Below are 108,641 nucleotides of genomic sequence, written 5' to 3' on the forward strand. Positions count from 1 at the left end.
GATGCGGACGTCGTCGCACCAGCCGTTGCGGCAGTCGAAGCCGGTGACGATCTGGCCGGTGGGACAGGTGGAGGGCGGGGTCTCCTCGGAGATCCAGTTCTGCCATGAATAGGCCTGCACGTCGGGGACCGCGACGAGGTCGAGGTCCGGATCGAGGTCGGGCACGGGCTCGTCGTCCGCGAGGGGCTCCAAGGCCGATGCGGGATCGACCAGCGCGGCCTCCTCGTCGACGTCGAGCTCGGCGTCTTCGAGCTCGGCCATTCGCTCGGGGTCGTCGAAGTCGTCGGTGCCCGGATCACAGGCACCGAGCGCGAGCACGGAGACCCCGATGACGGCCAGCAGGCCCCGGGATCGGAGGGTGGAAGGAAGAGGATCGTGGGAGTCGTGGATGAGCGACATGACTGGTTTCCTGTTCGAAGCTCGCCGGCCACCTCGCTCATGCGAGCGGGCCGATCGAGGCTTGGATTCATCGATGCATCCTGGGTATGGGCGACCCAGCGAGGTCGGCAAGCGACGAAGGGCTGGTTGCGCGACGATCTGGTTGGCCGTCATGCGCAGGTCATCACCCGACGAGCGACGACGCCACACTCGGGCGCCTTCCGGCCTCGCCGGCCGCGAGAAGCGTTCCCCGGAGGTTCTCAGGGTGTTTCGTACGGGCTGGGAGGTCGTGGCACGACGACGGTAGGGTCGTAGTGACACCGGATCACCGAGCCGGCCCAGCCGAATGCGCAGTGGCCAAACCATCCGGCCCGCAACCTTGTCTTTGTCGCGCGCACACCGAAACGTGGGCCTCTACATACAAAAGGAGTGCAAATGAAGGCCACCTCCAGCTCGCTCTGTCATGATGGGAAGCCCCCCTCCTTCCAAACGAGTCGCCGCTCTTTGCCGCCCTTTACGCCTGAGCACATCGTTCGACAAGACGATCCCACGGTAGATCGGTTCGGGAAACGGCTCCGCGTCCCCATGCAGTCGTACGACGTCGATGAGGTAGCGTGCCAGCAGCCATCCGTTCTTCAGCTGAGCAGGTGCACCGTGTGTCGAGCCCGACTTGAGCTCGAACAAGAGCACGAAGACTTCGCGGCTCCCCCTGGGCATGTAGAACACGATGTAGTCGCAACTTCGGCAAATCGGTGGTTTGCCACGCCTGGTGTCGAGCAGGGGAAACAGCCACTCATTGACGTCGAGTTCGAGACCATTGTGATAACTTCGTGGCTCGAATCCAAGAACGACAATCTCGTGTCTTGCGGTTTGCTTGAATTTCGTATCGGGAAACGTACCGCCCGGTTGTCTCTCGCGCAGCACAAGAGGGCCGTCCTCCTCTTGGAGGACCCGCGGATCCAGCAACTCCCTGAGCGCTTGCAGTACGGTGACCATTAGCCGCAGAAAAGGCGAAGGTAGATCGTCTGCGCGTCTTGGTTGAGTTTATCGATCTCGACCTCGATGGTCTCGGACTCGAAGCCGGTCTTGGTCATCTCGAGACGCTTGCATACGCCGTCATTGACCATGTATGCTTCGATCGTATCGCGGCTCAGCACTTCATCTTGATGGTAACCGAGCTCGTTCATGACTTCGCGAGCCTCGTCGGACTCCTGACTCAGCATGACCAGGTTGTTGAGCTCGCGGATCACGTAATCGCTGTGTGTGCTCATCATGATCTTGAGCCCGCGGTTGACGGCCTTGGCGAGGATTCTAGTGATGCCGCGCTGGTTGTCGGGGTGGAGGTTGAGCTCGGGCTCGTCGATCACGAGGCGCTGTCGCGGAGCGGCGTCATGGCGGAGGTAGAGCACGAGACTCACGAGCGATTTCACCACTGAGGCAGACTCATAGAGACCAAGCCGCCTCTCCCTGGGGTCTCGGTTCGAGACGAACCTTGGCTCGTCGAGGTCCAGCGAGACCCTTCCATCGAGCACCCTTGTCTCGAGTTCTGCTGCAAGATCGACGTATCGACTCGTTTCTGCCACTGTGGGGCCACGAATTGCCCGCTGGATGGCGTCATGAATCGCTCGTGGGTATCGTGTGGCACTCTTGCTCAGCTTCGCCAGTCGCGCTGACGGCGAGGCGTCGCTGGTTTCGTCGTTCAGGAGATCATCGACCAATTCTCTGCTCGACGCGGCTAGCTCCCGGGCAAACAGATTGATGGCCATTCGCTCGACTGGAAACGCTACGTATCTTCGCTCGGAGAATTTGCCAAGCAAGACCATCGTCGCCAATTGGGCGACGTCATCGACCGTTGCACCCGGCTCCCAGGGCTTTGCGTCCTCGCCTTGGATCTCGCGCGCTCGCTCGAGCAGGTGCAGCCGTCCCTCACGGATGTCGAAGGAAATCTCCTTGTTCCCGGTGTACTGGGTCACGATCCTTCCGTCGAGCGCCAGGAACGCAGCCTCTTCCTCGGCGGTGGATTCGAGTTGGAAGCTCGTCTCTTCGAAGCGGTCCGGCGGCGCAGCAAAGTCCCGGGCGAGTTGATTCGCTACGGTTTCGGCCATGGCCTGCAGGGCAACGCCACGGCATTCGAACAGGGTCTCCAGCGCGAGCGAGCGTTGTGGCGAAGCGAGCAGGCGCTCCGCCCAGCCTCGCAAGCCCTGTGGAGCCAGAACTCGACTGCGGTCCAATCGCGCGAAGGAGTACGCCGCCCACGCCAGGTACGTCTTCCCCGAGTTGTTCGGCCCCGTCAGCACGATCAAGGGCTTGCCGAGGTCGAGCTCGGCCTCCCTCACCGGCCCGAGGTTCTTGACGCGCAGCAGCATGGCGGTTCGACCAGAGTAGGACTTACTGCGCGAATCCCGTCAAGTTCCCCACGAGCCAACCTCGTCCCTGCTCGAGCCCCAACGCCGTGCGACCTCCACTCGGCCCACCACCGCACGACCATGACGCCGGCCCGCTCCCCGGCCGCCCGATCCCCCGATCCGCCCGTTTCTCGCGTCCCCGCCCCCATGTGTGTTGACCTCCTCCCAACGTGAGCGAAGCGCCCCTCGCCCCGCCCGTGGCGGACCGGGATGACGAGTCCCCGGACGACGCCTCCCCGATCTTCGAGCGTCGCGGCTCGGCCGCGCGTCCGCAGCCGATGGACCCGTGGCTGTTCTTCGCCGCGATCGCTCTGTCGTGCCTGGGCCTGGTGATGGTCTACAGCGCAGGCGCGTGGTTCGGCCACGAGGTCTTCCATAGCTGGGAGTACTTCCTCGAGCGCCAGGCCGCGTTCCTGGTGGTGGGCGTGGTGCTGATGCTGGGGATCTCCCGCATCGACTACCGCTTGCTGCGACGCTTCGCCCCCCAGCTGATGCTGGCGGCCCTCGCCATGCTCCTGGTGGTCCTCGTCGTGGGACAGGAGATCAACGGCGCCCGTCGCTGGATCCGCGTGGGACCCGTGGGCCTGCAACCCAGCGAGCTGGCCAAGATCACGCTGGCGATCTTCCTGGCCGCCACCCTGGCGCGCCAGGGCGAGCGCGTGCGCATGTTCAAGCGCGGCTTCATGCCGGTCGTGGCCGTCGCGGGCTTCACCATGCTCATGGTCCTGCTGGAGAAGGATCTGGGCACGACCATCCTGCTGGGCTCGCTCACCCTCATCATGCTGTTCACGGCCGGCACCCGGCTGAGCTACGTGGTGGCAGCGGTGATGCTGGCCGCCCCGATCGTGTGGCAGCAGATCATCGGGGTCGACTACCGTCGCGGCCGCCTCGAGGAGTTCATGGCCGGCGACGGCTACCAGGTGCACCAGGCGCTGATCTCCATCGGCTCGGGCGGTCCGTTCGGCCTGGGCCTGGGCCACGGTCGACAAAAGCTCGGCTTCCTCCCCGAGAACCACACCGACTTCATCCTCGCCACCATCGGCGAAGAGCTGGGCCTGCTGGGGATCGCGATCGTGCTGATGCTGGTGGCCCTGCTCGTGTGGCGAGGCCTGCTCATCGCCCGACAGGCCAGCGATCGCTTCGGCACCTACCTGGCCACCGGCCTCAGCGCCCTGTTCGGGCTCCAGGCGCTGGTCAACATGGCCGTCGTGCTCGAGGTCGTGCCCGCCAAGGGCATCACCCTGCCGTTCCTGAGCTACGGCGGCTCCTCGCTGCTGGCCAGCATGGCGGCGGTGGGCATCCTGCTGTCGATCTCCCGTCGCCCCGCCCCCTGGCGCTGGAGCGACCAACGCGGGCGACGACGCGAGTCGACCCATGCCCCCGGCCCACGACACAGCGCAGGCCCGCCCCGACCCCGCAACATTCGACGGCCCGTCGAGGCGAGCCCCAGCCCCGCCTGACCCCCGGCCCCGCCTGACTCCCGAGCCCGCCTGACTCCCGAGTCCGAGGGCCTCGCGCGGGGAGGAGACCATGCGCGGATCCCGGGTGCCACGAGACTTCGTGCCACGCCGAGGCAAGACGCCGCACCGCTGCGGCATCGACTCGTCCCGCCGAAACTTCGTTGTACGGGCGCCCGTGGCCGATCCGGCGTATGGGCGAAGAATCGGCGTTTCGGCGGCACCGTTCGTGCACATCGGTGGATCGTTGCTAACCGCTCGGGGAAAGAGCCGAACAATGAAGACCGACCATGCGGACGCGCTCGCCGGAGTCCTGGGGACGACGCTCCACTGCATCAAAGCCATCGTGAGCTGTGAGCTCGCATCCATCTACGATCTCAAGCAGGGCCGGCTCGAGGCCCGCTCGACCGTGGGGTCGCTGGCCTCGCTGCTCGAGATGCCCCAGCCCATCGACCTCGCTCACCATCCCGAGATCCAGCAGGCGCTCGACGATGGGACGCCGCTCCGGTGCTCGGCCCAGGCGTTGCTCGGCGGCGAGGCCATGCCCTCCCACGCGAACGCCGGCCTGGTGATCCCCTTGCGATGCGGAAACGAGGCCCTGGGCGCGCTGGTGCTGGTGGGCAAGGCCTACTCCGATGCCGACGCCGCGGCCGCCACCGCGGCCGGCCATGGCCTGGCCGCAGCGCTGACGGTGGCTCGCCGGCTCGAGGAGGCGTCACCGCTGGGCACGACGCTGCTGCCCTTGCGCAAGGCCGAGCGCCTGCACCTGCTGGCCGCCCTCGAGCACACGAGCGGCAAGATCTACGGACGCGACGGAGCCGCCCGGCTGCTCGACCTCAAGCCCACGACCTTGCAGAGCAAGCTCAAGAAGCATGGGATCAATCGGCTCGACGTCGTCGAGGGCGTCTCCAGCCCGACCTCGAGCCCCACCTCCAACGAGGATCCCACGGGTGGGGGCAGGCGCGAGCCACCGATCGACGTCGGGTCCATGCCTCCGACGATGGGGTCGGGCGGTTCCGACCCGGTCGCCTCGCGAGCCGCCGAGTAGGCGCGTGTTCACGCGAGCGCGACTGCGACTCGCGTGGCTCGAATCCAGTGGGTTGGCGCGTTCTCGCCCGCCACCTCGTCTCACGTAGATGAGACACGCGAGTGCTCTACTGCCGGCGCTGCCATGAGCACGCCGAAATCCACCATCGCCGACCAGGGCCTCGATCTGCTCGACGGCGTGTATGCCCTCATCGACGTGGCCTTCGCCCACGACCTGGCCGTGGCGTTCACCGATGCGGGCACCCACGACTCCGCGGTCTCGCTCACCACTTCGCTCCTCACCCTGCTCGAGTCGATCGATGCCGAGCTGGTCCACACGAACACCGTGGGCTCCATGGGAGCGCTGCTCGGCACGAGCGAGCCGTTCGTCGATGCGCTCTACGAGCTGCTGCTCGAGTCCGGTCATCACCTGAGCGTGCGGGCCGTGCTCGCGGTGCTCCGGGCCCGGCGCCCGATCCAGCTCGCCTACGCTCACCTGGGCACGGGCGCACGCATGGGCTCGAGGCAGCCCGTCACCCCGGCGCTACGCTCGGCGCTGCGCATGGCCACCCAGGCGCTCCTGGCCAACCTGCGCTCGTTCGCCGAGCTGCTGTCGGCGCTCGATCCCCTGCCGGCCGACCTCGAGCTGACGCCCCCGCTCTCGCTCGATCGAGGGTGAGGCGCGGGCCGACGCGAGCGAGCGCGCGGGCCGACGCCGCTCCTTCCGCTCGCGCCCACCGCCACCGAACCGTGCCGAGTCGCGCCGAACCGTGGTAGGACGCAATCGCGGCCGCACCATGCCCAATCGCCTCGCCCACTCGACCAGCCCCTACCTCCGGCAGCACGCCGACAACCCGGTCGACTGGTACGAGTGGGGTCCCCAGGCGCTACAGCGGGCCAAGGACGAGGACAAGCCGATCCTGCTGTCGGTCGGCTATAGCTCGTGCCACTGGTGCCACGTGATGGCCCACGAGTCGTTCGAGGACGAGGCGGTGGCCGCGTCGATGAACGAGCGCTTCATCAACATCAAGGTCGATCGCGAGGAGCGACCCGACATCGATGCGATCTACCAGCGCGTGGTGCAGCTGATGGGCGAGGGCGGAGGCTGGCCGCTGACCGTGTTCCTCACCCCCGACCAGGAGCCGTTCTACGGCGGCACCTACTTCCCGCCGACGCCCCGCTACGGGCGCCCGAGCTTCACCCAGCTGCTCGAGGCGATCCACGACCTCTATCACCACGACAAGGAGCGGGTGACCAAGCACACCACGAGCTTCATGGAGGGCTTTGGCGCGCTCGCGCAGCAGATCGACCAGGAGGCCGAGCTCGCGGCCGGCGATCCGCCGCTCGAGGATCCCGCCGCGCTGCGGCTGGGGGTCGATCGCCTGCTGTCGCGCGTGGACGACGAGCACGGCGGGCTGGGCCGCCAGCCCAAGTTCCCCAACCCCACCGCGCTCGAGCTGTTTGCGGCGCTGGACCGCGGCGAGGCCGACGCGAGCACCGACGCGGTGGTCACCGGAGCGCGCCGAGCCCTGGCCCTGGTGCTCGAGCGAATGTACCGCGGTGGGATCTACGATCACCTCCGCGGCGGCTTTGCCCGCTACAGCGTCGATCGAGTGTGGCTCACGCCGCACTTCGAGAAGATGCTCTACGACAACGCGCAGCTCTTGCCGCTCTACGCCGAGGCGAGCGCGCTGCACCCCGAGCGCGAGCACCTGCACCGCGTGGTGGTGGAGACCATCGACTACCTCGAGGCGGACATGCGCACGGCCGACAGCACGTTCTACGCGGCCACCGATGCCGACAGCGAGGGTCACGAGGGCAAGTACTTCTGCTGGACACCCGCCGAGGTTGGGCAGGTGCTGGGCGACGAAGCGCTCGCGTCCACGTTCTGCACCGTCTACGGGGTGACCGAGCGCGGCAACTTCGAGCACGGCTGGTCGATCCTCAACCTGCTCGAGCAATCCCTCGACGAGCGCGCGGCGGAGCTGGAGCTGTCGCGCCGCGAGCTCGACGAGCGGCTCGGCCGGGCCCGCACGGCGCTGCTCGAGCACCGCTACCGCCGGGTGCCTCCGCATCGCGACGACAAGATCCTCACCAGCTGGAACGCGCTGCTCGTCAGCGGCCTGGGCCGCACCGCCGCGGCGCTCGCGGCCCGGGGCGACCGCGCGCTGGCCGAGCGCTGCGAGCAGCTGGCCACGACCTGCCTCGCACACCTGCTCGCGCACCACGTCGACGCCGACGGTCGAGTCCTGCGGGCAGCGTTCGAGGGCAAGATCCACACGCGGGGCGTGCTCGAGGACGTGGCCTACCTCGGTCGCGCGTGCCTCGACCTGCACGAGCTGACGCTCGAGCCGAGCGCCCTCGAGCGTGCCCGCACGCTGGCGGAGCACGCCGTGCGGCACCACCTTCGCCCCGAGCGCGACGGCTTCTACATCACCGCCGACGACGCCGAGACGCTCGTCGATCGCATGGAGAGCCAGCACGACGGGCCGATCCCCTCGGGGCTGGGGGTGATGATGGAGCTGCTGCTGCGGCTGCGGGCCTGCGGCGCCGCGCCCGAGGGCATCGACGACGTGGTCGAGGCGGTGCCAAGGCGCTTCGTGGGCGCCACCGCGCAGCCGTTCGGCTATGCGAGCCTGCTGAGCGCGGCGCGCCATGCCGGCCCCGAGGCCACGCACGTGACGGTGCGTGGACCATCGCCCCAGGATCCGCAAGTGCGCGCACTGGCGGCCCAGGTACGAGGGCAGCGGCTGCGCCTGCGGCAAGCGGTGAGCCTGAGCTTCGCGGTCGACTCCAGCGCCAGCGCCGTCGTGTGCCGGCAGCAGACCTGCAAGGCCCCGGTGCACGACCCCGAGGCACTGCGGGCCGAGCTGAGCGCGTAGGGTCCCCACGAGCCACTCGAGCCCGTGGCCAATTGGGACGCCGGGCGCTACCATCGACGTCCACCGCCGATGCCCTACGTCGAGTATGCCTGCGAGGGACGCCTGCTGTTCCGCACCGAGACCACCGAGGGGGCGCAGTTCGTGCCCCGCATGCACGAGATCGTGGTCATCGACGACACTCCCTACCAGGTGGTCGACGTGGAGTACTGGGCGCGGCGCATGGGCGCCACCGACCGCCGCTTCGTGTGGCCCACCGTCTATGTGATCCCGGTCTCCTCCGAGGACTGGGCCCTGCGCCTCGAGCGACGCAACACGCGAGTCGATCACGGCAAACCTCCCCTACGCTACTGATGATCTTCGTCTGATCTTCGTTCCCGACCGCCCGCCGACCCTTCGCCCCGACGAGACCTCTCATGCCTCCGCTGCTGCGGTCCAAGCGTTTGTCCATGGAGCTGCTGCGACCGCTCCTGCCCGACAGCGAGTGGGACCGCGTGCAGGCCTACCCCGTGGCCGACGTGGGCTTTGGCACCGACGTGTTCGGCACCCGCCGCGAGCTGCTCGGCTTCGGCTATGCGCTGGGCTACTGGCTCCACCGCCACTACTTCCGCGTGGTCTCGGGCGGCCACGAGCACATCCCCAAGCAGGGGGGCGGCGTGGTGGTGGGCAACCACAGCGGCGTGCTGCCGTTCGACGGCATGATGGTGGCGGCCGACGTGTTCCGCTACACCGAGCCTCCCCGACTGGTGCGCTACATGGTCGACTACTTCGTCTACCAGGTGCCGTTCGTGGGCGCGTTCTTTCGCGGGGTGGGGCAGATGCCCGGGACCCGCCGCAACTTCGACGGCCTCATCGAGGAGGGTCACCTCGTGGGCATCTTCCCCGAGGGCGCGGCCGCGCTGGGCAAGACGGCCGAGCAGCGCTATCAGCTCCATCCGTTCACCCACGGCCACGTGGAGCTGGCGGCGCGCCACCGGGTGCCCGTGCTGCCGTTCGGGCTGGTGGGCGCCGAGGAGCAGCAGACGATGGTGGCCGACCTGCAGCCGCTGGCCCGCGCGCTGCGGCTGCCGTACTTCCCCATCACCACCACGTTCCCGTGGCTGGGCCCGCTGGGCCTGCTGCCCCGGCCTTCGCGCTACTTCATCCACTACGGCGAGCCGCTGCACATCGACCCCGACGCGCTGCGCAGCATCGACGTGCGGCGACACGAAGTCGAGCGGGTGCAGGACGCGGTGGCGGAGCTGCTGCGCCACGGCCAAGAGGTGCGTCGCGAGCACCAAGGAGCGCCCAGATGAGCCGATCCGGCAGGCCCCCCGTGGAGCTGGCCAACGACGAGGTCCACGAGCCCGGCACGCTGCGAGCGGGCCGTCGCCGCATCTTCATCGCGGGCGCCCGGCGGCGCGTGGCGGTGCACCTCATCGAGCGGCTGATCGCCGATCCCGACGTCGAGGTGGTGATGGGGGTGGACCGGGGCGCGTGCCCCCCCACCCTGCTGGGCTGCGATCCCGAGCGCTTCGTGTTCGCCTCGGCCGACCTCAGCCGTCGGCGCCAGGTGGACAACCTGTTCCTGCTCGATCGCTTTCGCGGGCACCCGTTCGACACCGTGCTGCACCTGGCGTTCCAGGGCAACCCGCACGGCTACGACTTCCAGAGCCACGAGTTCAACGTCAACGCGGCGCAGCACCTGCTCGAGGCCAGCCTGCGCCACGGGGTGGGCAAGTACATCTTCTTGTCGAGCGATGCGGTCTACAAGCTCGGGCCCCGCAACGACTTCAAGGTGCGCGAGGACGCCGAGCTCAACCTCGACCCCGACGGGCACCCGATCTTGCGCGACACCCTCGACGCCGAGTTCATCTGTCGCGCCAAGATGGACAGCCCCAAGTGCGAGGTGATGGTGATCCGCCCCAGCGGGGTGTTCGGGGGCGGGGTGATCTCGGGCATCAACCTGCTGTTCGAGAGCAACCCTCCGGTGCTGCCGGTGGGCTTCGATCCCATGGTCAACCCCACCACCAAGGAGCGGCTGGCGCGGGATCTGATGCTGGCGATCTTCCTGCACGGCAAGGGCCTGTTCAACGTGGCGGGCAGCACCATCGGTCCGCTCAGCCGCTTCCTCGAGGAGCGAGGCATCAAGCCCGTGCGCGTGCCCGGGCCCGCGCTCAAGCTGGCCAACCGGGTGCAGCGCGTGCTGGGCATGACCCGCTACCACGCCGGCTTCCACCCCAAGCGCCTCTACTACAGCCTGGTGCTCGACGACGGCAAGTTCGAGCGCATGTTCCGAGCGCATGCACACAAGGTGCTGGCGCTGGGGCGGCAGGGCGACGAGCTGGAGTAGGGCGTCACCCGGCGAACGTCACCCGGTGCACGTAGACGGTGTTGCCGGTCCCGGTGTTGGGCGGCACGTAGAGATCCGATGCCCCGGGATAGCCGTTGTCCCAGTGGCTCACGTTGAAGATGCCGATGCCCGCATCGACCCCGGCGTAGGCACCGGTGCCGTCCCAGTAGTAGGTGGCCGAGCAGTTCCACGCCACGCCGAGGATGTAGTAGTTGCCGGCGATCACGGGCACCGGAGACAGACCCGCGGCGTAGTACTGGGTGCCGGGGCCGGCGGCGACGGTGGTGCGCTGCACCTGGGTGTAGGGGCCGCCGAAGCCGGGCGCCTCGTGGACGTAGAAGTCGAGGTTGCAGGCCGCGGCAAGGCCCAGGTAGACCTCGAAGTCGATCAGCGTGCCGGGGCCGTCGGCGGTGTAGCCGTGACCGCGGAAGTAGGTGTTCTGGGTCGAGCTGGTGTTGGGCGCGCTGACGTCGTAGATGGTGAAGGGGAAGTCGCAGGCGACGGTGTCGAAGGTGCAATCGGCGGCGCAGCCGAGCACGCCCCCGTCGGCGCCCAGCGACACGCAGCTCGCTCCGCCGAGGTCGCCCCCGTCGCACTCCTCGGCGCCACCCACCGCGCCGTCGCCACACAGGCCGCAGCCGCTGGTGTCGTACGAGAGACAGTCGGGCGCGCAGCCGAGATCCCCGTGCTCGTAGCCCTGGGTGATGCAGGTCTGGCCGAACAGCACGATGTCGTCGCAGACCTCGTCGCCGTCGACGATCACGTTGCCGCAGGTGCCACACTCGCTGGTGTCGAGGGCGGAGCAGTCGTTCTCGCACGAGATGGTGCCGCTGTCGAAGCCCTGCGACCGACACGTGGCCCCGAGCAGATCGACGCCATCGCAGATCTCGTCGCCCTCGGCCGCTGCGTTGCCGCACACGGGCACGGTGCACGCACGGGTGTCGTAGCCGGAGCAATCGGGCAGGCAGGCCAGCTCACCGCTCGCGAAGCCCTGGGACTCGCAGGTCTCGGCTCCGAGGTCGGTGCCGTCGCAGATCTCGTCACCCTCGGCCACGTCGTCACCACACTGGATGGTGGGGCCAGTGGAGGAGTCGGCGGGCGTGCCGGTGGTGTCGGCCTGGGTGGTGCCGGTGGGACCACCAGTGGGGTTGGTATCGCTCGACCCCGAGTCGGCCGAGGGATCGATGGTGACCGAGCTGGCGGTGACGGGATCGCCGGTCGAGGCGCTGACGCCGGTGGTGAACACGGGGCCCGTCGTCTCTCCCACCAGAGCGTCGTCACCACAGCCAAGGCCGAGGAGGCCAAGGCTCACCAAGGAACTCGAGGTCCAGCGCATGCCGAAACCATAGCCGGGCCGGCCCGACGCGAGAACCCGAAATGCGTTGAAGTAGAAGCGCCCGGGCTCGAGCGGGGTCAGTCGCCGAAGAACACCTGCTGCACGTAGATGTTGTTGGTCCCGGTGTTGGGCGGCACGTACATGTCGGAAGGCCCGGGATAGGCGTTGTCCCAGCGGTTGTTGTTGGCGATGCCGACCCCGACATCGGTACCCACCGAGATCTCCCAGTAGAAGAGAGCGTTGCAGCTGGTCCCCGCCCCCAGCACGTAGTACATGCCAGTGGTGATCGGCACGAGCGGGATGCCGGCCATGACGTAGTCGGTGCCCGGCCCTGCGTTGACGGTGGAGCGAGCGACCTGAGTGAGGGGCGCGCCCGTGGGCATGGTGGACTCGAACACGTAGAAGTCCACGTTGCAGGCGGCCGGCAGGTTGAGATACATGCTGAAGTCCACGAGCACGCCGTTGCCGTCGGCGACGTAGCCGTTGCCGCGGAAGCGGTTGATCGAGCCGGCGCTGGAGATGGGCGTGCTCACGTCGTACTGCATCACGCCGCAGGTATAGACGTCGACGGCATCGCACGCGGTCAGGCAGGTCGGGTTGCCCATGGCGGCGAAGCCCAGCGAGTTGCAGGTGACCCCGCCCACGTCGGCCCCGTCGCACACCTCCTCGCCGTCGGTGATGCCGTTGCCACACAGGCCGCAGCCGCTGGTGTCGTACGCGAGGCAGTCGACCCCGCAGGCGATGGTGCCGCTGTCGAAGCCCTGAGTGAAGCAATCCTGCCCCTGCAGCCACACGCCGTCGCAGGCCTCGGCGCCGTCGACCTGGTTGTTGCCGCAGATGCCACAGCCGCTGGTGTCGAACGAGGCGCAGTCCTCCATGCACAGCAGCGCTCCGTTGTCGAAGCCCTCCGTCTCGCAGGTGGACTCGGCGGTGTCCCGACCGTCGCACAGCTCGCTGCCCACCGCGATGCCGTCGCCGCACACGGCGAGCAAGCACCCGCGGGTGTCGTAGCCCGAGCAGTCGGCCAGGCAGGCCAGATCTCCGCCGTCGAAGCCCTGGGTCAGGCAGGTCTCCTCGCCGAGCTCGGTGCCGTCGCAGACCTCGTCGCCCTCGACCACGTCGTCGCCGCATTCGAAGCCCGGGCCGGTGCTGCCCGAGCTGTCGACGGCCGCGGTCTCGCCCGAGGTCGAGTCGGCCGTGTCGCCGGTGGAGTCGGGATCACCAACGGTCGTTTCGCCCGCCGTGGTGCTCGAGTCCGTGGCCATGGGGGACATGGGGATGATGGGGCTCGTATCGTCGCCACAGCCCGGCACCAGCAGGCCGAGGCTCGTCAAGGAGATCAAGGTCCAGCGCATGCCACCAATTCTAGGCGGTATGGGACGCGGTGCCCAGGGTCAACCGGGGGCGACCGACCGCGGCAACGGGAACCGGTGGCGGAAGCTCCGGAATCCAGCGTGGGAGGGCTCGCGCCTCAGGACCCCTCCACCCATGCATCCTTGGCAGCGTCGTAGAGCCACACCGTGGTCTGCACCTTGCCAAAGCAGCCCTCGGCATCATCGGGGTCTGCCTCCATGATGAGCCAGCCGTCGTCCTCGTATCGACACTCGGCGGCATCGTAGCGCACCGTGTCGAACGACAGGTCGGCCCGGCCGTCACCGTTGGCATCGAGGAGGCGGACGCGCGTGGACTCGCCGTTGGTCATGGCCTCGATGAGCTCGGTGTGCCAGGAGGTGAGGTCGGCTTCGTACTGGGGTGAGAGATCGGCTCGATACCAGCCCACCGTGCGAGTGAAGAGCTCGTAGGTCTCGGCCTTGCCGCGCTCCTCGTCGAAGTCCTCGTCCTGGATGAAATAGGACTCGGGGGTCTTGGAGACCACGTCGACCTCGATCTCGGGCTGGCCATCGCCGTCGACGTCGGAGAGCTCGAGGCGGCGAACCTTGCTGATCGTGCAGCCGCCCGTGAGCGGATGGGTGGCCTGCAGCTCGAGCGGGCCGCCGTACTCGGGGTTGGACTTGGGCGGCGCGCCGAAGCGGGCGCGCACGAGGCCGCGCAGGGTGCACTTGCGCAGGCCGGGCAGCGTGCGATCGTTGTCGTCGGTGCGGGCATTGGCGCAGACGCGGCGAGCCTCGGGACTGCCATCGCTCTTGCTCACGCAGGCTTCCACCTCGCTGTACTCGTAGATCGCCAGCACGGTGGCGCCGCCGGCGGGCTCGGGGAGGACTGCCGTGGCCGCGAGCAGGACGAGCGCGTCGTGCTGCTCGCGAAGCTTGCTGCGAAGGCGCCGCTGCATCTTGTCGGAGATCACGGCATCGCCGGGCGTGCCGCTGGGGAGCTCGGTGAGCACGGGCAGACCCGGCGAGGGGATCGGATCGAGCGACGTCGGCGGCTCGGTGGGCTCGTCGGGCTCGGCGGGCTCGGCGGGCTCCGCGGTCGGCGTGGGCTCGGCGGGCGCATCACCCACTGGAGCCGGTGGCTTCGGCGGGTCTCCCCGATCGGCCGGGGCCGGGGTCGGCTCCGCCTTCACGGGGTCCGCTGCCGTCTTCACGTCGGGTGCCGGCTCGCTCGACGGCCAGAGGTCGCACCCCGAGCCGAGACCACACAGCAGCAGCACTCCCGCGGAGGTCATCCAACGAGCGATCGTCCTCATCGCGCGATGATACTCGCCGCGGCGCTCCCGACCGAGCCCGGCTGCGTGCTCGCAACACCGCCCGCCCCACCCGGCACCCGGTCCCCCCGTACCGGGTTTTTGGCGGGACTCCAGCGCGAACGCGACGCCCGGTGGTGCTCGCAATCGTCCTGCGGTAGTCCGTGCATCGTGAAGCGGGGTCATCCAAGCATCGTGCAGCCCTGGGCGATGGTCGCCGTGCTCCTCACGGGGAGCTGCCGTGGCGATCACCCAACCACCAACCCGCCGTCGGTCGAGCCCTCGGTCGGGTCCACGCCCTCGGCCGCCGACCAACCGTGCCCTCCCTCGCTGCCCTCGAGCGCGCGATGCGGCACGGTCACGGTGTTCGAGAATCGCGACACCCGAGCGGGACGCACGATCGACCTCGCCTACGTGGTGCTGCCGGCCACCGGCGCCGCGCAGCCCGACCCCGTGTTCGTGCTGGCGGGCGGGCCAGGCCAGGCGGCAACGCAGCTGTTGGTGCTCGCCAAGAGCTCGCTGGCGGGGGTGAACCAGACGCGCGATCTCGTGTTCGTGGACCAGCGAGGCACGGGCGCATCCAACGGCCTGCGCTGCGACTCGGACACGCTCGAGGGGATCCTGCAAGGGCCCTGGGACGACGCCAATCACGAGGCGCTGGTGAAGTGCGGCCAGTCGCTGCCGGCCGACCTGGCCTGGTATGCCACGCCCGCTGCGATGGACGACCTCGACGACGTCCGCGTGGCCCTGGGCTACGAGCAGGTCAACGTGTGGGGCGGTTCGTATGGAACGCGCGCCGGCCTGGCGTACCTGCGGCAGCACGGCGAGCACGTACGCAGCGCGGTGCTGTGGGGCGTTGCGCCGCCCGGGCAGCCATACCTGCGCACCTTCGGTCCCCAGGGGCAAGCGGCGCTCGAGGCCCTCATGGCCGACTGCGCCACCTCCGAGCCCTGCCGCGCGCTGCTTCCCGATGGCCGAGCCACCATCGATCGCATCATGGCTCGCCTCGAGCAGGCTCCCGCCCGCGTGGCCGTGACCGATCCTCGCGATGGCAGCCAGACCACGATCGAGCTGACGGCGGGGATGTTCGCCGGAGGCCTGAGGCTGGCGCTCTACGATGCGAGCTGGTCCTCGCCGCTGCCGGCCATGCTCGCTGCCGCCGATCAGGGCCAGTTCGAGCCGCTCATGGGCCTGGTCACCCAGGTCGCGGTGGCGATCTCCCACCAGATCCACTTCGGCATGTTCATGGCGGTGACCTGCGCCGAGGACGTGCCCTTGTTGACCGAGGCAGACGTCGTGGCCGCCGATCGGACGTTCGTGGGCGGCGAGTTCCTGCGCAGCTTGCAGTCGAGCTGTGCGCAGTGGCCCACGGCCTCGCTGCCCGCTGACTACCTCGAGCCCGTGCAGAGCGACGTGCCGGTGCTGCTGATGGCCGGCGAGCTCGACCCGGTGACTCCACCCTCGACGTCCGAGCTCGCCGCGCGCACGCTGTCGCGCTCGCGGGTGGTGCCGTTTCCCGCCACCGGGCACGGCACGTCGAATGCGAGCGCGTGCGAAGAGCAGCTGGTGCGGAGCTTCATCGCCGATCCCGATCCGGCCCGCCTGGACGTTGGATGCACCAAGACCCTGCAGCGGCCCGGCTTCCTGATCCCCGACGGGGGGTGAGACCGAGCGTCGGAGCCTCGGTGCGGAGCGTGAGCCGTCGTATGCTCCCCGCGCGCTCGCCCGATGCCCGCCGCCGCTCCAATGGTCCACTACTACGTGCACGGTCGCGGCCGCGGCCACGCCACGCGCTCCCGCGCCGTGATCACGCGCTTGCAGCAGGCGGGCCTGCGGGTGGTCGCGTTCGCGGGCGAGAGCGCCGAGCCGCTGCTGTGCGAGCACGTGATCACGCACCCGGTGCGCTCGCTGCTGCCGGGCGACGGCCGGCATGCGCCGCGGGTGATCGCGAGCCGCGTGCGCGAGGCGGTCTCGCTCCTGCGCCGCGATCGCGCCGACCTGGTGATCTCCGACGGTGATCTCCCCGGCACGCTCGCCGCCCGCATCGCCGGGCGTCCCGGCATCGCGGTGGGCCACGGGCTGGTGTTCCACTGCTGCGAGCGGCCTTCCGAGGCACCGGCGGGCCCCTGGCGTCGCGAGGCCATCAAGGCGGCTGCGTCCACGCTCGGCGCGCAGCGCAAGATCGCGGTGAGCTTCGTGCCCCTGCCCGTGCGTCGCGGTCGGCTGGCGCGGCCCTGTCTCGAGCCCGCGCTGCACGCTGCGACCTCGCGCACGCCCGAAGGCCCGCTGGTGTGCTACTTCCGCGATGGCGCCCCTCGCCCCCTGCTCCGGCGCCTGGCCGCCCTCGAGCTCCCCGTGATCCTCTTCGCCGCCACCGACCCTGGCGTACCCGGCCTTCGGCACGAGCCCCCCGCGCGGGACCGCTTCGTGCGGGCGCTGTCGTCCGCCCGCGCGGTGGTGGCCACCGCGGGCAGCCAGCTCATCGGCGAGTGCGTGGCGCTGGGCGTGCCCATGCTGGCGCTGCACGATCCCCACGACGACGAGCAGGCGCTCAACGTGGTCATGCTGCGCGCGGCTGGCCTGGGCGACGGTGGTCCCTGGTCCGAGCTCGACGACACCCGCCTGCGCGCGTTCCTGGCCCGCTCGTCCGTGCCCGCCCCCGCCCCGGTCTGGGATGCCCCCGACGTGGCCACCGCGGTGCTCGAGGAGGCGCACGCCCTGCTCGGGCTCGATCGCCCGGGGGCACCGCGGCAGGCCCGAGGAGGTGAGCGGTGAGCGAGGCCACCACTCGCGGCACCCGCTTCACGCGGAAGCTCGCGGCCTTCATCGAGCGACGCGCGGGGCTCATCATGCTGCTCACGCTCGCGTTCGCGGTGGTGGCGGGCCTTTGCGCCAGCCAGCTGGGGATCGACCAGCGGCTGCGCAAGCTCCTGCCCGATCACTTTCCCTCGGTCGCGGGCACCGATCGCGTGACCAAGCGCCTGGGCAACCAAAGCGACATCTACGTGGGGATCCAAGGCCCCTCGCGCGAGGCCAACGTGGCGTTCGGCGAGGCGCTGGCCGCCGATCTACGCGGCCATCCCGATCTTCGCTGGGCGCTGTTCACCCGCGACTACGAGTTCTTCGAGCGCCATGCCCTGCTCTATGCCGGCGTCGACGATCTGCTCGATCTTCGGCAGCGGGTGATCGAGCGGGTCTTCGACGAGACCCGACGAAAGGCCTATGGCGACCTCTCGCTCGTCGACGACGAGCCCCCGGCCGAGGGCGCGGGCTCGTCCCCCGAAGGCGAGACCGACGAGCCCAACGCACTCGGGCTCGACGAGACCGAGCTGCGCGAGCGCTACGGCCTCGGCGAAGGCCGCTCGGCCCACTTCGAGACCGACGAGGGGCGGTTCCTGGTGCTCAAGGCGCGACCGATCGAGGAGAGCACCAACCTCGAGTTCGCTCGCCGGCTGCAGGACGACCTCCAGGCGCGCATCGACGCGCTGCAGCCCACGAGCTTCCACCCCGCGATGACCATCACCCTGCACGGCTCGTTCGTGCAGCACGGCGTGCGCGTCAAGCAGCTGCAGGGCGAGGTGGCCGCGGGCACGGCGGCCGCGGTGGCCGCCTTGCTGCTGAGCATCGCGGTGTACTTTCGCAGCGCACGGGCGGTGGTGCTGGTGCTGGGGCCGCTGTTCGTGGCCGGGGTGGGGGCCCTGGGCTTTGCGTGGCTCGTCTACGACGTGCTCAACCTGGTCTCCGCCTTCATCTTCGCCGTGCTGCTCGGGCTCGGGATCGACTTTGCGATCCACGTGCTGGCGCGCTACCGCGACGAGCGAGCGCGCGGACATCGTCGACCCACCGCGCTGGCGATCACGCTCGCGACCACCGGGCGCTCGACCCTGGGCGGAGGCCTGGGCACCGGCCTGGCCTTCGCGGCGCTGACCGTGGCCGACTTCCAGGGCTTTGCCCAGTTCGGCGTGGTGGCCTCGGCTGGCCTGGTGCTGGCGCTGTCGACCTCGATGGTGGTGATGCCCGCCGCGCTCGTGCTCAGCGAGCGCTGGCGGCCCTGGCCGCCCCCGGCCACGCGGACCCGAGCCGCCACGACCACGCCACGGCCTGGAAGCGGCGCCAGGACTATCGTCGTGGCCGCGGTAGGGATGCTGGCGGTGCTCGGCGTGGCCGCGGCGATCTACGCGGGGCTCCATGCGACCGAGCTCGAGTTCGAATACGACTTTCGGGCCATGGGCCCCAAGGACGCCGAAGCGGCCGAGAAGGCCGCCTATCACCAGGTGACCTATCGCGACGCGATCGGCACGGCGCTCACGGTCGCACCCGCGGTCGCGCTGACCGACAGCCGCGAGCAGGCACAGGCGGTGCACCAGCAGCTCACGGCCATCGGGGTCATGTACCCCGACGAGGCGGCGCTGCTCCAGCCGATCGACGCCCGCCGCGAGCCCAGCCTGGCCGACGCCGTCTCGCCCAAGTCGCTCGACCGACCGCCGCTGCCCCCGCCCGAGCCCGAGCCCGTTGCCGCACCCGAGCCCACGGCGCCTCCCGTGGCCGCCGGTGACGACTGGGATGCCGACCCCGAGGACTGGGTCGAGGGCGCGCCCAGGGTCGGGCCCAAGTCCGGAGGAGACGACTGGGACGCCGACCCCGAGGACTGGAACGAAGGCACGACGGCCGCGGCGGGAGGCATGCGCCAGCGTCCGCCCGATCTCGACGACCCGCGCTTCCTGGAGATCGCCCGCGCCGAAGCGGCCCGCACCATCCCCGACCCGAAGACCCTCGAGCAGCTGCGCGCCTACGATCCCGAGCGGCGCATGGCGATGTCGGATCGGCTGGGCGCCGTGACCTCCATCGATGCATTCGTGCCCGGACAGCAGGAGGTCAAGCTCGAGATCATCGCCGACATCCGCACGCGCATCGACGAGCAGCGCGGCGCCATGTCCAAGGCCACCCAGGGCGAGATCGACCAGTGGTACGCCAAGCTCGAGATCACCGAGCCGATCGATGCCGAGGATCTTCCGCGCTGGGTCCAGCAGCAGTTCGAGGATGCCGACGGCAACGTGGGCCGGTTCGTGATCGCCTGGACGCGCGGCAGCAAGGCCGACTACCTCGTGGCGCGCAAGATCTACGACGCCTTCCACACGCTGGAGACCCCACAGGGTCAGGTGCAGGTGGCGGCCGAGTTCTTCGTGCTGCCCGAGGTCTTCGAGGCGATCGAGCACGACGGGCCGCGGGTGCTGGTGCTGGCCTCGATCGCCATGCTGCTGACGGCCGCGCTGGTGTTCTCGGGCGGCCATCCCGGATCGTCGCCTTCGGCGCCGAGGGCCTTGCAAAGCCTGGGGAGCATGCTCGCGGTGGCGATGGTGGTGCTCGCCTCGATCCTGTGGCTGGTGGCCCTGATGCTCGCGCTCGGCTGGAGGCTCGATTTCTTCAACGTGATCGTGCTGCCGCTGCTCATCGGCATGGCGCAGGACGATGCGCTGCACATCTTCGAGCGCTGGCGCGAGGCCGGCCCGGGGCGGCTTGGCCTGGTGCTGCGCGAGACCGGCGGAGCCGTGTTCCTGACCACGCTGACCACCGTGTGTGGGTTCTCGGGGATCCTGTTCGCCAACCACCGCGGGCTACAGTCGATGGCCTGGTGTGCGGTCGCCGGGATGGGACTGGCCCTGGTGGCGGCGGTGGTCTTGTTGCCAGCGGTACTCTGGGTGGTGGATCGGGTGCGGTTGGCAAAGGATCGTCGCAATCGGTCCGTCGAGGGTCTACCCTAGCAGGATGCGGCCTGGCCTACTGTTGTTTGCGATGCTCGTCATGGCATGCACGCGCCCCAATACGGCCTACGATGACGCTCCAATGGGGGCGAGCAGCTCGGCCGGCTCGGCCGACACCGGTCGCACCAATGGTCCCGATGACGACGGTCCAATCACGACCATGGGAGGTCCGAGCACTGGCACGCCCGCCGACTCCACCAGCGCGAGTGCCTCCGCCACCGGCTCCGAAGACACGACCGGCCCCGACGTCGACTCCATGGGCGAGTGCATGAACCCCGGCGTCATCGTCGAGGTCGCGCCGATGGCCGATGCGTTCATCGAGACCGGAACCGGGGCGTGTGCGGGAATGACCAACTGCCAGGGGCTGAACTTCGGCAAGTCGCCCCAGGGGCGGATCCACGACGCCAAGGACGCGGATTTCCGCAGCTACCTGCTCATGAAGTTCGACCTCGGCGGGATGACCCTGCCGGGGGATCCGCTGGACGCCACGCTCACCATCTTCGTGGGCCACCCCGATGAGGTGGTGCTCCAGGTCCGCGAGGTCTTTCCCCTGGATTGGACCGACGGTGATGGAGCCGGCGCTCCCGTCATGCTGGGCGAGGCAACGTGGCTGGCATCTGCTCATCCCGTCGAATGGGCCGCGATGGAGGGTAAACCGGGCCCGTTCGACGTGATCCTCGATGGCACCGTTCCACTGGGCACGGAGACCGTACCCATGATGGGGCCCGGAGGATCCCATCCGGTGACGATCGAGCTGAGCTCCGACCTCATCGCCGACTGGAACGACGAGCCGGGAGTCATCCACCTCGCCCTCACGAAGATCGACGGCCAAGAGGCAATCGTATCCAGCGTCGATGGAATGGAGGCATTCGCGCCCAGCCTGATGATCAGCGGCTGCTCCTCGTAGCTCTCCGCGAGGGCGGGGACGGCCGCCGCCGGAGCCCCCGCCGCGGTGGCCGAGGATGGCGTCGGCCTGCTACGGTACACGATGCATGAGCACCGCGACCAAGCACGTCTGGAACAAGGCCGCGGGGCTCGCGACGCTCGACGACCTGCTCGCCATCCCCGAGACGCAGCGCTTCCACGAGCTCATCGAGGGCGTGTTGGTGGAGAAGGAGGCAGCCTCGGGCAAGCACGGCGAGGCGCAGCTCAGCCTGGGCATCCTGCTGCGGCCGTTTCGTCGCGGCGGGGCGGGTGGTCCGGGGGGCTGGCTCTTCGCATCGGAGGTCGAGGTCTGGTTCTCCGAGCGCACCACGTTGCGCCCCGACGTGGCCGGGTGGCGCCGCGAGCGACTGCCGGAGCTTCCGGCCGAGGTCCCGGTGCGGACGATCCCCGACTGGGTCTGCGAGATCCTCTCGACCAATCGCGCCAACGACCTCGTCAGGAAGAAGCGCATCTACCATCAGCACCGCATACCGCACTACTGGGTGATCGACCCCGAGGCGGAGATGCTCACCGTGTATCGCCATACCCCGGAAGGCTACCTGGAGGTGCTCGTCGCCGTGAGGGGCGAGACGGTGCATGCCGAGCCATTCGCGGCGCGCGAGCTCTCGGTTGGCGTCTTGTTCGGCGACGACGAGCCGGCATGATGGGCACGGGCCGGCGCTCGCTTCACTGCCAGCGCCGCCCGACCACCCGGTGTGCGAGCTTCCGCAGCCGCAGCCCCGCGCCCGCACGTCTCGCCCCGGGCGCTGGCACTCTCGCCCGCGCCTCGCGGTGCTCGACCATCAACCGCATCAACATCTCCACCCGGCTCAGGTACGTGTGCCTGCGCGCCACCTCGGCCATCAGCTCTTCGAGCGCCTGCTGCTGCGGATCGGCCTCCAGCACCGCGAGCGCCGCATCGAGCATCTGCCCTGGCGTCCGCCCCAGCGCCACGCCCTCGCCGAGCAGCGTCTTCACGGTCGCGTTGTTGGTGACCGGCGGCGCCCCGTAGCTGATGTTCTTGTAGATCCGGCACGGCACGTAATTGCCCCGCTCGTCGGGATTGGGAAGCTGCGCCTTGCCCTGGAAGGCAGGCGCCACCAGGGCCTCGCGAACGAGTCGCACGTTGTCGTCGTGAGACACCGAGCCATCGGTCGACACCACCATGGGGTGATCGGGCCAGCGCACGTCCGTCATCACGCGCCCGTGGTGCACGAAGCGAAGCCCCCGCTCCACCGCCGCCTGCGCCAGCGCGGCCAGGTCGTCGGCGTTGTTGCGCCACGCCGAGCCCACGAACACCACCTCGCCCGGTGGTCGCCGCGGCCCTGCGGCGACCACCAGCTCCCGGTTGTGCGCGATCTCGTCGGGCAGCAGATCGGTCCCCCAGGTGATCCGCGCCACCCCCCGCGCGGGCGACCAGGTGTGCACGGGCACCTCGCCGTCCACCGGCCGCGCATCGGGATCGTCGTGCCCGCGAAACACCTCGTAGAACAATGCCCGACCGCTGGCCACGTGCTCGGCGTAGTCGGCGGTCGAGGTGCGACCGGGATGGTGGTCGTGCATCACGTAGCAGGCCCCGGGCACGATCGGCAGCGTGTAGTCCACGCGATCGACGTTGACGTTGCCCCACACCACCGCCTGCTCGAGCGCCTCGAACGGCAGGGGATTGCGGTTGTCGGCCCAGCACAGCGACACGTCGGGGCGATCCCGAAGGATGTGGATCCACGCGCGCTCGATCGCCCACATCACCCAGTGGTGGGTGTGGGATCGCCCGCGATAGCCATGGAGCACCACGCGACGACACCCGAGCGCATCGAGGTGCTCGAGCGTCCGCTCCACCAGGGGCGTGGGATCGACCCAGCGCTGCTCACCGCTCGCGCTCGTCACGGGGTCGTGCCTCTGGTCACCGGGCTCGTCATGCCTCTGGGGGCGTCGTACGCCGGAAGAAGCGCAGGCGCAACCAGCCTCCGGCCTCGCGCAGATCATCCGCGGTCACCGTACCCGTGACCCTCCCCACCACCACGAAGCCCACCACCACCAGCACCGCCTCGAGCCCCAGTGCCAGCGCGGGATGCAGATCGAGCCCGAGCTTGAGCGCCCACGCCGGCAGCGAGCCCACCAGCGCCACCAACGCGATGCGCAGCCAGCCGAGCCACGGAAACGTGCGCCACGGCGAGGTCCCCGTGGCCCGACCGATGAAGTAGCCGTAGACGAGGATGGTGGGCACGAACGCGAGCATGGTGCCGAGGGCCGGACCCTCGAACCCGATGAGCAGCGCCAGCGGCACGCTGATGACGAGGTTGCTGAGCAGGGTGAACATCGCCGCCAGCAGCACCAGGCGAGGCCGACCCGCCGCGAGGATCAGCGCCCCGAACGGGGTGATGCGCAGCGCGGTGTAGACCACGTAGCAGCGGAACACCTGCGCGGCCACCACGTAGTCCTCGCGAAAGCCGACGCTCATGAACTCCTCGGCGCCCACGAAGAACGCGGCACAGATCGGCACCGAGACCAGCGCGCCCTTGAGCGACGATGCGCGCCAGATCTCCACCACCTCGGCGCCCCGCCCCGCGTTGAGCAGCCGGACGAAGCGCGGCATGTAGACCTGGCCCATGGTGTAGGCGATCGACACGACCGGCAGCTGCCACGCGCCCGCGGTGTACTCGGCGAACGCCTCGCCCGACATCAGCAGCAGCACGAGGTAGCGGTCGATCTGGGCGTTGAGCACGGTCACCAGCTCGGTGATCCCCAGCGGGAAGCTGAAGCGGATCATCGCGCCCACGCTCGGGTCGGGGGATCGAGGCTGGGTGCCCCGATACAGCCGGTGGATGATCCACGCCATCCCGAGCAGCTGAACCGCGCCGTAGATCGTCAGGCCCGTGATGATCTCCTGCACGCCGCCGCCGAGGCTGGCCGGCAGGACCTGGGCGATCGTCATGCCCAGCGATCGCAGCACCCCGAACAGCGCCGCCCCGCGAGCGTGCTTCTCGGCGATGAGCAGGTTCGGGAACACCCGCGAGGCCACGTCGAGCACGGCAAACCAGGCAAAGTAGCGCAGCGCCGACAGCTCGAGCGGATCGGCGGCAGCCCCGCTGGCCCACGCTCCGAGCTCGCCCAGCAGGTCCTGTCCGCCGGCCCCGATCGCATACATCACCGCGCCCACCAACAGGCCCAGCACGAACACCGTGCCCATCAGCCGCCGCGCCACCACGGCTCGAGCATCGCGCTCTCGATCGGCGAGGTAGTAGAGCACCGCAGCCGGAAAGCCGGCCGTGAGCGCCGACCCGAGCGTGCCGTAGATCAGCCAAAGGCCCCCCACCGCGCCGAACTCGGCCTTCCCCAGGAGCTTGGCGATCACGAACGGCACCAGCGCGACCGCGGCGGTGGCGGTCATCTTGGCGAACACCAGCACCTGGGTGTCGCGGGCCTCGCTCGACGCCGTGCTCACCGCTCCGCCACCACGTCCGTCAGCAATCGGGCCAGCGCCCGCGTGGTGCTCGGCGCCGCGTAGGTCGAGACCGCCGCCTCGTCGCGCGGGCCGTGCTCGCGCGCCAGCAGGCGCCGCAGGGCCCGCGCCGTGGCCGAGGGGTCATCGCCCATGACCGACAGGCCCGTGCCCGTGCGCTCCACGATGCGGCCGACCTCCTGCGCCCGTCCCACCGCGAGGATCGGCGCGCCGCTGAGCAGATAGTCGAACAGCTTGGCCGGGATGAACATCTCCTCGTCGCCATAGCCGACCAGCAGCTGCACGTCGGCCCCGGCCAGCAGCGCGAGGCCATCGGCCAGCGGCAGGAACGGCTGCACGTCCAGGCGAACCCCGAGCCGCTCGGCCAGCGCCACGTCCTCGGCGTCGGGCTTGCCGAGGTTGAGCACGCGGATCGAGTCGAGCGACTCGCCATGCTCGTCGCGCAGCGTCGCCAGTCCCCGCAGCACGCCATCGAGGCGGCGCTTGCCGTAGCAATTGCCGAAGTGGACCAGCACCCGCTCGGAGCCCTCTGGCGCGTCGCCTCGCGAGGTCGCAACAGGAGCCTGATCGGGATCGAACGCATTGGTGATGGTGCACAGCCGCGAGGCCAGCTCGGGGTAGAGCGCCTGGTAGGCCGCGGTGGTGGCGGGCGCGGTGAAGGTGACGCGCGCGGCGGCGGCCAGGCAGCGGCGCTCCACGCTGCACTCCACCCGGCGTACCCAGCCCGCCTTGTGCTCCTGCAGGAAATTGGGCGTCCACGGATCGCGCAGGTCGAGCACCAGCGGCAGCCCGTGGCGCGCGGCCGCCAGCCGGCCCAGCACCAGCGTCCAGTAGGGGCTCGACGTGGCCATGAGCACATCGGGACGGTAGCGCTCCACCAGGGTCGTGAGCCGACGCAGCAGCAGGGGCATGAGCACGAGCTCCTCCGCCACCGGCATCGTGAGCCCTCGCCGCAGCCGACCCAGCGACCCCGGGGGCTTCATGCCGTGCCCCGGGGTGATGTCCGCGCCGACCACCAGACGACGGCGCGGCTCGGGCCACCAGCGCGGGATCAAGGTGCGATCGACCACGACCGACTCGGGCAGCGCAATCGGGGTGCGATCGTGCGGCACCTCATCGGGATGCGCGCCGGTCCACACGATCGGCCGCCAGCCGTGGTCGGGCAGATACCGTGCAAAGCGAAACGCCCGCTTGCCGCCGATCTGGAACGCGGGCGGGAACCACCGAGAGACCAAGAGCACCGTCCTCGTGGGCGATCCGGAGGCTCCGGACGACGCGCCGCTGCGCCCATGGGTCATGGTCCCGCCATAGTGCGTGCGGAGGCCGCAGCTTGCAAAGGCCGCGACCCGCGGCGGCCGGCGCCGTGGCTTGACCCGCGCCCGGCCGTCACCAACAATCCCGCCCCCAGGCGCACCGTGCTCCAAGGGCACGTCACGCCCAGCCTGGAAGGCGCTCCCCTTGAACGACGACGGACGCTACCGGACCTACCGCGGCAACATCCTCCAGCGCCTGGGAGTGCAGCGGCCCACCCCCGAGCTGGCGGGCCCGCCCGACATGCCGGTGTGGATGCACCCGATCGAGTTCTCGCAGGTCCGCGCGGTGCTCCATGCCGTCTCGCCCAAGGCCATGGTCGAGTGGGGCAGCGGCGGCAGCAGCCGCGCCTGGCTCGAGGCGCTCCCCGACCTCGAGCTGCTGTTCTCGGTCGAGCACGACGAGACGTGGGCGCAGAAGGTGCGGGAGTCGATCACCGATCCTCGCTTTCGCCTCGAGCTACGTCCACCGCCGGCCGACCTGCCCGAGCCGGTGCACATCCCCCGCAACCACGAGACCGGCCAGCGCCACGAAGCCTGGTGCCTGAAGCTCGAGCACGAGCCCGAGCACATGCGTCACTACGTCGATGCGCCCGAGGAGGCCGGGGTGCCGTTCGACGTGGCGCTGGTCGACGGGCGCGCGCGGATCCACTGCCTGCGCAAGGCGTTCCAGCTGCTGCGCCCGGGCGGGGTGGTGGTGCTGCACGACGCCCAGCGGCCGGTCTACCAGCCGACCCTCCAGGATCTCGGTCGACCGCTGATGCTCGAGCCATGGGTGCAGGGCCAGGTCTGCGTGCTGCGCACGCCCGACGCGTGAGGCACCGATGTCCGACGAGCCGCTGCTGACCGTGATCATCCCCCTGCGCAACCGGGGAGGCCATCGCGTGGACAACTGCCTGCGCTCGCTTCGCTGGCAGGACCTGCCCGCCGAGCGGGTGGAGGTGCTCGTCAGCGACTTCGGCTCCGATGCCGCGCATCGCAAGCAGCTCGAGCCGATGGTGCGGGAGCACGACGTGCGGGTGGTGTTCCACGAGACCCGCGAGATCTGGAACCGGGCGCGCGCGCTCAACATCGGGATCCGAGCCGCGCGCGGGCGCTACGTGATGTGCACCGATGCCGACATGATCTTCGCGCCGAGCTTCCTGTCGACCGTGGTGGAGGCGCAGCAAGAGGCCGACGACGCCGCACTGGTGGTGTGCCAGTGCCGCGATCTGCCCTCCACCGTCGAGGAGCGGGCGTATGCGCGGGAGGACTTCCCGACGCTGCTGCAGGCCTCGGACTACCGCGAGCGCCTGGGCACCGGCGCCTGCCAGATGGCGCTGCGCGGGATGTTCCACACCCTGCGGGGCTTCGACGAGGGCTACAAGTTCTGGGGCCTCGAGGACACCGACATGACCTTCCGCGCGCAGCGACACGGCCTGCGGCTCGCGTGGGTGCACCCGCGCACGGCCATGCTGCACCAGTGGCACCCGACCGATCGCGGCAAGCGGCCGCTGCGAAAGTTCGTCAACGACGCGCGCTTCCACCTGACCAAGTACGTGCGGCGCAAGAACCCCGGCGGGTGGGGCGGGCAGACCGCGTGAGACGCGCTCCTGGCGGCCGTCCCCGCGGGTTTGTCGCTTGCGCCGATCGGTGGTTGTAGGCTGTGCCGGACGTCGGCCTGGACGTTTTCCGGGCCCCTCGCACGTCCCTGGAGCGCACGTGAGACGCCTCGACTGCACCTCTGCCCCCCTTCGCGTGGCCTCGATTGGCCTGTTCTCGAGCTGTCTGGCCCTGTCGGCCGCCTGCTCGCCCCGGCCCGACACGGCAACGCAGAACGAGCCTCCCACCGGGGCCTCGGAGGCCGTGGCCGATCCCGAGCCGGCCAAGGCCGCCGCCCAGCCGGCTGCCCTGGCCAAGGCCGATGCGGTCGAGGACGACGACGTCGTCGCGATCGAGGACGAGCCCGAGCCCGTGGTCGATCCGCTGGGCCCGGTGTCCGACGAGATCCGCGAGCGCTTCAGCAACCTGCCGCGTGATCCCAAGCCCGACGAGCTGATTCGCAACTCGCACTACTGGATCTCCAACGAGCTGAACCAGGACCTGTGGCACGAGCACATCGCCGAGCTGGGCGGGGCGTACCTGGGGGTGGGCACCGACCAGAACTACCTGCTGGCGGCATGGGCCAAGTCGGACTTCATGGTGGTGGTCGACTTCGACGCCGCGATCGCCGACCTCCACCAGGTGTACCTGCTGTTCTTCGACGAGGCCGAGACCTACGAGGACTTCTTCCAGCGCTGGTCGCCCGAGCGCGAGGAGGAGGGGCTCGCGCTGATCGACGAGAAGCTGGGCGAGCGGCCCGATCACAAGAACATCCGCAAGTCCTACAAGATCGCGCGTCAGCTGGTGTGGGCACGGCTCCGCAAGGTCCGCAAGATCTACCCCGAGCGGGGCATCGCCACGTTCGTGAGCGACCAGGCGCAGTACGACCACATCCGCAAGCTCACGCGAAGCGGCCGGGTGTATGCGCTGCGCGGGGACTTCACCGCCAACGAGACGATGGTTGCGGTGGGCAAGGCGATGAACGAGTCGGGGCTCTCGTTCAACGTGATCTACCTGAGCAACGTGGAGCAGTACGTGGACTACACGCCACAGTGGCGCCGCAACTTCATCGGGCTGCCGGTGGGCGAGAAGAGCGTGGTGGTGCGAACGCTCGGCTGGGGAGCATTCGGGTTCGCGCCCGACGAGGAGTACCACTACAACGTGCAGCCGGCTCCCAAATTCCAGGAGTGGCTGGCGACCAGTCGCGTGACCAACCTGCCGCGGATGCTGCACTTCCGCACCAAGACCGACGTGCAAGGACTGTCGCTGCTCGATGGCGAGGTCAAGCCGTCGAAGAACCCGCCAGTCGTTGCCGAGTGAGCCGTTGGTGATGGCGTGGCGTCGCACGTTGCTGGGGAGCGTGGTGGTGCTGGGGTGCTCGGGCTCCCCGGCGGGCACGGCCAGCAGCCCCGAGTCGGCCGAAGGGGCACCGCCGGGTGCTGCGTCGGCTGACGCGGCCAACCATGAGGCCAACCAGGAGGACGGCCACGAGGACGGCAGCCAGGAAGTCGGTGGCGAGGGCGAGCGAGCGGACGGCGGCCGGGTCGGGGCGACGGACGAGGTGGAGGCGCTCGCCGACGCGGCGGACGAGCTGCCGATCACCGGTCCGTGGGCGCCCCCGGGAGACGGCGACTCCACGTGGCTCGAGGACGCACTCCGCTCGCACCGCGACATCGCCCGGCTGATGAAGGACCCGACCCGCTACCGCTTCCAGGTGCTGGTCACGGTGCTCTCGCCCAAGGGCGCCCCCAGCCCGAAGGCGATCGAGCATCGCTACCGGGTCGACGTGGAGTACGTCTATCCCGCATCGGCGATCAAGACGTTCGCCTCCGTGGCCGCGCTGCGCAGGCTCGACGCGCTGCGCCAAGAGGGGCACGCGGTTGGGCTGGACACGCCGCTGGCCTACTGCGAGGGCAACGGCCGGCGCAAGCGCTGCAAGACCACCGACGGGTCGAACCTCGAGGGCGGCACGATCACGCTGGGGCACGAGATCCGCAAGATGCAGCTCGTGTCGAACAACGTGTCGTTCAACCGGCTCTACGAGTTCGTGGGGCACCGCGAGATCAACGAGGACATGTGGTCACTGGGCTTTGGCAGCCTGCGGATCCACCACCGCATGTACGGCGTGCAGGATCCCCTGGTGCAGCGCACCACGCCCGAGGTGCAGCTGCGGCCCCTCGAGGGCGAGCGAGTGGTGGTTCCCGCCCGGGTGAGCGAGCTGAAGCTGCCGCCCACCGAGGCCACCGACATGAAGATCGGGGTGGGCTACATCGACGACGAGCTACGGGCCCGGGTGGACGAACCGCTGGACTTCTCGGGCAAGAACTACGTGTCGATCCGCGATCTGCACCGGCTGACGCTGGCCCTCAATCGCCCCGAGCTGCCGGGGGTGCCCGACCTCGGCCTGCTCGCATCCGATCGCGAATTCCTGCTGCGCGCGATGGTCGAGGACCCGCTGGCGAGCACCAATCCCGTGTACACCGATCCCCACGACTCGGGGCTGCGCTACCACGCCATGATCAACGGGATGACCCGCGTGATGCCGCTTGCCCGCATCTACTACGCCGGCAAGGCCGGTCGCGCGTATGGGTTCCTGCTCGACAATGCCTACGTGGAGGACACCGAGTCGGGACGAGCGATGGCGGTGACGCTCGTGGCCTACGCCAACGACAACGGCGTGCTCAACGACAACAAGTACGAGTACGACGAAGTGACCCGACCGCTGGTGAAGGCGATGGGCGAGGTGCTCGCTCGCGCGGTGCTGCTGGGTGAAGGAACGTAGGGCCGACGCGGGCTGGGCATGGCCGGCGGCGCTGCGACCGGCGGGCCGCGTGCGATCTTCGAGTCGCAGGCAAGAGGCGCTCACGCAGGAGTGGTGGCGCGCTGCAGTCGATCGCGAACGGCGTGCCAGGCGGGCTCGTCGGGCGGCATGACCACGAGGATCCGGGTCGCGTGCTGGGCGTCGCAGGCACGCAGGGTGGCGTAGAGCGAGCGTGCGGCGAGCTGCGGGGTTGGCAGCGCGACGAGCCGCGCGGGCACTCGTGGAGCGGGGCGGTGCTCGCCGATCACGATCACCACGTCGTCCGGGCCGACCGCCAGCGGGACGAGCTCGCTCGGTGCGTGCACGCGCACGGTGGGCGCCCGGGGGGCGTAGTGACGCGGCCGCAGTCCGGGGCTGCGGGCGGGGCCGTGTGAGGGTGCGGCCTCGATCGTTCGACCGAGACGTGCTCCCAGCTGCTCGACCGATACGGGCCCGGGTCGCAGCAAGCGGGGCACCTGCTCGCACACATCGATCACGGTCGACTCGATGCCCACGTCGGTCGGTCCGCTGTCGAGCACGAGGTCGATGCGGCCGTCGAGATCGGCGAGCACGTGCTCGGCCGTCGTGGGCGAGACGTGCTCGGAGCGGTTGGCGCTGGGCGCTGCGAGCGGGCGATCGGCGGCGGCGATGAGGCCCCGCGCAACGGCGGGAGCGGGCACGCGCAGGCCCACGGTGGACAGGCCGGCGGTGACGAGCGCGGAGATCGAGGCAGCCTTGGGCAGCACGAGGGTGAGCGGTCCGGGCCACAGCTCGGCCAGGCGCGCGGCATGGTCGGGCCAGGCGGCGGCATGGCGCCGGGCCATGGCCTCGTCGGCCACGTGCACGATGAGCGGGTTGTCGGAGGGCCGGCCCTTGGCGGTGAAGATCGCCCGCACCGCATCGGGGTTGGTGGCGTCGGCACCCAGGCCATAGACGGTCTCGGTGGCAAACGCCACGAGGCCACCGCGGCGCACGACCGCGGCGGCCTCGGCCAGCACGGCGGGATCGGGCGCGTCGCGGTCGACGGCGAGGGTGCGGGTGCGGGGCCGAGACATGGGTGGGGCGGCGGGGAGGGTAGCCAAAGAGCGTGGTCGTGCCCACGGCGTGCAGTGCGGCGTTCGCCGCACGATCGGTCGCGCCGGCCGGGTGTAAGATCGCGGCGCGTGGTGCGATTTGCTCCCGTGGCCCGTCCCTTGCGCCCGGCGTCGAGGCTCGTGCTCTGCCGGCTCGGGCTCGGGCTCGGGCTCGGGCTCGGGCTCGGACTCGGGCTCGGCTGCGGGCGAACGCCGCTCGACGTGTTCGAGCGCGACGCCATCGAGGCCGAGCTCGACGACGACGACGAGGTCCCCGACATGGTGGTCGGCGGCTGCCCCAAGGTCGACTACCTGTTCGTCATCGACGACTCGGCGAGCATGCTGATCCACCAGCAGCGCCTGGTGGAGAGCTTCGAGGTGTTCATCGACGGCGTCGAGCGCTCGCAGATCATGCTGGAGAGCGTGCACGTGGGGGTGGTCTCCACCGACGTCTACGCGGGCAACATCGGCTCCGAGCACGACGACTCGTGCCATGCCCTGGGCGGGCTCATCACCACCACCGCGGGCTACAATTCGAGCGAGACCGCGTGCGGCCCCTATGCCGAGGGACACCGCTACATGACCGAGCTCGACGAACTCGAGGCCGTGTTTCCCTGCGCGGCGCAGGTCGGCACGGCCGGCAGCACCGAGGAGCGCCCGCTCGAGGCGCTGACCTCGGCGGTGGTCGATCTGAGCGGGCCCGGCCAGTGCAACGAGGGCTTCATCCGCGACGATGCGCTCCTGGTCGTAGTGATCGTGACCGACGAGGACGATCCGGGGCCGGTGGACTTTCGCTACGACCGCCTGGTGGAAGCCAAGGGCGGCCACGAGGACAACGTGGTGATGGTGGGGCTGATCAACGAGCTGGGCACGAGCTGCCCGCTGACGGGACACACCCGCGAGGCGCCGCTGCTCACCGACTTCATCGGGATGTTCTCGCACAGCTTCATCGCGCCCATATGCGACGACTACTCGGTGGCGTTCCAGCAGGCGGTGTCGGTGGTCGAGGCGGCCTGCCAGGACGCATGATGGCCGGTGCGATGGACCGGCCTGCCCGAGGAGGCGGCCCGGCCCGCGCGTGAGGCCGAGAGTCGACGTCAGGCGGCCTGCGTCGCGTCCGCCTGCACGCTCGCCCCGCCTGGCCTACCCTTGCCCTGCCCGCCGATGATCGCCGCCCGCCTCGCTCCCCTTCGCCCGTCCCCGCGCCTGCGCTTGCACGCGCTGGCCGTGCTCGCCGCAACCCTGCTCGCCTGTCGTCACTCGGCCGACGCCGACACGGTTCCTCCGGATGAACCGAGCGGCTCGACTCCCGCCATCGCCGAGCCGCCCGCTGCCGATCCCACCATCGACGCGGCCCGCATGTTCGACGATCTCGAGTACCTCTCGAGCGATGCCCTTCGCGGTCGCTACACCTTCAGCGAAGAACTCGGCGTCGCGGCCGACTACCTGATCGAGCAGTACCGTGCCCTGGGACTTCGGCCGGTGGGCGAGGACCATCGCGTCGCCTTCCAGGCCGAGGACCGCTTCAACCCCACCATCAGCGACGACGTCGTCGTGTGGGTCGAGCACACCAAGGACGGCAGCCGCCAGGTCGCGGGCGATCGCCTCGTCACCCTCGCCAATGGCGGCGGCAAGCCGGCCTACGCCGACGCCGTGGGCATCGGCCCCCTCGCCACCGCCAAGGCCAACGCAGTGCGCGGCAAGGTCGTCGTCGCTCCCGCTCCGCCACCCGATCGCCTCGTCGACGCCGTGACTGCGTTCGCCAAGCACGGCCCCGCGGGGCTCGTGCTCATCGGCGAGGGCGACCCCGCGCTGCTCAACGCGGCCCGCGAGCCCCTCGCCGCGCTCGAGCTCCCGATCGCCTGGCTCTCCCCCGCCGACGCCAAGACGTGGATGGGCATCGAGACCCCCAAGCTCAGGGTCCCCGCGGGCACCCGCATGTCGATGTCGGCCAAGCACGAGAACCCCAAGCGCGACTCGTTCAACGTGCTGGCCGTGCTGCCGGGGTCCGAGCACCCCGAGGAGATCGTGATGCTCGGCGCCCACTACGATCACATCGGCAGCTCCGACACCAGCATGATGTGCCGTGCCAAGGACGGCGACACCATCTGCAATGGCGCCGACGACAACGGCAGCGGCACCGCCATGGTCCTCGGGGTCGCTCGCGCGATGGTCAAGGCCAACTACCGCCCCGCTCGCACGATCGTGTTCGCCCACTTCGCAGGCGAGGAGCTGGGCCTGCTCGGCTCCGAGGCCCTCGCCGACGCGCCCCCCAAGGCCGCTCCCTTCGCGGGCGGCAAGATCGTCGCGATGATCAACCTCGACATGGTGGGACGCCTGGGCAAGGACGGTCTGGCCATCGGCGGGGTGGGCTCGAGCGACGCCTGGATGCCCTTGTTGGAAGAGGTCGGCACCCGCGAGCTGCCCATCGTCTACGAGCGAGCCATCAACTCTCGCAGCGATCACGCCAGCTTCTATCGCAAGAAGGTCCCGGTGCTGTTCTTCTTCACCGGCCTGCACGACGACTACCACAAGCCCGCCGATCACTTCGATCGCATCAACCGCGAAGGCATGGCCTCCATCGCCCAGCTCGTGGCCGACCTCACCCGCAAGGTGGCCGATGGCGCCGCCGTGCCCTACGCCCCGCCGCGCAACGACGACGAGGGCGTGGTCTCGCGGATGCCCGGCACCGACGAGTCTTCGGTCGAGAAGCGCAGCATCACCCCGCCTGCGCCCGCTGCGACCGAGCGCAGCAAACCGAAGATCGAGTAAGCTCGCCGCTCATGAGCGACGATCAGGAGCAACCCAAGCCTCCGTCCCGTGGGCTGCGCTCGGTGGGCGACGCCCTCGGTGGCTGGGCGCGGCGCGTGGGCGAGCTGGTGGCCGAGGTCTCCGGGGCACCCACGGTGCCCGACGAGCTCCGCGAGCCGCTGCAGCAGGCCCGCTCGCTGCGACTGTCCGGGGAGCTCTCGCAGGCGCAGGCGATCCTTCGCGCCCAGGTGGAAGCCCACCCCAACCAGCCCCACCTGCGCTATGCGCTGGGCCTGACGTTCGTCCACGACCTCGTCACCGGCGGTCGCCCCCTGCGACCGCTGGCCGACGTGATCGCGGCGCTGCAAGACGACGCGCTCGGCTCGGCCCCGCGTCAGCTGCTGCAGGGCGCCCACGACCTCTACGAGGGCCGCCCCGAGCCCGCACTCGATGCGCTGCGGCGTGCGACCCAGCACCTCTCCGACGTGCCCAAGCGCGACGCCCAGGAGACCCGTCTGCTCGTCCACCTGCTGACCGGGCTCGCCCAGCTGCGACGCGGCCACCAGGATCGAGCCCTGCGCGAGCTGCAAAAGGCCCGCACGCAGCTGCCGGCCGAGCTCGGCGCCCCGCTCCGACACGTGCTGCTGCGCCACGGCGTCGGCTTGCTGCTCGCCGCCGACCAGGCCGCCGAGGCCGAGGGCTGGGTGGACGATGCCCAGGAGCACGACTCGCACGACTCACTGGCTCGCGAGCTGCGGGTCCGGGTGCTCGCCACCAAGGGTGACGTCGACGGCGCTCAGGCCATGGTCGAAGCGCTCGACGACGACCCCGGCCACGACGAGACCCGCTTGTGGGTGGGTCTGACGGTGGGCCTGCACGATGATGGTGGCGACGATCTGGCCACGATCGCGCTGCGACACCTCCAGGCCGCACCCGCCGATCCCGAGCACCGCCGCCGCTGGGCCCTGGCCGAGCTGACTCGCCGACGGGCCGAGGGACGCGAGCTGACCGCCGACGAGGGCTCGCTGCGACGCGACGTGGTGCAGGCCCTGTCCGACGCAGCTCAGGCCGCTCCGGTCGCCATTCGCGATCGCTACCTCCAAGAACTCGCCCACGTGGCACTGCGCCTGGACTGGTTTCCCCCTCCGGTGCGCGACCCGATCCTCGATCGCCTGCGTCGCGAGGAGGGCACCGGCCCAGAGGAGCTGCGCCTCGTTCGAGCCCGGCACCGCATTGCGTCCGGCGATCGCTCCCACGAAGACTTCCAGCCCGGCATGCCGCCCCGGTTCCGTGCCGATCCCGATCTCGGTGGCCCCGCCGGTCCGGACCCGTGCAGTCCCTTGCGCGATCCCGATCTACGCAACGCGGTGCTCGCCAGCCAGCGAGCCCTCGCCGCGGCCGAGCGCTGTCGGCTCGAGGGGCAGGCCGAGCTCGCGCAGGACCTCCTGGTCGAGGCCCTCATCGAGGCGCCCGGCCTCCCCAGGGCGCGCCGCATGCTCGCCGAGCTCGTCCAGGGCGACACGGGAACCCGCCTCGAAGACCAGCTCACGGCCGCCACGACCCTGCTGGCCGGCGTGCCCAATCGGATCCTCGGGATCTCCCTGGCCGGAGTGCAGACCGCGATGGCCCAGGTCGTGGCGGCCCGCGAGCGACTGGCCCGACCGCTCACCATCGCGATCATGGGCGAGTTCTCGGCCGGCAAGAGCACCTTCGTCAACGCGCTGCTCGGCCAGACGGTCGCCCCCATGGGCGTGCTGCCCACCACCAGCACGATCAACGTGTTTCGCCGCGGCACCGGCACGGGTGCTCGCGTGCACTACCGCGATGGTCGCATCGCCACCCTCGCACCCACCGACGTCGAGCCGTTCCTCCATGGCCTCGACGACTCCGAGGCCGCCCGCATCCGCCACGTGGAGATCGAGCGCACGGGCGGCCGCATGGGCGAGGCCTCGGTCGTCGACACTCCTGGCCTCAACGCCCTCGATGCCTTCCACGAGCAGGTGGCCCGCGAATTCCTCGACGAGGCCGATGCGGTGGTGTGGCTGTTCTCCGCCACGCGCAGCGGGGCCGCCACCGAGGCCGGCATGCTCCAGAGCCTCCGCGCCGGAGGGCGCCAGGTGCTGGGCGTGCTCAACAAGGTCGACACCCTCGACGACTCCGAGAAGACCGAGCTCGCCGACTACCTGCGCAAGCAGCTGGGCGAGGTGCTGGTCGAGGTCGTGCCGCTGTGCGCCCGCGATGCGCTCGAGTACCGAGCGACCACCCTGCCCGCCAAGGCGGGGTCGGCAGAGCGCAAGGGCAACGATCCCTTCGCGGCGGTCGAGGCCGCGCTCGAGCGCCACTTCTTGCAGCGCGCGCGCGAGCTCAAGCGAAGCCTCACCGCGCGCCGCCTCGGCGAGGCCCTGGTCGGCGCCCGCGAGGCCGTGGTCGCAGCCATCGATGCACTCGAGCACCGAGCCGACGCCACCTTGCAGGGCATGCAGGGCGAGCGGGTGGCCGCCCATCCGCTGCTGCTCCGCTTCGGCGACGCGCTCGAGGAGCAGCTGTTGGGCATCGACGATCTGCTCACCCGCGAGGGCCTGAGCCTCGGGGTGCTGGTGGCCGGCAAGGGCCGCGCCAAGGGTCCGCTCGATCCGCAGGACGTCGAGTATCTCGCCTCGTCGTTTCGCGAGGCCGGCATGGCCGCGCTGCGCCGCGCCCTGGCTCCGCTGGGCCGCGAAGATCCGGCGGCGGCCCACGTGCTCGACGAGCAGCTCGTGCCGTGGGTGCAAGGCCACGTGGAGGGGCTGGTCCACGCGGGCTTCATCGAGGCGTTGCTGCGCGAGCAGGGCGACAAGATCTCCGAGGGCGAGGCTGCGATGCGGGCGGGCTTTCGCGAGGGCCTGCGCCCCGTGGCTCGGGCCTGGGCCGGCCGTGCGCGACAGCTGGCCCGCGAGGTCGAGCGCGCGCGCGCGCGCCTGGATCGCGAGGCCAGCAGCGCCCCGCGGGCCGAGGCGCTGCGCCTGCGCAGTGCGGTGCTCACCGCGATCGATGCGCTCGCCCAGGGCGTGCACCAGGGCGAAGGCGAGGGCGCAGCGTGAGCTCACCCCCTCGTGAGCGCCGCTCGTCCCGCTCGTCCTCCATGCCCGGGCTCGTCTTCGGGGCCGACGAAGCGGGTCGCGGACCGATCCTCGGCCCCATGGTGATCGCGGTGATCGGGATCGATCCCGACACCGCCGATCGCCTGCAAGCACTCGGCGTCGACGACAGCAAGCGCTTCGGCAGCGACGCCGAGGGCCGCCAGCGCCGCGAAGAGCTCGCCCAGCAGATCCTCGGGCTCGTGCCCGCCTGCCGCGTGCGTCGGGTCGAGGTGGAGCAGATCGATCACTACACCTTTCGCGGACAGCTCAACGCCCTCGAGCGCAAGGTCGTGCTCGAGCTGCTCGATGCGCTCGGGGCCACTCGCAACGCCCAGGTGATCTGCGACGGCGCCCGCCTGTTCGCTCCCCTGCGGGCTCACTTCCCTCGTCTCGAGGCCATCGACAAGGGCGAGTCGGCTCACGTGGCGGTTGCCGCCGCATCGATCGTCGCCAAGGACGCCCGCGATCGTGCCTTCGGGGTGATCGCCGAGCGCTACGCCGCGGAGTTCGGCCCGCTGCGCGGAGGCGGCTATCCCAACGCGGCCACGCAGCGGTTCCTCGACGCCTACGAGCAGCGCTACGGCACCCTGCCGCCCGAGGCACGACGCAGCTGGGGCGCCGACAAGAGCGCCAACCTCTCGCTGTTCTGATCGCTCGCGACCGCGGTCTGGGGCGCTCGTCCGTGCCTCGGCCTCAGGGCGAGAACGGATCGTTCATGTCGTCGAGCATGACGCTCTTCTTGGACTTGCTCGCCTTGGGCTTGCGCTTCTTGGACGGACGCGCGCGCTGCTGCTGCGAGTCGATGAAGCCGCCGACCTCGCCATCGAGCTCGCGGGCGCGCTCGAAGTTGGCCTCGGCTCCGGGGTCGTTGCCTTCCTGCGTGTCGCAGAGGCCCAGTCCCGCGAACGCTCGCGCTCGCACGCGGGGATCGTCGTCCTCGAGCGCCAGCGAGTACTCTTGGCGCGCCGCCACGCAGTCGCCAGACTGCCGTGCCCGATCGGCTCGCGCCACGATGTCCCAGCGCCCCGAGGCCGGCCCGGCGCTGCTGCCGGCCTGCTTGTGGGGCTCGGCCGTCTTGGAGCCACCCATGACGCCACCGGGCACGTCGCCCAGCGAGCCCATGCCCGTTGCCTTGGGCTTGGCGTCCTTGTCTGCATCCTCTGCGAGCTTGGCCTCGGACGCGCCATCGATCGCGCCTTCGTCGGTGGGCGCATCGGGGGCCGGTGCCGCGGCGGGAGTGGCTTGGGCCGAGCTTTGCTCGGGCGGATCGAGCGGCTCGAGCTCACGCGCTCGCTCCCCTTCCTCTGGCGCCTGATCGTCGACAGCCTCGTCGGCGGCGACCGTCGGGGCCGATGCCGTGGGCGTGAGGGGTGGCTCGGCGAGCTTGGCTCGATCCTCGGGATCGAACACCCACAGCACCAGCGCGGCGGTCCCGGCCAGCGCGAGCGCGGGCATCATGAAGCTCCGCCGCACTCGGCTCCACCACGAGTCCTGCGATGCCGCAGCGACGGGAGCCACCGCCGCGACTCGGTTCGCCTCGGCAATGACGTCGTCGAGCACGCCCGCACGAACGTCCTCGAGGGGCAGCGCCTCGCGGCTGGCCACGAGCAACGAGCGGTAGTCCTCCAGGCGCTCTCGCACCGCGGGGCTCGTGCCGTCCTCGAGCCACCGATCGATCGCGCCCGGAAGCTCCAGATCCTCGAGGGCATCCTCGAGCAGATCGAGCTCGGCGGGGCCGAGATCCAGGTCAGCCATGGGCGGCCTCCTCCATGGCGTCGCCGATGGCCACGGGACGCAGGTCGGCCAGCTCCTCGCGAAGCTTGTCGAGCGCATACCGCATGCGGCTCTTGACCGTGTTCTCGGGGGCGCCCACCGTCTCGCCGATCTCACGGAAGGACATACCCGCCATCAGCCGCATGAGGAAGACCTCGCGCTGATCGGCGGGCAAGCGCAGCACGGCGCCGTTGATCCGGGCACGCAGGCGGGGCGACTGCGCCATGAGCTCGAGCGGCAGGTCGTCGGAGGGGATCGTGGCCAGCAGCGACGGCGCGTTGCCATGCCCGGCCCGACGGCGCAGCGGTGCATCGAGCGACTCGTGATCGCGGAAGCGGGCGCGCCGGCTCTCGTCCACGCACAGGTTGCGCGCGATCGTATAGACCCACGTGGTGAAGCGGGCCGAGCGGCGGTAGCGGTCCTTGGAACGAATCACGCGCAGCAACACCTCCTGTAGCAGCTCCTCGGCCCGGGCGGGAGCGTGGACGCTGCGCAGCAGGAAGTTGTAGAGGCCCCGGCTGTGGCGGGTCACCAGGACCTCGAAGGCGTCGGAGTCGCCGAGCCGGAACTCGTCCATGAGCTCCTCGTCGGTTCGCTCGGATGGATCTGCCGTACGCATGGGATGGGCCAGACAGCGGGGGGCCTGCGCTCCGCGGGCGTCATCGCCGATGCTCCAAGCCATGCTCGAAGCCGGAAGCTGCGCGATGTGCGGAGTCGCCATGGCCGGTTCGGTTCCGGGGCCTGGCAACGCAGCGAGCGCCCGGTCGATCTTTCGAGTCTGTCGGCTGACGGTCTCGGCCCTTCTGGCGTCAACATGTCGACGATCGGGTGGTCGATTCGTCAAGATCATGACGATCGGCGTCACCAACATCGCATCGCCAGGAAGATGACATCCCCAAGTCATGAGCGTATCCCTGAGGTCGAAAACGCTCGATCGTGGAATCATTGGGGTAATCGTCAGGCATTCCCTCGCTGGGTGAGTGGCACGTAGCTGGCAACTAATGGGAGCGTCCCTGGCGAGGGACTTGGTAGCGAACGACGCAAGACAAGAATCCACAGCTCGGCGGGCGCGATGTCTCCCCCGGCATTCGGCCCAGATACTCTCCCCGAGCTGTAGGAACCCCGACCCCTCCCTTGGCATCTCCCCCGGTGCCAAGGGTTTTTTCTTTTAACCGCCCCGAAGGCGCCGCGACCCCTCGCACGGAGGGCCCAAGACGGTTCGAGGATCTAAGGCTCCCGCGGCCGATGGACCCGGGGCACGCGGGTGTTGATGGCGACCAGCACCTCGTGCGGGATGGTGCCGCCCCACTCGGCGAGGTCCTCGATGCCGATGCTCTGCTCGCCGGCAGAGCCCAGCAGCACCACCTCGTCGCCGTTGTACGCGGTACCGTCGGGGCCTAGGTCGACCATCAGCTGATCCATGCAGATTCGGCCGACCACGGGCCGGCGGATGCCACGAACGAGCACATGGGCTCGGCCCGAGAGTGCGCGAGCATAGCCATCGCCGTAACCGACCGGGAGCGTGACCACGCGGGTCATGGCACTGGGAGCCCAGGTCGACCCGTAGCTCACGGGCTGCCCTTCCTTGACCACCTTGAAGTAGACGACGCGGGTGATCCAGCGCAGGGCGCCCTTGACGGGAACGATGGCCGGAACCTCGAGCGAGGGGCGAGCCCCGTAGAACAGGATTCCCGGGCGCACCATGTCGAAGTGGCTGTCCGGGAGCTGCACGATGGCGCCGCTGTTGGCCGCATGGCGCATGGGGGTGGGCAAGCCGCGACGCTCGTAGAACGACAGCACCTCTGCGAAGCGCTCGAGCTGCACGCGTGCATGTGCGAGGTCGGCCCCGTCGGCGTTGGCGAAGTGGGTGAAGATGCCCTCCACGGCGACGTGGCGGCAGCGTAGCGAGGCTTGCAAGAGGGTCTGCGCGCTGTACCAGTGCACGCCGATCCGCTCCATGCCGGTGTCGATCTTGAGGTGCACGCGAGCCCGCACGCCCAGCGCTGCCGCGTGCTCCTCGATGGCCTGCAGCTTGTCGACCGACGAGGCGGTGAGCACGAGATCGTGCTCGAGGAAGCGGGGGATTTGCTCGCCCACGATCCCTCCGAGCACGAGGATGGAGGTGCGCACGCCCTCCTGGCGCAGCCGCATGGCCTCCTCGAGGTAGGCCACTCCGAGCATGGGCGCACCGAGGCGATCGAGCATGCGGCCCACGGCCACCAGGCCATGCCCGTAGGCGTTGGCCTTGAGGATCGGCATCACCTTCACCTGCGGGCCCACGTGGGACTGGATGGCGCGGTAGTTGGCTTCGAGCTGGGCGAGGTCCACTTCGAGGTACGTGGGCCGCAGCTCGTCCGTGGTGATGGTGGGCTCGTGCAGCGGTGGCACGCCGGGAGTGCGTTCGTGGCTCGCCGCTTCCGGGCGGGCGTCCTCGGGTGCCGAAGCTCGGCGGGCGCCATCGAGCGTGGCCTCGAGCTGGTCTCGTCGTTGGCGCTCGCGGGCCTTCTCGCCCTTGGTGCGGCCGTGCGCAAGCGCGTTCGCGTCGGCCTGGCGCTTCTCGGCCTCCTTGCGCTTGCGCTTGCGGGCCCGGCCCAGGTTGATCACGTCGCTCATCGGGGCGTCGTAGGAGGAGAACGCAGCGGGAGAGTAGCGTAGGATCTCGCGTGGGGAGCGTGCGGGTGATCTCGACCCGAACCTGGCGGGTGCATGATCGTTCCGACGGCTTGGGGCACCAACGACGAGGGCGAAGTGAGATGACGATCCGAGCTCGACTCCTGCGCGCAACGCTCAGCCCGAGATCCGACTCGGGGATGGGCTCGGTGATGGGCCTGGCGGCCGGAGGTCTGGTGGCCGGAGTGCTCGCGGGCTGCCTGTATCACGAGGAAGACTTCGTGGCCGAGTACGCGGTGGAGGTGTGCCGGATGGTCCGCGAGTGCGGCCGCGAGCTGCACCTGCCCGGCGAGAGCGAGCTGCTGCCGGCCACGAGTGCATGCGAGGGCATGATCGAGGCGCACTATTCCACGTGCATCTCGGGCTGCAACTATCGCCCTGCCAAGGCGCGCCGCTGTCTGCGGCGGCTTCGCGACAACGAGTGCGAGGGCGAGGTCGTGACGGCCGATCCCGACGACGACCACGACGGCGACGAGACGATCCCCCTGGTCTGTGACTTCGTGTTCAACGAGTGCGAGGGGGGTGACGACCAGGAGATCCAGTGCATGTCGCCCAACGGCTGTGCCGTGGGCGAGCGGCCGGGGGAGGGCTGGCTCCTGGGGCTGGGGCTGTTGGGTCTTTGGTGGGTGGGGAGGCGTCGCGCTCGCGGGGCATGAGCTCGGGCGTCACCGGGGTTCATCGCCTCGGGGTCTTTGCGGCGTCGGCCAGCGAGGTCACGCTCACCAGGGCACAGGGCGGGTCGGTGATGCGAGCCAGATCCGGGTCACCACAGTCGGCGAAGGGGAGCTCGTGGAGCTCGACGTTCCACGGCAGTGAGCGAGACATCTGCACCGAGTGGGGATGCGTAGCGATGGCCAGCACGCGCCGATAGCTGCGCCGAACCGCGAAGTCGGAGGCGGCGACGCTGGTCATGCGCCCGATCCACCCCTGCCCGCGGCGCTCGGGGGCAGTGCCGCCGATGTTGAAGTACACGACCTCGCCCCGAGCGAGCGGGCGCTCGCGATGGTAGGTGTCGATGTACCAGCTCAGGCCGAGCGACAGCATGCTGCTCCAGCGTGCGAGACGGGGGTTGTCGCCCGCAGCCTTGGCCTGCTCCTCGGCGAGTTCGTCGACCAGATCGATGGCGGTGTAGAAGCCGACGATGCGGTCGGTGTCGGGCTCTCGCAGCATGAGGCCGAGGTCGTCGGCCAGGGCCTTGGCACAGATCCGGGCGGCCGTCGGGCGGTAGTCATCGGCGGTCACCCCGAGCGCCCGAGCAATGACGTTGTGCGAGGTCCAGACCGCGGTCACGCACTCCACGATGGCTTCGAGGTGGGCGTCGTCGAAAGGCTCGATCAACGGTGGGGGGGCGTCTGGGGGGCGGGGAGCGGGGGAGCGTGGTGACGAGCCCATGACAGGGCATGCATCATAGGCGCGGTCTTGCGTCGCGACGTGCAGGGTCGGGAACGCGAGCCGAACCCGCCGCCAGGACTGCTCCTGACGGCGCGGACTGGTAGGCGGGACAGGAATTGAACCTGCGACCAGCGCGGTGTAAGCACGCTGCTCTACCACTGAGCTACCCGCCTGTACGGGCCCGTTGCTGCCGTGGCGGCGCACCGTATCACGGCCGCCGGAGGCCCACCAGCCCCGCTAGCGCAGCAGCTCGCCGACCTCCAGTACCCGCCGTAGGATCGTTCGCTCCGTCTCCGCAATCGCGTCGAGCCACGCGCCGGCCGTACATCCGTCGAGCACGGCCTCGCCACCGGTCAGATCCGACAGCGGCACCAGCACGAAGTCCCGGTCGCCGATCCGCGGATGCGGCAGCGTGAGGCCCTCGACATCCACCCGCAGCTCCTGCCAAGCGCCGTGGTCGTCGGCCCGCTGCACCACCAGCAGATCGAGGTCGAGCGTCCGTGCATCCCACCGCTTGCGTCGCTCTCGACCATGCCGCGCCTCGAGCTCGAGCAACCCCTCGAGCAGCTGCCGAGGCTCGAGTTCGGTCCGCAGCTCGATCACCGCATTGAGGAACGCCCCCTTCGAGGGCCCCACCGGTCGCGTCTCGTAGACGGCCGAGCTGCTCACCACCCGCGTGCGCGGCACGATGCCCTCGGCGAGCATGCGCACGGCCGAGCGGAGGGTGGCCAGCCGATCGCCGAGGTTGCCTCCCACTCCCACGAATGCACGTAGCTCGCCGCCTGCGTGCGATCCAGCCGGTGACGGCATCGGTGTCACTTCTCCGCGCTCGAAGGGGCCTTGGCCTTGCCAGCCTCGTCGCGCTTGGAGGCCGCAGTGGTGCCCTCGGCATCGAGCGACAGCGGCTTGCCCCCGCTCGCTCCGCCCCGATCGCCTCCGGCCGACGCAGCCCCTTCGGCCTCGAGCGACAGCGGCTTGCCTTCGCCGCCCTCGTCCCGCTCGCGCTCGCCCTCGTCCCGCTCGCCCTCGCCCTCGTCCGCCTCCGTAACCCGCGCCTTGCCCGGAGCCGGGCCGACCGGCCCGGGCTCGATCGCCACCTTGCCCCGGTGCTCCCTGGCCGCCTCGCCGCCGTAGGGCACCATGAAGCTCACGGCCATGGCCCGCGTGCCGTCGATCCGCAGCACGCCCTTGACCACGAACGGCTCGGGCCGCGGGGGCAGCTCGTCGCCGGCCTTGGCGGTGCCCACCTCGGACAGCGGTGGCACGCCCTCGGGCGGCGGGGCTCCCTTGCCCTTCTTGCCCTTCTTGCCCGCCGCAGCCGCAGCGGCCGCGGCTTCGGCAGCCTCGCGTGCGGCCTCCTCGGCGGCGACCCTGGCCGCGTCGGCGTCGGCCTTGGCCTGGTCCCACGCGGCGGTCGCCTCGATCACGTCGCGCGCCTCCTGGGGCAGATCCTCCACCGCAGGCAGCAGGAACCGCACGGCGCCGTCGTCTGCGGTGGGCTCGGTGGTGCTCCACTTGCCCACGAGCAGCTCGACGGTGCGCCCGCGCAAGGGAGCCCGCGGCTCCTTGCAGGGCGCCGCGCCACCATCGTCGCGGCGATAGGCATCGGTGTAGCGCACCTCGTCGCGCGTGCGCACGGTGTCGACGACGGCGGCGGTCAGCAGCACCACGCCGATGGCGGTGAAGATCCCGCCAATTCGATAGCCGGAGCCCTTGTCCTCCAAGACCTCGCCCTCGGGGGTCACGGTCTGGGCCTGGGAGTAGGCCTCGGGCCGGATGAGGCCGACCAAGCCCCCGGCCGTGGCGGCGGCCCCGAATCCGTACTCGAACCACATGGCCCCGCGAGCAGTGCGCTTGTCGACCCGCTCGATCCGCGTGACCGGCAGGTGGCGCACGGCGGTGCAGGTGCGGCTCTCGGCCAGGCGCAGGGCCAGGCGGTCACCATCTTGCGTCCACTCGGCCTCCAGCCCGCGCCCGGTGATCTCCGAGCCATCACCCCCGAGCACCAGCACGCTGGCCTCGGACCGCTCCACCACCTCGACGGTCGAGCGCGAGATGACCTGGGCGCAGCCGCACAGGGCCACCGATGCCGCCAGTGCAACCGATCGTCGAGCCCATGCGCGGAGCCTCGTCATCGCCATGCCGTGCCCCTCTGCCCTAGAGCGAGATCGCCTGACCGAGCCGCTCGCCCACGGTGCGGGCCACGGTGGCCATCAGCTCGTCGCCGTTCTTGGGGGCAACCCACCGATCACCAGCCTCGTCGTAGTCGAAGTGCCAGGCGTCCTTGTTGGCGGCCATCCAGATCTGACCGGCCGCGCTGTGGGCGTTGATGATGAACTTGCCGCCGTCGGAGAAGGCCAGCGTGAGCACGTCACCGGCGAGATCGACGTCGAGATCCTCGTGCTCGAGCCCCCCGAGCACGTCGTCGATGTGCTCGAGCGCCTCGGCCGAGAGCTTCAGGAAGCGTCCGCGCTCCATGCGGGCGCAAGCCTGGGCGATCCCCCGGCGCGCGTCAATCGGCGGGGGAAGCCGTCGCAGGTGCCGCGGCATCCGCGGTGGTCGGCTCGACGGCCGCAGATGCCTCGGCCTCGGCGTTGGGCGCCTTGGCTTCGGTGGCCTCGGCCTCGGCCTTGGCCGGATCGGGGATCGGACGCCCGAGGATCTGCTCGGCCTCCTCGCGCGACAGCTCGACGATCTCCTGCTGGCTCCCGTCGGGCATGGTGATGACCCTGCGGTGCTGCTTCATGGGGTCGGGCGCGGGCGCAGGCGCCTGGGCTGCGTCGTCACCCTGGCAGCCGCCCGCGGCGCGCCACGCCAGGAAGGAGATCACCGGGAGGTAGATCGCGAGACGGATGAGGATCCCGCGCCGAGGCCAGCGCATGGCGATACGGTGCCGCACGCGACTCGGTACCGCAAGGGCTGGGGCCGTCGTTGGCGGGTCGAGGGGTCAGGGCAGCACCGTCACGTCGACGTAGCGCTCGGTGCGGGCCTCCACGCGACCGCTGCGCTGGAGCACCTCGGGGTAGGGCGCGAGGGCGACCCGCGAGAGGGTGTAGGTGAGCGTGCAATCGGTGGTGCTCTGAGAGGTGAGCACGCCGGCCGGGATCGTCCACTGCCCGGTGTCGGGCACGAGCACGCCGGCCTCGGTCTCGTAGGTGTGCCCCTCCTGCATCGCCACGAGGCACTCGCCGCCGCCGATCGGCTCGCCCAGGCGCAGCCGCATCATGCCGCCGTCGAGGGCCGGCTCCCACTGCACGAGGTGCTCGGCCGAGGTCTCGAAGATCTCGCCGTCCATGGGGGCGACGACCTCGAACACTGCCGGCAGCTCGATCGACATCTCGATGACCTCCGCCTCGGTCTCGCGCTCGAGCCGGAAGTCGAAGCTGCGCGCTCCGTCGGCCGGCAGCGACAGCGCGTACTCGATGCGGTCGGCCTTCTCGGTCATCACCGGATCCTGGCCGTTGATGGTGAGCCGGTCGGTGCTGCAGAGGCGCAGCGGCGAGTTGGCCCCGCGGCGATCGCCGGCCTCGAAGTCGATGGTCGCCCGCACGTCCCACCCGCTGTCGACCACCAGCGCGACCGCCGAGATGTCCTGGGTGGCGATCTCACAGGTCTCCCCGTCGTCCACGGCGCACCCGAGGGCCGCGGCGAGGGCACACACGAGCAGCGCAGCGAGCGGCCGAGCCCCGGATGCACCGAGACGACGCGCACCGAGACGACGCACGGCGAGCGCCCTGCTCCTGCTCCACCTGCGTGCGCGTCGTCGCTCCATCATCGTGCTCCACTTGCGACTCGAGAACGGCTCAGAACGGCTTGATCACGGCCATGATCACGACCGTGATGAGGATGACGGTGGGCACCTCGTTGATGAGCCGACACTGCCTGGACGTGAGCGTGCAGCGACCGGCGGCCAGGTCCTTGCGCACCTTGCCGCTGTAGAAGTGATAGCCGAACAGGAACACCAGCATGGTCAGCTTGACGTGGAACCACCCGCTCGCGAGATAGCCCGAGAACCCGCGGGACCACAGGCACACACCGAAGAGGGTGGTGAGCACCATGGCCGGCGTGCAGATCCCCCGGTAGAGCCGCCGCTCCATCACCTCGAGCAGGTCGGTCACCTCGCGCTTGCCCGCGTTCTCCACGTGGTAGACGTAGAGCCGAAAGATGTAGAAGAGCCCCGCAAACCACGTGACCACGCCGATGATGTGAAGGGCCCGGAGCCAGTGGTAGCTCACGCCGGCGAGCGTAGCAGGCCCACGCGTGAGTCGAACCCGCCTGCTCCCAGACCCGGCGCTCCCGAGCCCCGGCACCTTCGAACCCCAGCCCCTTCGAGGACGGGCGCGGCGCTCCAGGCGGGATGAACGCGCGTTGTGCGCATGTGCGCATGGCCGCGCGAGAGGTGCTCGGGGCAGTGCGTCACGATGCAGGATCCGCGCAGCCGCGGCCCCATGGTGACCCCTCGGGGTTTGGGCCCAGCCGGGCGGGTGTTGTACGGTAGACCTTGATAGGAGCGGGACGGCGACGCGTGCATGATGACGAGCACTCGATGAGGCCACCGACGCCGAGTGCGTCGTCGGCCGTGGAGCCCGATGCGCCGAGCCAGGTTGGACTGGCGAGGATTACTCCCCGCAAGATCCGAGTGAGCCGAGGCCAAGTGCAAGACCGACCGAGCAGCACCGACGCCAATCCGATGAATCGGCTGGTCCCGTACCTCGACCTGTTCGGGCGCCTGACGGACGACGAGCTGGCGCGCCTGGCCGGAGTGCCGGCCTCGATCGCGAACAACCTGCGGCGACAGGTCGTGCAAGTCGACCGCGCGCTCGCTCGCTTTGCCGACCTGCTGCCCCGGCTGACCGACGCCGAGCTGGTGCGGCTGACGGGAGCGGCTCCCAAGACGGTCCGGTTCTGGAGGCTGTGCCAGCCGCGAGCCGCGATGACCGGCGGCGATGGGCAGGGATGGTCGGTGTCACAGTCGACCGAAGGGACGGGGCGAGCCCATGGCTTGGACGAGCCGCTGCGCCGCCCACCGACGGCCCCGCACCCGGTGGCGGTCCCGCACCCGGCAATGAGCGACGAGACGCCGCTGGACAGCGGAGCGCCGCTCGAGCGCCGCCACTATCGCATGCCCACGGGAGAGCGCGACGCGGGCCCTGCCTTGCGCCCGCGCGAGGCATCGGGGTCCCACGGGCTGGCGTCGTCGTTTCCGGTGGACCTGTCTCGGCCCCGCACCGGTCGCACGCAGGAGCTGCCCTCGCAGACGCCTGCGGACGAGCCCTCGCCCGGCCCCCCGCCGGAGCTGGTACAGCGACAGCAGGCGGTCTCCCAGCAGATGACGTTCGCGGGGGCCCCGTTCCCGGGCAACGACTACTCGGAGCCGGTCGAGGCGGAACACGAGAGCGACGACGGCATCTTCATTGGTCTCGAGCTGCCCGATCCTCGCACGCTGCGGTAGCCGCGAGCCGCTCGAGCCGCTCGAGCGCATCGGGGATCCGCTCGGAGAGGGCGGGGCGAGCCACCAGGTAGATGTACTCCTCGTTGCGAAGGTGGCTGACCGTGCCGACCTTGTCCCCGCTGGGATTGTAGATGCCGATCTGAGCGCCGACGTAGCGCTTGAAGTCCTTGGTCACCACGAAGACGGTGCCGTGGCGTGCGAGTCGCTGCTCCATCTCCTGTCGGCTCTGGTAGCCCTCGTTGTTGAACGAGACGACCAGTAGCGGCGAGGACGCGGCGTCGATCAGGTCGTCGAACGTGAGCTGGTGCTCGCGCTTGGAGTTGTACTTGCTCTTGCGCTCGCGGCAATCCAGGCGCTTGCACGCGACACCGTAGACGTCGGGCTTGTCCCACAGCACCAGCGACTCCCAGATGTGATAGTTCGAGAGGTAGCTGTGTTGGTTGTAGGGCGGGTCGATGTAGGCGACGTCGACGTCGAGCGTTCGTACCGCCTCGTTGGCGTCCATGCGCAGGGCCTCGCAGCGCCCGTGCCTCACCGCGGGCAGCACGTCGGGCATGCGTAGGGTCAGCGGGTTGAAGGCCCGGGGGGCCCATTCCTTGACGTAGGCCATCTGGAGGCCACACGTCGAGTCCACGCGATCGGCGGCTTCCATCAGGGAGGTGAGCACGACCGACCGGAGCGGGGACGGGAGGCACTTGCGCTCGAGCTCCTCGCGGATGGCGTCGATGCGCTCGCCGTTCTTGGGCTGAAAGAACCGGGAGTCGATGCAGAACGTCTGGGTGAAGTAGCCCGCGCGGCCCGGCAGGCGCCCGAGCTCGTCGAGGAGCTTGCTGACGTCGCGCTGGACGTGCTCGAGATCGGCCGCCACGTAGCACTCGGCCAGGCAGTGGGCATAGGCATTGTGGTCGTTGGCGATCACGCGAAGGCCCGCGCGCTTGAAGGCATGGCCGACCCGGCTGGTGCCCGAGAACACGTCGGCGACGCTGGTCAGCTCCGGGAATTGCTCGAGGATCCGTACCAGGCTGGGAAGCAACGTTCGCTTCGAGCCGATGTACTTGATCATCGTCGCGGATCGGGAACGCGAGCTCCCGCGCTGGCGATGATGGTTCGAGGGGTACGGGCACGCAAGCCTCCCGGCCACGTGCTGGCCTCGCGGTCACCGCCGGCCGAGAAGCCCATCGACACATCGTGAGCCTCCTCCATCACCCCTCGAATTCATCCCCTTCGGGCCACGGCGGCCCACCCGTTGGCCACGAGCCGGCCAACGGGCGGACCACGTTCGATCCATGGCCTCGCCAACCCACCGAGATCATTCGACCCACCTCCCGGAACCGAATTCGCAAGGCCACCAGGTCATGCAAACACGTCGGTATCCCCGAGACATCCACGATGCCTTCGCTCGGCGTGTGTTCGCTCGCGCCGACACGGTGTCGATCCTGCTGCGGCACGTGCTTCCGCCACGTTGCCTCGCGTATCTCGATCTCGGTTCCCTCGAGCTCGCCTCCGCCGACTACATCGGCCGCAAGCTCGGCCGGCGCAGCTCCGATCTCCTCTTCACGGCGCGCCTGCGTGGCACCACCCGTCGCATCGGCCTCTACGTTGCGCTCGAACATCAGTCCACGCGCGACCGCCTGCTGCCGCTACGAGAGCTCGAGTATCTCCTCCTCCTGTGGAACCGACATCGAAGGCACCGTCGTCGTCGCGCCCAGACCCTCCCGTTCATCCTCCCCATCGTCCTGCTCCAGCGCCGCGCCTGGACCTCGCCAACTCGCCTCTCCGAGATCATCGATCTCCCGCCCGAGATCCTCGCCGCCTTCGACACCCCCGTGGAGCTGAAGATGATCGCCGACGATCTCGGCAGCTCGGTGCTCGACGATCCCCATCCCGATCGCTCCACCGTCGCGTTCGTCGAGCTCGCCCGGGCTCTGCTGCACGCACACCGCAACCCGCCGGCGCAAACCAGAGAACGAGCCGCGAGCCTCGTCCCCCTGATCGAGACGCTCATGCTGGACCCAAAGTGCTCAGATGACGTCATCACGATTTGGGCCTATACCAACGGAGCATTCAAGAAGGGTTCGCCGATCCATACAGCCCTTCACCGTGCCATCAACCCCGGGAACCTGCCGATGACCGACGAAGACATCCTGATGAAGCCGTGGATCGACAAGGGCTTGCGCAAGGGCCTGCGCAAGGGTCGTGCCGAAGGCCTGCAGAAGGGTCGTGCCGAAGGCCTACAGAAGGGCCGTGCCGAAGGCCTGCAGAAGGGTCGTGCCGAAGGCATGCAAAAGGGCCTCAGCGAAGGCCTCGTCAAGGGGCGGGCCCGCTCGTTGCTCGACGTGCTCGAGTTGCGGTCCCTTCGGTTGCCCTCCACTGCGCGCCAACGGATCCTCTCCACCAAGGACGAGCAGGTCCTCGAGCGGTGGTTCCGCAGGGCGCTTGCCGCTGCCTCGGTCGAGGAGATCTTCGACGAGCCGCTCTCCGCGAGCGCGGGCGCAGCAAGGTGAACCAACCGTTGCATCCCGGCTCCTCAGGTGCCGGGCACGTGCCCGAAGATCGCGATGTGCAGGCGCGGTCCGAGCATGAACCCGTGCTCGATGCACACGGGCACCAGCGCGGCGTAGTCCGAGGACAAGCGCGTGGGATCGGTGCACTCGGGCATCAGGAGCACTTGGGGACGCTCGCGATCGGCCACGCGTAGCTCGGCGAGCATGGCCTCGACCTCGCGCACGTCCTCGTGCAGCGTCTTGGGAGCTCGCGCCCGCACCACCAGCTTGAGCTGCCACGGATGCTCCATCAGCGCCCGCAGCACCTGCGGTTGCCACCGCCGCGCGTCGTGCCGGGGCCCCCACACGGGGTGATCGGGCGTGCCGTGCGAGAGCTTGGGCGATAGTGACATCAGGTCGCACTCGACGTCGTCGGGCGCCACCGTGCCGGCGGTCTCGAAGGTCACGTGGTGCCCGGCGCGACGCAGGCGGCGCGCCAGCTCGACCATGCCGGCAAACAGCAGCGGCTCACCACCGGTGAGCACCACGTGCCGCGGCCCCTCGGCGCACGCCTGCACGATCGTCTCGAGCGCCACGTGCTCCCCCGTGGGCGCCCACGAGGTGGTGGGCGAGTCGCACCAGGCGCAGCGCAGGTTGCAGCCGGCCACCCGTACGAAGGTGCTGGGCACGCCCGCCAGCCGGCCCTCGCCCTGCAACGAGACGAATGCCTCGTTGATGCGGAGCGTGTCCCCGGACACAGGGGCCGGGGCGGGAGTCAGGGGCAGGCGCACGCTCGGTTGGTCCCATGGATCGCGTCCGCTGCCAAGCGGGGGCTCCCGCGGGTGATGCGAGCGCCGGGCGGTTGACCGGCCGCAACCGTGGGGTACGCTCCGCCTCCATGCAGAGTCTTGGGCAAGGCTCCCGCCGCCGCATCGTCGACGTGCTGACCCTGTCGCCCCCGCAGGAGGGGATCGTCGTCAAGGGCTGGGTGCGAACCGTTCGCACCAGCAAGCAGGTCGCGTTCCTCAACGTCAACGACGGCAGCAACCTCTCGGGGCTGCAGGTGGTGGCCGGCGAGGATCTGGAGAACCGCGAGGAGGTCGGCCACCTCACCACCGGCTCGGCGGTGGCGATCACGGGCACCCTGGTGGAATCGCCGGCCAAGGGCCAGGCGGTCGAGCTCCGGGCGACGGCGGTGGAGATCGTGGGCAAGGCCGACCCCGACTACCCGCTGCAGAAGAAGCGCCACGGCTTCGAGTTCCTCCGCACGATCGCGCACCTGCGCAACCGCACCAACACCTACGGCGCGGTGTTCCGCGTGCGCAACGCCCTGGCCCACGCGACGCACTGCTTCTTCCAGGACCGCGGGTTCGTGTACGTACACACCCCGATCATCACGGCTAGCGATTGCGAGGGCGCGGGCGAGCTGTTCCGCGTGAGCACGCTGGACCCCGAGAGCCCGCCCCGTAACGACCAGGGCCAGATCGACTGGTCGCAGGACTTCTTCGGAGGCAGCACCTACCTCACGGTGTCGGGCCAGCTCGACGTGGAGACGTTCGCGCTGGGCATGAGCGACGTGTACACGTTCGGCCCGACCTTCCGCGCCGAGAACAGCCACACCTCGCGGCACGCCTCGGAGTTCTGGATGATCGAGCCCGAGATGTCGTTTTGCGACCTGGCGGGCGACTGCGACCTGGCGGAGGCCTATACCAAGCACCTCGTCACCACGGTGCTGGAGCGCTGCGCCGAGGACATGGCGTTCTTCGACGAGCGCGTGGAGAAGGGCCTGGTGGAGCGCCTGCGGGCGGTGGCCGAGGCGAGCTTCGAGCGCATGACCTACGCCGAGGCGGTGCGGCGCCTCGAGGGGAGCGGCCAGGAGTTCGAATACCCGGTGTACTTCGGCGCCAACCTGCAGGCCGAGCACGAGCGACACCTGACCGAGACCCTCGTGGGCCGGCCGGTGTTCGTGACCGACTACCCGCGCGAGATCAAGGCGTTCTACATGCGCCGCAACGACGACGACCGCACGGTGGCGGCGATGGATCTGCTGGTGCCCAAGGTGGGCGAGCTCATCGGCGGCTCGCAGCGCGAGGAGCGGCACGACGTGCTGAAGGCGGCGATCGAGGCGGCCAAGCTGCCGGTCGAGGCCTACCAGTGGTACCTCGACACGCGCCGCTTCGGCACCACGCCCCACGCGGGCTTCGGCCTCGGGTTCGAGCGCATGGTGATGTACGCGACGGGGATGCAGAACATCCGCGACGTGATCCCGTTCCCGCGCACGCCGGGGAATTGCCTGTTCTGATCCTGGAGCGCTCGCCATGAGCGCGGGCTCCATGCACTCGAGCCCCGCTCGGGGCCCACGGTCCCGGCGGGGCTCCATGCACGCTCGGCTCACGGCTCGAGCCGGAACACGCCCACCCCGAGGCCACCGCCGTCGAGCTCGCAGGTGGCGGTGGCCAAGAGGCCTCCGTCGGCGGTGGGGCGCAGGTGGTCGGCCGAGCGGCAGTCCTCGCGGTAGAGGCTCCAGCGCGTCGAGCGATCGGCCTCGAGCCGGCTGATCCGCATGGCCACCGGGCACGGTCCCGGACCCTCCCAGCAGCCGTTGGGATCCTCGGGGTCGAGGTAGAGCCCGTCGCCCACGGCAAAGCCTCCGTCGGGGAACACGGCCAGACGGTAGGTGCCGGGCGCGGCGTCGTTGATCCACGTCCACTGCTCGCTGCCGTTGGTCGCGAGCGCCTTGACCCACGGAGCATCACCCCAGCCGGCGAGCAGCAGGGTGCCGTCGGCGGCGAGGCCCTGGTCGTGGATGCGATCGGTGGCGATGGCGTCGGTCACGAGGGTCTCCCACCGGGTGGCGCCGTCGAGGCGCTCGAGGGTGGCCGCCCAGGCTTGGGAACGGCTGCTGCCGGGGTCGATGCCCAGGCGTCCGCCCACCGCCACGCCGCCGTCGGCGGTGACCGAGACCGCGGTGACCTCGCTGTAGCGCATGTTGGGGTCGCCGAAGGTGCGGCTCCAGCCGAGGTTGCCGTCGGGGTCGACGGGCTGCACCCATGCCAGCGAGTCCTGGCTGCCGCCCACGATCACGCCGCCCTCGGGCAGCCCGGCGAGCGCACTGGCGCGTCCCGGCATGGAGATGCTCCACAGCTCGTTGCCGTTGGCGTCGAGCTTGCGCACCCGGTTGTCGCCGTCGACGGACTCGTCGTAGCCCACGGTCGAGAAGTAGACGTTGCCCAGGGGATCGGTGGTGACGGCAACGGGGAACACGGACGCGTCGACGCCCGAGGGCTCGGTGAGCTCCCACAGCAGCCCGCCGTCGGCGTCGTGCTTGCCGAGCCAGAGCTGGTCGTAGTAGTGGCCGTCGCCCGCGGGGTGCAGGCCCAGGAAGCCCAGCAGGTAGAACGAGCCGTCGGGCGCGACCGCGAGATCGAAGGCGGTTGCATCGGGCCGCAGGGTGCTCCAGCGAACCTCGCCCTCGGTCGCGGGATCGCCATCGGTGTCGGTCTCGGTGTCGCCGTCGGTGGGATCGTCGTGACCCAGCGACAGCGAGCCGGGTTCACAGGCCGACAGGGCCAGGGCGCAGAGGACGAGGGAGGGGACGTGAGTAGGTGCAAGCTTGGTGATCATGATGGGTGAGTCCTCCGAGAGCCCGTGATCCGTCACCGCTGCGATCGATTTCCTTCTGCGGGCTCGGCTGGGCCTGGCCGCGGACGCTACGGGACGGCGTCGGGGCAGCGGGCTCGGACCTTGGCGGCGGCGGGGGTGTGGCCGTGCGCGCGCAGGAAGGCGGTGGCGGCCTCGACGGCGCCCGGTCGGCCGAGCTGGCAGCGAGCGGAGACCTCGATGGCGGTGCGCTCGACCCCGAGCTGGCCCCGAGGGTGTGCCTTGGCGTGTGCGCGCGCGAGCTCGAGCGCCTGCTCGGCGTCTCCGCGCGCGAGCGCCCCGTCGGCGGCTGCGATGCGCTGGATCTCGTCGGCGAGGGCATCGGGGGCGGGCGTGGGCTCGGGGCGCGATCGGGGCTTGGGCCGATCGGTGGACCGAGCCCGGCGGTCCGCCTCGGCCAATGGGTCGGTGGTGACGGGCGTGAGTACGGGCTCGTGGTTGCTCGCGTGTGGCAGCGGGCCCTCGGGTGGGCTCGGCGGAGCGTCGACCTTGGCCGGCATGGACGCGGGCGTGGACGCGGGTATGGACGCGGGCGACTTGGCATCACCGATCCATCCTCCGCCGATCCATCCTCCGCCGATGAGCGCTCCCCCGAGCACCGCCACCAGCACCATGGCCTTGCTGCCTCCGGCGGCAGCGGCAGCGGCCGGGGCTCCGGGCTCCATCAGCGGACGGCCGCCCTCGGCGGGTCCGCCGTTGCCTCCCGGTGGGGGACCGGCCGGCAAGCGGGCGAGGAGTCCTCGCAGCACCCGCTCTTCGCGCTCGGGACCGGGGATGGCCTGCGACATGCCCTCGCGAACGAGCTTCGCGAGCTGGGGATCAAGCGGCTCCATGATCGTCTCCTGGGGCATTGGCCGCCGAGGCGGCGTTGGGCAGGGCGTGCAGCCCCTCGCGAAGATGGCGGCGAGCGAGGCGTAGCCGCGAGTACACGGTGTTGAGCTTGACGCCGAGTAGCTCGGCGATCTCGGGGGACGACAGCTCGGCGATCTCGGCCAACACGAACACCTCGCGCTGCTCGTCGTGGAGCTGGCCCAGCAGGCGATCGAGTCGCTGCAGCGCGAGGCGCTGGCCGACCTCGGCCTCGGGCGTGGGCGGCTCGGTCTCGGGCGGCAGCGCCTCTGCCTTGCGACGCCGACGGTCGAGCTTCTCGCGATGCCGACGTGCGGTATGCAGCGCGATCCCATGCAGCCAGGTGCGCACCGACGAGTCCTGGCGAAACTCGCCGCGCCGGCGGTGCAGCACCAGGAACACCTCCTGGGTCACGTCCTCGAGGCTGGCCTCGGGCACGCCCAGCCGACCGAGCAGCGCCCATACGGAGCGGAAGTACTGGCGGTACGCGTCCACGACCCACTGCACGTCGCCCGACGAAGCCTCGTGGCCGATGTGGTCGGTTCGCTGCGGTCGAGCCCGGGGCATCGCGTGCCCCTTCTAGTCCCACGGGCGCGGCGATTCCGTCACCACGCGCGCAGCTCCAGCCCCAAGAGGCCTCGCAGACCCACCTGTGGCACCCTGAACAACGTTCCTCGAGATCCGACGTGGAAGGCGGGACGGCGAAGCGAGGCGATCACCTCGGCGGTGGCGGTGAGGGCGACCCGGGCGTGGACCCGCACCACCACGGCACCGCTGGCGAGACCACCCACCCAGGCGTCCACGGGGTTGCGGGCCTGATCGATCCCCACGCCGCGGCCGATCAACGGGCCGCCCTCGAGTCCGGCGCACAGCGGGGCGACCACGCGAGCCGAGCCGGGTACGAAACAAGCGCGCACGCCCAGGCTCACCGACTGGAAGCGACCGCCCACGGTGGGCTCGTCGGGATAGGCGATGGTACGCGGAGGGGCGTAGGTGAGATCGGTCTGCAAGCGGAAGCCGCCGCGGGTGATCGCATGGCCCAGGCGTGCGGCGCCGGTCGGCGCGGGCAGGAGGGCCAGGCCCGCGCCGCCGCTCAGGGCGATGGCGTGGGTGGTGGGCTCGGGGGCGGGCTCTGGTGGCCGGTCGGCGCTCGCGAGGACCGGCCGACGCCCGCGGGTCGGGGTGCTCGCGGTGCGATCGGGCTCGGGGATGCGGAGGTCGAGGTCGGGCTCGGGGATGCGGAGGTCGAGGTCGGGCTCGGGGATGCGGGACTCGGGCTCGGGAACGCCGCGGCCGGGGTCGGGGCCGGGCGTGGGCTCTGACTCTGACTCGGTCGTCATCGACGCGGCCGCCACGGGATCGAGCGACACCGCCACCACCAGTGCCACCGCACGGGCGAGTGTCTCGCAGTCGCTCGCGTGCAGAGTCCGGGCAGCGCCGTCGATCTCCACCAATCCCGCGTAGCCCCTCGCCTCGGCGCTCAGCACCACGCGCACGGGCACCGGCGGTGGGCGCCCGAGGAATCGCTGCAGCAGCTCGGTGCCTCGCGCGCGATCGGGGCACCCGGCCGGGGCCGTCCACGATGGCTCGGGCGCGGCCGAGGAGCCCATCGTGAGCATCAGGGTGAACGCGGCGAGCATCGGAGTGGCAGCGAGGCTAGTCCGTCGGGCCGGGGATTTCGATGGGCGCCGCCCTGGCGAGGGCGTGCTAGCGTCCGCCCCGCGACATGGCACGGGCTCCCCGGTTCCGACGCTACGCGTGGGCGTTCTTCGCCTACCTCCTGCTGGTGATCCTCTTTGGCGCCTGGGTCAGGATCACGCACGCGGGTGCGGGGTGCGGCTCGCACTGGCCGACCTGCCACGGCCAGATCATCCCGCTCGATCCCTCGATCGAGACGATGATCGAGTACACCCACCGCCTCACCTCCGGCCTGCTCGGAATCCTGGGCCTGGTGCTGGTGGGCTGGGCTGCGCGCAGCTTCGGTCGCCATCGCGTGACGTGGTCGGCGGTGGTCACCCTGGTGTTCATCGTGCTCGAGGCGATGATCGGTGCGGGCCTGGTCTTGAAGGAGCTGGTGGCCAGCGACGACTCCGTTGCGCGCGCGATCGTCATCTCGCTGCACCTGGTCAACACGCTGATGCTGACCGGCGCCGCCTCGCTCACCGCGTGGTGGAGCACCGACGAGCGCCCCGTGTCGCCGCGAGCGCTGGGCACGGGCACGTGGATCCTCGCCGCGGGGCTCCTGGCGCTGGTGGCCACCTGCATGACGGGGGCCGTCACCGCGCTCGGCGACACCCTGTTTCCCGTGCAGGCCACCAGTGACGCGGGCCTGCTCGAGCGGCTCTCGGGCGACCTGTCACCCGCCAAGCACTTCCTGGTGCGCCTGCGGATCATCCACCCCGTGGTCGCGGTGGTGGCCGCGGGGATCGTCTATGGCGTGGGGGCATGGATCCGCGAGCATGCCAAGGACGATCGCTCGCCGCGTCTCGGTCGCGCCCTGCAGCACGCGGTGCTCACCCAGGTGGTGCTGGGGCTGCTCGACATCGGCCTGGCCGCGCCGGGGTGGATGCAGCTGCTGCACCTCTTGCTGGCCCAGGGGGTGTGGGTGGCCGCGGTGCTGACCACGGTCTCGGCCTGGGCCGGCGCTGCCTCGGCCGCCACGGGCCGACCCGCGTGAGCGAGCACCCGGCGGTGCATCATCGAACGGGTGCGATGCGGCTCGAGCCGCCCATCGTGGGATTGCGACGGTCGTGACTGGCCGAAACCAGGTTTGGCGCTAACGAATGGGCGGTGACCATGCAAACGCCCATGACCACGAGCACGCCGCGCACGCCGTCACTTCGCCCCTCACGCTGGGCCCTGGCCCTGGCCCTGGCCCTGCCGGTCGGATCGGGCTGCCAGCTCGGCGTCGAGCCGGGCGAGCTCGAGGAGCTGCCGTTGCAGCCCTCCTCGCGGTTCGTGGCGGGCTCGACCTACTACCTGCCGCTGCCCGCCGAGGGCCGCTGGGTGGTCGAGCAGGCGCCCGAGGGCAACGCCAACGAGCTGGTCCCGGGCGCCGACGGCCACGCGCGCTTCACCCCGGTGGTCGCAGGCGACTACGTGTTCCGCATCGACGGGACCGACGTGCGCCGCTCGCTCACCGTGGTCGAGCAGGGCCCCTACGAGCACTTCAACTACTACGCCACGTCGTCGCTGGCCCGCGTGGGCGACGAGGTCTGGGTCGCCCACCTGTTCGACCCGCACGTCAGCCGCATCGACCCCGCGTCGGGGCGGGTGCTGGGCACGATCCGCGTGGGGCCGTGGCCGGCCGCGGTGGCCTGGAGGCCGGAGCTGCCGGTCGCCCTGGTGGCGCACGAGGCCGGCGACACGGTGGGCTTCGTCGACCTGGCCGAGGGACGCCTGGTGGACGCGCTGTGGGTGGGCGACGAGCCGGCCGAGATCGTGCTGTCGTCCGATGGGAGCACGGCCTACGTGTCGCTGGCGACCGAGGACGCCGTGGTGGTGGTCGACGTGGCGCGACGCGAGGTGGTGGGTCGCGTGGCGACCAACGTCAACCCCACCGCGATGGCGATCTCGGACGACGACGCCACGCTCTACGTGGCCAGCTACCGCTCGGCCGTGAGCAACCGGCTGCAATTCCCCGCCGACCCGCGCAACGACCTCTACGACATCGCCGTGGTCGACACCGCCTCGCTGGAGGTCCGCGACTTCATCCCCGAGGTGGGAGCCACCCTTGGCGGCCTGCTGCTCGACGGCGATCGGCTCTACGTGGCCGTGACCCGGGTGGCGGTGGAGGAGCTGTCGGGGCAGGAGGGCATGACCGCGTTTCGCCACTCCGTGGTGGCCTATGACACCAGCACCCTCGCCGAGCAGGTGGCCGTGGATCTCGGCCGACAAGAGAGCTCCACCGGATGGGCCGTGCGGCCATTCGGCATGGCGATGGCCGGCGGCACCCTGTGGGTGACCACCGAGGGCAGCGACGCGGTGGTGGGGCTCGACCCGCAGACCCTCGCCGAGACGGTGCGCTTCGAGGCGCCCGGACGCCCGCGCACCATCCTCGCCGACGGCGAGGGCCTGCTGGTGCACGGAGCCCAGGCGTATGCGGTCACCACCGCGAGCGCGAGCGGCACCGTGACCGGCTCGATCGCGCTGTCGGGCGACCCGCGCAGCGAGAGCGTGGCCCTGGGCCAGCGGCTCTACACGGGCACGGGGGCGGGCGCGGGCGAGAACCACAGCTGCGCCGACTGCCACGTGGACGGCCTGACCGACGGCAACGTGTGGTCGGCCGGCGGCTTCTCGGAGTCGAGCAGTCGCCCCATGTTCTGGATGGAGGGCACCGATCCCATCGGCTGGGAAGGCGATGCCTGGGATCTCTACTCGTACCTGTGGGGCAGCCCCGGACCCACGATCGGCCTGACCGCCACCACCGAGGCGCACCAGGCGTTCTACGACTACCTCGCGGCGTTCGTGCCTCCGCCGCCCGCCAATGGCTGGACCCGGCGCGACGGCAGTCTCAGCGAAGCAGCGGAGCGCGGCCGAGAGCTGTTCGTGGGCGAGGCCAATTGCGCGAGCTGTCACGCAGGGCCGCTGACCACCCAGGGGCTGCGGCTGCCCGGCGGCGGCACCCAGACCGAGCACCCGATCGTGGTACCGAGCCTCGTCGCGTCGTATCGGCACTCGTACTGGCTGGTCAACGGAGCCGCGCGCACGCTCGAGGAGGCGGTGGAGGCGATGCTCCCGCTGTCGAGCGGCAGCCTCGACGAGCCGGGGATCGAGGCGGTGGCGCGCTACCTGCGAGAGCTCACGGCGCGCGAGCTGTTCGTGCTCTCGACCACCCCCAAGGCGGGCGACCGATACGTGCGCAGCGAGGGACCGCTGCGCGTGACCATGTCGCACCCGGTGTTCGACGACGCGGAGAACCTGGCGCGCGTGAGCCTGCGTGCGACCGGCGGCGAGCCGGTGGAGGCCGCGGTGGAGGCCGAGGGTCGACACCTCGTGGTCAGTCCGGCGCAGGCGCTCGTGCCCGGACAGGGCTACGAGCTGGTGGTGGGCGCCGGGTTCGAGTCGTTCAGCGAGCTGTCCCTGGCGGAGGATCACGTGGCCGCGTTCACGGTGGCCGGAGCGCCGAGCCTGCGGCTGGAGGGCGACTACGTGATCACGGTGGATCACCCCAACCTCGATCGCGAGACCCTCGACTACGACCCGAGCGTGATCATCCCGATCCCGCTGCGCATGCAGGCCACGCCCAGCGCCTACGGGGCCACCATGGACACGCAGGTCACCGAGACGCTGTCGGCCCGCTACGACGTGGTGATCGACGGCGACGTGGCCCACTGGCCGCCGTTTGCGTTCCCGGTGGGCCCCGGCTTCCTCAACCGCAGCTTCCCCTCCGAGATCACCCTGGTCGACGACGACGGCGACGGCATCGCCGACCGTGGCGAGAGCACGCTCTACTTCCGCAGCCCGGGGCTCGAGGCCACCGACGTGCGCTGGACGATCGCGCGCGACGACGGCGGCCCGGTGGAGTGCAGCGGTCAGGAGGGCACGCACGAGGTCGACCTGACCATGGATGGCGCAGGCAACCCGGCGGTCGCCTGGACCACCGACGTCGAGGCACTGGGGTACTACGTGACCGATCCCGACGCGGTGCCCCCGACCGGGCCAGGACCGGTCACGGGCGGGGAGACCTACTGGGCGATCTCCACCGCGAGCTTCCCCGCCGGGTTCGTCGGGCCGGTGACCTACGGCGAGCTGCCCGAGGGAGCCCAGGACGTGAGCGAGGCCAGCGGCGCGCCGCTGGGCGGCGCCGCGCTGCCCGACGGCAGCTGCATCAAGCTGACGCTGGTGTTCACGGACTTCTCGAGCACCACGCTGCGCTACCAGGCGGGCGGATGAGATGCGGCCCTCACCCGACCACTACTACTACCCGACCGGGCTCCCGCACGTGGCGTTGAGCAGACCCGAGCCGGTCATGTCGGAGTAGGTATAGGGGTTGTTGAGCCCACCGACGCTCGCGAACGTGGCGGTGACCGGATCGTAGCGGAACACCGAGTTGGCCCCTGGCGACACGGTCCACACGTTGCCATCGGGGTCGATGCTGATGCCGTTGAGCCAGCTCACCGCGCCGGGCACGGGGATGCCGGGTCCGACCATCAAGGTGTCGCGGTCGATCCACCGCAGGCCGATCGCGCCCCCGTAGCCGTAGTTGAGCCACATGCGGCCGTCGGTGCCCTCCTGGATCCCCGAGTAGCCATGCACCCCGCCGCCGGCCAGCATGGCCACGTCCCAGGTGCCAGTGGCCGGATCGTAGCGCTGCGCCGCCTGGTCGCCGGTCTGGGCCTGGTTGGCGGTGAGCCACACGCGATCGAGCGAGTCGACCGCGATGCCATAGGCCCAGTGCGGCGCATTGATGACCTCGGTCGAGCCGTCGCTGAGTCGGATGCGGGCGATCTGCGAGGAGCTCGAGTTGGAAGAGATCCAAAAGTCGTTGTTGCTGTCGACCGCGCCGCCGTAGGCCCCGAAGCCCGAGCACACGAAGCCGGGCACGTTGACGTCCATCAGCGAGATGCCGGTGTCGCCGTCGAGCAGGTGCACCCACACGTTGGCATCGGCACCGGGTGAGCAGCCCGAGGTCCACACCGCGGCGTCCTCGTACATGCAGGTGGCCTGGTTCTGCACCCCGCTGGTCCAGGCCACGGGGCGCTGGGTGGTGTACGGGTAGTCGGCGTGCCACGCGATGCAGTCATCCGCGGCGAACTGCATGGGGGTGGAATTCATCGACGTTTGCACGCCGGGCATCCCGTTGCGCAGCGGATCGCAGAACTCCGAGCGCGCCCAGACCTTGGTCACGCCGCCGTTGCGGTTGGCCACCGCCACCGCGTCGGCGGAGAGGCTGACCGAGGTCCGCGAGGGATTGCCGTTGGCGGGGTTGGGCTCGGTGTAGTAGCGGCCCTCCTCCACCAGGGTCTGGGTGTTGATCTTGCTGACCGTGCTCTCGTTGGAATTGGACACCCAGATGTACGACCAGCCCACGTCGCCGCCGCAGTCGCACTGGCCCCCGTTGCCGCCATCGGGCTGGGTCGCGGTGTCGAACTTGGGGGGGTCGCCCGACTCGTCGGGGTCGACGGTGGACTCGGTGGTCGGCGCCGTGCCCGAACCCTGCGAGTTGCTGCCCACGCTGGTGTCGCTGGTGGTGGCCATGCCCGAGTCGGAGGCGGAATCGGTGCTCGGCCAGGTCAGGGGCGGCAGATCGCCCGCGCTGTCCTCGCCGTCCTCGCGGCCATCGGTTCCGCATGCACCGAGGGCCAGGCACAGAATTGCTGCCAATCGTCGTTGCCCGCTCATCGCTCTCGACCACCCTTCCTTGGACAGGGCGATCAGCCTATCACGCCGATCGACCTCCGCGAGCGGCCGTCGTTCGGCGCGTTCGCGTTCAGGCCGTGGGTGGCGCGCCCACCAGGATGGTGAACAGCTCGGCCTGCAGGTTGGGGTCTTCGAGCACCAATCCGAGCTGCTGCGCCATCGAGGCGAAGGCCTGGGTGGCCGAAACCTCGTCCACCCAGATCACCGCCGCGCGCTCGATCGCGGGGGTGACCAGCACGCGCTCGACGCGGATCCGCAGCTCGTTGGCGTCGACCTCGTCGAGCATGCCCGCCAGTACGTGGGTGGCGTGGGTCGTGAAACCCTCGCTGGTCAGCACCCCATGCACGAAGCGAGTGCTGGCAGCGAAGAACGCCGCGTCGTCGAGCAATCCGGCCAGGGCGCGGCGCAGCCCGGGGTCGTCGCCCAGGCGCGCCGACAGCAAGCTCGACAGCGCTGCGATGCGCGCGGGCTCGTCGAGGTGCTGCTCGAGCCGGGCCGCGAAGCGCTCGTCGTCCATCGGGACGCCCAGCGTGGCCTCGAGCTCCGGGGCCCACTCGAGCATGAGGTAGCCGATGCGATCGCCGAGCAAGGAGCGCTCCACGATCACGTCGGCCATCCGCCCGAAGGCGTCGTCGACCGCGGGGCGATCGAGCAGGACGTCGAGCGACTCGTCGAGCGCAGCATCGAACGCGGGTCCGTCGATGCCCGCCGAGAGCAGGGCCTCGACCCGCTCGCCGAGCGCATCGACCGACCCGCTGGGATCGCGGGACGAGAGCCTCACGAACGCCTCCAGCAGCGCCGGATGCTGCATCATGGCGCTCAGGGTCTGGTCGAAGATGGGAACGAGGCTCGGGTCCTGCCCCAGGCGAGCGAGCAAGCGCTCGCCTGCCGCGGTGACCTCGGGCGCGTCGAACAAGCGGTCGAGGGCCTCGCTGCTGGCCAGGCCCGCGCCCGTGGCCGTGCCGAGCATGGCGTGCGACAGCGGGGCCACGGCCTGGGGCGACGGTGGAGTGGGGTCGCCTCCGCGCGCGCGGTGAGCACAGCCGAGCATCCCTCCCAGCGGTCCCAGCATCAGACCGAGCACCAGCAGGCTCGGCGTCACGCCACGCAACGCGCCTCGTAGCAGTGGAGCCGAGCCGAGCCGCGGGCGCGATCGCATGGCTTCAGTGGTAGCCGAACCGTTTGCTTGGTCACAAGCGAGATCGGCCGGGGCATGGCTTTTTTGGTGAATGGTCGCGCCGCACGTGGCACTACTGCGGACATGGAGCCATTCATCGGTCAAATCATCATGTTCGCGGGCAACTTCGCGCCGCGGGGCTGGGCGCTGTGCGACGGGCAGCTGCTGCCGATCTCGCAGAACCAGGCATTGTTCTCGATCCTCGGCACCACCTACGGGGGCGACGGCCGGACAACCTTTGCGCTGCCCGATCTGCGTGGTCGCGCGTCGCTGCATGCGGGCAGCGGCCCCGGGCTCACCCCGCGTTCGCTGGGGCAGAAGTCGGGTGAGGAGACCGTGACCCTCACCGTCAACCAGATGCCCTCGCACGGCCACGTGGTCAATGCGGCCGACACGATGGCCAACGTCAGGAGTCCGAGCAACGCCGTGCTCGCGCAGGAGGCCACCGGCGCCTACCAGAACGGCCGCACCGACGTCACGATGAACCCGGCGATGATCGGCAACTCCGGCGGCAGCCAGCCGCACGACAACATGCAGCCGTACCTGGTGGTCAACTACATCATCGCGCTCGAGGGGATCTTTCCTTCACGCAATTAGGCCCGTCCCCGGACTGGGTTCCATGTCTTCTTGGAGGGGCTTCGCAGCGCTTCGCAGCCCCTCCCCCTCCCCCTCCCCCTCCCCGGCGGCCGGGCGCCGGGGAGCTGGGTCGGCCGGAGCTGCGCGAATGGGCTCGGCGGGGTTAGCCCATTCGACAGATGTCGCAGTACACGCAGCCGCAGGGCACCGCCGACGGCGTCGTGCCGACCTTGGAGCGGGCCTTCATGATTGCGCGGATCAGCTGCTGGTCGTCGTGACGGGGGTCGATGGCGGGGGTGGACACGTTGGTCTTGGCGTCGTTCATGATTGGGTTCTCTCGAGTGGGTTGGGGTTGGAAGACGAATGCTTGGAGATCAGTGGGCACCAGCTCGGTAGTCGCGGTCCACGTCGGCGAGAGCGGCCAGGAGCTCCGGTCGGTCGCGCACGGCCGTGGGCCGCTGGGCGCGGGCGAAGAACTCCGGGCCGTAGCGCTGGGGCAGCTCGACGAACCAGCGATGCACGGCGCCGGCTCCCAGGTGCTCGGCGACGAACACGAGGACCTCCTCCAGCCGACGCTCGCTACGGGCGAAGGCTCCCTCGGGGTCCGCTTCGTACTCGCGCAGGATTCGATCCTTCTCGCTGCGCGTGGTGGGAGCGTGGTGGACGAAGTGTCCGACTCGGTCGCGGCAGAATTCGTGATAGTCGCGGGTGAAGAGGATGAAGGTGTGCCACATCTCGTCGAGGATCAGGATGTCCTCGGTGACCGTCATGGCCTGCGGTCGCCCGGGGCGGCCCGAGAGCCACATCCACTTCTTGACGTCGTCGAAGAGGGCGCGTGCCTCCTCGAAGGGCATGTCGAAGCGCTCGAGGAACTTGTGGACGATCGCGTCGTTCTCGTAGGCGAGGACGACGTCGAGCGATCCATCGCGCGAGTGCGGGCACGGGGTGGGACTCGGGAGCGCACCGAAGGGAATCGAGGAGGCGTCGTGCATGGCGGTGACCCGTTCGTCGCGGCGGGCTGGTCGGCGCCGCCGTCGTTCTCGTTCGGGTAGACCGCGGCCGCGGCGATTCGATCACCGCGACCCGCACGTTTGTTGCGCAACCTACGATGGCGGCCCGCTCAGCCGGCCTTGGCCTCTTCGGCCGGAGCGTCGGCCGGAGCGTCGACCGGGGCCTCGACCGGGGCGCTGCCGGGATCGCGCAGCTCGTAGCCGTGATCGGACATGACCATCTGCCCGCCGCCGCTCATCAGCTGACCATTCTTCTGGCACCGCACCCGCCCCGGCTTGCCGTTGTAGGGCTCGACCTTGGTGCGCTCGATCGCCGCGGTGATGCAGGTCTGGACCGGCTTGGGCGCCTGACCGGTGAAGCTCACCGCGGACACGCTGCCGTCGGGCTCGATGTCGGCCGTCACGTCGGCCGAGAACGTCCCCGTGAATTTGAAGGTCTGAAAGCAGGGGATGATGGTGCTGCACAGCGCCCCGCCGTAGCTCTCGCCCTCGGGCTGGGCGTCGGCCTCGGGCGCGCTGGCCTCGACCTTGGTCTCTGCCTTGGACTCGGGGGCAGCGGCAGCGGGCGCGGCGACCTTGGCATCGTCCTTGGCCTTGGCCTTGGGCTCGGTCTTGGGGGCATCCTGACCACATCCGACGGTGAGCAGGACGGTCGACAGCGAGAGCACGACGAAGCAACGCATGGAAGATCCTCGCCGCAGGTTATATTCGTGGTGCTCGCACAGCGGCAAGCGCCCCCGATGCCCTCCACCACGCCCAGCACGTTCACCTCCGCGCACCACGCCTATGCCGTCGTGCGCGAGCTGGGCCGGGGTGGGCAGGGGCGAACGCTGCTGGTGGAGCGGCAGGGCGAGGCGGGCTCGCGCTACGTGCTCAAGCTGCTTCGCCTCGAGCACGTGGACGACTGGAAGCAGGTCGAGCTGTTCGAGCGCGAGGTCGCCACTCTGGCCGCGCTCGAGCACCCGGGCATCCCACGGCTCGTCGACCGCATCGTCGAGGACGAGCGCACCGCGGGCATCGTCCAGACGTTCGTGGAGGGGCGAACCCTGGCCGAGCAGATCGCCGAGCCCGAGCCCATGTCGGCCGAGCGCTTCGAGTCGATCCTGCGCCAGGGCCTCGAGATCCTGGCGTATCTGCACGAACGGGTGCCTCCCGTGCTCCACCGCGACATCAACCCGCGCAACGTGATGCTGGGGCCCGATCGGGCCTACCTCATCGACTTCGGGGCGGTGAAGGTGGGCGGCAAGACCGACATGACCTCGGTGGGAACGTTCGGCTTCATGGCGCCCGAGCAGATCATCGGCCGGGCCGAGCCCGCGTCCGATGTGTACGGCCTGGGCATGACCATGGTGTGCGTGGCCGAGCGACGCGACGTGGGCGATCTGTCGCACGATCCGTCGACGGGGCAGGTCGACTCGAGCCGGCTGCTGGCGCGGGTGAGTCCGCGCGTGCGCAGCGTGGTGCTGGGGATGATCAAGCCCGGGCTCGGCGAGCGGCTCCGTGATCCTCGCGAGGCGCTGCGGCAGCTCGATGCGCCGCAGGTGCCGGCGGTGGCGCCCGCGCGCGCGGTCGCACCGGACGACGGCACGCCGATCCGCTCGCCCCAGCGGCTGGCGCTGGTGCTCGTGAGCGGTGCGCTGGTGGCCGGCCTGGGCTTCGGGCTCGTGTTGATGAAGCGGAGCACTCCGCCGGTCTCCGTCACCACCGTGCCAGTCGCGGTGCCGGCGGTGGTGCCAGTCGAGCCCGTCCCGCCCGAGCCCGTCCCACCCGAGCCCGTCCCGCCTGCGATCGCCCCTGCGGTACCCGTGCCCGTGCCCGTGGCTCCCCCGATCGATCCCCCGGCCCTCGGCGACGACGATTCCGCGCAGCTCGAGCTCACCACCACGCCCGCGGGCGCGACCGCGTTCGTCGACGGCAAGGAGGTCTGCACCACCCCGTGCACGGCCCGCGTGGGCTACGGCCAGCGACGGGTGCGAGTCGAGCTCGATGGACAGATCGTGAACCGCGAGCTGACGGTGCTCGAGGACACCGAGCTCCACGTGTCGATGCCGAGGTAATGCGGACCACGATCTTCGGCGCGCGAGCGCGCCTCCGTGTCGATCCGCGTTGACCACCCCGGGCCCCCCTGCAATGCTGGCCGCATGAGCATCGCCCTTCAGGCTGCATCCGCCCAGCTGGGTAGTGGGTACTCCGTCGATGCGTGGATCGACGTCACGCTCCAGCCGATCCTCAAGCTGTGGCAAGGCGTAGGTGGCCACAGCAATTTCTTCTTCAGCGAAGAGGATGCACGCGAGGCCACCGGTGCCTACGAAGGCACCCGGCCCTACAAGTTCGCCGAGACGCTGTGGCGGCTGGCCCAGGTCCAGCCCAACCCCGCGCTCGGCTACCGCCAGTCGATTGGCGAGTTCGTGGTGGACCTGCCCGTCCCCGCCGCCGTGGGTCTGTGCACCGCCAACCGGGCGCTGGGGAGCGGCTCCGTGTTCCAGTACTACATCCCCGACTGGGAGGCTCGGATCTACCGCACGGGCCGGGTGCACCGCTTCAGCGGGCAGAGCTACTGAGCGGATCGGGCCAATTGCCCATCCGAGCTCCGTGGTTCGGGATTTCGTTGGGCAAGTTGCTCGATGCTTCGCAGCGTTCCACCTCGAGGACGTTCGGAGTCTTTCCCTCGTGATCCCGGCGGCTTGCCCTCTCGCTCGACTCGCGACCCACGATCGGCACGGTTCTTGATGAGGCGCCGCGCGAGCGCTGGGCCTCGGGCCGTGGCGCGAGCGTGGACCGATGCCGACGCCAAGCCTCCCTCGAGTCTCCCTGACCACTCGCCTGCTCGCCCTGGCCTTGCTGCCGAGCGCATGCCTGGCCGATGACGGCCGCGATGCCGCGCTCGACGACGGGCCGGGGCAAGCCCCCGACGACGCGACCGACGAGCTGCAGCACAGCTACGGCCCCCAGGCGGGCGCCATCACCTACGACGGCGGCACCACCTTCCGGGTGTGGGCTCCTCACGCCTGGAAGGTCGCGGTGGTGGGCGACTTCAACGGCTGGCACAACGACGTCGACGAGCTCCACCGCGAGCCCGGGAGCGACTACTTCTCGGCCGACGTCGACGGAGCCCATCACGGCCAGCAGTACAAGTACGTGATCTGGAACGGCAACGACGAGATCTGGCGGGCCGATCCACGTGCCAGGCAGATGACCAATTCCACCGGCAACAGCGTGATCGTGGATCCTGGCGCGTTCCAGTGGACGGCCCACGACTTCCACACGCCGCCGTGGGACGAGACGGTGATCTACGAGATGCACGTGGGCACGTTCCACGACGCGCCCGGCTGGGGCCCCGGCAACTGGCAGAGCGCCACCGATCGCCTGGCCGACCTCGCCGACCTCGGGGTCAACATGGTCGAGGTGATGCCGCCCACCGAGTTCGCGGGTGACTTCTCGTGGGGCTACAACTCGGCGTTCCCGTTCGCCCCCGAGAGCGCCTACGGCTCGCCGCAGGACGCCAAGCGCTTCATCGACGAGGCCCACGACCATGGGATCGGCGTCGTCATCGACGTGGTCCACAACCACTATGGGCCCTCGGACCTGCCCACCTGGTGCTTCGACGGCGAGTGCCTGGGCTGGGGCAACGGCGGGGTGTACTTCTACACCGACTGGCGCAAGGAGACCGACTGGGGCCCACGCCCCGACTTCGGTCGCACGGAGGTGCGCGACTTCATCGTGAGCAACGCGGCGATGTGGCTGCACGAGTATCGCGCCGACGGTCTGCGCTGGGACTCCACGCTCAACATCCGCAAGGCCGGCGGCAGCGAGCTGCCCGAGGGCTGGAGCCTGCTGCAGCGCACCAACGATCTGGTCGACCAGGACCACTCGTGGAAGCTGATGATCGCCGAGGACCTGCAGAACGACCCGTGGCTCACCAAGCCCACGTACCACGGCGGCGCCGGCTTCGACACCCAGTGGGACGGCAACTTCGTGCACCCCATGGCCCACAACCTGATCGTTCGGGAGGACCACGATCGCAACATGTGGCAGGTGCGGGACGCCATCACTCACGCCTATGATGGAGATCCGCTGCGTCGGGTGATCTACACCGAGAGCCACGACGAGGTCGCCAACGGCAAGTCGCGGATCCCCGAGATGATCTGGCCGGGCAATGCGAACAGCTGGCACTCCAAGAAGCGCGCCATGCTGGGCGTTGCGATGGTGATGACCTCGCCGGGCATCCCCATGCTGTTCCAGGGCCAGGAGTGCCTCGAAGACGGCTGGTTCCAGGACACCGACCCGGTCGACTGGGGCAAGTGTCAGACCTTCGCGGGCCTGCGCACCATGGTGCGCGACCTGGTGCACCTGCGCCGCAACCTTCGCGGGACCACCCGGGGCCTGCGCGGCAAGCACGTCAACGTGTTCCACGTCAACGACAGCAGCAAGGTGATCGCGTTCCATCGCTGGGACCGCGGCGGCTGGGGCGACGACGTGGTGGTGGTGGCGAACTGGAGCGGCCAGACCTTCACGAGCTACGACCTGGGGCTGCCGCGCGGGGGTACCTGGCACGTGCGCTTCAACAGCGACTGGAAGGGCTACGACCAGGACTTCGGCGACACGCCCGGCCATGCGGTGACCGCCTGGGACGGCGGGCGCGACGGGCTGGGCTACCACGGCACGGTGGGGGTGGGGCCCTACAGCGTGGTGATCTTGTCGCAGTGATCGTCAGCCACCCTGCAGCCGGCTGGCGATGAAGGCGAGCGTGCTCTTCTGCGAGAAATAATTGCGGTGGTGCACCTCGCCGCCCGTGAAGCGGAACACCCGGCCGGGGTCGCCGTGGCCGATGTCGCATGCGTCGGACAGCTCGGTATGCGAGGGGGTGTCGACGATGAGGTCGTTGGTGCCGGGGAACACCCGATCGAGCACGCCGTCCATCGCCCGCACGCCGGCCTGCTTGCCGAGCTGCTTCACCGAGCGCTCGGTCCAGCCCTCGGGCGGCTCGAAGTCCCCCGAGATCACGAAGTACCCGGGCGGCACCCCGGTGGTGCCGCGACGCAGCTCGTCGAGCTCGGCATTGGTCGAGGCCCTCGACATGCTGTCGACGCCCGGGACCAACCCCACCGCCGCATCGAGCACGCTGGCGAGCGTCTTCTTGCCGACCATCTTCTTCAGGATCCCGGCCAGGCCCCCGCAGGCGGCGAGCAACGACAGACCCGACGCCACGCTCGCACCCACCCCCACCACGGTGGCGGCGCTCGCCAGGATCCGCAGCGCATTGCGGAGGTTGGCCGGAGAGGCCAGGCTCGTGCCCGCCAGCGGCGCGCCCACCAGGATCACACGCGCGCTGCCCAGCCGGTTCGGCTCGAGCAGCTCGAGCCAGTAGCGGGCGAGCAGCCCACCCTGGCTGTGGCAGACGAGATCGACGTCGCCCTCGACCTGGGCCGTGATCACACGCCGCAAGGCCATGGCATTGGCGACGGTGCGGGTGGACAGCGAGGCGTAGTCGAACGTCAGCACCTGATCGTAGTGCTGTCGGGCCCAGCGCAGGAAATCCGGATCGCCCCGCTCCATGCCGGCCAGCACGTTGTCGGAGTTGCTGAAGGTGCCGTGCACGACGAGCAGGGTCTTGCCCGCGAAGCGGCCGGTCGCGGGCAAGAGGGTGCCGTCGGGCTGGAGCACGCGGAGCCCCTGATCGGGAGTGAGCTTGTGATCGAGCCCCCGCAGGGCCTCCTGGATCGTGTTGCCGGGCAGGTCGGTGAAGCGCACCGAGGTCCGTGTGGTCCCGTCGTCTTCGTGGGTGACGTCTCGGGGCTCGTCGAACTCCACCGTGCCATCGGGGTGGGTCACCAGGTGCAGCTCGACGTCGTCGTCACGCTCGCGCGAGCCCGGCCGCAGCGATCCCAGCTTTGCCTCGACGCGATCGCCGAGCGACTCGACGCGATCGCCGAACGACTCGAGCTTGGCACCCAACGGTGCGAGGGCATCGGTGAGCTTGCGCAGCCGTTCTTCGAGCTCTTCCTTGAACATGCGACCTTGGACCACGAGGATACCGTCCAGACGCTGCGCGCGTCATGGGCGGTTGAGCATCTCGATGAGAGGAGCGTGGTACGGCGGTCGAGGTACCCCGAGCTCCCTGCGTGAGAGCGGGTGTCCGCGAGCCTCGAGCTCCACGAGCAGCCAGTCGTAGAACGAAAAGTCGATGAGATTCCACTTCACGCGGCGGTGCTCGAGCGCTTCGGTGGCGTGGGTCAGCGCCAGATCCCAGCGATCGCGGCGAGCATGGACCAGCGCGCGTGCCATGGCCATCGCCCGCGGAGCATCCCCATGCCCGCTGCGCGGCACGCCCGAGCGCCTGCGCGAGGGCAGGCGCTCGAGCAGCGCCAGCGCCTCGTCGAACCCCAGAAGGCCCGCCAGGCGCAGCAGCGCCGCGGCCAGGCCCACCGGGTCGAGCGTGCGCAGACCCGCAGGCGAGAGGTTGCCCAGCCACCAACCGATCGCATCACGGGCGGCCGCGTGGTCTCCTGCCACCAGCGCTTGCTCGGCCTGATGGACCCCCAGCATCAGCATCAGGTGATCGCGATCGAAGGGGGCGAGCTTTGCCGCTCGCAAGCCCCGCGAGTGGCTGCGCGCGCGCATGTACGACAGCTCGCGCCCCCACGGCCCGTAGATCCCCAGCGTCCCCAGCGGCTGCAGGCGATCGCGGCGCTTGAGCGGGGAGGGAAATCCCACCAGCCGCGAGAGCACGGTCCACGCCACGATCGAGGTCAACAGCGCGAGCCAGCCCATTCCGATGCCGAGGATCGCGGCGAGCAAGACCATCGTCAGGCCCTCGCGACCGCCAAAGCCGAAGATGCGGATCGACTCCATCGAGGAGGGCACGGCGAGGCTGGTGGAGGGCTCGACGGGCATGGGTGCCGGCATGCGATAGCTGCTCGGGCCCTCGTCGCGCTGCGCGGCGGGGTGCTGGAGCACGAGCGCCCGTCCGGCCGGAGCGAGGGTGCGGATGCGTACCGGGAGATCCAGTCCGAGCGATGGTTGCACGCGCGCGGCCTCGGCCCGTACCAGCATCATGAGCACGGGCAGCGGCGCGAGCGGTTGCTGGGGGAGCTCGGCCCAGCGAGTGGACACCACGCCGGGATCGCCCGCATCGATGGCCTCGAGCAGCCGTAGCACCGCGCGGATCACCACCAGTTGCAGCTGCCCGGGCAAGCGGCGGGGATCGTCGACGAGCGCGTCGCTGGGGACGATGGGCCAGCCCGCCTCGGGAAACAGTCGACCCACGATGGCGCGGATGCCCTCGCCGAACATGCCGGCGGCGGCCCGGCGAGGCCGCCATCGACGCTCGAACACGGGGTCGCGCAGAGCCTCGAGGGCCGGCGTCAGCTCGCCTTGCTCGATGTGGCCCAGGGCCAGCCAACCCAGGGTGTCGGCACGAACGCCCGAGGTCAGCCAGCGCAGGCCCGCCACCTCGCGCAGCGCAGCGAGGACCTCCCCGGGGGGCCGACCGCGGCTCGGATCGATGGCCTGGCGCAGCCTCTTGCGACCCTCGCGCTCGGGCATCCCCGGCAGGATCATCGCAGCCAGCCCCAGCACGCTGAGTCCCATTCCTGCGAAGAGGAGGGGCGGGCCGGCGAGGAAGGCCAGCTGCGACCACTCGGGCACGAAGACCACGCGTCGCTCCACCTCCACGCGGGCGAGCGCCTGCGGACCAGCAGGACGCTTCGCGAGCGCATTGGGGAGGTCGGTCATCGCGGCGAGGGCAGTCTATCTCCGATGGGCCTCGAGCGGGTCCGCTGATCGGGAACCAAGCGCGTCGAGGCGAATCCCGGGCTCGGGATCCGCCTCGACTCGACTCGACTCGGTAGCGTTCGAGCGCCTTCGTGGGAATGCGATCGGGCTCACAACCCGCCCGTCGGCCCACCCTGCTTGGCGGTGATGCAATCGGTCAGGGTGGGGTGCCCGTTGTTGTTGTCACGGATGCACTCGCAGATGTCCTTCTCGAGATTGGTGGGCTTGGTATCGCAAGTCGCCCCCGTACCACCAGTGGGGTTGGCGCTAAAGTAGAAGCCATAGAAGACATCGTCGAGGACGAGAACGTTCCGCTCGTGCTCGTCGATCTCGGCCTCGAGGGCGTCGATGGTCTCCTGGGCATCATCGCAGATGGGAGCCCCACCGGTGGGATCGTTGAAGAGGAACATGGTGGCGAGGAGGATGCTGGTCATGGTTCGTGTCCTTTTCTTGCTGGCGAGGTTCGACCACCGTGTTCGTCGTCTCCCGACGAGTGGTTGGGCCGTCTGTTGACTAGGGTCCGCAAGAGACCCGATCGGATCACGGCGTCGACGAAAATTCGCTTCGTCACCAAGGATGACGACCTCGTGATCCGGCCGGGGCTGTGGTGGACCTACTCGGATGGAACGGCTCCCGTGGTGCTCCGTGAGCGGCCACGGACGGAGGCACCGCGAGGCGCCGCGAGAGGCCTCGCCGTCCGTGGCTGCACCCGAACGAGACATCGAGGTATCCTCGGTGCGTCATGGACGACGCGGCGCTCTTCGAGGCATGGGTTGGGGGCGATCAGGCCGCGGGCGAGACCCTCTACCGTCGGCACTTCGACGGCCTCTACCGCTTCTTTCGCCCCAAGGCTCCCGATGACTACGAAGACCTGATCCAGAACACGCTGCTCGAGTGCGTGCGCAGTCGCGGTCGCTATCGCGGCGAGGCGCCGTTCCGGGCCTATCTGTACGGGGTGGCGCGCCACCGGCTGCTGCACTACCTGCGCGCCAAGGGGAGCAACCGCCTCGAGTTCGACGGGGAGCACAACTCGGTGGCAGACGTCGATCCGCGGCCGAGCACGGTGGTGGCCCGCCGGGCCGAGCACCGCCTGCTGCTCGAGGCCATGCGGAGGATCCCGGTGGACCTGCAGGTGGCTCTCGAGCTGCACTACTGGGAAGAGTTCGACCCCTGTGATTCCAACGCTGCGACATCGCCCGTCTTTTCGAACAAGGCATTGGGATCACAGGGGTTTTCGAGGGGGATTCGACTGGGCCTGACCGGGCCCGACTGGACACCGGTGGGCCGGGCGGGTGGAGACGAACTGGAGACGGTCGGAGGTCGCTCCGGGGCTTGAGGAGATGGCAACGATGGCCCCTCGCTCACCTCGTCCGCCGAGGCACTCCCCATCGGCACGCTCTGTTGCCACCGCTAGCGAGCCCGCCCAGCGGCAAGCGCTGGAATCGTTCCGAGCGCAAGCCCTGCCGCGAGCCCAAGCACACCACCGACACCCACGGCAATGCAGCCCATGGCTCCGGTGAGCGCTGCGATCAGGGCGGTCGGAATCACCTCCACCCGATGGACGGACCTCGAGCCCGACGACGTTCGACGGGCCACGAGCAACCCTCCAAGGAACGCAGACGCACCGACCAGCGGTGTGCACAACGTCATGCACTCGGAGCCGCTGCATGCATGCGGCAAGTGACAGGCGCTCAGGCCCACCACCATCGGCAATGAGCCTGCGACGAGCCCCGGGACGACCGCCCGTCGCCATGACCGGCCGTGGTGGCTCATCATCACGACTGCGACGAGCAATATCGCCGCGAGCGACATGGTGATCCAAGGGATCGAGCCAAACCACGACGCGATGCTCCCGAGCACGAGGACCGGCCACGCATCAAGGGTTGCTCTCCACCAGCGGCCGCGTTCGTAGGCCGCGCGAGCCCTGCGTGCGAGGTCGTCGAGGTCAACGTCCGCCATGGAACCGGCTCCAAGCTTCTCGCAAGCGCATGAGCGCACGTTGCCTGCGCTTGCGAGCGGTGGGGGGTGAGACTGCCTCGCCGGAGCCGAACCCCAGCGCTACGCGGTCGAGGGGAGACAGAGTCCCGACGACCTCGAGCACCGCACGCTCGAGGTCAAGGCCGATCACCGCATCCTCGGGTGAAGGCTCGACCGATGAATGCTCGAGCAGTGGCTGCTCCCTGCGTCGGTCCAGACGACGTCGAGAGCTCCGGCACTCCCACGCCGCAATCCCGATCGCCCACGCCAACGCATCACGATGCGGCTCGTACTCGTGAGCGCGCGCCATGATCGACAGCAATGCCCGCTGCGCAACGTCGTCTGCTTCACCGTCGTCGTGTAGCCAGCGTCCCGCGAAGCGTCGGAGCTCGGGCCAGAGGCGTGTGAACACCTCGGTGAACGCGCTACGGTCACCATCGGCCAAGCGCGCCATCGTTGCCGACAGCTCGATGCGCTCCGCGGGACTCATCGAGGGCGATACCTCGATGTCAGCAGCAGGGGCAGTCTTGTGGGCAGTCCACGCAGCATGGACAAGACGACGCGCCGGCCGCCACGGTGGGAGAAAGGAGGGAGAACGACATGAAGAGGATCTTCGCGAGCATTGCCCATCTAGGCGGCAGGAGTGCCATGCGTGACCCCAGCAGACGTGAGCATCGTCACCGCCATGAGCACATGCGCGCAGTCGACCGGATCCACGAGGTCGAGCACTACGGTGGCCTAGATCGTCGATCGAAGGCTCGCACGGCCGTGGTCGAGCATCCTCGGTCCTTCGTGGTCGGGCCGGGCTCAGCACGGGGCGCAATCGCAGGCCTTGCCGCACTGCAAGGTCGGGATGTTGGGGTCGTCGTCGCAGTTGGCGGTGCAAGGCCCGGCTCCGCAGCTCACGTCGACGCCAGTGCAGGGGCCGTCGGGGCCGTTGCACTCGAGCGTGCAGGCGCCGTCGCCACAGTGGATCTCCACGTCGCCACAGGCATCGTTGCCCGCGAGGCAGTGCACGTCGCACGAGTAGTTGGGGGGGCAGTTGATCGTGCCGCCATCGCACGCGTCGACGCCGGTGCACGTCACGTTGCAATCGAAGTCGGGCGGGCAGTCGATCGTGCCGCCACATTGATCGGGCATGTCGCAGATGATCTCGCACACGTTGTTGGCGCAGCCGTTGGCGCAACGCGGCGGGCACATGCCACCCGGGGGCTGGGGAGCGGGCGGGCACGTGCCACCCGTGGTGGCGGTGTCGGTACCGGGGGCCGTGGTCTCGCCTGCGGTCGTATCGGGATCGGTGGTGGCTGCGGTCGTATCCGTGCCCGTGCCCTCGGCCGAGCCACTGCCGGCGGTGGTCATGGTGCCCGAGTTGCTGCCAGGGCCTTGCCCGGTCGCCGTATCGGTCGAGCTGCTGCCCGTGCCGGAGCCCTCGGCGCTGCCGCTGGTGACGGGGGACGCCGGATCGCCGCAGGCGAGGGCCAGGAACAGAGAACAGTAGGTCATCGATCGAGCATGCATGGTCCAACCTCCAAATTCGATGGTACCGGATCGACCTACGTCATGCTGCCATGCAGGTAGGGCGATGGCCGAGCGCAGCGAGATCGAGCGCATCCGACATCCGACCCAGCGCGGGTACGCATGGACGGCCTATGAAGCTGCGGTCCACCGCCACGTCAGCGGCAATGATGGCCAACTCGGTCCCGAGGTCGACGAAGCCAAGCTGGTCGAAGGCGCACCTGATGGACCTCGGAAATTCGGCGACCTAACGGGAGCCGAACGGCGGCAGTTAGCCGCCTTGCCACCCCGCAGGCGCTCCAGTAGTCCCATGCAAGGCCATGGTTCGAAGCGCCGCCCACTGCGGGTTGCTCTGGCTCGCTGCGTGCGCGGCGAGCCATGAGAGCACCGACGTCCTGCGCGACGTGGAGGACCGCACCGGCCACCAATTGCAGGACGAGCTCGAGCCCGATCAACCGGCGTCCCTGCCCGAGGGCGTGCGCGTGGACGACGGGCTCACCGAGGACGAAGCGGTTGCGATCGCGCTGTGGAACAGCCCCCGGCTGCGCGCCGACCTCACCCGGCTCGAGTCGGCACGGGGAGATCTGGCGGGTGCACGCCGGCCCAGCAATCCGACGCTGCGCTTCTTGTTTCCCGCGGGGCCGCAGCAGCTCGGCCTGCTGCTGACGTGGCCGCTGGAGAACCTCGCGTTCTCGCGGCGACGGATCTCGGTCGCCCAGGCCGACCTCGACGCCGTGGCACGCAGCGTGGTGCAGACCGCCGTCGAGGTGGCCAGGGACGCCCGCCTCGCGCACGTGGAGTGGCAGCTCGCCGTCGACCGGATGGAGGTCCGGCAGACTCTGGCCGAGCGCGCCGACGAGCTGGCGGCGATCGTCGAGGCCCGAGGGCTCACCGGCGACGTGCCGCCGCGGGAAGGCGATGCGGCGAGGACGGATGCGTTGGTCGCCAGCGACGAGGCGAGGCGGGCGACGGGCGACGTGGAGCTCGCCGAGGCGAGGCTGCGCGTGCAGCTGGGTTGGACCGACGCCACGGGGGCACCCTTGCGGCCGCAGCCCGAGCCGACGAGTGAGCTGACCACTCTCGGGCCGGCCGAGCTGGAGGCGCTCGCGCTCGAGTCGCGACCCGATCTGCGGGCGAGCCAGCTGTCGATCGACGCCGCACGGGCGCGACTTCGGCTGGCGCGGGTGGGGGCGCTGCGCTTCGCGGCCGTTGGCAGCGGCTCGGGCACCTCGTTCACGGGCGGGCCACAGGTCGAGCTGCCGATCTTCGACCAGAACCAGGCCAGCATCGCGCGTGCGCACGCGCAGCTCGAGGCCGCGCAGTGGACGGACCGCCAGCTCCGCATGCAGGCCATCGCCGACGTCACGCAGGCGCGGATCCAGTACGACCGCGCCCTCGCTTCGCTCACCGAGTATCGCGACGCGATCGTGGGGGCCCGCGAGCGCGATCTCGAGATCGTGACCCGCACGTTCGAGGTCGGCGAGATCGACTACTCGGGGGTGCTGATCGCCTCGCAGCAGCTGCAGAGCGCTCGCCTGCGCGAGGTGGAGCTGCAGGCCGAGGTTCGCCGGGCGCTCGCCGAGCTCGAGCGTGCGCTCGGCCGACGGCTGGAGACGGTGCAGCTCGAGGAGGCGGCGTCGTGAGTCGCCGGGTCCGTGCGGTCCTCGTCGTCGCGGCGCTCGGCTCCCTCGGCGGATGTGATGACGAGGCTCCTGAGCCGGAGCCCGCCCCCAGGAGTGAGCCCGTGCGACCCGTAGAGGCCGAGCTGGGCACCATACACCTCACGCCGGAATCGATCGCGAAGCTCGGTCTCACGACCACGCAGGTGGAGCCGAGCGTCGAGGGACGGGTGCTCGAGCTCGGTGGCGTGGTGACGCTTCCGCCGGGCCAGGCGCTCGCGGTGACGGCACCACTGGCGGGGACGTTGCGCGCGGGGGACCGGGCGCTGAGCGCCGGAGCTACGGTGAAGCGCGGTGACGTGCTGCTGCGGCTGGTGCCGTTTGCCCCCGCGGACCGCGACATGCATGCGCAAGCCCGGCGGCAGCGGCGAGCCACCCAAGCCCGCGTGGAGCTGGCGCAGGAACGCGTCGAGCGTACCCGTGCGTTGCTCGAGCATCGCGGCGCGAGCCAGCGCGCGCTCGAGGAGGCCGAGGCCGAGCTCGAGACCGCTCGGGCCGAGGACGAAGCCGCACGGGCACGCGAGCATGCGGTGCGTCGCTCGCCGATGGCGGCCGATGCCACGCTCACGATCCACGCGCCTGTCGATGGAGTGCTCCGCACGATCGCCGCGGCTCCGGATGAGCTCGTCTCGGGAGGCGCGCTGTTGTTCGAGGTGGCGCACATGAGCTCGCCATGGGTCCGTGTGCCCGTGTACCCGGGTCTGGTCGATCGCCTCGCGCTCGACCAGCCGGTGCGGGTGGCTCGGCTGGGCAGCGGTCCGTCGCAGGGTGCGGAGGCGTTCCCGGTGGACGCCCCGCCGTCCGCCGCGGCGATCGGGAGCACCATCGATCTCTACTATTCCTTGCCCTCGCCGGACCCGTCCTCGTCGGACCCAGGCCCGCAGCTTCGTCCCGACGAGCGCGTCGTGGTCCAGCTAAGGCAGGCCGATCCCGAGGGCGCGAGCGCCGTGCCCGACTCGGCGGTGGTGCTCGACTTCGATGGCGGCGCCTGGGTCTACGAGTGCCTCGACCCGGGCTCGTTTCGTCGCCGTCGCGTGGAGGTGGATCACTACGAGGGCACGCAGGCCGTGCTGCATCGCGGGCCGGCGGTCGGGACGTGCATCGTCGGCGTGGGGGCGCTCGAGCTGCTCGGCGCGGAGCTGGGGGTGTCCCATTGATCCGCGCGCTGCTGACCGCGTGCCTGCGTCAGCGGGTGCTGGTGCTGGTGCTCGCCGCGCTCGCCATGGTCCTGGGCATCCGCACCGCGAGTCGTGCCCGGCTCGATGCCTTCCCCGAATTCGCGCCGCCCAAGGTGGAGATCCAGACCGAGGCACCCGGGCTGTCGAGCGTGGAGGTGGAGAGCCTCGTGACCCGCCCGCTCGAGGAGGCGCTGTCGGGAACCCCGCTGTCGGGCGCGCTGCGATCGAAGTCGGTGCAGGGGCTGTCGTCGGTGGTGCTGTGGTTCCAGCCCGGCACCGACCTGCTGCAGGCGCGGCAGCTGGTGCAGGAGCGCGTGGCCACGGTCGCTCCGCGCTTGCCCACGCTGGCGCGGCCGCCCGTGATCCTGTCGCCCACCTCGTCGACCAGTCGGATCCTCAAGGTGGGCCTCGTGTCGGACGAGCTGTCGATGCTCGACCTCAGCGACCTCGCCCGCTGGACGATCCGCCCGCGGCTCATGGCCATCCCCGGCGTCGCCAACGTGGCGGTGTGGGGCGAGCGCGACCGGCAGCTGCAGGTGGAGGTCGATCCCCAGCGGCTGCGTGCGCACGGGCTCGGGCTCTCGGACGTGCTACAGGCCACCACGGAGGCCGTGTCCCCGCTCTCCGGTGGCTTCGTCGACGGGCCCAACCAACGCTTGGCGGTGAGCCATCCGGCAGCGGTCGTCGACGTCGAAACCCTCGCTAGGGCGCCCGTCGTGGTGGTCGGGGGGACTCCGCTCGAGCTGGGGGTGGTGGCTCGCATCGAGGAGGCACACGGCCCACCGATCGGCGACGCGCTCATTGACGGCGGCAGCGGCATCCTGCTCATCGTCGAGAAGCAGCCCTGGGGCAGCACCCTGGAGGTCACCCGGGCCATCGACGACGCGCTGGCCGAGCTCGCGCCCGCGCTCCCCGGGGTCCGCGTCGATTCCACGATCTTCCGACCGGCATCGTTCATCGAGCGCGCCATCGACAACCTCGAGCATGCGCTGGGCATCGGCTGCGTGCTGGTCGCGATCGTGCTGGTCGCGTTCCTGCGTGACTGGCGGACGGCGCTCATCAGCGTGCTGGCGATCCCGCTGTCCTTGCTCACCACGATCATCGTGCTCGACCGCATGGGGGGCCAGCTCGACACCATGATCCTCGCCGGGCTAGCGATCGCGCTGGGCGAGGTGGTCGACGATGCGATCATCGACGTCGAGAACATCCACCGCCGCCTGCGCCAGAACGCGGCCAGCGAGCACCCCCGCTCGACCTTCGTGGTGGTGCTCGAGGCCTCCATCGAGGTCCGCAGCGCGGTCGTGTACGCCAGCGCGATCGTGCTGCTGGTGTTCGTGCCGGTGTACCTGCTGCAGGGCCTGGCGGGCAGCTTCTTTCGGCCGCTCGCGCTCGCCTACGGGCTGGCGATCGCGTCATCGTTGCTCGTCGCGCTCACGGTGACCCCCGCCCTCGCGCTGCTCATGCTGCCCGGTGACGCCCGGCGCTCCCGGGAGTCCGCGCTCGGTCGGGCGCTCCGCCGGCCGTTCGCTTGGGTGCTCGAGGGGGCGCTGGGTCACCCTCGGCTGGTGCTCGGCCTGACGCTGCTCACGCTCGTCGCGGGCGGGGTGGGCTTTGGCCGGCTCGGGCGCGCGTTCTTGCCCGACTTTCGCGAGCAGGACTTCTTGATGCACTGGATCGCCAAGCCGGGTGCCTCCGTCGAGGGGGTGCGTCGCACCGCCGAGCGGGTGATGGCCGAGCTGCTGGCGGTCGAGGGGGTTCGCAACGCGGGTGCGCACATCGGTCGCGCCGAGGTGGCCGACGAGGTCGTGGGCGCCAACTTCGGCGAGATCTGGGTGAGCGTCGATCCCAGCGTCGACCACGACCAGGCCGTGCGGCGCATCGAGGCCACGCTCGCGCCCTACGAGGGCATCTATCACGACGTGCAGACCTACCTGCGCGAGACCGTCGACGAGGTGCTGACCGGGGCCCAGGGCGCGCTGGTGGTGCGGATCTTCGGGACCGACCTCGACGTGCTGCAAGAGCGCGCACAGGCGGTGGCGCAGCTCATGCGTTCGGTGCCGGGCACTCACCACCCCTCGGTCGAGACGCTGACGCCGGTGCCCCAAATCGAGGTTCGTCCGCGCCCGATGGCGGCCCGCGTCTTCGGACTGTCGCCCGGGAGCCTGCGGGCGCAGGTCACCACGCTCGTGCAGGGTGCTCGCGTGGGCGAGGTGATCCGGGAGCTCCGTCCGGTGCCGGTGGTGGTGTGGGGCGAGCCCGAGGTGCGTGGCAGCATCCAGGCGCTACGCGACTCGTGGATCGAGACCCCCGATGGGGGCACCGTGCGCCTCGGCGACGTCGCCGAGGTCGTCGTGGCGCCCACGCCCGGCACGATCCGCCACGAGGCCGGCTCGCGCCGCATCGACGTGACGTGCGAGGTCCGAGGGCGACCGCTCGAGGATGTGGCGGCAGAGATCGAGGCGGCGCTCTCCGGGCTCTCCTTTCCGGTAGGGCACCACGCCGAGCTGCTCGGCGAGCACGCCGCCCAGCGCGAAGCGGCCCGCACGCTGCTGGTCTCCGGTGCCCTCGCCATGCTGGGTATCGTGCTGGTGCTCTACGTCGACTTTCGCTCCGTGCGCCTGACCGCGCTGGTGGTCACGACCTTGCCCTTCGCGCTGGTGGGTGCGGTGGCAGCCGCGTACGGGAGCGGCGGTGTGCTCTCGCTGGGCTCCCTGGTAGGCTTGGTCACCGTGCTCGGCATCGCGGCGCGCAACGGGATCATGCTGGTCAGCCATTACCGGCACCTGTTGGAGCACGAGGGCGTGCCGTTTGGTCGCGCGCTGGTGCTGCAGGGCACGCTCGAGCGCCTGTCTCCCATCCTCATGACCGCCTCGTGCACCGCGCTCGCCCTCGTGCCGCTGGCAGTGTGGGGGGATCGGCCAGGCCACGAGATCGAGCATCCCATGGCGATCGTGATCCTCGGGGGTCTGATCACCAGCACCGTGCTCAACCTGCTGGTCACCCCCGTGGCGTACCTGTGGCTCGGGGGCGGCCGAGGCCCTCGGGCCGAGCTCGAGTCGCTCGAGCAGGAGCCGCGGCCGTGAACGTGCTGGTCGTCGACGACGATCCCGAGTTGTGCGAGCTGGTGTGCACGGCGCTGGCCCGGGAGCAGCACGTCGTCACCACCGCCGACTCGCTGGCAACGGCCGCGAAGCGGCTCGAGGCCGGGCACCTCGACGTAATGGTGCTCGACCTCGACCTGCCCGATGGCTCAGGCTTGGCGCTGTGCCGCCAGCTCCGCGCGGCCCGCAGCCTCGCGGCGATCCTCATCCTCACCGCGACGGGCGACGTGGCCGCTCGCGTGGAGGGCCTCGACGCGGGGGCGGATGACTACCTGGTCAAGCCGTTCGCCGTGGCCGAGCTGCGCGCCCGTGTGCGGGCTCTCGGTCGTCGACGCGAGCGAGCCTCGCCCGACACCCTTCGACGCGGCGACGTGGTGCTCGACTTCCACGTCCGCCGCGCCCACCGGGCGGGGCTCGAGGTCGCGCTCACCGCACGAGAGTGGGCGATCGTCGAGATCCTCGCGCGCGCCGAGGGGCGCGTGGTCCCGCGAGATGAGCTGCTGTCGGAGATCTGGAAGGAGGTCAGCGAAGCGACCAATGCGTCCCTGGGCGTCTTGATGAGCCGCATTCGACGCAAGCTGGGGCGCGAGCTGATTCGAATCGTGCGCGGCGAGGGCCATGCCATCGCATAGCCGGACCCTCGCCGGTCGGCTCGCCACGACCCAGACCGCCGTCGCCATCATCGCGGTCGCGATCGCGATGGTGACCGCGATGCTCCTGGCCGACACGTTGATCGTCACGCGCGTGGAGGACTCGGTCTCCGCCGCCGCGCGGGTGATGCAGGTCGAACTCGACGAGCAGCCCGAGGAAGTCTCGCACGTGGAGGAGGAAGCGCGCGTGCTCGGCATCGACGGCCGTGTCGCGGTGGTGAAGGCGGGGCGGGTGCTCCACGGCGATCAGGGGATGCCGGCAGAGGTGGGGCAGGGATGCTGGCTGTCGGAGGGCGCAAGCGGGTCGGAACTCATATGCGGGGCCCCGCTGAGCGCTTGGCCGGGGGCAATGGTGCTGGTCGCTGTCCCGACCGAGCGTGTTCACGGTCACCGGCCGGCGCTGTTGCTCGCGGCCGGCATCGCGCTGGTCGTGGTCGCGGCCGTCGCCCGCGGGGTGGGAGGCGCGCTGGCGCAGCGGCTGCTGGCTCCCCTGGATCGGCTGCGTGGAGCGGTCGCCGATGCCGATGCCGCATCGCCGCAGACCATGGCCCTGCCGCCCCGGACCGGGCTCGAGGAGATCGATGCGCTACGGGAGGCGCTGGCGAGTCTGAGCACGCGCCTGGGCGAGGAGCTCGGGCGCGCCCGGCGATTCGCTGCCAGCGCGGCCCATGAGCTGAGGACGCCGCTGGCCAAGATGCGGGCCGAGCTCGAGCTCGCGAGCGAGTCCCCGGTGGGGGACGACGCCCGCGAGCGCGCCTTGCCACGCCTCATCCGGACCACGGCGCGGCTCGAGACGCTGACCGAGCGGCTGCTCGTGCTCGCGACTCCGCACGACGCTCTGGCCGGCGATCACTGCACCTCGCTGGCGCAGGTGGTCGAGGATCTCGTCGAGCGTCGGTTCGGCGAGCACGCAGATCGGCTTCGGCTCGAGGTCTGTGAGGGCGACGCTCTCGTGCGCGGGGACGAGCACCTGCTGGCCGCGATGCTGGACAACCTCGTGGACAACGCGCTCAAGTTCTCCGAGGGTCCCGTGCGTGTGGCCGTGGCGGAGGACGAGCAGGAGGTCGTGCTCGACGTCGACGACGAAGGGCCCGGAGTACCGGTGACCGCCCAGCACGAGCTGTTCGAGCCTTTTCGTCGTGGCTCGGGCGCGCATGGACCGGGCCATGGGCTCGGCCTTGCGCTGGTGCGTCACGTGGTGCGAGCCAGTGGCGGCCGGGTCGCGTTCGTCCGCAAGCGCGAGGTGGGGACCAGCGTTCGCGTTTGCCTGCCGCGCCTGTGAATGAGTCGAGCGTCGATCTCCGGCGCGGCGATCCGATACTCACCGACCCGTGGACTCTGTGAGGTCGGGTAAAGCCGAGCAAGCTCGTTCCTCTTGGGAATGAGAGTCGCAGGGAGGCGGGAGTGACCGTGAGCGAGTCAGCCCTGCGGCACGAAGTGCTCGCAGGCAGGGTCCACGCTGCCCTCGATCGCCGTCTGGAATGCCGCCTCGAGCTCGCCCATGCACAGGTCCCAGAACAACCCTTGCCCGACCTCTTCGAACAGACCCGCCAGTGCCTGCGACTGCGTGGCGTCGATCGCCGAGCCGTAGGGTCCTTCGCAGTCCGATCCACCAGCAATCCCCAGGTATACGACCTGCTCGACGTTGCCACCCTTGGCCGCCACCAAACGATCGAAGATCTCCTGTGTCGACGCCACGTCTGCCAGTTCCTCGTCCTCGTCGGTGATCGCCACCACGAACAGGATGGCGTCCGAGCGCAAGAAGCCCGCGTTCGGCCCAATGATGGCAGGGCCCGAGACCGCCTCGGCCGCGGTCAACCCCGGCTGCTCGTCGTCGTCCTTGAAGGGCCCCTCGTCGATGCATATGTCCGCCTGCCCCTGGTGGCCGTGGTGCGAAAACGACGTGACGCACGCGTACTCGTCGGCTAGCGCAGGCGACTCCGAGCTCATGTAGTCCTTGCCGGTGGAGAACCCGCAGAACCCGTGTGCGCCGGTGTCGTGGAAGAATGCGGGCTTGGGGCACGCGTCGATCACTGCGAGGTGGAAGTCGTCGATCCCTCCGTTGATCGACAGCAGCGTCTCTGGGAGCGAGTCGAACACGGGCCCCTGCAGCGCGTCATGCTCTTCGGACATGCTGCCCGAGTTATCGACCGCAATGATCACGTCGACCTTGCGACAGCCGTCCTGATTTCCACCGTCCTCGGCGTTCATGGTGCCGCCGGCCAGCACGTCGAGCTTGGTGCCCGTGACCCCGCCACCGTCGTCCTCCGCGATCGCGTCGCTCGGGAGATGTATCCCGGTGCCGTTGCTGTCAGCCGATGGCAAGTCGTCGCTGGCGCATGCGCCCAACCCAGCCAGTGCCACTCCCAGGCCGAGCATCATCATCCCGACTTGCTTCACGCTCACTGATGGCATTTGTCGATCATGACACGCCGCGTGCCGGATGTCTGCGAAATCGAACGGCGAGTCGAGCCGTTTGATGTGTCGATTGAACGACCGAGCCAACCTTGCGCGCAGTCGTTCGACGGACGCGCCGGGCCAGATCAGAAGTGCATTCGTACGATTTCATGGCCATTCGATCGATGATCTGTGAAGTTGGTATTCGTCGTCATGGATGGTTCGGATCGAACGGTCGGACATGCGAGATCTGGCTGCGGCTCTCCTCCTGATCCTCGCTCCGACCACGCAGGCATGTCACGGTGGTGCTCATGACCCCCTTGCGTGCTCCCTCGTTCACCCGCGTTGCTCTCGTGCTCGTGTTCTTTGTTGCCGGTTGCTCGACGGGAGAGGAGTTGCCGCCGCTCGGCTCTACGAGCGCCGAGCCCGATGGAACGCTGACCACCGGGCTGTTCGACACCGTGGGCATCACGGCGGACTACCCTGTCGGCGGCTCGTCGTCCGACGATGGTGGCGTCGACGACACCAGTGGGGACGTCGGCTCGCCTCCGATCGGGTGCAACGAAGCCGATGACCCGGCACCTCTTGGCAGCGAGTGCGCCGACGACTGTGAGTGTGCTTCGGGTCATTGCCTTGGGTTGCCGCTCGATGGCGTTTGCTCGAAATGCACCACCCCACAGGAGTGCGCGGCCGCGCCCGAGTGTCCCGGTGGGGGGATGCTGTGCGGTATGCAGTGCGTCAATACCGACTCCAACAATGACTACTGCGGGATGTGCTTCGACCAATGTGCGGTGGGCGAGGTTTGCAGCGACGGCGCTTGCCAGCCGGGGTGCGGGCCCGGGTTGATCCTGTGTCCGACCGGGTGCGCCGATGCCTCCTCCGACCCGCTCAACTGTGGGGGGTGTGGCATCGCGTGCAACCCCATGCAGATGTGCAACATGGGCTTGTGCGAGGGCGGCCCGGTATGCGGGGTCGACAGGAGCCCGCCGGGGGGCGCCTGTCCCCCCGAGTGCACTGGCGGTTGCTCCGAGACCACGTGCACGATCGACTGCGCGAGCAACGGAGCGTGTGACGACGCCACCATCGTGTGCCCGGCAGATTTCGCATGCGAGGTGATCTGCAGTGGCGTTGATGCCTGCGACGATGCGAAGATCGACTGTCCGCCTGACTACGGCTGTCAGGTCTCGTGCGGCGGCGGGCACGATGCGTGCGGCGACATCCATCTCGACTGCGGTGATGGGACCTGCGAGATCGACTGCGAGGCCGACGCATGCTCGGGGGCCGAGGTCGACTGTGGGCTCGACGCTTGTACCGCCACCTGCAGAGGCAACCCGTTCCCGAAACTCAACGGCTGCGAGGGCTCGTGCGGCTGCACCCCGTGCTGAGCCCCTGCGTCGCATCCCGACCGGCGGCGGTGACGGACATCAGCCGCTGGCAAGCTCATCCTGCCTCGACGGGGAACAGCTCGCGAGCGCCTCGCCCAGCGGCTCGCTGCCCCCCTGCACGCAGTAGGTGTCCGCGGGATCGATGGGTCCCGCGCCGAAGGCCCGCACCGTGTACTCGTAGGCGCTGCCATAGCTGTCGACTGGCGAGATATTCGTGGTCCGAGGTCAGCTCGTCCATGGCCATGACCGCGTTCTCGTCACACCAGAAGGGCTTGGCGATGCGGATCTCCCGACCTTCACGAAGTGCGCATCTTCGTCGCCTTCGTCCAAGTCGTCGGGCAGATGGTCGCGCCACACCATGATCGTCCCGACGGCGCTCACGACCGAGCTCTCGACCTCCCGCCGGGCGTCCCACCGCACCTCCACGGGAGAATCCGCGTACCAACGAGGGTCCCGGAGATCGGGGGGGAACAAGACTTCGTCCTTGTCGCTCACGCCGAGCTACGATAGCCCAACCTGGGGCGTCGAGCGCGTCACGCCTTGGAGCGCCCCGAGCATCTCGGTGCCGCCGCCCCTTCAATCGGGGCGAGCCGTCCCTGGAAGTACCACTCGCCCTCCACGAACCGCATCCGAGGATCATCCAGCCGCGGTCGCACTTGGTCGATGATCTCCCGCTGCTGCACCACGGGTAGATCGGGCTCGTAGCTCCACTGCACCCCGTAGCGGATCACGAACTCGTCCGCGAGGCACCGCCGCAACCACAGCGGCAGTGCCATCGACAGCACGTCGAGATCCGTGTGAGGTCCTGCCAGCCTCCCGAGCCGATACCGCTGCCCTGGTCGCATGCGCTCGCCGTGCTCCGCGAGCCACCGTTCCCATACCACCGGCTCGGTGCTGATCCCGGAGCCCTCCAACGCCGTCCACGCTCGCTCGTCGACCGCCTCGCCCTCCGTGTCGTCCTCCATTTCAAGCCGCGCCCCGGTGATCAAGAACAACCCGAGAGCTGCCTCCTCGGCGTGCGCCTCCGTCCGAAGCTGCTCGACCAGCACCTCGAGCCCCCGCGGATCCCCGAACACTCCCAGCGCCAGCAACGCCTGCACCGGGTCTTCGCCCCGCGCGGCCTCCATCAGCCACGCCCCCATCGCCGGCCCGCCGCCCATCGCCACCGGCAGTATGGCCCACGGCGCGCGCTTGCGATGGGCGAGCCGGTGGAGCACCGACGCCTCCCCGCTCCGCAGTGCGGCCACGGCCGCCGCTCGAGCCACGACCGGATCGCCACAACGCACCTCGGCCAGCACGGCGCCCGGTACCGTCCCGGGTAGCTGCCCCAACGCCCGCAGCACCGCCGCTCGATCGGCGCACTCCCGCCCCGCTGCATCCCGCAGGTCGTCGGCCGCCACCGCCCACCCTCGTGCTCCCACGCAGGTCGCCAGCACCGATGCCACGTGTGGCCCGGCGTCCCGCAGCGCCTCCGCCACGAGTTCCGCCGCATCGCCGGGCAGTTGGTGCACCAGGGCATCCGCCACCGCCTGCCGCAGCGAGGCCGCAGCCCGCTCGTCGGTCGGCTCCTCGCAGTGCTCCTCCACTTCGAGCAACAGGACCCGCACGATCGAGAACCGGTGGAGCCGACACGCCAACGCCACCAGCGCGTAGAAGGTCCACGGTTCCTGTGGGGCCGCCTCGATCAACGCCACCCCCAGCGCCGCCTCCCCACCGCGCCCGAGCGCCTGCAGGTGCCCGTCGATCCGCGCCTCGACCTCGGCCAGGTCGTCGAGCGTGCCCTCCCAGTCGCACAACCACTCCCACCGCAGGTCGTACAGCTCGCCCACCATCCGCAGGTGCTCGCGATACGGTTCCATCATCGTGTCCCCTCCCCGCGCGACCCCGGACGGCTGCGCTCGGCCTCGTGCACCGATGGTGCTCCGACTTCGCCTCCCGCTCGCCGCTGGTCGCGGGTGCGTGGCCCCTCTGCCTGCGTCGGTCGCATCTTGGTCCTCGACTCGCGCCGCCTGCCGTCCAACGCCTCGAGCACGGGGGCGAGACGGGGGTTGTTCCGCTTCCATCGATCGACGTACTCCCGGACCGACTTGCGACTCATCCCAACGTTCTTGGCGCCGTACGTGATGTTCCCTGCGGCATCGAGTAGCGCAGCCGTGCATACGAGCGCTCGGGTCTCGCGGAGCAGCTCGGCGAGCTTGCGCGGGTCCGCGTCGATCGACAGCACCTTGCGGCCGAGCGCATCCCACTGCGCCCGAAGCTCCGCCCGCAGGTCGACCAGCCTCGTGATCACCGGCCGGTCCAGGTGCCCCTCGATGAACGTCAGCTCCACCGGTTGCCCGACCATGCCGGGCTCGATCGGGATGGTCGCAAGCGCCTTGGCTCGCAGGCATTCACCGCTGGGCGCGACCAGTTTCACCACGACTTCGAGGTCCTCCGAGACCTCGACCACGGTGCCCATCAGCGGCTCGAATCGGAGCGAAGGGTCGGACTCACTCGCGGCGTCCGGATCCTCGGGTGACCCTGTGTTCATGCCTCACCTCCCTTGTTCTTCGACCAATGCAGGAAGACCGCGGCGGGCATCGGGATCAGCGTGGGGTTCGACTTCAGCCACTCGTGCAGTAGCTTGCGAATGCTCCGCCGGCAGCACCCGAGCCGGATCGCGGCGGCCGCCAGGTTCCCCTTGCTCTCGACCACTGCCCAAACGACGGTCAGCACCGCAGACTCGCGGACGATCTCCGCGAACGTGGCACGGCATCGGGGCTCGTGAACGAACACCCGCTCTCCGAGCGCCTCCCAGCGCCCCGTCAGCTCGGCATGCCAGTCGTGCCCCAGCTCTGGATCCGTCGTCTTGACGTCCTCGCCGAGGATCTCCCTCACGGTCGAGATCGCGTCATCCAAGCTCCCATCCCCTTTCTGCTCGTCAGTCGAGCTCGATCTTCTCCGCGCCATACATGCTGATCTCGCCCGCCGTCACGATGCCGATGCGGCTGGCCGCTTCGGCGGGCTACTCCAGCGTCCAGGTGGCCAGCTCGACGGACATCCCGCCGCCGTTGCCGTTGCCGTTGCCGTCCGAGGAGCCCGAGCGCAGCACCAGCGTGCCCTCGGCCGGGCGACCGGCGTCATGGGAGAGCTCGACATAGAGCGTGGCGTTCGGGTCGACCGGCTCCACGCCCAGGGCGTCGAGGTCGTCCAGTTCGCCGGTCATCGTGGCCGAGCCGAATTCGTCGAAGAGCGCTCCGGCCACGATGGTCGTGTCGAGCGCCCCGTCATCGGTCCGTAGGGCAAGCTCCACGTCGGCCTCGACCCAGTCGGAGCAGACGACGCGATCGTTCCTCCAAGGGAACCTCGAGTCGACCACCCGCTCGAGGTCGATCTCCTGAGCCATGGTCGGTTCGTGCACCGTCACGGTGATCCGCGTCTGCCCGGGTGGAGGCAATCCACGGATGTACGGCTCGCTCGACGCCCACCGCAGCGGGCCGGAACGCTCGCCCACGACTGCGGCCACCATCTCGCCGAAGGTCACTCCGATGACGAGCGGCGCGTCCTCGTCGGTCACGGGAGGGTGGTCGACCTGGAAGCATCCGCCCTTGCTCTCGCAGCCAACGAGCACGGCCGTTGCCGTGAGCAGCCCGATGGTGGTCGGAGACGCGCTCATGACCGCCCCACGCCCTTGGTTGCCGTTGCCTCGACCCCGCCCCGGGCGGCACGCTCGGCTCTCTCTGCACACAGCTTGGCCCGTCTGGCTCGGTGCCTGGCGTTGTCCTTCTCCCGAACTTCCGCCCGCTTCGCCTCCTGTTCGTCCGACGAGTAGATCCCACGCGGTCGCTTCGGTCGCTCGGGGATGTGCTGCGGGTGCCGCTGCGCCCAGATCTTGACATGGCCGCGTAGGACGTTGCGGCTCGTGCCACGGCGTCCTGCGGCTCTCGTGATGCTCCCTTGCTCGCGGTGCCAGGCCACGACGCAGGCCAGGATTTTCAGCTCCTCGCACAACTGCGCCAGCTTGCGCCCGCTCGGCTCGTGCCCCAGGACGTCTTGCTCGATGGCCTTCCACTGGCGCTCGACCTCCACCCGCCACGCCTCGATCTCCGCTTCCATGTCTTGCCTCTCTCCTGTCTCAGTTGAGCTCGATCTTCTCGGTGCCACGGATCTTCACCTCGCCTTCCGTCACGATCTCGATCCGCTCGTCCGCCTCGACCCCGACGTCTCGACTCCGAACGCCGATGCGACTCGTCGCTGCGAGGTCGATGCTCTCGTTCGCCTCGATCCCGACGCGTCGACCTCGAACGTCGATACGGCTCGCGGACTCGACGTCGATCTCGTCGCCCTTGATGGTCTCGATCTCGGTGGTCGGGCCCTTGAGCACCGCCATGCTCGCGGTCACCGCCACGAGCATGTCGGTGCCCAGCTCGATCTTCGTGGCCGCCCGCAGCGTGGCCGCGTCCTGTTCGAGCACCAATGCCGCGCTCGGGCACTCGACCGAGATCCGCGGGGCTCGGAGCACGATGCCGTTGGGGCGCAGCTCCAGGCGGCTGCTACCGCAGCAGAACACGATCGGCTCGACCGACCGCAGCTCGAAACCTCCCGCGGGCGCTTCGGGCTCCGTGTCCATGGGAGCGCTGGCGGACTCGGCGGGGGTCGCCACCTCCCCGACGTGCACGGCGTAGCCACCGCGAAAGCGGGCGGTGGCCTTGCCGCTCACGATGTGGCGGTGCTCGCCGGCCGTGATCGTGGTGTCGTCCTTGCCGATCCTCGCGATGCGCGAGCCCTCGACGGCGAGCGTCTGGTTGCGACCCACCTCGGTGCAGTGGTGGGCGAGCACCTGCTCACGGAGGTTGCGCTGGGCGTGTAGGAACACCTCCTCCGCCCCCGCCAAGTCCTCGAACGACAGTTCGTTGAAGCCCTCGCCGGCGATGGTCCGGGTGCGAAGCACGGTGCGGGTCGCGTGCCCGGGCAGCTCGTAGGGCGGCCCCGCTACGCCGTCGTGGACGCAGGCGCAGCAGATCGGCCGGTCGGGATCGCCGGCGATGAACGACACCAGCACCTCGGTACCCACCCGCGGGATGAACACCGCGCCGAAGTCGTCACCCGCCCACGGTGTGGCCACGCGTAGCCAGCACGACGTGGGCTCGCCCTCGTGCTCCTGCTCGTCCCACAGCATGCGGACGCGGACACGACCGAAGCGATCGGTGTGGATCGCCTCGCCGGGTGGCCCCGTGACCACGGCCGACTGCATGCCCACGGCCCTGGGTTTCGTGAGCCGAGGCGGAACGACATGTGCTCGCAACGGCTGACACTCGAGGTCGTTGCCGTACATGAAGGGCAGCCCGTCGGCCTCGCTCGTGTCGTCGGCGAGCGCTCGCAGGTCCTCGGCTCTCGCGATCGCCTCGCCCCCGAGCTCACGTGGACCTTCTGCGCGAGCCTCGTGGCGAACCGCCGTCACCACCCACTGGTCGCCGAGTTCGTCGTCGGGCCCCTCGAGCAACTCGAACACCGAGCCCACACGCAGGCCGATCACATTGGAGCACGCGCGCAGCCGCGTCGCCGTCGCGTGGTCGCGACCCCGCTGGAGCTGCACCCGTCGCCCCATGCGGTCCGCGGCCAGGCCCTCGGCCGCCGCGGCTTCGTCGAACCGTCCCTCGTTCGCTTCCCACCACTCGCCGACGGCCGCGGGGTCGATCGTGCTGGTCTCCGAGCGCACCGACATCCCCGGCACCTGCCAGTCCCACGCCGTCGCCGTCCACTTTCGCCGCCGCAGCCGGCTCTGGCGACCCAGCGCGGCGATACCCTCGAACGGTAGCTCGTCGACGTCCTGGCCCACGAAGGGGATCCGCGGCGGCGACCGGTCGTCGTCCTCGAGCGGCTCCCGCCCCGCGTTGGGCAGCACCTCGTTGGCGTCGACCAGCACCACCGTCTCGGTCCCCGCGTCGTGGTCGAAGAGCACGGTGATCCCATCGTCCGCGAGGATCCGCAGCACGAAGTCGAGGTCGGTCTCGCGGTACTGGACGCAAAAGTCCCGCGGCGGATGGAGCCGCCGCAGCCGATCCACGCAGACGAGGCCACCGTGCTCGGCCAGCACCGGACCCATCACGGCCAACGCGATCTCCACCACGCATTGGCCCTGGAACATCCGGCTGCGCCGCGAGAGCCCGAGCAGGGCGAACGCGGGCACCACGTGGAGTTCCACCATCGGCTCGACCTCGCTCCCTTCGACACCGCGGACGAGCTCGGCCTCGAGCACGATGCCGTGCACCGTTCGCCCATGGATCCCGCGAGCGAGCTCGAGCACCACGCGCCCGCCGAGCAGCCCCTCGATCCCCGCCTTGGGCAGGGGGCCCAGGGCCGTCACCGCGAGCGCGTAGGGAGCATGCAGGCGCTCGTCGAGCACGAACGACCGCACCGCCCACTCGTGCTCGTCCGGGTCGCCCCGGAGCTGGAGGTACAGCCGGACGCGCGGCGACGGCAGCTCGTCGAGGCCATCCGGGAGCGCGTCGTGGGCCTGAACGTCATGCGGCATGGGGGGTGTGCTCCTCGGGTTGGATCTCGGTGGTGGCCACGGCGATCTCCAGCGCCCGGGTCGCCCGCATGCGATCGAGCGGGTAGCGCTCGGGCGAGGCGATCACCGCCGTGTAGTCGAAGCTCCAGCCGTCCACGTCGCGGTGGGCGAAGCGGAGCTCGAAGGTCTGCTGGCTGTCACGGGCGGTCGCGAGGTAGATCCCCACGAGCCCCGACGTGCCCATGGCCGAGCCCGGGGGGATCCGCTTGGGCTGACGAGCGAGCGCGATCCCTTTGATCCACAGCTCGTGGTGCAGTCGGTGCTGCCGCGTCTGCACTGGCTCGGGGCGGTCGTACTGCCAGCGGGTGGCGTCGATCCGCAGGCCCACCGAGCCCTGCGCCGCGTCGGTGGGCTCGGCCACCCATCGCGTCGTACCCACCCATGGGGGCGGCTGCGGTCGGGCGGTCCAGGACTCTGGCAAGCAGAACGCCATGTACGGCCCGCCGCGGCGCACCCGGGGCTCCACCTCGCGGCAGAACGTCGGCCGGTCCAGGGCCATCAGCACCCCGCACGGCCACAGGACGTCGTGCATCCGGTCCCAGGTCGAGGCAGGCCCGGCCACGTCGACCCGCAGCAAGCGCCCGTTGTCGACGAACCCGGTCGCGCGACGCACCTCCACGCGACGGTCGATCGTCCGCAGGCCGCCTACCTCGAAACGCGGGTGCCAGCGGGCCTCGAGCGGCTGAGCCATCGCGATCGACCAGCCCGCGAGCTCCCATCCATGACGCACCCACTCCACCGGGTCGACGTCCCACCGCAGGCGTGTGGCCGACACGATGATCCGCGGGCCCTCGATGTCGGGGTCGGGCGCGAAGAGCCCGAGGATCTCCGGTCGCCCCACCGGGGCCTGAACACCAAGGCCCTGCACACGGCCCCAGCCCTTGGGGATCGGCAGGGAGTAGGCCAGGGTCGGATCGCCGGTCGGCACGATCGCCTGGCGGCGGTGGGTCTGCGCCACCTGCTCGAGCACGTGCGGCGCGTCGCGAAAGGGTGGGGCTCGTAGCGTGGTCATCGTCGGTCGTCCTCTCGCGTTGCTTCGGCCCAGAGCCGGGTCGGCCGAGCCACGCCCTGGGCTCGTGCGCGTGGTCCGTCGAGCACGAGCCCGAGGATTTCCTTGCGCTCGCTTGGCTCGGGCTCGATGCGGCGCCACGAGAACGGCAGGCCGGCGGGTCGTGGCGAGGGCTTGGTCCCGGTCGAGCACCAGCCCACCACTGGTCGCGGCGTCGGCCCGATCACCACCGACGGGCAACCGACTACGATCGGGTTGAACCCGTGCGACCCCTCGTCCACGTAGTCGCCGACCCGCAGAGCCTGAAAGCCGTTGATCTCGACCTTGCTCTGCGTCGCCACGAACCCGCCGCCGGCATGCGGTTCGAGCTCGGCCCGGGGGCACACGTGGCCGTCGCAGCTACGCAGCGCTGGGCGGCCACCGATGAAGACATTGGAGCTGCCCGGGCCCGGCGCGATCGGACCGCCGTGGAGCATCATGTCGCCCACCCGCGCCGCGAACCCGGCCGCGGGCGTGAGCACCAGCTTGCTCCACTGCTCCAGGCACCCGTGCTCGCTCCCGTCGAAACACCACACCGCGTCGTCGACGTCGACCGCGAGCAGGTACTCGGGATGCTCGGCCAGGTCGGCGAGTGGCTCGAACACCGCCGGCTTGCTTGCTCGCAGGGAATCCCGAGATGCGATCATCGGCCGGGGCCGGCCATCCGCACGCGAGCGCCGTGCGGTGTCCCGCAGAGCCGGCTCGAGCAACGCCCGAAGGGACTGGGCTCGGTCGTCGTCGAGCCACTCCACCGTGTGGGTCGGTTGCCTGCCCTCGGGTCGAGGCTTCCTTCGACGGAAGCGCTCGGGAAGTCGCACCGCGTGCACGACCTCGGTCAAGGCATCCCAGGCGCCCAGGGTTGGGTTCACAGGTGGGGGGTGGAGGGTCATGGGTACTCGTTGAAAGGTCGCTGGGCGCAGACGCATCGAGGACGCAAGAACCCGACGCAGCCACGGCAATTGGCCACGAGCGAGGAGCGGCGCCCTTGGAGGAGGCGACTATCTACGGTGGGTGTACCTACGGGGGCTCGTGATGATCACTGGGGGCAAGCATGACGCTCCCGCCGCCACCGTTCGGCAGCGGTCGTGGGAACGTCGACGGTAGAAGGAGTCGAGGGAAGGGCCCGGGTCGTTCTATGGCACGTCGGCCCCCGCATAGTCGGCAGAGCCGTCGATGGTGGGGCGTAGGTCACCATGGATGTCGGACGGCGGGTCACCGTCTTCCCACTGGGCCGCATTGGTGAGCTGTACGGGAGGGCTGGCCAGGGTGAAATCACCCGTGGGGTAGCCCGCGAACCATCCTGCCTGAACGGGCCCGAGCGTGACGTTGTCCGCCCCCATGATGGCGGTCTCGCTTGCGCTGTAGCTCACCGTTGCCATCGAGCATGCAAGCTCGGGGATGTCGTCGAGCGCCGCAAGGATCGAATTCCGGATCGTCACGTCAGAGCCCGCAGTGCAGGAAAGCGCACGGGCCATGCCGAAGGAGCCGTTCCCGCCACCAACGGTCGTGTAGAGAACCGATGCAGTGGAACCGTCGATCATCACGGCATCGACGTCACTCTGATCGCCGCCGACGAAGCAGTTCCGCAGCACCAACTCCGAGGCGTTCTGCGCCACGATGCCGCCACCGAGGTTGATGACGATGCGGCTACGGTCAAGCCACGCCCGACCACCATCCACTCGCACCCCGGGCGGGATGTTCGACTGGTTGCCGGACACCTGTATGCCGTCCATGACGACCGTAGCGTCCGTGATGGTGAGCTGAGGGGTCATCCCCGAGTTCCTCACCCAGCGCGGCGGATCGACCGTTGGGCCCAGCTCCGCCGCCAGGAATGCCAGCACGCGCCCGCCATCTACGGTGACCGATTCGTTGTAGTCGCCGGCATGCACGATGATCGTGCCCTCGGCACCCGCCGCGAAGCTCATCACCGCCGCTGAGAGGGTGCCGTACTTTTCCCCGGCCCCCACGTGCACCACGGCATCCCCGGGCAGGCACGCCCCCGTGAAGAGGTTGCACGCCGCCTCGCCGCATTGGCCGTGCTCGGTACACGGCACGCACGTACTGGTCGCGTCGTCGCACACCGGCGTCTCGCCCTGGCACGCCTCGGGAGCTTCCGCCGTGCACTGCACGCACACCCCACCCACGCATAGCGGTGCCGCCGGATCGACCCCCGCGCAGGCACCATCGGGGTCGTCGGTGCCGTTGCACGCGACGCACTCCCCGCTCACCGGCTCGCAGAACGGCGCCGCCGCATCCGGGCAATCCTCGCCGTCGACGCAGGGCATCGATCCCGTCGTGCTGCTCTCACCGCTACTGCTGCTACTTCCCGTCCCGGTCCCCTCGTCGGTCGAGGTTGACTCATCACCGCTGCTCGAAGACGTGTCGCCCAAGCACGCAGCATCGTCTTCGAAGCGGCTCTGTCCACCGCAAGGGCTGTAGCAGGCGTCCTCTACCGGTCTCTCCGCGACACATCCATCCTCGGGGGTAGCGCCGCACGCCGTGCAGTAGGTTCGTTCGCCAGGGTAGCGATCCGCACACGTCCGATCGCCCTCCAGATTCGCGCAGTGGTCGGGGTTGGGCCGCACAGTCAGGCAGCCGAGGGAGAGACCAAGGCCCATCCCCACCAGCACCCCCGTGCTTCGCATCATCGCCATTGTCATCGTGTTCGTCATGACTCAGCTCCCCAGATTCAGAACCGTCCGCGCAGCACCACGCCAGCATGCGAGCCCTCGAGCATCGGACCCCAGCCAAGGCGTTCGCTCGAGCGCTTGCGAACAGCGTGGGTCACGAGCAGCCCAATCCCAGCAGCAACCGCAACACCACCAAGGACCGCAACCCCGATCCCCGGCGGCCGGTAGTTCCGCTCGGTGATCTCGACGGCCAGGCCATCGTCCACCTCGCGTGTCCCGGCCGCCACCAGCCCGATCCCTACGCCCAACGCGACGCCACCCGGGACCAGGAGCCCCAGTCCCACGTTGCGCAGGGTCAAGGAAGCCTCGGCCGGCTGCGCCCCGCCCTCGGACGGCGGCGCGGTCGTGTCTGCCTCGTCATCGATACCCGCGGTGCTCTCCTCGACCCCCGGATCGGCATCCGTCGCCGCTGCCTCCACGGCCGTCGGCTCGGGTTGCTCGGGCAGGTGCTCCGCCGCCTCCGTCACCCGCGTCCGCACCACCTCGAGCAGCTCGGCGTCGTCCTCCTTGAACCAGCTCGTGGGATGCCCGGCGTACACCTCATTGCCGTCGGTGGACACCGTGACGCGGAAGATCACCGCATCGCGAGGCTTCGTGTCCCCGAAGGGTCGTATCTCGATCTTCACCTCGGTCTGCGCATCGTCCTCGAGCACCACACCATGCTCGTCCCGCAGCGTGCCTTCGGCCGCCTTGCGCACGGACGGCTCCAGTGCCTTTGCATCCTTCGGGTCGAGCTGCTCCCCGGTCACATTGACGCGGACCGGAGCTGGTGCCGCCCAGGCAGTGCCCGCGACGAGTTGAGTGATCACGATCATCGCCACCAGCGACAGCGTGCTCGGTGCGCTGCGCCCCTTGCCTAGGGTTTCCACACGTTCTGCTCGCATTCGGATCTCCACTTCTGGATCTCGGGGTCACTGGAGCCCTTGGCCAGATGCCCACACGCTTCGTATTGCCCGGTCTCGGCGAGGGCTCGCACTCGGAGTCGCTTGCGCTCGTCGTCCTCGGGCCAGCACCGCCCATCCTGCGTGGCCGCGAGGACCTTCTTCCACGCCCGGCGGCGGTCTGCGTCATGGGCACGTCGACGTCGAGCCTCGCACGAGCTCACCGAAGAGGGGCTCGACGCCTGCTGGTTCGACGTCTTGGGCTCGTCCGACGGCTTCTTGGGCTCGGTGTCGTCGGTGTCCGTGGTGGGCGCCACTGGTTCGGGAGCGGGTTGGGGCGGCTTCACCTCGCTGGGAGGGTCAGTCGACGCTTGGTCCGTCTCGCTCGACTCGACCGGAGCCGTCGTCTGCTCGACCGGAGCCGTCTGCTCGACCGGACCCGTCGGCTCCCCATCACTCGGTCCCACCTGCGAGGTGGTCTTCGGCGTGGCGGGCTCCTCGACGCCCTCGTGTTCCTCGACCGGGGGTGACGTCTGTCCCTCATGCTCGACCATCGCGGTGGCCAGCCACCACCCGACCATCCCGCCGATCACCAACGTCAACGACGACAGCAAGGCCACCGTGGACCAGAAGCGCCGCGGTTCCGGGCTGGGCTCGGGCGGGCTGGGCTCGGACACCGGCTCCGCGATCGTGTGAGCATCGAGCTCGTCCTCGCTCGGCTTCGTAGCCGTGGGCAGGGGCACGAGCTCGGCAACCGCAGGGGGAAAGATCTGGTCGAGCCGCTCGACCAGATCCGTCGCGCTCTGGGGCCGCTCCTTGGGGTCGCGGCGAAGGCAATCGTCGACGAGCTCGGCCAGCCCGTCGGGCCAAGCCATGCCCCAGCGCTTGATCGATCGCACCTCGCGGTCCCCCTTCTGCTGCCACTCGATGTACTCCTCCCGATCGAGGTGGGCGAAGGGGCTGCATCCGACGAGCATCTCGGTGAGCACGACTCCGAACGCGAACACGTCCATCGTCTCGGCCGGTATCGCGAGCAGGGCTTGCTCGGGGGCCATGTAGCCCTCGGTTCCCGGAACCTCGCCGAGGAAGGTCAACCGATTTCCATGGGTCGACGTGGGAGCGTCGAGTTCGCCCGCAAGCCCGAAGTCGAAGATCTTGGCGACCTTGGTGCCCGACTGGATCAAGATGTTCGAGGGGGTCAGATCGCGATGCACGATGCCGGCGGCATGGATCGCCACCAGCCCACGCGCGATCTGCCGGGCCCACATGGCCACTTGGTCCAGCGGAAGCCGACGGAGCGTCACTCGCTCCATGGCCAGCGTAGGGCCTCGTACCGGCTCCATCGTCATGAACAGTCGCCCGTCACAGTCGGCCAGCTCGCCCACGTCGATCACCGACACCACGTTCGGGTGGGTGCCCACGCGACGGGCGTACTCCGCCTCGTTGCGGAACCGCTGCTCTCGCTCGGCTCGACCCATGTACCTCGCGGCGATCAGCTTGAGCGCGACCTCCCGCCTCCGTCTTCGGTCGTAGGCGAGGTACACCTCGCCCATTCCGCCGCGCCCGAGCTCGGACCGCACCTCGAAGCGGCCGGAGCCGACCGTGCGCCCCTCGAGCGAGGCCGCATCCGAATCGGTGGCCACGGGCAACGGCTGGGAGCTGGCGCTCATCGCCGTACCTCCGCCTTCGGAATGCTCACCTGACATGCGATGGGGATCATCACGCCGAAGGTGAACGTGGCCAGCAGCAGCAACCCAATCGGCCCGGCAAGGACGTGACGCCACGGGACGACCCCTTGGATGGTGCCGCCGAAGGTCCTCGACACCCACCCCATGCGGGTGAACATGCCCATGGCCGGGACCAGCTCGCTCGGCCCCGCGTCTCTTGCCGTACCCGTCGCGGTGAACGAAGGCGGAGGGCGCCGAACAGTTGGTTCGCGCTTCGGCTCGGCCTTCGCCGCCGGCTGCTCGTCACGTCCTCGATCTCCCACCCCCTCTGGCTGTGCCTCGTACCCCATGGCCCCGTCGCCACGGATCTCGACGGCGTCCGCCGCTGCGCTCGGATTCTCGTCGTTGGCGATCGGCGTGCCGCAAGGCCCGAATCGAGCGGTTGTCTGGACCTCGAACGGATCGGAGCCCGCGTCCATGGCCCGATGCAGCCGCACCTCCGCATGGGCTCGCGGCTGCAAGAGGGTGGGCGGACGACCGTCCCCGCTTGGCTCCTCCGGGGCATCGCAGTCCGACGTTCTCTTCATGGCGCCCCCATGCTTGCGGGCCTGGCCCTGCTTGCGCATGTGGTCGGCCCACAACTCCGGATCCCGATGGGCGAACCGCGTCAGACCCGAGTGCGCCTCACCGAAATAGAACTCATAGAGCTCCTTGATCGGGATGGGCGAAGTGAACAGCTCGATCCCCAGCTCCTCGATCCGCTTGATCACCTCCACCGCCGCGTCGGGCCGGTCCGCCCACGATACCGCCAACATCTCGCGCAAGAGCGTTCGCAGGCCCTCGGGCACGTCCGGGCGCCGCAGCTCGGGCACGCCGCCCTCGAAGATGTCCCGGAGGACGTCGTCCTCGGTCTTGCAGTGGCTTCGGAAGCGCTCACCCTCGATCAGCTCGAAGATCAGTGCCCCCACCGCATAGATGTCGCTCTCGACCCGAGGGTTGCCCTGCGCCTGCTCGCGGGGCATGTAGACGAGGTTGCCCTTCATGCTGCGCGTGGTCTTGGCTCCTGCGATGCGTGCCACCCCGAAGTCGAGCAGCTTGATCTCTCCCGAGGAGGAGACCATCACGTTGTAGGGGGTCACGTCGCGGTGGACGATGCCCACCCGCTTGCGGCCCAGCTTGTAGGTGTGGGCGTGGTCGAGCCCGCACAGCAGTTGGATCGCGATCGAGAGCACCAGCGAGAGATCGAGCGGTTTGCCGATCTTCTTGACCAGCGTGCGGGCGAAGTGGTGGAGGCTCACCCCGTCGACCCAGCTCATCACCATGTAGAGCTGGTCGTCGATCTCGCCCACGTCGAACACCGTCACGATGTTGCCGTGGTCGAACTTCATGCTCGTCCGCGCCTCGGAGAGGAACATCTCGCGGAAGCGCGGGTCAGCCGACAGCTCGGGGCGGATCACCTTCACCGCAACGGGCCTGATCGAGTTGCCCACCCCGAACCGAGCGCCCGCATACACCTGCGCCATGCCCCCCTCACCGATGAGGTTGAGGATTTCGTGTCCTGGGATCGCGATCTCGGTCATCGGCTCGTGCTACGGGCTGAGGGGCTCGGTTAGTCTCGCGAACGACCTGGGAAGGGTCGAGGTCGCCGGGGTGCGGGTGCATCCCGTGGCGGGTCGGCCGAGCATTCATCAAGTCCCGTGCCAGAATTGCGAGTCAGTGAAAACAGGGCGATAGCGCGTGCGGTTGGTGCGCACTGGTACTTTTCGAGGGACTTTGGTCCGCGGAGGTACCACCCCCCCGGTCGACGGGCGGTGCATCGGTGGGTGGCGAGGTGCTGTGTGGCACCAAAGGTCCACCTCGGTCGAGGGTCGCGGCGCCGGTACGCGGCGGACCGGCAGGCGCGGTGCCCTCGAGGGGCTTCCGCTGCGCGGACGCCTTGGTACCGTGTTGGGCGTGGCAAAGCCGGTGCTCCATGTGCTCCCGCGAACGGTTCGGCAACCGCCTCCGCCGGCGATCCTCGTGCGTCGCCCAGGCCAGCTCCGGCTGCGAATCACGGATGGGTCTGCCTCGGCCCGGGCCGAGGCGTTCACCAAGGATCGGATCACCTGCGGTCGCAACGTGGTCAACGACATCGTGCTCGACGACCCAAAACTGAGCGGGACGCACTTCTCGCTCGAGCTGGCGCAGGACGGGGTGCGGGTCGTGGATCGGAGCAGCACCAACGGCACTTGGTTCTGCGGCGGTCGGGTGTCCGAGCTGATGCTTTCCGCCGGGATGTCCTTCTCCGCGGGGGCCTACCGCTTCGAGATCCTCGGGACCGACTCGGTCGAGGTTCCCGTCCTCATGGCGAGCGAGTTCCAAGGCATGCACGGCGAGAGCACGGCGATGCGCGAGGTCTTCGCTCGACTCTCGCGGCTGGCCGATACCGACCTCGACTTGTTCGTCGAGGGAGAGACGGGCACGGGCAAGGAGATGGTCGCCCGCGCGCTGCATGCCGCGTCGCCGCGGTCGCACCTTCCGTTCGCGGTGCTCGACTGCGCGTGGCTCACCCGCAACCTCGCCGAGGAGGAGATCTTCGGGCACGTCAAGGGAGCCTATACGCAGGCACACGACGACGCGCCCGGGTGCTTCGAGGAGGCCAACGGAGGCACCCTGTTCATCGATGAGATCGGCGAGCTGCCGATGGACCTCCAGCCGCGGCTGCTGCGGGTGCTCGACCGACGGGAGGTCCAGCGGCTCGGAGAGCGGAAGCCGCGGAAGGTCGACGTGCGGGTGGTGGCGGCGACGAACCGCGATCTGCGACAGATGGTGGCCAACGGGCAGTTCCGAGAGGATCTCTACTTCCGGCTGATCGAGGAGAGCATCCGGCTGCCGCCGTTGCGAGAGCGCGACGGGGACGCCAACTACCTCGCCGAGGTGATGCTGACGCAGCTCTCGCAGGAAGTTGGACGCGAGCTCTCGCTGACCCGCGAGGCCCGCGAGGCAGTCAAGCTCTACGCCTGGCCGGGGAACGTGCGCGAGCTCTACAAGGTGTTGCGCCGGGTGTCTCGGCTGGCGCAGTCGCCGATGATCGGGCCGAGCGATCTCCGGCTCAGCTCCGTGGAGGCATCGGAGCGGAGGACAGGGTGCTTCGAGCTGCCGTTCTCCGAGGCGGTTCCGGCGTTCGAGACGGAGTACTTCAAGCGGCTGATGGTGGACGCGGGTGGGAACCTCAGCGAGGCGGCGCGGCGGTCGGGGTTCACCCGCAGGGCGTTGCGCGAGCGCTTGAAGCGGCACGGGGTGTACGAAGGAGCGGCGGCGGTTGAAGAGTGAGGGCTCCCTCGCCGCGGGCTCTACCGGAGCCTACTGGGATCGGCTCCACGGCTCTCATCGCTCGTCGTTTGCCAGGTCGGCGTTTCCGAACGTGCCAAAGCCGTCGGCATGGCCGCCCATGTTGCGGGCAAGTGAATCAAGCTGCGACTCGATCGCGACCACGGCCTCGTAGGTCGGCACGAGGATTTTGGTGCAGTAGCACGTCCAATCGCCTGTCTCGGCGTCCTGCTCCACGCTCGTCTCGAATCCGAGTTCGGCGGCACGAGCCGCCATGATGCGTCCACCCCGTTCATTAGGAATGGCAACGAAGAAGTCCATCTTCAGCGGGCGGTTCAAATCCGAACCATCCTGAGCGATTCGCTCGAGTGCCGCCCGCGTCGCATCGTGATGCTGATTCGGCACGCGTCAGCCTCTATTCTTCGTAGTCGCCGTCGGCGAACATGTGTTCCGGGAGAGGCTCCGCAGGCAGCGGGGTATCGCGATGACCGATGAACTCGTCGTAGAGCATACCGTCAGCGGTGACGGCGCTCTCAGCTTGCAGCACATCGAGCCTCGCCTGGCCGACGGGGATGCGCGAGATTTCACTGGATTGCTCAGCCGCATCGAGGAACTCCCGGATAGCGCGTGCGATGAGTAGGTCCCCCTCCGCAGAGAACATTCCGAAGCTCCGCGGGAACCGCGAGCGATCCTGTCCCCACACGAAGTAACAATTGAGCGCGAGATGCATCGACTCCCGCACATCGGTATCCGTGACCTCCTCGTGCTCGAGCGCAATGCGCTTCAACTTCTCCAGCAGTGCGACCACCGCACGTTCTAGACTTTTCACAGCTCACCGTCCTCCATACGGAACCGCTTTCCGGGCGATTCGACCTTGTTGTAGTTTGATGGGCTATTGACCCCTCCTTGAGCATCTATACGCCGGGACTCCTGTTTGAAGGCATCCCGCTTGTTCACTGCCGGAGTCCAGTCTGTGGCGGTGTGTGGGTCGTCATTCGTACGGGCCTGACGCCGACCCGACTGTTGAGAGCGCTCTCGGGAACCTTTGCCGGAGTAGGTTTTGCCGCTGGCGTGCGTGTTGGTGTACGAGCCGGTCTGCTTGGCCCCCCGTGCGGCCTTGCGCACGTCGCCCGCCGCGTCTGCGACGTCCCCGACCGCATCGACGGCATCCCCGAGTCGCTTGCCTGCCTTGCCGCCGGGGATGAGGCTGAGCAGTCCCTCCGCCCCCGAGGACATGAGCACGTCGAAAGTGTCCTCGCCATTGTCGAGCCGCTGGACCGCATCGTACACCGACTTGAGCGTCGACACGATGGGGATGAAGTCGGTCCCGATGTCCGCCGCGGTGCGGGCCAAGTCGTCGATCGGGGCGTCCCAGATGTAGACCGGGCCGCGCTTGGTCACCCCCCCGGAGCAGGCGGAGATCTCGGCGCACATGTCCGGGGTCACCCGGATCGTGAACTCCGGTGTGCCGCCGGGCTGTCCGGCGTCGCCACCGTGCCGCGTGTGGCCGGCCGTGTGCGGGTTGTGGCTCGGGCCGCCCTGACCGATCCCGTTGTACGCGTCGAACATCGCCACGGCGCGGTTCCACGAGTCGAGCGCGGAGCTCGGGGAGTTGGGATCGGGGACGACGATCGGGCGGTAGCAGTGGGTCTCGCTGTCGCACAGTCGCGGCAGCGCCCGCACGTCGTCGTCCGAGGCGCCGAAGCTCCCGGCGTAGCCCGTGGGGTCGGTGGCCACGAGCGGCCGGTTGTGCACGTAGCTCCAGCGGTTGTACGCCTGACCGTCGAGCGGCGAGACCACCAGCGGGTCGGGCGAGAAGAACCTCCCGAGCACGGGGTGGTACATGCGACCGCCCATGTCCAAGAGGCCGGCGTCGAGCCGCGCGGGGTGACCGGTGAAGCCGACGCCGAGCAGGTCGAGCACGTCGTCGTCGATCGGCTGCGTCCAGTCCTCCGCGTCGCGGGCCTGGCCCCATGGGTCGAACGAGGCGCGGCGGATCACCGCGCCGGTGTCGTCGGTGACCACGTCGGTCGAGCCGAGGTGGTCGTCGTGCAGGAACTCGATCGCATCGTTCCACACGCCGGATCCCGCCGGTTCCCCGAGCTTGGTGATTCCCCCGAGCCCTGGCGTTCGCACGATCTGCGCCACGGTGCGCCCGGCTGCGGGTACGCGGTACGTCAGCCGTCGCGCGCCCGCGATCTCGCGACGCTCGTAGAGACCCTGCAGCACCACCGTGAGATCGTCCTCGAGCGCCGAGTGCCGCGAGAAACGATTGCCCTGCGCGTCGTAGCGAAAATCCAGCGTTTCGGCGCCGTCGACGATCTGCCGCACCTTGTCGAACGGCGTGTACGTGAGCGTGCGGCCGCCGTGGTCGATGACGTTGCCGCGGGCGTCGTAGCCCATCAGCACGGGTACGCCGATGCCGTGGGCGAAGAGCCGCCCGTCCTCGTAGACGTAGCTTCCCACGTCGGTCTTGTGGGTGATGTTGCCGATGTCGTCGTACGAGACGTCGACGACGCTGCTGCCGAGTGTTCCGGTGACCGATGCCTGCGTCAGCCGCCGCAGGTCGTCGTGCTCGAACGCCTCCTGCTGCCCGTGCACGAGGTCGGAGCGCTGCTCGAGCTCGCCCCACGGGTGCCAGTCGTAGTCCAGGCTCTGGACCAGAGTACCGGGGCTCGCGGTCTGCACGGTGGTGGGCAGGCCCGTGAGCGGCTCGTAGGTGCGGGTGGTTTCGAGGCCATTGCCGAAGCGCTCGAGCGTGAGGCGACCGGCCTCGTCGGCCTGGAGTGCCGACCACAGCACCGTGGCGCCGCCAACTCTGACTCGGCGTAGATAGCCGGCGCCATCGTAATCATAGTCAGCGCGCAGGCCAGGGTCTCCATCCACCGACGGGTAGTGCAGCGTCTGCAACCTGTCGCCGAGCCCGTAGTCGAAGTGCAGCTCCAGCGCCCCGGGCACCGTGAGCATGAGGTCGGACACCGTGACCGTGTCCAGGCGCCCGGAGGCGTCGTAGCCGTAGGTGGTCAGGATGTCGTCGGGGCCCTCGCTCGTGTGCAGCCGGCCGGGCCTGATGACATCGTAGGTGTGCGTGGTGTCGCCGTCGGCGTCGTGGCGCTCGAGCATGCGGCCGAGGGCGTCGTACTCGAACCCGATGACCTCGCCGGCACCGTCGCTTTGCTCGAGCAGCTCTCCAAAGCCGTTGTAGACCCGACTGCGGGTACCGAACGATGGATCGGTCTCGCCGACGATCCGACCCGCCACGTCGTGCTCGTACGTGCTGACCCAGGGCGTGTGCGGATCGGCGCAATCCCGACGGACCTCGCCGAGCACACCGAAGGCGCCGTACTCGAAGCAGGTGCTCGTCCCATGGGGATCGATGCTCACCGCCACTCTCGAGGCGGCATCCGTCTGCAACAGCGAGGTCGCGTCGCTCTCGTCCGTGTGGGCGATCTGCAATCCCTTCGCCAGCAGTCCGTAGGCGAAGTACTCGTGGTCGCCGTCGGGGTGCTCGACGTCGGTCACCCGATCGAGGCCGTCGTACTCGGTGGTGGTGTAGGCGCTCGGCTGCTCCGAGGCCCAGGTGGGGAGGCTCCGACGATGCACGCGACCGCGCCCGTCGTAGAGCGTGCTGACGTAGACCTCGTCCCCATGGCCGCCCGTGTTGATGGGCACCTCGTCGAGCGCCTGCATGCCCCACCACGCCTCCTGCATCACGTGACCGGTGGCGCCGTAGTCGGTGGTGAGTTCCTGGCCATCGGGCGCGGTCGTCCGCACGCGCAGCGCCGACTCGATCTGGAACGTGTCATCGTGGACCGGGCCACCGAGCGCGTACACGAACGTGGTCACGTGCCCATCGGACAGCCCCATCGGCGACACGCGTCGCTCGTGCCGGGTGGGTCGCAGGAAGCCGTCGTAGCGATGCACCCAGGTCACCCCGTCGGCGGCGACCTCGGCGATCGGTACCCCCGTGCTGGGATCGTGGATCACCCAGCTCTCGTGCCCCGCCGCATTGGTCATCGACTCGGGATGCACACCCTCGATGTCCCACTTGGTGGTGGTGGTGCGGACGTCGCCCTGGAGGTTGGTCAGGGTGGTGGTGACCACGTTGCCGCGGACGTCGTAGGCGTAGGTGGTGTGAAGCCGCGCCACCGAGTCGTCGGGGGCGAAGGTCGAGCTGGTGACGGTCCCAGTGGTGGGATCGTAGGTCGCGGTGTGAGCACGCTCGACGCACTCACCACCCACGCAGCTCTGCTCGCTCCACGCCTCCGCACGGCCCACGATCCACGCGGATTGATCGTCGAGCATCGCATCCACCTCGTAGACGCGCTCCTCCTCGTCGTTGGTGGTCGTGGAGGAGACGATCGTGCCCAGGCCATCGCGCTCTTGCTCGATCGTGAGCCACTGGAAGCGCTCGCTGGGCCTGAACTCGCAGTCGATCGTGCAGCTCACGTCCCGCACGAACACGTCCACGTCCTGGCGTGCCGGGTAGGTGAACAGCGTGTCGCCACCCAGGCGAGGCTCGACCACCGTCTGCAGCTGCTGCTGCGTGCGCGTGAGCCAGTACTGCACCGCCCCAGCGTCGTCGACGGCTCGGCGCTGCTCGAGCTGCTCCACCGGGCGACCGGCCGTGGGATAGTCGGCGTGCTGATCGTCGCGATCGTAGGCGTAGCGGATCCACGTGTGGTGCTCGAGCTGCCCGTCGCGCCAGCGCTCGACCTCGGCAAAGCCGAGCAGGCCGTGGCCCCACGCGTCGACCACGGCGTCGTGATAGGCGTAGCGGTCGACCTCGAGGTCGGCCTGCGGGTTGGCCTGCGTCGCATGCCGGGTGACCACGGCCATCGCCCCCTTGGCGCCCGTCCGCGGGTAGGTGTGCGGGCCCGAGATGCCGTGCGCGCCCGTCGTGGAGATGGTCTCGTAGTCGATCTCCACGATCGCCCCGAGTCCGTTGGTGATCGTCGTGACGCGGTTGTGCGGCTCGCTGTAGTTGGTGGCGAAGGTGTTGATGAGGTACGGCCAGTCGGTTGGGTTGTCCTCGACGTACCCGAGGAAGGTGATCTGCGCACGCTCGTGGACGGCCGGGGCGAGCGTCATCACCTGGAGCCGCGTGGCTGCCTCGGTCCGCTCGCGCCAGGTGGTGTCGTCGGTGTACGCGGGCCACCCTGAAGGGATCCCTCCCACGGGATGATCGGTGTAC

Annotated in this window: 91 protein-coding genes, 1 tRNA gene and 1 pseudogene (1 of these 93 cut by a window edge); 39 read left to right on the plus strand and 54 right to left on the minus strand. The window is 69.7% G+C overall.

Annotated features, from left to right (window positions below; all coding sequences use genetic code 11):
* From OEB96_RS45930 to OEB96_RS45940, 3 genes are all read right to left on the minus strand, one after another.
* Positions 1 to 399: the 5' portion of a hypothetical protein gene (locus OEB96_RS45930; protein WP_266223362.1), read on the minus strand. It extends 312 nt beyond the left edge of the window; 399 of the gene's 711 nt are visible here — the first part of the coding sequence; it begins with the start codon at positions 397 to 399; the stop codon falls past the left edge of the window.
* A 393-nt stretch (positions 400 to 792) separates the two neighbouring features.
* Positions 793 to 1,374 carry a hypothetical protein gene (locus tag OEB96_RS45935; RefSeq protein WP_266223363.1) on the minus strand — a complete coding sequence of 194 codons (582 nt, stop codon included), beginning with the start codon at positions 1,372 to 1,374 and terminating at the stop codon, positions 793 to 795.
* Entirely contained in the window at positions 1,374 to 2,744 is a 1,371-nt protein-coding gene (locus OEB96_RS45940; RefSeq protein WP_266223364.1) for an AAA family ATPase, read from the minus strand. Before OEB96_RS45940 ends, OEB96_RS45935 begins: the two co-directional genes overlap by 1 nt.
* 209 nt (positions 2,745 to 2,953) lie before the next feature.
* Here OEB96_RS45940 and ftsW point away from each other — a divergent pair, with 209 nt between their 5' ends.
* The 7 genes from ftsW to OEB96_RS45975 all read left to right on the plus strand — a co-directional run bounded on the left by ftsW (position 2,954) and on the right by OEB96_RS45975 (position 10,477).
* Positions 2,954 to 4,243 (plus strand): putative lipid II flippase FtsW, encoded by a 1,290-nt coding sequence (gene ftsW / locus OEB96_RS45945; RefSeq protein WP_266223365.1) that lies wholly within the window; start codon positions 2,954 to 2,956, stop codon positions 4,241 to 4,243.
* Between the two features lie 274 nt (positions 4,244 to 4,517).
* The gene (locus OEB96_RS45950) at positions 4,518 to 5,288 is read left to right on the plus strand and encodes a helix-turn-helix domain-containing protein (protein ID WP_266223366.1); all 771 of its coding nucleotides are present in this window, start codon (positions 4,518 to 4,520) and stop codon (positions 5,286 to 5,288) included.
* 123 nt (positions 5,289 to 5,411) lie between these two features.
* Entirely contained in the window at positions 5,412 to 5,945 is a 534-nt protein-coding gene (locus OEB96_RS45955) for a hypothetical protein (RefSeq protein ID WP_266223367.1), read from the plus strand.
* Positions 5,946 to 6,063: 118 nt separating this feature from the next.
* Positions 6,064 to 8,148, plus strand: coding sequence for a thioredoxin domain-containing protein (locus OEB96_RS45960; RefSeq protein WP_266223368.1), 2,085 nt, complete (start codon positions 6,064 to 6,066; stop codon positions 8,146 to 8,148).
* 24 nt (positions 8,149 to 8,172) lie between these two features.
* Positions 8,173 to 8,499: a hypothetical protein gene (locus tag OEB96_RS45965; protein ID WP_266223369.1), complete on the plus strand. Its 327-nt coding sequence runs from the start codon at positions 8,173 to 8,175 to the stop codon at positions 8,497 to 8,499.
* A gap of 62 nt (positions 8,500 to 8,561) precedes the next feature.
* Positions 8,562 to 9,440: a lysophospholipid acyltransferase family protein gene (locus OEB96_RS45970; protein ID WP_266223370.1), complete on the plus strand. Its 879-nt coding sequence runs from the start codon at positions 8,562 to 8,564 to the stop codon at positions 9,438 to 9,440.
* The gene (locus tag OEB96_RS45975) at positions 9,437 to 10,477 is read left to right on the plus strand and encodes an NAD-dependent epimerase/dehydratase family protein (RefSeq protein ID WP_266223371.1); all 1,041 of its coding nucleotides are present in this window, start codon (positions 9,437 to 9,439) and stop codon (positions 10,475 to 10,477) included. Before OEB96_RS45970 ends, OEB96_RS45975 begins: the two co-directional genes overlap by 4 nt.
* 4 nt (positions 10,478 to 10,481) lie before the next feature.
* Here OEB96_RS45975 and OEB96_RS45980 read toward each other — a convergent pair whose 3' ends face one another.
* From OEB96_RS45980 to OEB96_RS45990, 3 genes are all read right to left on the minus strand, one after another.
* Positions 10,482 to 11,813 (minus strand): hypothetical protein, encoded by a 1,332-nt coding sequence (locus tag OEB96_RS45980; protein WP_266223372.1) that lies wholly within the window; start codon positions 11,811 to 11,813, stop codon positions 10,482 to 10,484.
* Positions 11,814 to 11,890: 77 nt separating this feature from the next.
* Positions 11,891 to 13,168 carry a hypothetical protein gene (locus tag OEB96_RS45985; protein ID WP_266223373.1) on the minus strand — a complete coding sequence of 426 codons (1,278 nt, stop codon included), beginning with the start codon at positions 13,166 to 13,168 and terminating at the stop codon, positions 11,891 to 11,893.
* A gap of 116 nt (positions 13,169 to 13,284) precedes the next feature.
* The gene (locus OEB96_RS45990) at positions 13,285 to 14,460 is read right to left on the minus strand and encodes a hypothetical protein (protein WP_266223374.1); all 1,176 of its coding nucleotides are present in this window, start codon (positions 14,458 to 14,460) and stop codon (positions 13,285 to 13,287) included.
* 168 nt (positions 14,461 to 14,628) lie between these two features.
* Here OEB96_RS45990 and OEB96_RS45995 point away from each other — a divergent pair, with 168 nt between their 5' ends.
* The 5 genes from OEB96_RS45995 (at position 14,629) to OEB96_RS46015 (ending at position 21,808) form a co-directional block, all read left to right on the plus strand.
* Positions 14,629 to 16,122: an alpha/beta hydrolase gene (locus OEB96_RS45995; RefSeq protein ID WP_266223375.1), complete on the plus strand. Its 1,494-nt coding sequence runs from the start codon at positions 14,629 to 14,631 to the stop codon at positions 16,120 to 16,122.
* 63 nt (positions 16,123 to 16,185) lie between these two features.
* Positions 16,186 to 17,232: a glycosyltransferase family protein gene (locus OEB96_RS46000; protein WP_266223376.1), complete on the plus strand. Its 1,047-nt coding sequence runs from the start codon at positions 16,186 to 16,188 to the stop codon at positions 17,230 to 17,232.
* Positions 17,229 to 20,219: an MMPL family transporter gene (locus OEB96_RS46005; RefSeq protein ID WP_266223377.1), complete on the plus strand. Its 2,991-nt coding sequence runs from the start codon at positions 17,229 to 17,231 to the stop codon at positions 20,217 to 20,219. The genes OEB96_RS46000 and OEB96_RS46005 overlap by 4 nt, the downstream gene beginning before the upstream one ends.
* A gap of 82 nt (positions 20,220 to 20,301) precedes the next feature.
* Positions 20,302 to 21,126 (plus strand): hypothetical protein, encoded by an 825-nt coding sequence (locus OEB96_RS46010; RefSeq protein WP_266223378.1) that lies wholly within the window; start codon positions 20,302 to 20,304, stop codon positions 21,124 to 21,126.
* A gap of 85 nt (positions 21,127 to 21,211) precedes the next feature.
* A complete protein-coding gene (locus tag OEB96_RS46015) occupies positions 21,212 to 21,808 on the plus strand; it encodes a Uma2 family endonuclease (protein WP_266223379.1) in 597 nt (198 codons plus the stop codon).
* Positions 21,809 to 21,830: 22 nt separating this feature from the next.
* On the opposite strand, the gene OEB96_RS46020 is transcribed toward OEB96_RS46015, so the two are convergent.
* From OEB96_RS46020 to OEB96_RS46030, 3 genes are read right to left on the minus strand one after another with little or no spacing between them, the layout of a single operon-like run.
* On the minus strand, positions 21,831 to 23,030 hold the full coding sequence (locus OEB96_RS46020; RefSeq protein ID WP_266223380.1) for a hypothetical protein: 1,200 nt from the start codon (positions 23,028 to 23,030) through the stop codon (positions 21,831 to 21,833).
* Positions 23,031 to 23,058: 28 nt separating this feature from the next.
* The gene (locus tag OEB96_RS46025; protein WP_266223381.1) at positions 23,059 to 24,588 is read right to left on the minus strand and encodes a lipopolysaccharide biosynthesis protein; all 1,530 of its coding nucleotides are present in this window, start codon (positions 24,586 to 24,588) and stop codon (positions 23,059 to 23,061) included.
* Positions 24,585 to 25,904: a glycosyltransferase gene (locus tag OEB96_RS46030; RefSeq protein ID WP_266223382.1), complete on the minus strand. Its 1,320-nt coding sequence runs from the start codon at positions 25,902 to 25,904 to the stop codon at positions 24,585 to 24,587. Before OEB96_RS46030 ends, OEB96_RS46025 begins: the two co-directional genes overlap by 4 nt.
* A 160-nt stretch (positions 25,905 to 26,064) precedes the next feature.
* On the opposite strand from OEB96_RS46030, the gene OEB96_RS46035 reads away from it, so the two are divergent.
* The 4 genes from OEB96_RS46035 to OEB96_RS46050 all read left to right on the plus strand — a co-directional run bounded on the left by OEB96_RS46035 (position 26,065) and on the right by OEB96_RS46050 (position 30,279).
* The gene (locus tag OEB96_RS46035) at positions 26,065 to 26,733 is read left to right on the plus strand and encodes a class I SAM-dependent methyltransferase (protein ID WP_266223383.1); all 669 of its coding nucleotides are present in this window, start codon (positions 26,065 to 26,067) and stop codon (positions 26,731 to 26,733) included.
* 7 nt (positions 26,734 to 26,740) lie between these two features.
* Complete coding sequence (locus tag OEB96_RS46040) at positions 26,741 to 27,499, plus strand: glycosyltransferase family 2 protein (protein WP_266223384.1); 759 nt, start codon at positions 26,741 to 26,743, stop codon at positions 27,497 to 27,499.
* 118 nt (positions 27,500 to 27,617) lie between these two features.
* Entirely contained in the window at positions 27,618 to 28,817 is a 1,200-nt protein-coding gene (locus OEB96_RS46045) for an LIC_10091 family protein (protein ID WP_266223385.1), read from the plus strand.
* A gap of 10 nt (positions 28,818 to 28,827) precedes the next feature.
* Complete coding sequence (locus tag OEB96_RS46050; protein WP_266223386.1) at positions 28,828 to 30,279, plus strand: serine hydrolase; 1,452 nt, start codon at positions 28,828 to 28,830, stop codon at positions 30,277 to 30,279.
* Between the two features lie 80 nt (positions 30,280 to 30,359).
* On the opposite strand, the gene OEB96_RS46055 is transcribed toward OEB96_RS46050, so the two are convergent.
* Entirely contained in the window at positions 30,360 to 31,352 is a 993-nt protein-coding gene (locus OEB96_RS46055; RefSeq protein WP_266223387.1) for an L-threonylcarbamoyladenylate synthase, read from the minus strand.
* Positions 31,353 to 31,511: 159 nt separating this feature from the next.
* Between OEB96_RS46055 and OEB96_RS46060 the strand changes: the two genes are divergently transcribed.
* From OEB96_RS46060 to OEB96_RS46075, 4 genes are read left to right on the plus strand one after another with little or no spacing between them, the layout of a single operon-like run.
* Complete coding sequence (locus tag OEB96_RS46060; RefSeq protein ID WP_266223388.1) at positions 31,512 to 32,399, plus strand: hypothetical protein; 888 nt, start codon at positions 31,512 to 31,514, stop codon at positions 32,397 to 32,399.
* Positions 32,400 to 32,405: 6 nt separating this feature from the next.
* Positions 32,406 to 34,142 carry a M28 family metallopeptidase gene (locus OEB96_RS46065; protein ID WP_266223389.1) on the plus strand — a complete coding sequence of 579 codons (1,737 nt, stop codon included), beginning with the start codon at positions 32,406 to 32,408 and terminating at the stop codon, positions 34,140 to 34,142.
* 11 nt (positions 34,143 to 34,153) lie between these two features.
* Positions 34,154 to 37,201, plus strand: a complete 3,048-nt coding sequence (locus tag OEB96_RS46070; protein ID WP_266223390.1) for a dynamin family protein — start codon at positions 34,154 to 34,156, stop codon at positions 37,199 to 37,201.
* 41 nt (positions 37,202 to 37,242) lie between these two features.
* Entirely contained in the window at positions 37,243 to 37,890 is a 648-nt protein-coding gene (locus OEB96_RS46075; RefSeq protein WP_266223391.1) for a ribonuclease H family protein, read from the plus strand.
* Positions 37,891 to 37,933: 43 nt separating this feature from the next.
* Here the strand turns inward: OEB96_RS46075 and OEB96_RS46080 are convergent, their stop codons facing one another.
* From OEB96_RS46080 to alr, 3 genes are all read right to left on the minus strand, one after another.
* Complete coding sequence (locus tag OEB96_RS46080) at positions 37,934 to 38,995, minus strand: hypothetical protein (protein WP_266223392.1); 1,062 nt, start codon at positions 38,993 to 38,995, stop codon at positions 37,934 to 37,936.
* Positions 38,988 to 39,632, minus strand: coding sequence for an RNA polymerase sigma factor (locus tag OEB96_RS46085; protein WP_266223393.1), 645 nt, complete (start codon positions 39,630 to 39,632; stop codon positions 38,988 to 38,990). Before OEB96_RS46085 ends, OEB96_RS46080 begins: the two co-directional genes overlap by 8 nt.
* A 608-nt stretch (positions 39,633 to 40,240) precedes the next feature.
* Positions 40,241 to 41,626 carry an alanine racemase gene (gene alr / locus OEB96_RS46090; protein ID WP_266223394.1) on the minus strand — a complete coding sequence of 462 codons (1,386 nt, stop codon included), beginning with the start codon at positions 41,624 to 41,626 and terminating at the stop codon, positions 40,241 to 40,243.
* Positions 41,627 to 41,766: 140 nt separating this feature from the next.
* Here alr and OEB96_RS46095 point away from each other — a divergent pair, with 140 nt between their 5' ends.
* Complete coding sequence (locus tag OEB96_RS46095) at positions 41,767 to 42,339, plus strand: hypothetical protein (protein ID WP_266223395.1); 573 nt, start codon at positions 41,767 to 41,769, stop codon at positions 42,337 to 42,339.
* Between the two features lie 19 nt (positions 42,340 to 42,358).
* On the opposite strand, the gene OEB96_RS46100 is transcribed toward OEB96_RS46095, so the two are convergent.
* The 8 genes from OEB96_RS46100 to hemJ form a co-directional block, all read right to left on the minus strand.
* Complete coding sequence (locus OEB96_RS46100; protein WP_266223396.1) at positions 42,359 to 43,021, minus strand: hypothetical protein; 663 nt, start codon at positions 43,019 to 43,021, stop codon at positions 42,359 to 42,361.
* Between the two features lie 152 nt (positions 43,022 to 43,173).
* Positions 43,174 to 43,248, minus strand: a tRNA-Val gene (locus OEB96_RS46105).
* A gap of 64 nt (positions 43,249 to 43,312) precedes the next feature.
* On the minus strand, positions 43,313 to 43,885 hold the full coding sequence (gene folK / locus OEB96_RS46110; RefSeq protein ID WP_266223397.1) for a 2-amino-4-hydroxy-6-hydroxymethyldihydropteridine diphosphokinase: 573 nt from the start codon (positions 43,883 to 43,885) through the stop codon (positions 43,313 to 43,315).
* Between the two features lie 5 nt (positions 43,886 to 43,890).
* Complete coding sequence (locus OEB96_RS46115) at positions 43,891 to 45,210, minus strand: hypothetical protein (RefSeq protein ID WP_266223398.1); 1,320 nt, start codon at positions 45,208 to 45,210, stop codon at positions 43,891 to 43,893.
* 22 nt (positions 45,211 to 45,232) lie between these two features.
* Entirely contained in the window at positions 45,233 to 45,553 is a 321-nt protein-coding gene (cyaY, locus tag OEB96_RS46120; RefSeq protein ID WP_266223399.1) for an iron donor protein CyaY, read from the minus strand.
* 34 nt (positions 45,554 to 45,587) lie between these two features.
* Complete coding sequence (locus tag OEB96_RS46125) at positions 45,588 to 45,956, minus strand: hypothetical protein (RefSeq protein WP_266223400.1); 369 nt, start codon at positions 45,954 to 45,956, stop codon at positions 45,588 to 45,590.
* Positions 45,957 to 46,022: 66 nt separating this feature from the next.
* Complete coding sequence (locus OEB96_RS46130) at positions 46,023 to 46,799, minus strand: hypothetical protein (protein ID WP_266223401.1); 777 nt, start codon at positions 46,797 to 46,799, stop codon at positions 46,023 to 46,025.
* A gap of 79 nt (positions 46,800 to 46,878) precedes the next feature.
* The gene (hemJ, locus tag OEB96_RS46135) at positions 46,879 to 47,310 is read right to left on the minus strand and encodes a protoporphyrinogen oxidase HemJ (RefSeq protein WP_266223402.1); all 432 of its coding nucleotides are present in this window, start codon (positions 47,308 to 47,310) and stop codon (positions 46,879 to 46,881) included.
* Between the two features lie 455 nt (positions 47,311 to 47,765).
* Here hemJ and OEB96_RS46140 point away from each other — a divergent pair, with 455 nt between their 5' ends.
* Positions 47,766 to 48,527: a hypothetical protein gene (locus OEB96_RS46140; RefSeq protein ID WP_266223403.1), complete on the plus strand. Its 762-nt coding sequence runs from the start codon at positions 47,766 to 47,768 to the stop codon at positions 48,525 to 48,527.
* On the opposite strand, the gene OEB96_RS46145 is transcribed toward OEB96_RS46140, so the two are convergent.
* A complete protein-coding gene (locus OEB96_RS46145; protein ID WP_266223404.1) occupies positions 48,487 to 49,590 on the minus strand; it encodes a DNA adenine methylase in 1,104 nt (367 codons plus the stop codon). The genes OEB96_RS46140 and OEB96_RS46145 overlap by 41 nt on opposite strands.
* A gap of 292 nt (positions 49,591 to 49,882) precedes the next feature.
* On the opposite strand from OEB96_RS46145, the pseudogene OEB96_RS46800 reads away from it, so the two are divergent.
* Together OEB96_RS46800 and OEB96_RS46155 are read left to right on the plus strand one after the other, a co-directional pair.
* A pseudogene (locus OEB96_RS46800) lies at positions 49,883 to 50,272 on the plus strand (Rpn family recombination-promoting nuclease/putative transposase); the annotation flags it as partial.
* Between the two features lie 81 nt (positions 50,273 to 50,353).
* Entirely contained in the window at positions 50,354 to 51,031 is a 678-nt protein-coding gene (locus OEB96_RS46155; RefSeq protein ID WP_266223406.1) for a FliH/SctL family protein, read from the plus strand.
* A 23-nt stretch (positions 51,032 to 51,054) separates the two neighbouring features.
* Here the strand turns inward: OEB96_RS46155 and OEB96_RS46160 are convergent, their stop codons facing one another.
* Complete coding sequence (locus tag OEB96_RS46160) at positions 51,055 to 51,801, minus strand: 7-carboxy-7-deazaguanine synthase QueE (RefSeq protein ID WP_266223407.1); 747 nt, start codon at positions 51,799 to 51,801, stop codon at positions 51,055 to 51,057.
* 107 nt (positions 51,802 to 51,908) lie between these two features.
* On the opposite strand from OEB96_RS46160, the gene asnS reads away from it, so the two are divergent.
* Positions 51,909 to 53,312 carry an asparagine--tRNA ligase gene (asnS, locus tag OEB96_RS46165; RefSeq protein ID WP_266223408.1) on the plus strand — a complete coding sequence of 468 codons (1,404 nt, stop codon included), beginning with the start codon at positions 51,909 to 51,911 and terminating at the stop codon, positions 53,310 to 53,312.
* Between the two features lie 89 nt (positions 53,313 to 53,401).
* Here the strand turns inward: asnS and OEB96_RS46170 are convergent, their stop codons facing one another.
* From OEB96_RS46170 to OEB96_RS46185, 4 genes are all read right to left on the minus strand, one after another.
* On the minus strand, positions 53,402 to 54,634 hold the full coding sequence (locus OEB96_RS46170; RefSeq protein WP_266223409.1) for an NHL repeat-containing protein: 1,233 nt from the start codon (positions 54,632 to 54,634) through the stop codon (positions 53,402 to 53,404).
* 86 nt (positions 54,635 to 54,720) lie between these two features.
* Entirely contained in the window at positions 54,721 to 55,503 is a 783-nt protein-coding gene (locus OEB96_RS46175) for a hypothetical protein (protein WP_266223410.1), read from the minus strand.
* The gene (locus OEB96_RS46180; protein WP_266223411.1) at positions 55,490 to 56,086 is read right to left on the minus strand and encodes an RNA polymerase sigma factor; all 597 of its coding nucleotides are present in this window, start codon (positions 56,084 to 56,086) and stop codon (positions 55,490 to 55,492) included. The genes OEB96_RS46175 and OEB96_RS46180 overlap by 14 nt, the downstream gene beginning before the upstream one ends.
* A 38-nt stretch (positions 56,087 to 56,124) precedes the next feature.
* Positions 56,125 to 57,159, minus strand: a complete 1,035-nt coding sequence (locus tag OEB96_RS46185; RefSeq protein ID WP_266223412.1) for a hypothetical protein — start codon at positions 57,157 to 57,159, stop codon at positions 56,125 to 56,127.
* 86 nt (positions 57,160 to 57,245) lie between these two features.
* On the opposite strand from OEB96_RS46185, the gene OEB96_RS46190 reads away from it, so the two are divergent.
* Together OEB96_RS46190 and OEB96_RS46195 are read left to right on the plus strand one after the other, a co-directional pair.
* A complete protein-coding gene (locus tag OEB96_RS46190; protein ID WP_266223413.1) occupies positions 57,246 to 58,196 on the plus strand; it encodes a COX15/CtaA family protein in 951 nt (316 codons plus the stop codon).
* A 131-nt stretch (positions 58,197 to 58,327) separates the two neighbouring features.
* A complete protein-coding gene (locus tag OEB96_RS46195; protein WP_266223414.1) occupies positions 58,328 to 61,414 on the plus strand; it encodes an Ig-like domain-containing protein in 3,087 nt (1,028 codons plus the stop codon).
* A gap of 27 nt (positions 61,415 to 61,441) precedes the next feature.
* Here OEB96_RS46195 and OEB96_RS46200 read toward each other — a convergent pair whose 3' ends face one another.
* Positions 61,442 to 62,863, minus strand: coding sequence for a Vgb family protein (locus OEB96_RS46200; RefSeq protein ID WP_266223415.1), 1,422 nt, complete (start codon positions 62,861 to 62,863; stop codon positions 61,442 to 61,444).
* Positions 62,864 to 62,951: 88 nt separating this feature from the next.
* Positions 62,952 to 64,040, minus strand: a complete 1,089-nt coding sequence (locus OEB96_RS46205) for a hypothetical protein (RefSeq protein ID WP_266223416.1) — start codon at positions 64,038 to 64,040, stop codon at positions 62,952 to 62,954.
* Positions 64,041 to 64,142: 102 nt separating this feature from the next.
* On the opposite strand from OEB96_RS46205, the gene OEB96_RS46210 reads away from it, so the two are divergent.
* The gene (locus tag OEB96_RS46210; protein ID WP_266223457.1) at positions 64,143 to 64,655 is read left to right on the plus strand and encodes a phage tail protein; all 513 of its coding nucleotides are present in this window, start codon (positions 64,143 to 64,145) and stop codon (positions 64,653 to 64,655) included.
* Positions 64,656 to 64,797: 142 nt separating this feature from the next.
* Here the strand turns inward: OEB96_RS46210 and OEB96_RS46215 are convergent, their stop codons facing one another.
* The 3 genes from OEB96_RS46215 to OEB96_RS46225 form a co-directional block, all read right to left on the minus strand.
* Positions 64,798 to 64,959 (minus strand): hypothetical protein, encoded by a 162-nt coding sequence (locus OEB96_RS46215; protein WP_266223418.1) that lies wholly within the window; start codon positions 64,957 to 64,959, stop codon positions 64,798 to 64,800.
* 49 nt (positions 64,960 to 65,008) lie between these two features.
* Positions 65,009 to 65,626 carry a glycine-rich domain-containing protein gene (locus tag OEB96_RS46220; RefSeq protein ID WP_266223419.1) on the minus strand — a complete coding sequence of 206 codons (618 nt, stop codon included), beginning with the start codon at positions 65,624 to 65,626 and terminating at the stop codon, positions 65,009 to 65,011.
* A gap of 128 nt (positions 65,627 to 65,754) precedes the next feature.
* On the minus strand, positions 65,755 to 66,327 hold the full coding sequence (locus OEB96_RS46225) for a hypothetical protein (protein WP_266223420.1): 573 nt from the start codon (positions 66,325 to 66,327) through the stop codon (positions 65,755 to 65,757).
* A gap of 57 nt (positions 66,328 to 66,384) precedes the next feature.
* Between OEB96_RS46225 and OEB96_RS46230 the strand changes: the two genes are divergently transcribed.
* The 3 genes from OEB96_RS46230 to OEB96_RS46240 all read left to right on the plus strand — a co-directional run bounded on the left by OEB96_RS46230 (position 66,385) and on the right by OEB96_RS46240 (position 70,351).
* Positions 66,385 to 67,701 carry a serine/threonine protein kinase gene (locus OEB96_RS46230; RefSeq protein WP_266223421.1) on the plus strand — a complete coding sequence of 439 codons (1,317 nt, stop codon included), beginning with the start codon at positions 66,385 to 66,387 and terminating at the stop codon, positions 67,699 to 67,701.
* Between the two features lie 84 nt (positions 67,702 to 67,785).
* The gene (locus OEB96_RS46235; protein ID WP_266223423.1) at positions 67,786 to 68,205 is read left to right on the plus strand and encodes a hypothetical protein; all 420 of its coding nucleotides are present in this window, start codon (positions 67,786 to 67,788) and stop codon (positions 68,203 to 68,205) included.
* A gap of 220 nt (positions 68,206 to 68,425) precedes the next feature.
* Complete coding sequence (locus tag OEB96_RS46240) at positions 68,426 to 70,351, plus strand: alpha-amylase family glycosyl hydrolase (RefSeq protein WP_266223424.1); 1,926 nt, start codon at positions 68,426 to 68,428, stop codon at positions 70,349 to 70,351.
* Between the two features lie 3 nt (positions 70,352 to 70,354).
* On the opposite strand, the gene OEB96_RS46245 is transcribed toward OEB96_RS46240, so the two are convergent.
* From OEB96_RS46245 to OEB96_RS46255, 3 genes are all read right to left on the minus strand, one after another.
* A complete protein-coding gene (locus tag OEB96_RS46245) occupies positions 70,355 to 71,671 on the minus strand; it encodes an esterase/lipase family protein (protein ID WP_266223425.1) in 1,317 nt (438 codons plus the stop codon).
* A 27-nt stretch (positions 71,672 to 71,698) separates the two neighbouring features.
* The gene (locus OEB96_RS46250; protein ID WP_266223426.1) at positions 71,699 to 73,378 is read right to left on the minus strand and encodes a hypothetical protein; all 1,680 of its coding nucleotides are present in this window, start codon (positions 73,376 to 73,378) and stop codon (positions 71,699 to 71,701) included.
* A gap of 149 nt (positions 73,379 to 73,527) precedes the next feature.
* On the minus strand, positions 73,528 to 73,851 hold the full coding sequence (locus OEB96_RS46255) for a hypothetical protein (RefSeq protein ID WP_266223427.1): 324 nt from the start codon (positions 73,849 to 73,851) through the stop codon (positions 73,528 to 73,530).
* Between the two features lie 308 nt (positions 73,852 to 74,159).
* On the opposite strand from OEB96_RS46255, the gene OEB96_RS46260 reads away from it, so the two are divergent.
* A complete protein-coding gene (locus OEB96_RS46260) occupies positions 74,160 to 74,753 on the plus strand; it encodes an RNA polymerase sigma factor (protein WP_266223428.1) in 594 nt (197 codons plus the stop codon).
* Positions 74,754 to 75,362: 609 nt separating this feature from the next.
* On the opposite strand, the gene OEB96_RS46805 is transcribed toward OEB96_RS46260, so the two are convergent.
* Both OEB96_RS46805 and OEB96_RS46270 read right to left on the minus strand, forming a co-directional pair.
* Positions 75,363 to 75,884: an RNA polymerase sigma factor gene (locus OEB96_RS46805; protein WP_407674743.1), complete on the minus strand. Its 522-nt coding sequence runs from the start codon at positions 75,882 to 75,884 to the stop codon at positions 75,363 to 75,365.
* Between the two features lie 317 nt (positions 75,885 to 76,201).
* Positions 76,202 to 76,897, minus strand: coding sequence for a hypothetical protein (locus OEB96_RS46270; RefSeq protein WP_266223429.1), 696 nt, complete (start codon positions 76,895 to 76,897; stop codon positions 76,202 to 76,204).
* A 332-nt stretch (positions 76,898 to 77,229) separates the two neighbouring features.
* Between OEB96_RS46270 and OEB96_RS46275 the strand changes: the two genes are divergently transcribed.
* The 5 genes from OEB96_RS46275 to OEB96_RS46295 all read left to right on the plus strand — a co-directional run bounded on the left by OEB96_RS46275 (position 77,230) and on the right by OEB96_RS46295 (position 84,799).
* A complete protein-coding gene (locus tag OEB96_RS46275) occupies positions 77,230 to 78,552 on the plus strand; it encodes a TolC family protein (RefSeq protein WP_266223430.1) in 1,323 nt (440 codons plus the stop codon).
* A gap of 101 nt (positions 78,553 to 78,653) precedes the next feature.
* Positions 78,654 to 79,745: an efflux RND transporter periplasmic adaptor subunit gene (locus OEB96_RS46280; RefSeq protein ID WP_266223431.1), complete on the plus strand. Its 1,092-nt coding sequence runs from the start codon at positions 78,654 to 78,656 to the stop codon at positions 79,743 to 79,745.
* Positions 79,742 to 82,849, plus strand: coding sequence for an efflux RND transporter permease subunit (locus OEB96_RS46285; RefSeq protein WP_266223432.1), 3,108 nt, complete (start codon positions 79,742 to 79,744; stop codon positions 82,847 to 82,849). The genes OEB96_RS46280 and OEB96_RS46285 overlap by 4 nt, the downstream gene beginning before the upstream one ends.
* Positions 82,846 to 83,499, plus strand: coding sequence for a response regulator transcription factor (locus OEB96_RS46290; protein ID WP_266223433.1), 654 nt, complete (start codon positions 82,846 to 82,848; stop codon positions 83,497 to 83,499). The genes OEB96_RS46285 and OEB96_RS46290 overlap by 4 nt, the downstream gene beginning before the upstream one ends.
* The gene (locus OEB96_RS46295) at positions 83,486 to 84,799 is read left to right on the plus strand and encodes a sensor histidine kinase (protein WP_266223434.1); all 1,314 of its coding nucleotides are present in this window, start codon (positions 83,486 to 83,488) and stop codon (positions 84,797 to 84,799) included. Before OEB96_RS46290 ends, OEB96_RS46295 begins: the two co-directional genes overlap by 14 nt.
* A gap of 137 nt (positions 84,800 to 84,936) precedes the next feature.
* Here the strand turns inward: OEB96_RS46295 and OEB96_RS46300 are convergent, their stop codons facing one another.
* Positions 84,937 to 85,932, minus strand: coding sequence for a hypothetical protein (locus OEB96_RS46300; protein ID WP_266223435.1), 996 nt, complete (start codon positions 85,930 to 85,932; stop codon positions 84,937 to 84,939).
* Between the two features lie 293 nt (positions 85,933 to 86,225).
* Between OEB96_RS46300 and OEB96_RS46305 the strand changes: the two genes are divergently transcribed.
* Positions 86,226 to 87,299 (plus strand): hypothetical protein, encoded by a 1,074-nt coding sequence (locus OEB96_RS46305; protein ID WP_266223436.1) that lies wholly within the window; start codon positions 86,226 to 86,228, stop codon positions 87,297 to 87,299.
* A gap of 39 nt (positions 87,300 to 87,338) precedes the next feature.
* Here the strand turns inward: OEB96_RS46305 and OEB96_RS46310 are convergent, their stop codons facing one another.
* The 13 genes from OEB96_RS46310 to OEB96_RS46370 all read right to left on the minus strand — a co-directional run bounded on the left by OEB96_RS46310 (position 87,339) and on the right by OEB96_RS46370 (position 101,718).
* Complete coding sequence (locus OEB96_RS46310; RefSeq protein WP_266223437.1) at positions 87,339 to 87,467, minus strand: hypothetical protein; 129 nt, start codon at positions 87,465 to 87,467, stop codon at positions 87,339 to 87,341.
* Positions 87,468 to 87,832: 365 nt separating this feature from the next.
* On the minus strand, positions 87,833 to 89,161 hold the full coding sequence (locus OEB96_RS46315; RefSeq protein WP_266223438.1) for a hypothetical protein: 1,329 nt from the start codon (positions 89,159 to 89,161) through the stop codon (positions 87,833 to 87,835).
* Positions 89,158 to 89,829 carry a DUF6484 domain-containing protein gene (locus OEB96_RS46320; RefSeq protein ID WP_266223439.1) on the minus strand — a complete coding sequence of 224 codons (672 nt, stop codon included), beginning with the start codon at positions 89,827 to 89,829 and terminating at the stop codon, positions 89,158 to 89,160. The genes OEB96_RS46315 and OEB96_RS46320 overlap by 4 nt, the downstream gene beginning before the upstream one ends.
* On the minus strand, positions 89,826 to 90,197 hold the full coding sequence (locus OEB96_RS46325; protein ID WP_266213716.1) for a hypothetical protein: 372 nt from the start codon (positions 90,195 to 90,197) through the stop codon (positions 89,826 to 89,828). Before OEB96_RS46325 ends, OEB96_RS46320 begins: the two co-directional genes overlap by 4 nt.
* A gap of 106 nt (positions 90,198 to 90,303) precedes the next feature.
* Positions 90,304 to 90,954: a hypothetical protein gene (locus OEB96_RS46330; protein ID WP_266223440.1), complete on the minus strand. Its 651-nt coding sequence runs from the start codon at positions 90,952 to 90,954 to the stop codon at positions 90,304 to 90,306.
* Positions 90,951 to 91,394, minus strand: coding sequence for a hypothetical protein (locus tag OEB96_RS46335; protein WP_266223441.1), 444 nt, complete (start codon positions 91,392 to 91,394; stop codon positions 90,951 to 90,953). Before OEB96_RS46335 ends, OEB96_RS46330 begins: the two co-directional genes overlap by 4 nt.
* A gap of 19 nt (positions 91,395 to 91,413) precedes the next feature.
* A complete protein-coding gene (locus OEB96_RS46340; RefSeq protein WP_266223442.1) occupies positions 91,414 to 93,813 on the minus strand; it encodes a type VI secretion system Vgr family protein in 2,400 nt (799 codons plus the stop codon).
* Positions 93,803 to 94,864: a hypothetical protein gene (locus tag OEB96_RS46345; protein ID WP_266223443.1), complete on the minus strand. Its 1,062-nt coding sequence runs from the start codon at positions 94,862 to 94,864 to the stop codon at positions 93,803 to 93,805. Before OEB96_RS46345 ends, OEB96_RS46340 begins: the two co-directional genes overlap by 11 nt.
* Positions 94,861 to 95,790 (minus strand): PAAR domain-containing protein, encoded by a 930-nt coding sequence (locus OEB96_RS46350; protein ID WP_266223444.1) that lies wholly within the window; start codon positions 95,788 to 95,790, stop codon positions 94,861 to 94,863. Before OEB96_RS46350 ends, OEB96_RS46345 begins: the two co-directional genes overlap by 4 nt.
* 243 nt (positions 95,791 to 96,033) lie before the next feature.
* Complete coding sequence (locus tag OEB96_RS46355; protein WP_266223445.1) at positions 96,034 to 96,981, minus strand: right-handed parallel beta-helix repeat-containing protein; 948 nt, start codon at positions 96,979 to 96,981, stop codon at positions 96,034 to 96,036.
* A gap of 608 nt (positions 96,982 to 97,589) precedes the next feature.
* On the minus strand, positions 97,590 to 98,474 hold the full coding sequence (locus OEB96_RS46360) for a hypothetical protein (RefSeq protein WP_266223446.1): 885 nt from the start codon (positions 98,472 to 98,474) through the stop codon (positions 97,590 to 97,592).
* Positions 98,447 to 100,141, minus strand: a complete 1,695-nt coding sequence (locus OEB96_RS46365) for a serine/threonine-protein kinase (RefSeq protein WP_266223447.1) — start codon at positions 100,139 to 100,141, stop codon at positions 98,447 to 98,449. The genes OEB96_RS46360 and OEB96_RS46365 overlap by 28 nt, the downstream gene beginning before the upstream one ends.
* Positions 100,138 to 101,718: a serine/threonine-protein kinase gene (locus OEB96_RS46370; protein WP_266223448.1), complete on the minus strand. Its 1,581-nt coding sequence runs from the start codon at positions 101,716 to 101,718 to the stop codon at positions 100,138 to 100,140. The genes OEB96_RS46365 and OEB96_RS46370 overlap by 4 nt, the downstream gene beginning before the upstream one ends.
* A gap of 439 nt (positions 101,719 to 102,157) precedes the next feature.
* On the opposite strand from OEB96_RS46370, the gene OEB96_RS46375 reads away from it, so the two are divergent.
* On the plus strand, positions 102,158 to 103,450 hold the full coding sequence (locus OEB96_RS46375) for a sigma 54-interacting transcriptional regulator (RefSeq protein WP_266223449.1): 1,293 nt from the start codon (positions 102,158 to 102,160) through the stop codon (positions 103,448 to 103,450).
* Positions 103,451 to 103,504: 54 nt separating this feature from the next.
* Here the strand turns inward: OEB96_RS46375 and OEB96_RS46380 are convergent, their stop codons facing one another.
* Genes OEB96_RS46380 through OEB96_RS46390 form a run of 3 tightly spaced genes read right to left on the minus strand, consistent with a single transcriptional unit; the run spans position 103,505 to position 108,625 of the window.
* A complete protein-coding gene (locus tag OEB96_RS46380) occupies positions 103,505 to 103,852 on the minus strand; it encodes a ribonuclease E inhibitor RraB (protein WP_266223450.1) in 348 nt (115 codons plus the stop codon).
* 10 nt (positions 103,853 to 103,862) lie between these two features.
* Positions 103,863 to 104,255 (minus strand): hypothetical protein, encoded by a 393-nt coding sequence (locus OEB96_RS46385; protein ID WP_266223451.1) that lies wholly within the window; start codon positions 104,253 to 104,255, stop codon positions 103,863 to 103,865.
* A gap of 17 nt (positions 104,256 to 104,272) precedes the next feature.
* Positions 104,273 to 108,625 (minus strand): RHS repeat domain-containing protein, encoded by a 4,353-nt coding sequence (locus tag OEB96_RS46390; protein ID WP_266223452.1) that lies wholly within the window; start codon positions 108,623 to 108,625, stop codon positions 104,273 to 104,275.
* Between the last annotated feature and the right edge of the window lie 16 nt (positions 108,626 to 108,641).

Source organism: Paraliomyxa miuraensis (genome assembly GCF_026337845.1).
Classification (GTDB): Bacteria; Myxococcota_A; Polyangia; order Nannocystales; family Nannocystaceae; genus Paraliomyxa; species Paraliomyxa miuraensis.

Bases quoted from the DNA above. Each gene is read 5' to 3' on its own strand.
- OEB96_RS45935 (WP_266223363.1), bottom strand. From the start codon at position 1,374: ATGGTCACCGTACTGCAAGCGCTCAGGGAGTTGCTGGATCCGCGGGTC.
- OEB96_RS45940 (WP_266223364.1), bottom strand. From the start codon at position 2,744: ATGCTGCTGCGCGTCAAGAACCTCGGGCCGGTGAGGGAGGCCGAGCTC.
- OEB96_RS45950 (WP_266223366.1), top strand. From the start codon at position 4,518: ATGAAGACCGACCATGCGGACGCGCTCGCCGGAGTCCTGGGGACGACG.
- OEB96_RS45955 (WP_266223367.1), top strand. From the start codon at position 5,412: ATGAGCACGCCGAAATCCACCATCGCCGACCAGGGCCTCGATCTGCTC.
- OEB96_RS45960 (WP_266223368.1), top strand. From the start codon at position 6,064: ATGCCCAATCGCCTCGCCCACTCGACCAGCCCCTACCTCCGGCAGCAC.
- OEB96_RS45970 (WP_266223370.1), top strand. From the start codon at position 8,562: ATGCCTCCGCTGCTGCGGTCCAAGCGTTTGTCCATGGAGCTGCTGCGA.
- OEB96_RS45975 (WP_266223371.1), top strand. From the start codon at position 9,437: ATGAGCCGATCCGGCAGGCCCCCCGTGGAGCTGGCCAACGACGAGGTC.
- OEB96_RS45980 (WP_266223372.1), bottom strand. From the start codon at position 11,813: ATGCGCTGGACCTCGAGTTCCTTGGTGAGCCTTGGCCTCCTCGGCCTT.
- OEB96_RS45985 (WP_266223373.1), bottom strand. From the start codon at position 13,168: ATGCGCTGGACCTTGATCTCCTTGACGAGCCTCGGCCTGCTGGTGCCG.
- OEB96_RS45990 (WP_266223374.1), bottom strand. From the start codon at position 14,460: ATGAGGACGATCGCTCGTTGGATGACCTCCGCGGGAGTGCTGCTGCTG.
- OEB96_RS46000 (WP_266223376.1), top strand. From the start codon at position 16,186: ATGCCCGCCGCCGCTCCAATGGTCCACTACTACGTGCACGGTCGCGGC.
- OEB96_RS46010 (WP_266223378.1), top strand. From the start codon at position 20,302: ATGGGGGCGAGCAGCTCGGCCGGCTCGGCCGACACCGGTCGCACCAAT.
- OEB96_RS46015 (WP_266223379.1), top strand. From the start codon at position 21,212: ATGAGCACCGCGACCAAGCACGTCTGGAACAAGGCCGCGGGGCTCGCG.
- OEB96_RS46030 (WP_266223382.1), bottom strand. From the start codon at position 25,904: ATGACCCATGGGCGCAGCGGCGCGTCGTCCGGAGCCTCCGGATCGCCC.
- OEB96_RS46040 (WP_266223384.1), top strand. From the start codon at position 26,741: ATGTCCGACGAGCCGCTGCTGACCGTGATCATCCCCCTGCGCAACCGG.
- OEB96_RS46050 (WP_266223386.1), top strand. From the start codon at position 28,828: ATGGCGTGGCGTCGCACGTTGCTGGGGAGCGTGGTGGTGCTGGGGTGC.
- OEB96_RS46055 (WP_266223387.1), bottom strand. From the start codon at position 31,352: ATGTCTCGGCCCCGCACCCGCACCCTCGCCGTCGACCGCGACGCGCCC.
- OEB96_RS46070 (WP_266223390.1), top strand. From the start codon at position 34,154: ATGAGCGACGATCAGGAGCAACCCAAGCCTCCGTCCCGTGGGCTGCGC.
- OEB96_RS46075 (WP_266223391.1), top strand. From the start codon at position 37,243: ATGCCCGGGCTCGTCTTCGGGGCCGACGAAGCGGGTCGCGGACCGATC.
- OEB96_RS46080 (WP_266223392.1), bottom strand. From the start codon at position 38,995: ATGGCTGACCTGGATCTCGGCCCCGCCGAGCTCGATCTGCTCGAGGAT.
- OEB96_RS46085 (WP_266223393.1), bottom strand. From the start codon at position 39,632: ATGCGTACGGCAGATCCATCCGAGCGAACCGACGAGGAGCTCATGGAC.
- alr (WP_266223394.1), bottom strand. From the start codon at position 41,626: ATGAGCGACGTGATCAACCTGGGCCGGGCCCGCAAGCGCAAGCGCAAG.
- OEB96_RS46095 (WP_266223395.1), top strand. From the start codon at position 41,767: ATGACGATCCGAGCTCGACTCCTGCGCGCAACGCTCAGCCCGAGATCC.
- folK (WP_266223397.1), bottom strand. From the start codon at position 43,885: ATGCCGTCACCGGCTGGATCGCACGCAGGCGGCGAGCTACGTGCATTC.
- OEB96_RS46115 (WP_266223398.1), bottom strand. From the start codon at position 45,210: ATGACGAGGCTCCGCGCATGGGCTCGACGATCGGTTGCACTGGCGGCA.
- cyaY (WP_266223399.1), bottom strand. From the start codon at position 45,553: ATGGAGCGCGGACGCTTCCTGAAGCTCTCGGCCGAGGCGCTCGAGCAC.
- OEB96_RS46125 (WP_266223400.1), bottom strand. From the start codon at position 45,956: ATGCGCTGGCCTCGGCGCGGGATCCTCATCCGTCTCGCGATCTACCTC.
- OEB96_RS46140 (WP_266223403.1), top strand. From the start codon at position 47,766: ATGAATCGGCTGGTCCCGTACCTCGACCTGTTCGGGCGCCTGACGGAC.
- OEB96_RS46145 (WP_266223404.1), bottom strand. From the start codon at position 49,590: ATGATCAAGTACATCGGCTCGAAGCGAACGTTGCTTCCCAGCCTGGTA.
- asnS (WP_266223408.1), top strand. From the start codon at position 51,909: ATGCAGAGTCTTGGGCAAGGCTCCCGCCGCCGCATCGTCGACGTGCTG.
- OEB96_RS46170 (WP_266223409.1), bottom strand. From the start codon at position 54,634: ATGATCACCAAGCTTGCACCTACTCACGTCCCCTCCCTCGTCCTCTGC.
- OEB96_RS46175 (WP_266223410.1), bottom strand. From the start codon at position 55,503: ATGGAGCCGCTTGATCCCCAGCTCGCGAAGCTCGTTCGCGAGGGCATG.
- OEB96_RS46180 (WP_266223411.1), bottom strand. From the start codon at position 56,086: ATGCCCCGGGCTCGACCGCAGCGAACCGACCACATCGGCCACGAGGCT.
- OEB96_RS46185 (WP_266223412.1), bottom strand. From the start codon at position 57,159: ATGCTCGCCGCGTTCACCCTGATGCTCACGATGGGCTCCTCGGCCGCG.
- OEB96_RS46190 (WP_266223413.1), top strand. From the start codon at position 57,246: ATGGCACGGGCTCCCCGGTTCCGACGCTACGCGTGGGCGTTCTTCGCC.
- OEB96_RS46195 (WP_266223414.1), top strand. From the start codon at position 58,328: ATGACCACGAGCACGCCGCGCACGCCGTCACTTCGCCCCTCACGCTGG.
- OEB96_RS46200 (WP_266223415.1), bottom strand. From the start codon at position 62,863: ATGAGCGGGCAACGACGATTGGCAGCAATTCTGTGCCTGGCCCTCGGT.
- OEB96_RS46205 (WP_266223416.1), bottom strand. From the start codon at position 64,040: ATGCGATCGCGCCCGCGGCTCGGCTCGGCTCCACTGCTACGAGGCGCG.
- OEB96_RS46210 (WP_266223457.1), top strand. From the start codon at position 64,143: ATGGAGCCATTCATCGGTCAAATCATCATGTTCGCGGGCAACTTCGCG.
- OEB96_RS46215 (WP_266223418.1), bottom strand. From the start codon at position 64,959: ATGAACGACGCCAAGACCAACGTGTCCACCCCCGCCATCGACCCCCGT.
- OEB96_RS46220 (WP_266223419.1), bottom strand. From the start codon at position 65,626: ATGCACGACGCCTCCTCGATTCCCTTCGGTGCGCTCCCGAGTCCCACC.
- OEB96_RS46225 (WP_266223420.1), bottom strand. From the start codon at position 66,327: ATGCGTTGCTTCGTCGTGCTCTCGCTGTCGACCGTCCTGCTCACCGTC.
- OEB96_RS46230 (WP_266223421.1), top strand. From the start codon at position 66,385: ATGCCCTCCACCACGCCCAGCACGTTCACCTCCGCGCACCACGCCTAT.
- OEB96_RS46235 (WP_266223423.1), top strand. From the start codon at position 67,786: ATGAGCATCGCCCTTCAGGCTGCATCCGCCCAGCTGGGTAGTGGGTAC.
- OEB96_RS46240 (WP_266223424.1), top strand. From the start codon at position 68,426: ATGCCGACGCCAAGCCTCCCTCGAGTCTCCCTGACCACTCGCCTGCTC.
- OEB96_RS46250 (WP_266223426.1), bottom strand. From the start codon at position 73,378: ATGACCGACCTCCCCAATGCGCTCGCGAAGCGTCCTGCTGGTCCGCAG.
- OEB96_RS46255 (WP_266223427.1), bottom strand. From the start codon at position 73,851: ATGACCAGCATCCTCCTCGCCACCATGTTCCTCTTCAACGATCCCACC.
- OEB96_RS46260 (WP_266223428.1), top strand. From the start codon at position 74,160: ATGGACGACGCGGCGCTCTTCGAGGCATGGGTTGGGGGCGATCAGGCC.
- OEB96_RS46805 (WP_407674743.1), bottom strand. From the start codon at position 75,884: ATGAGTCCCGCGGAGCGCATCGAGCTGTCGGCAACGATGGCGCGCTTG.
- OEB96_RS46270 (WP_266223429.1), bottom strand. From the start codon at position 76,897: ATGACCTACTGTTCTCTGTTCCTGGCCCTCGCCTGCGGCGATCCGGCG.
- OEB96_RS46275 (WP_266223430.1), top strand. From the start codon at position 77,230: ATGGTTCGAAGCGCCGCCCACTGCGGGTTGCTCTGGCTCGCTGCGTGC.
- OEB96_RS46295 (WP_266223434.1), top strand. From the start codon at position 83,486: ATGCCATCGCATAGCCGGACCCTCGCCGGTCGGCTCGCCACGACCCAG.
- OEB96_RS46300 (WP_266223435.1), bottom strand. From the start codon at position 85,932: ATGCCATCAGTGAGCGTGAAGCAAGTCGGGATGATGATGCTCGGCCTG.
- OEB96_RS46305 (WP_266223436.1), top strand. From the start codon at position 86,226: ATGACCCCCTTGCGTGCTCCCTCGTTCACCCGCGTTGCTCTCGTGCTC.
- OEB96_RS46315 (WP_266223438.1), bottom strand. From the start codon at position 89,161: ATGATGGAACCGTATCGCGAGCACCTGCGGATGGTGGGCGAGCTGTAC.
- OEB96_RS46320 (WP_266223439.1), bottom strand. From the start codon at position 89,829: ATGAACACAGGGTCACCCGAGGATCCGGACGCCGCGAGTGAGTCCGAC.
- OEB96_RS46330 (WP_266223440.1), bottom strand. From the start codon at position 90,954: ATGAGCGCGTCTCCGACCACCATCGGGCTGCTCACGGCAACGGCCGTG.
- OEB96_RS46335 (WP_266223441.1), bottom strand. From the start codon at position 91,394: ATGGAAGCGGAGATCGAGGCGTGGCGGGTGGAGGTCGAGCGCCAGTGG.
- OEB96_RS46340 (WP_266223442.1), bottom strand. From the start codon at position 93,813: ATGCCGCATGACGTTCAGGCCCACGACGCGCTCCCGGATGGCCTCGAC.
- OEB96_RS46345 (WP_266223443.1), bottom strand. From the start codon at position 94,864: ATGACCACGCTACGAGCCCCACCCTTTCGCGACGCGCCGCACGTGCTC.
- OEB96_RS46350 (WP_266223444.1), bottom strand. From the start codon at position 95,790: ATGACCCTCCACCCCCCACCTGTGAACCCAACCCTGGGCGCCTGGGAT.
- OEB96_RS46360 (WP_266223446.1), bottom strand. From the start codon at position 98,474: ATGCGAGCAGAACGTGTGGAAACCCTAGGCAAGGGGCGCAGCGCACCG.
- OEB96_RS46365 (WP_266223447.1), bottom strand. From the start codon at position 100,141: ATGAGCGCCAGCTCCCAGCCGTTGCCCGTGGCCACCGATTCGGATGCG.
- OEB96_RS46370 (WP_266223448.1), bottom strand. From the start codon at position 101,718: ATGACCGAGATCGCGATCCCAGGACACGAAATCCTCAACCTCATCGGT.